At 42.4% G+C, this 115,343-nt stretch carries 107 protein-coding genes, 1 tRNA gene, 3 rRNA genes, 1 other RNA gene and 2 riboswitches (1 of these 114 only partly in view); of the genes, 13 read left to right on the forward strand and 99 right to left on the reverse strand.

Translation table 11 applies throughout. The annotated features are described in order from the left end of the window. The 11 genes from ACWPWY_RS18485 to rpoE all read right to left on the reverse strand — a co-directional run. Positions 1 to 116, reverse strand: partial view of a YbaB/EbfC family nucleoid-associated protein gene (locus ACWPWY_RS18485; protein ID WP_160034347.1) — the start only. The gene continues 196 nt to the left of window position 1, outside the view; 116 of the gene's 312 nt are visible here — the first part of the coding sequence; it begins with the start codon at positions 114 to 116; the stop codon falls past the left edge of the window. A 41-nt stretch (positions 117 to 157) separates the two neighbouring features. Next, the gene (dnaX, locus tag ACWPWY_RS18490) at positions 158 to 1,891 is read right to left on the reverse strand and encodes a DNA polymerase III subunit gamma/tau (protein WP_454193127.1); all 1,734 of its coding nucleotides are present in this window, start codon (positions 1,889 to 1,891) and stop codon (positions 158 to 160) included. Positions 1,892 to 2,102: 211 nt separating this feature from the next. After that, positions 2,103 to 2,370: signal recognition particle sRNA large type (gene ffs, locus ACWPWY_RS18495), an RNA gene on the reverse strand. Between the two features lie 121 nt (positions 2,371 to 2,491). Further along, the gene (rpmE, locus tag ACWPWY_RS18500; RefSeq protein WP_191804905.1) at positions 2,492 to 2,689 is read right to left on the reverse strand and encodes a 50S ribosomal protein L31; all 198 of its coding nucleotides are present in this window, start codon (positions 2,687 to 2,689) and stop codon (positions 2,492 to 2,494) included. A gap of 107 nt (positions 2,690 to 2,796) precedes the next feature. Further along, positions 2,797 to 4,113, reverse strand: a complete 1,317-nt coding sequence (gene rho, locus ACWPWY_RS18505) for a transcription termination factor Rho (protein WP_454193128.1) — start codon at positions 4,111 to 4,113, stop codon at positions 2,797 to 2,799. A gap of 274 nt (positions 4,114 to 4,387) precedes the next feature. Then, on the reverse strand, positions 4,388 to 5,641 hold the full coding sequence (locus ACWPWY_RS18510; RefSeq protein ID WP_454193129.1) for a UDP-N-acetylglucosamine 1-carboxyvinyltransferase: 1,254 nt from the start codon (positions 5,639 to 5,641) through the stop codon (positions 4,388 to 4,390). Between the two features lie 170 nt (positions 5,642 to 5,811). Continuing rightward, positions 5,812 to 6,666 carry a class II fructose-1,6-bisphosphate aldolase gene (gene fba, locus ACWPWY_RS18515; protein WP_191804898.1) on the reverse strand — a complete coding sequence of 285 codons (855 nt, stop codon included), beginning with the start codon at positions 6,664 to 6,666 and terminating at the stop codon, positions 5,812 to 5,814. Between the two features lie 190 nt (positions 6,667 to 6,856). After that, a complete protein-coding gene (locus tag ACWPWY_RS18520; protein WP_160034335.1) occupies positions 6,857 to 7,231 on the reverse strand; it encodes a response regulator in 375 nt (124 codons plus the stop codon). Beyond that, a complete protein-coding gene (locus tag ACWPWY_RS18525; RefSeq protein WP_454193130.1) occupies positions 7,224 to 7,352 on the reverse strand; it encodes a hypothetical protein in 129 nt (42 codons plus the stop codon). The genes ACWPWY_RS18520 and ACWPWY_RS18525 overlap by 8 nt, the downstream gene beginning before the upstream one ends. Before the next feature lie 74 nt (positions 7,353 to 7,426). After that, positions 7,427 to 9,037: a CTP synthase gene (locus ACWPWY_RS18530; RefSeq protein WP_454193131.1), complete on the reverse strand. Its 1,611-nt coding sequence runs from the start codon at positions 9,035 to 9,037 to the stop codon at positions 7,427 to 7,429. Between the two features lie 330 nt (positions 9,038 to 9,367). Beyond that, positions 9,368 to 9,913, reverse strand: coding sequence for a DNA-directed RNA polymerase subunit delta (gene rpoE / locus ACWPWY_RS18535; RefSeq protein ID WP_454193132.1), 546 nt, complete (start codon positions 9,911 to 9,913; stop codon positions 9,368 to 9,370). A 414-nt stretch (positions 9,914 to 10,327) separates the two neighbouring features. On the opposite strand from rpoE, the gene ACWPWY_RS18540 reads away from it, so the two are divergent. Further along, a complete protein-coding gene (locus ACWPWY_RS18540) occupies positions 10,328 to 11,482 on the forward strand; it encodes a S8 family peptidase (protein WP_454193133.1) in 1,155 nt (384 codons plus the stop codon). A 118-nt stretch (positions 11,483 to 11,600) separates the two neighbouring features. Here the strand turns inward: ACWPWY_RS18540 and argS are convergent, their stop codons facing one another. The 10 genes from argS to ACWPWY_RS18590 form a co-directional block, all read right to left on the reverse strand. Further along, positions 11,601 to 13,280, reverse strand: a complete 1,680-nt coding sequence (gene argS / locus ACWPWY_RS18545) for an arginine--tRNA ligase (protein ID WP_454193134.1) — start codon at positions 13,278 to 13,280, stop codon at positions 11,601 to 11,603. Positions 13,281 to 13,284: 4 nt separating this feature from the next. Continuing rightward, a complete protein-coding gene (locus tag ACWPWY_RS18550; RefSeq protein WP_454193135.1) occupies positions 13,285 to 13,704 on the reverse strand; it encodes a DUF1934 domain-containing protein in 420 nt (139 codons plus the stop codon). Between the two features lie 266 nt (positions 13,705 to 13,970). Then, positions 13,971 to 14,840 carry an agmatinase gene (speB, locus tag ACWPWY_RS18555; RefSeq protein ID WP_454193136.1) on the reverse strand — a complete coding sequence of 290 codons (870 nt, stop codon included), beginning with the start codon at positions 14,838 to 14,840 and terminating at the stop codon, positions 13,971 to 13,973. A 16-nt stretch (positions 14,841 to 14,856) separates the two neighbouring features. Continuing rightward, entirely contained in the window at positions 14,857 to 15,684 is an 828-nt protein-coding gene (speE, locus tag ACWPWY_RS18560; RefSeq protein ID WP_454193137.1) for a polyamine aminopropyltransferase, read from the reverse strand. A 279-nt stretch (positions 15,685 to 15,963) separates the two neighbouring features. After that, the gene (mnhG, locus tag ACWPWY_RS18565) at positions 15,964 to 16,377 is read right to left on the reverse strand and encodes a monovalent cation/H(+) antiporter subunit G (protein WP_454193138.1); all 414 of its coding nucleotides are present in this window, start codon (positions 16,375 to 16,377) and stop codon (positions 15,964 to 15,966) included. Continuing rightward, positions 16,361 to 16,645: a Na(+)/H(+) antiporter subunit F1 gene (locus ACWPWY_RS18570; protein WP_454193139.1), complete on the reverse strand. Its 285-nt coding sequence runs from the start codon at positions 16,643 to 16,645 to the stop codon at positions 16,361 to 16,363. Before ACWPWY_RS18570 ends, mnhG begins: the two co-directional genes overlap by 17 nt. Further along, positions 16,645 to 17,121, reverse strand: a complete 477-nt coding sequence (locus tag ACWPWY_RS18575; RefSeq protein ID WP_454193140.1) for a Na+/H+ antiporter subunit E — start codon at positions 17,119 to 17,121, stop codon at positions 16,645 to 16,647. The genes ACWPWY_RS18570 and ACWPWY_RS18575 overlap by 1 nt, the downstream gene beginning before the upstream one ends. A gap of 3 nt (positions 17,122 to 17,124) precedes the next feature. After that, positions 17,125 to 18,609, reverse strand: a complete 1,485-nt coding sequence (locus ACWPWY_RS18580; RefSeq protein ID WP_454193141.1) for a Na+/H+ antiporter subunit D — start codon at positions 18,607 to 18,609, stop codon at positions 17,125 to 17,127. Beyond that, entirely contained in the window at positions 18,602 to 18,940 is a 339-nt protein-coding gene (locus ACWPWY_RS18585; RefSeq protein WP_160034311.1) for a Na(+)/H(+) antiporter subunit C, read from the reverse strand. Before ACWPWY_RS18585 ends, ACWPWY_RS18580 begins: the two co-directional genes overlap by 8 nt. Before the next feature lie 2 nt (positions 18,941 to 18,942). After that, the gene (locus tag ACWPWY_RS18590) at positions 18,943 to 21,855 is read right to left on the reverse strand and encodes a Na+/H+ antiporter subunit A (RefSeq protein WP_454193142.1); all 2,913 of its coding nucleotides are present in this window, start codon (positions 21,853 to 21,855) and stop codon (positions 18,943 to 18,945) included. A gap of 184 nt (positions 21,856 to 22,039) precedes the next feature. On the opposite strand from ACWPWY_RS18590, the gene ACWPWY_RS18595 reads away from it, so the two are divergent. Next, positions 22,040 to 24,094 carry a transglycosylase domain-containing protein gene (locus ACWPWY_RS18595; protein ID WP_454193143.1) on the forward strand — a complete coding sequence of 685 codons (2,055 nt, stop codon included), beginning with the start codon at positions 22,040 to 22,042 and terminating at the stop codon, positions 24,092 to 24,094. Between the two features lie 76 nt (positions 24,095 to 24,170). Here the strand turns inward: ACWPWY_RS18595 and ACWPWY_RS18600 are convergent, their stop codons facing one another. After that, positions 24,171 to 24,680 (reverse strand): YwhD family protein, encoded by a 510-nt coding sequence (locus ACWPWY_RS18600; RefSeq protein WP_454193144.1) that lies wholly within the window; start codon positions 24,678 to 24,680, stop codon positions 24,171 to 24,173. Between the two features lie 103 nt (positions 24,681 to 24,783). Here ACWPWY_RS18600 and ACWPWY_RS18605 point away from each other — a divergent pair, with 103 nt between their 5' ends. The 5 genes from ACWPWY_RS18605 to ACWPWY_RS18625 all read left to right on the forward strand — a co-directional run bounded on the left by ACWPWY_RS18605 (position 24,784) and on the right by ACWPWY_RS18625 (position 29,605). Then, positions 24,784 to 26,763, forward strand: coding sequence for a M1 family metallopeptidase (locus tag ACWPWY_RS18605; RefSeq protein ID WP_454193145.1), 1,980 nt, complete (start codon positions 24,784 to 24,786; stop codon positions 26,761 to 26,763). A gap of 10 nt (positions 26,764 to 26,773) precedes the next feature. Next, positions 26,774 to 27,604 (forward strand): hypothetical protein, encoded by an 831-nt coding sequence (locus ACWPWY_RS18610; protein WP_454193146.1) that lies wholly within the window; start codon positions 26,774 to 26,776, stop codon positions 27,602 to 27,604. Positions 27,605 to 27,844: 240 nt separating this feature from the next. After that, positions 27,845 to 27,984, forward strand: a riboswitch (cyclic di-AMP (ydaO/yuaA leader). A 4-nt stretch (positions 27,985 to 27,988) separates the two neighbouring features. Next, positions 27,989 to 28,456 carry a C40 family peptidase gene (locus ACWPWY_RS18615; RefSeq protein ID WP_454193147.1) on the forward strand — a complete coding sequence of 156 codons (468 nt, stop codon included), beginning with the start codon at positions 27,989 to 27,991 and terminating at the stop codon, positions 28,454 to 28,456. 166 nt (positions 28,457 to 28,622) lie between these two features. Continuing rightward, complete coding sequence (locus tag ACWPWY_RS18620; RefSeq protein ID WP_454193148.1) at positions 28,623 to 29,126, forward strand: GNAT family N-acetyltransferase; 504 nt, start codon at positions 28,623 to 28,625, stop codon at positions 29,124 to 29,126. A gap of 113 nt (positions 29,127 to 29,239) precedes the next feature. Beyond that, positions 29,240 to 29,605: a c-type cytochrome gene (locus ACWPWY_RS18625; protein ID WP_454193149.1), complete on the forward strand. Its 366-nt coding sequence runs from the start codon at positions 29,240 to 29,242 to the stop codon at positions 29,603 to 29,605. Positions 29,606 to 29,662: 57 nt separating this feature from the next. Here ACWPWY_RS18625 and ACWPWY_RS18630 read toward each other — a convergent pair whose 3' ends face one another. Next, complete coding sequence (locus ACWPWY_RS18630) at positions 29,663 to 29,959, reverse strand: 4a-hydroxytetrahydrobiopterin dehydratase (protein ID WP_454193150.1); 297 nt, start codon at positions 29,957 to 29,959, stop codon at positions 29,663 to 29,665. A gap of 209 nt (positions 29,960 to 30,168) precedes the next feature. Next, positions 30,169 to 30,462, reverse strand: coding sequence for a hypothetical protein (locus ACWPWY_RS18635; RefSeq protein WP_454193151.1), 294 nt, complete (start codon positions 30,460 to 30,462; stop codon positions 30,169 to 30,171). A gap of 147 nt (positions 30,463 to 30,609) precedes the next feature. Between ACWPWY_RS18635 and motA the strand changes: the two genes are divergently transcribed. Together motA and ACWPWY_RS18645 are read left to right on the forward strand one after the other, a co-directional pair. Then, the gene (gene motA, locus ACWPWY_RS18640) at positions 30,610 to 31,410 is read left to right on the forward strand and encodes a flagellar motor stator protein MotA (protein ID WP_454193152.1); all 801 of its coding nucleotides are present in this window, start codon (positions 30,610 to 30,612) and stop codon (positions 31,408 to 31,410) included. After that, on the forward strand, positions 31,397 to 32,191 hold the full coding sequence (locus ACWPWY_RS18645; protein WP_454193153.1) for a flagellar motor protein MotB: 795 nt from the start codon (positions 31,397 to 31,399) through the stop codon (positions 32,189 to 32,191). Before motA ends, ACWPWY_RS18645 begins: the two co-directional genes overlap by 14 nt. 59 nt (positions 32,192 to 32,250) lie before the next feature. On the opposite strand, the gene ACWPWY_RS18650 is transcribed toward ACWPWY_RS18645, so the two are convergent. Then, a complete protein-coding gene (locus ACWPWY_RS18650) occupies positions 32,251 to 32,952 on the reverse strand; it encodes a pseudouridine synthase (RefSeq protein WP_454193154.1) in 702 nt (233 codons plus the stop codon). Positions 32,953 to 33,003: 51 nt separating this feature from the next. Then, the gene (locus tag ACWPWY_RS18655; RefSeq protein WP_454193155.1) at positions 33,004 to 35,289 is read right to left on the reverse strand and encodes an ATP-binding protein; all 2,286 of its coding nucleotides are present in this window, start codon (positions 35,287 to 35,289) and stop codon (positions 33,004 to 33,006) included. 354 nt (positions 35,290 to 35,643) lie between these two features. On the opposite strand from ACWPWY_RS18655, the gene tadA reads away from it, so the two are divergent. Next, positions 35,644 to 36,162 (forward strand): tRNA adenosine(34) deaminase TadA, encoded by a 519-nt coding sequence (tadA, locus tag ACWPWY_RS18660; RefSeq protein WP_454193156.1) that lies wholly within the window; start codon positions 35,644 to 35,646, stop codon positions 36,160 to 36,162. Between the two features lie 186 nt (positions 36,163 to 36,348). Here the strand turns inward: tadA and ACWPWY_RS18665 are convergent, their stop codons facing one another. The 9 genes from ACWPWY_RS18665 to guaB form a co-directional block, all read right to left on the reverse strand. Then, positions 36,349 to 37,428 carry a hypothetical protein gene (locus ACWPWY_RS18665; protein WP_454193157.1) on the reverse strand — a complete coding sequence of 360 codons (1,080 nt, stop codon included), beginning with the start codon at positions 37,426 to 37,428 and terminating at the stop codon, positions 36,349 to 36,351. 183 nt (positions 37,429 to 37,611) lie between these two features. Then, positions 37,612 to 37,761: a small acid-soluble spore protein P gene (locus ACWPWY_RS18670; RefSeq protein ID WP_454193158.1), complete on the reverse strand. Its 150-nt coding sequence runs from the start codon at positions 37,759 to 37,761 to the stop codon at positions 37,612 to 37,614. A 12-nt stretch (positions 37,762 to 37,773) separates the two neighbouring features. Next, positions 37,774 to 38,115, reverse strand: a complete 342-nt coding sequence (locus tag ACWPWY_RS18675; RefSeq protein ID WP_454193159.1) for a hypothetical protein — start codon at positions 38,113 to 38,115, stop codon at positions 37,774 to 37,776. A 158-nt stretch (positions 38,116 to 38,273) separates the two neighbouring features. Then, a tRNA-Ser gene (locus ACWPWY_RS18680) sits at positions 38,274 to 38,362 on the reverse strand. A gap of 97 nt (positions 38,363 to 38,459) precedes the next feature. After that, a complete protein-coding gene (serS, locus tag ACWPWY_RS18685) occupies positions 38,460 to 39,740 on the reverse strand; it encodes a serine--tRNA ligase (RefSeq protein ID WP_454193160.1) in 1,281 nt (426 codons plus the stop codon). 133 nt (positions 39,741 to 39,873) lie between these two features. Next, complete coding sequence (gene pdxT / locus ACWPWY_RS18690) at positions 39,874 to 40,458, reverse strand: pyridoxal 5'-phosphate synthase glutaminase subunit PdxT (protein ID WP_454193161.1); 585 nt, start codon at positions 40,456 to 40,458, stop codon at positions 39,874 to 39,876. An 18-nt stretch (positions 40,459 to 40,476) separates the two neighbouring features. Continuing rightward, positions 40,477 to 41,358: a pyridoxal 5'-phosphate synthase lyase subunit PdxS gene (gene pdxS, locus ACWPWY_RS18695; RefSeq protein ID WP_454193162.1), complete on the reverse strand. Its 882-nt coding sequence runs from the start codon at positions 41,356 to 41,358 to the stop codon at positions 40,477 to 40,479. Between the two features lie 213 nt (positions 41,359 to 41,571). Next, a complete protein-coding gene (locus ACWPWY_RS18700; RefSeq protein ID WP_454193894.1) occupies positions 41,572 to 42,891 on the reverse strand; it encodes a D-alanyl-D-alanine carboxypeptidase family protein in 1,320 nt (439 codons plus the stop codon). A gap of 403 nt (positions 42,892 to 43,294) precedes the next feature. Beyond that, positions 43,295 to 44,752, reverse strand: a complete 1,458-nt coding sequence (gene guaB, locus ACWPWY_RS18705) for an IMP dehydrogenase (RefSeq protein ID WP_454193163.1) — start codon at positions 44,750 to 44,752, stop codon at positions 43,295 to 43,297. Positions 44,753 to 45,195: 443 nt separating this feature from the next. Between guaB and ACWPWY_RS18710 the strand changes: the two genes are divergently transcribed. After that, entirely contained in the window at positions 45,196 to 45,999 is an 804-nt protein-coding gene (locus ACWPWY_RS18710; RefSeq protein ID WP_454193164.1) for a MurR/RpiR family transcriptional regulator, read from the forward strand. Between the two features lie 51 nt (positions 46,000 to 46,050). Here ACWPWY_RS18710 and ACWPWY_RS18715 read toward each other — a convergent pair whose 3' ends face one another. The 42 genes from ACWPWY_RS18715 to pth all read right to left on the reverse strand — a co-directional run bounded on the left by ACWPWY_RS18715 (position 46,051) and on the right by pth (position 93,758). Further along, positions 46,051 to 46,767, reverse strand: coding sequence for an N-acetylmannosamine-6-phosphate 2-epimerase (locus tag ACWPWY_RS18715; protein WP_454193165.1), 717 nt, complete (start codon positions 46,765 to 46,767; stop codon positions 46,051 to 46,053). A 7-nt stretch (positions 46,768 to 46,774) separates the two neighbouring features. Continuing rightward, positions 46,775 to 48,349 (reverse strand): glucose-specific PTS transporter subunit IIBC, encoded by a 1,575-nt coding sequence (ptsG, locus tag ACWPWY_RS18720; RefSeq protein WP_454193166.1) that lies wholly within the window; start codon positions 48,347 to 48,349, stop codon positions 46,775 to 46,777. Positions 48,350 to 48,546: 197 nt separating this feature from the next. Continuing rightward, a 5S ribosomal RNA gene (gene rrf / locus ACWPWY_RS18725) occupies positions 48,547 to 48,660 on the reverse strand. Positions 48,661 to 48,794: 134 nt separating this feature from the next. Next, positions 48,795 to 51,719, reverse strand: a 23S ribosomal RNA gene (locus ACWPWY_RS18730). 383 nt (positions 51,720 to 52,102) lie between these two features. Continuing rightward, positions 52,103 to 53,650: ribosomal RNA gene (locus ACWPWY_RS18735) — 16S ribosomal RNA — on the reverse strand. The 16S, 23S and 5S rRNA genes sit together here, the layout of an rRNA operon. A gap of 439 nt (positions 53,651 to 54,089) precedes the next feature. Next, positions 54,090 to 55,430: a TrkH family potassium uptake protein gene (locus ACWPWY_RS18740; RefSeq protein WP_454193167.1), complete on the reverse strand. Its 1,341-nt coding sequence runs from the start codon at positions 55,428 to 55,430 to the stop codon at positions 54,090 to 54,092. Positions 55,431 to 55,568: 138 nt separating this feature from the next. Next, positions 55,569 to 57,080 carry a lysine--tRNA ligase gene (gene lysS, locus ACWPWY_RS18745; RefSeq protein WP_454193168.1) on the reverse strand — a complete coding sequence of 504 codons (1,512 nt, stop codon included), beginning with the start codon at positions 57,078 to 57,080 and terminating at the stop codon, positions 55,569 to 55,571. A gap of 202 nt (positions 57,081 to 57,282) precedes the next feature. Continuing rightward, positions 57,283 to 57,759, reverse strand: a complete 477-nt coding sequence (gene greA / locus ACWPWY_RS18750; protein ID WP_191804446.1) for a transcription elongation factor GreA — start codon at positions 57,757 to 57,759, stop codon at positions 57,283 to 57,285. Between the two features lie 195 nt (positions 57,760 to 57,954). Beyond that, a complete protein-coding gene (dusB, locus tag ACWPWY_RS18755; protein WP_454193169.1) occupies positions 57,955 to 58,998 on the reverse strand; it encodes a tRNA dihydrouridine synthase DusB in 1,044 nt (347 codons plus the stop codon). Between the two features lie 96 nt (positions 58,999 to 59,094). Further along, positions 59,095 to 59,292, reverse strand: a complete 198-nt coding sequence (locus ACWPWY_RS18760; RefSeq protein WP_454193170.1) for a helix-turn-helix domain-containing protein — start codon at positions 59,290 to 59,292, stop codon at positions 59,095 to 59,097. Beyond that, entirely contained in the window at positions 59,244 to 59,789 is a 546-nt protein-coding gene (gene folK, locus ACWPWY_RS18765; RefSeq protein WP_454193171.1) for a 2-amino-4-hydroxy-6-hydroxymethyldihydropteridine diphosphokinase, read from the reverse strand. The genes ACWPWY_RS18760 and folK overlap by 49 nt, the downstream gene beginning before the upstream one ends. 6 nt (positions 59,790 to 59,795) lie before the next feature. Next, entirely contained in the window at positions 59,796 to 60,164 is a 369-nt protein-coding gene (gene folB / locus ACWPWY_RS18770; RefSeq protein WP_454193172.1) for a dihydroneopterin aldolase, read from the reverse strand. Between the two features lie 2 nt (positions 60,165 to 60,166). Then, on the reverse strand, positions 60,167 to 61,021 hold the full coding sequence (folP, locus tag ACWPWY_RS18775; RefSeq protein WP_454193173.1) for a dihydropteroate synthase: 855 nt from the start codon (positions 61,019 to 61,021) through the stop codon (positions 60,167 to 60,169). After that, a complete protein-coding gene (locus ACWPWY_RS18780; protein ID WP_454193174.1) occupies positions 61,008 to 61,907 on the reverse strand; it encodes an aminotransferase class IV in 900 nt (299 codons plus the stop codon). The genes folP and ACWPWY_RS18780 overlap by 14 nt, the downstream gene beginning before the upstream one ends. A 1-nt stretch (position 61,908) precedes the next feature. Next, entirely contained in the window at positions 61,909 to 62,484 is a 576-nt protein-coding gene (gene pabA, locus ACWPWY_RS18785; RefSeq protein WP_454193175.1) for an aminodeoxychorismate/anthranilate synthase component II, read from the reverse strand. A 14-nt stretch (positions 62,485 to 62,498) separates the two neighbouring features. Next, positions 62,499 to 64,097, reverse strand: coding sequence for an anthranilate synthase component I family protein (locus ACWPWY_RS18790; RefSeq protein ID WP_454193176.1), 1,599 nt, complete (start codon positions 64,095 to 64,097; stop codon positions 62,499 to 62,501). Positions 64,098 to 64,276: 179 nt separating this feature from the next. After that, positions 64,277 to 65,215 (reverse strand): cysteine synthase A, encoded by a 939-nt coding sequence (gene cysK / locus ACWPWY_RS18795; RefSeq protein WP_454193177.1) that lies wholly within the window; start codon positions 65,213 to 65,215, stop codon positions 64,277 to 64,279. 193 nt (positions 65,216 to 65,408) lie between these two features. Then, positions 65,409 to 66,353, reverse strand: coding sequence for a peptidyl-prolyl cis-trans isomerase (locus tag ACWPWY_RS18800; protein ID WP_454193178.1), 945 nt, complete (start codon positions 66,351 to 66,353; stop codon positions 65,409 to 65,411). Between the two features lie 26 nt (positions 66,354 to 66,379). Continuing rightward, positions 66,380 to 67,264, reverse strand: a complete 885-nt coding sequence (gene hslO / locus ACWPWY_RS18805) for an Hsp33 family molecular chaperone HslO (protein ID WP_454193179.1) — start codon at positions 67,262 to 67,264, stop codon at positions 66,380 to 66,382. 183 nt (positions 67,265 to 67,447) lie between these two features. Further along, entirely contained in the window at positions 67,448 to 68,215 is a 768-nt protein-coding gene (locus ACWPWY_RS18810) for a type III pantothenate kinase (RefSeq protein WP_454193180.1), read from the reverse strand. A 6-nt stretch (positions 68,216 to 68,221) separates the two neighbouring features. Continuing rightward, a complete protein-coding gene (gene nadC / locus ACWPWY_RS18815; RefSeq protein ID WP_454193181.1) occupies positions 68,222 to 69,088 on the reverse strand; it encodes a carboxylating nicotinate-nucleotide diphosphorylase in 867 nt (288 codons plus the stop codon). Further along, the gene (gene nadB / locus ACWPWY_RS18820) at positions 69,078 to 70,697 is read right to left on the reverse strand and encodes an L-aspartate oxidase (RefSeq protein ID WP_454193182.1); all 1,620 of its coding nucleotides are present in this window, start codon (positions 70,695 to 70,697) and stop codon (positions 69,078 to 69,080) included. Before nadB ends, nadC begins: the two co-directional genes overlap by 11 nt. Positions 70,698 to 70,791: 94 nt before the next feature. Continuing rightward, the gene (nadA, locus tag ACWPWY_RS18825) at positions 70,792 to 71,730 is read right to left on the reverse strand and encodes a quinolinate synthase NadA (RefSeq protein ID WP_213535559.1); all 939 of its coding nucleotides are present in this window, start codon (positions 71,728 to 71,730) and stop codon (positions 70,792 to 70,794) included. A 237-nt stretch (positions 71,731 to 71,967) separates the two neighbouring features. Further along, a complete protein-coding gene (gene ftsH / locus ACWPWY_RS18830; RefSeq protein ID WP_454193183.1) occupies positions 71,968 to 74,004 on the reverse strand; it encodes an ATP-dependent zinc metalloprotease FtsH in 2,037 nt (678 codons plus the stop codon). Between the two features lie 100 nt (positions 74,005 to 74,104). Then, entirely contained in the window at positions 74,105 to 74,644 is a 540-nt protein-coding gene (gene hpt, locus ACWPWY_RS18835; protein ID WP_191804417.1) for a hypoxanthine phosphoribosyltransferase, read from the reverse strand. Between the two features lie 75 nt (positions 74,645 to 74,719). Beyond that, a complete protein-coding gene (gene tilS / locus ACWPWY_RS18840) occupies positions 74,720 to 76,132 on the reverse strand; it encodes a tRNA lysidine(34) synthetase TilS (RefSeq protein ID WP_454193184.1) in 1,413 nt (470 codons plus the stop codon). Positions 76,133 to 76,181: 49 nt separating this feature from the next. Further along, positions 76,182 to 77,123, reverse strand: coding sequence for a serine/threonine protein kinase (locus ACWPWY_RS18845; protein WP_454193895.1), 942 nt, complete (start codon positions 77,121 to 77,123; stop codon positions 76,182 to 76,184). Continuing rightward, positions 77,101 to 77,853 (reverse strand): hypothetical protein, encoded by a 753-nt coding sequence (locus tag ACWPWY_RS18850; protein ID WP_454193185.1) that lies wholly within the window; start codon positions 77,851 to 77,853, stop codon positions 77,101 to 77,103. Before ACWPWY_RS18850 ends, ACWPWY_RS18845 begins: the two co-directional genes overlap by 23 nt. 95 nt (positions 77,854 to 77,948) lie before the next feature. Then, positions 77,949 to 80,375 (reverse strand): stage II sporulation protein E, encoded by a 2,427-nt coding sequence (gene spoIIE, locus ACWPWY_RS18855; protein ID WP_454193896.1) that lies wholly within the window; start codon positions 80,373 to 80,375, stop codon positions 77,949 to 77,951. A 443-nt stretch (positions 80,376 to 80,818) separates the two neighbouring features. Then, positions 80,819 to 81,352 (reverse strand): S1 domain-containing RNA-binding protein, encoded by a 534-nt coding sequence (locus tag ACWPWY_RS18860; RefSeq protein ID WP_454193186.1) that lies wholly within the window; start codon positions 81,350 to 81,352, stop codon positions 80,819 to 80,821. Between the two features lie 181 nt (positions 81,353 to 81,533). After that, a complete protein-coding gene (locus tag ACWPWY_RS18865; RefSeq protein ID WP_454193187.1) occupies positions 81,534 to 81,878 on the reverse strand; it encodes an FtsB family cell division protein in 345 nt (114 codons plus the stop codon). Between the two features lie 61 nt (positions 81,879 to 81,939). Then, a complete protein-coding gene (yabQ, locus tag ACWPWY_RS18870; protein WP_454193188.1) occupies positions 81,940 to 82,509 on the reverse strand; it encodes a spore cortex biosynthesis protein YabQ in 570 nt (189 codons plus the stop codon). Beyond that, the gene (gene yabP, locus ACWPWY_RS18875) at positions 82,506 to 82,790 is read right to left on the reverse strand and encodes a sporulation protein YabP (protein WP_454193189.1); all 285 of its coding nucleotides are present in this window, start codon (positions 82,788 to 82,790) and stop codon (positions 82,506 to 82,508) included. The genes yabQ and yabP overlap by 4 nt, the downstream gene beginning before the upstream one ends. Before the next feature lie 134 nt (positions 82,791 to 82,924). Continuing rightward, positions 82,925 to 83,209: an RNA-binding S4 domain-containing protein gene (locus ACWPWY_RS18880; RefSeq protein WP_454193190.1), complete on the reverse strand. Its 285-nt coding sequence runs from the start codon at positions 83,207 to 83,209 to the stop codon at positions 82,925 to 82,927. Then, a complete protein-coding gene (locus ACWPWY_RS18885) occupies positions 83,209 to 83,481 on the reverse strand; it encodes an HU family DNA-binding protein (protein ID WP_160036669.1) in 273 nt (90 codons plus the stop codon). Before ACWPWY_RS18885 ends, ACWPWY_RS18880 begins: the two co-directional genes overlap by 1 nt. A gap of 279 nt (positions 83,482 to 83,760) precedes the next feature. Continuing rightward, on the reverse strand, positions 83,761 to 85,260 hold the full coding sequence (yabN, locus tag ACWPWY_RS18890) for a bifunctional methyltransferase/pyrophosphohydrolase YabN (RefSeq protein WP_454193191.1): 1,500 nt from the start codon (positions 85,258 to 85,260) through the stop codon (positions 83,761 to 83,763). Between the two features lie 102 nt (positions 85,261 to 85,362). Further along, positions 85,363 to 87,027, reverse strand: a complete 1,665-nt coding sequence (locus tag ACWPWY_RS18895; protein ID WP_454193192.1) for a putative polysaccharide biosynthesis protein — start codon at positions 87,025 to 87,027, stop codon at positions 85,363 to 85,365. Between the two features lie 123 nt (positions 87,028 to 87,150). Beyond that, positions 87,151 to 87,693 (reverse strand): stage V sporulation protein T, encoded by a 543-nt coding sequence (gene spoVT, locus ACWPWY_RS18900; RefSeq protein WP_454193193.1) that lies wholly within the window; start codon positions 87,691 to 87,693, stop codon positions 87,151 to 87,153. A 278-nt stretch (positions 87,694 to 87,971) separates the two neighbouring features. Further along, positions 87,972 to 89,111, reverse strand: coding sequence for a foldase protein PrsA (locus ACWPWY_RS18905; RefSeq protein WP_454193194.1), 1,140 nt, complete (start codon positions 89,109 to 89,111; stop codon positions 87,972 to 87,974). After that, a complete protein-coding gene (mfd, locus tag ACWPWY_RS18910; RefSeq protein ID WP_454193195.1) occupies positions 89,098 to 92,622 on the reverse strand; it encodes a transcription-repair coupling factor in 3,525 nt (1,174 codons plus the stop codon). The genes ACWPWY_RS18905 and mfd overlap by 14 nt, the downstream gene beginning before the upstream one ends. Before the next feature lie 259 nt (positions 92,623 to 92,881). After that, entirely contained in the window at positions 92,882 to 93,112 is a 231-nt protein-coding gene (locus ACWPWY_RS18915) for an anti-sigma-F factor Fin (RefSeq protein ID WP_454193196.1), read from the reverse strand. A gap of 85 nt (positions 93,113 to 93,197) precedes the next feature. Further along, complete coding sequence (gene pth, locus ACWPWY_RS18920; protein WP_454193197.1) at positions 93,198 to 93,758, reverse strand: aminoacyl-tRNA hydrolase; 561 nt, start codon at positions 93,756 to 93,758, stop codon at positions 93,198 to 93,200. A 162-nt stretch (positions 93,759 to 93,920) separates the two neighbouring features. On the opposite strand from pth, the gene ACWPWY_RS18925 reads away from it, so the two are divergent. Further along, positions 93,921 to 94,121, forward strand: coding sequence for a hypothetical protein (locus tag ACWPWY_RS18925; RefSeq protein WP_454193198.1), 201 nt, complete (start codon positions 93,921 to 93,923; stop codon positions 94,119 to 94,121). Positions 94,122 to 94,200: 79 nt separating this feature from the next. On the opposite strand, the gene ACWPWY_RS18930 is transcribed toward ACWPWY_RS18925, so the two are convergent. The 13 genes from ACWPWY_RS18930 to ACWPWY_RS18990 all read right to left on the reverse strand — a co-directional run bounded on the left by ACWPWY_RS18930 (position 94,201) and on the right by ACWPWY_RS18990 (position 106,881). Next, positions 94,201 to 95,154 (reverse strand): ribose-phosphate diphosphokinase, encoded by a 954-nt coding sequence (locus ACWPWY_RS18930; RefSeq protein WP_160036678.1) that lies wholly within the window; start codon positions 95,152 to 95,154, stop codon positions 94,201 to 94,203. Between the two features lie 88 nt (positions 95,155 to 95,242). Continuing rightward, positions 95,243 to 96,640: a bifunctional UDP-N-acetylglucosamine diphosphorylase/glucosamine-1-phosphate N-acetyltransferase GlmU gene (gene glmU, locus ACWPWY_RS18935; protein ID WP_454193199.1), complete on the reverse strand. Its 1,398-nt coding sequence runs from the start codon at positions 96,638 to 96,640 to the stop codon at positions 95,243 to 95,245. A 232-nt stretch (positions 96,641 to 96,872) separates the two neighbouring features. Continuing rightward, complete coding sequence (gene spoVG, locus ACWPWY_RS18940; RefSeq protein ID WP_047914164.1) at positions 96,873 to 97,157, reverse strand: septation regulator SpoVG; 285 nt, start codon at positions 97,155 to 97,157, stop codon at positions 96,873 to 96,875. Between the two features lie 171 nt (positions 97,158 to 97,328). Beyond that, the gene (purR, locus tag ACWPWY_RS18945; RefSeq protein WP_454193200.1) at positions 97,329 to 98,162 is read right to left on the reverse strand and encodes a pur operon repressor; all 834 of its coding nucleotides are present in this window, start codon (positions 98,160 to 98,162) and stop codon (positions 97,329 to 97,331) included. A gap of 115 nt (positions 98,163 to 98,277) precedes the next feature. Continuing rightward, positions 98,278 to 99,132 (reverse strand): 4-(cytidine 5'-diphospho)-2-C-methyl-D-erythritol kinase, encoded by an 855-nt coding sequence (ispE, locus tag ACWPWY_RS18950; protein WP_454193201.1) that lies wholly within the window; start codon positions 99,130 to 99,132, stop codon positions 98,278 to 98,280. Between the two features lie 175 nt (positions 99,133 to 99,307). Beyond that, a complete protein-coding gene (locus ACWPWY_RS18955; protein ID WP_105406382.1) occupies positions 99,308 to 99,484 on the reverse strand; it encodes a small, acid-soluble spore protein, alpha/beta type in 177 nt (58 codons plus the stop codon). Between the two features lie 257 nt (positions 99,485 to 99,741). Further along, positions 99,742 to 100,020, reverse strand: a complete 279-nt coding sequence (gene veg, locus ACWPWY_RS18960; RefSeq protein ID WP_160036682.1) for a biofilm formation stimulator Veg — start codon at positions 100,018 to 100,020, stop codon at positions 99,742 to 99,744. A 252-nt stretch (positions 100,021 to 100,272) separates the two neighbouring features. Further along, positions 100,273 to 101,181, reverse strand: a complete 909-nt coding sequence (gene yabG, locus ACWPWY_RS18965; RefSeq protein ID WP_454193202.1) for a sporulation peptidase YabG — start codon at positions 101,179 to 101,181, stop codon at positions 100,273 to 100,275. 101 nt (positions 101,182 to 101,282) lie between these two features. Then, complete coding sequence (rsmA, locus tag ACWPWY_RS18970) at positions 101,283 to 102,164, reverse strand: 16S rRNA (adenine(1518)-N(6)/adenine(1519)-N(6))-dimethyltransferase RsmA (protein ID WP_454193897.1); 882 nt, start codon at positions 102,162 to 102,164, stop codon at positions 101,283 to 101,285. Between the two features lie 13 nt (positions 102,165 to 102,177). After that, positions 102,178 to 102,723, reverse strand: a complete 546-nt coding sequence (rnmV, locus tag ACWPWY_RS18975; protein WP_454193203.1) for a ribonuclease M5 — start codon at positions 102,721 to 102,723, stop codon at positions 102,178 to 102,180. Positions 102,724 to 102,889: 166 nt separating this feature from the next. After that, positions 102,890 to 104,098 carry a ubiquitin-like domain-containing protein gene (locus ACWPWY_RS18980; protein WP_454193204.1) on the reverse strand — a complete coding sequence of 403 codons (1,209 nt, stop codon included), beginning with the start codon at positions 104,096 to 104,098 and terminating at the stop codon, positions 102,890 to 102,892. A 271-nt stretch (positions 104,099 to 104,369) separates the two neighbouring features. Then, a riboswitch (cyclic di-AMP (ydaO/yuaA leader) is annotated at positions 104,370 to 104,585 on the reverse strand. A 189-nt stretch (positions 104,586 to 104,774) separates the two neighbouring features. After that, the gene (locus ACWPWY_RS18985) at positions 104,775 to 105,539 is read right to left on the reverse strand and encodes a TatD family hydrolase (RefSeq protein ID WP_454193205.1); all 765 of its coding nucleotides are present in this window, start codon (positions 105,537 to 105,539) and stop codon (positions 104,775 to 104,777) included. 61 nt (positions 105,540 to 105,600) lie between these two features. Beyond that, entirely contained in the window at positions 105,601 to 106,881 is a 1,281-nt protein-coding gene (locus tag ACWPWY_RS18990; RefSeq protein WP_454193206.1) for an HD domain-containing protein, read from the reverse strand. A 349-nt stretch (positions 106,882 to 107,230) separates the two neighbouring features. Here ACWPWY_RS18990 and ACWPWY_RS18995 point away from each other — a divergent pair, with 349 nt between their 5' ends. Continuing rightward, a complete protein-coding gene (locus ACWPWY_RS18995) occupies positions 107,231 to 107,485 on the forward strand; it encodes an AbrB/MazE/SpoVT family DNA-binding domain-containing protein (protein ID WP_047914173.1) in 255 nt (84 codons plus the stop codon). 195 nt (positions 107,486 to 107,680) lie between these two features. Here ACWPWY_RS18995 and rsmI read toward each other — a convergent pair whose 3' ends face one another. The 9 genes from rsmI to ACWPWY_RS19040 all read right to left on the reverse strand — a co-directional run bounded on the left by rsmI (position 107,681) and on the right by ACWPWY_RS19040 (position 115,235). Then, on the reverse strand, positions 107,681 to 108,568 hold the full coding sequence (rsmI, locus tag ACWPWY_RS19000; RefSeq protein WP_454193207.1) for a 16S rRNA (cytidine(1402)-2'-O)-methyltransferase: 888 nt from the start codon (positions 108,566 to 108,568) through the stop codon (positions 107,681 to 107,683). Continuing rightward, a complete protein-coding gene (locus ACWPWY_RS19005) occupies positions 108,565 to 109,335 on the reverse strand; it encodes a tRNA1(Val) (adenine(37)-N6)-methyltransferase (RefSeq protein ID WP_454193208.1) in 771 nt (256 codons plus the stop codon). The genes rsmI and ACWPWY_RS19005 overlap by 4 nt, the downstream gene beginning before the upstream one ends. 77 nt (positions 109,336 to 109,412) lie before the next feature. Beyond that, positions 109,413 to 109,781 carry a DNA replication initiation control protein YabA gene (gene yabA, locus ACWPWY_RS19010; protein ID WP_454193209.1) on the reverse strand — a complete coding sequence of 123 codons (369 nt, stop codon included), beginning with the start codon at positions 109,779 to 109,781 and terminating at the stop codon, positions 109,413 to 109,415. Between the two features lie 29 nt (positions 109,782 to 109,810). Further along, on the reverse strand, positions 109,811 to 110,611 hold the full coding sequence (locus ACWPWY_RS19015; protein WP_160036692.1) for a PSP1 domain-containing protein: 801 nt from the start codon (positions 110,609 to 110,611) through the stop codon (positions 109,811 to 109,813). A 146-nt stretch (positions 110,612 to 110,757) separates the two neighbouring features. Then, entirely contained in the window at positions 110,758 to 111,732 is a 975-nt protein-coding gene (holB, locus tag ACWPWY_RS19020) for a DNA polymerase III subunit delta' (RefSeq protein WP_454193210.1), read from the reverse strand. A gap of 228 nt (positions 111,733 to 111,960) precedes the next feature. Then, positions 111,961 to 112,404, reverse strand: coding sequence for a YaaR family protein (locus ACWPWY_RS19025; protein ID WP_454193211.1), 444 nt, complete (start codon positions 112,402 to 112,404; stop codon positions 111,961 to 111,963). A gap of 51 nt (positions 112,405 to 112,455) precedes the next feature. After that, the gene (locus ACWPWY_RS19030; RefSeq protein WP_160036695.1) at positions 112,456 to 112,785 is read right to left on the reverse strand and encodes a cyclic-di-AMP receptor; all 330 of its coding nucleotides are present in this window, start codon (positions 112,783 to 112,785) and stop codon (positions 112,456 to 112,458) included. A 148-nt stretch (positions 112,786 to 112,933) separates the two neighbouring features. Further along, positions 112,934 to 113,569: a dTMP kinase gene (gene tmk, locus ACWPWY_RS19035; protein ID WP_454193212.1), complete on the reverse strand. Its 636-nt coding sequence runs from the start codon at positions 113,567 to 113,569 to the stop codon at positions 112,934 to 112,936. 151 nt (positions 113,570 to 113,720) lie between these two features. After that, the gene (locus ACWPWY_RS19040; RefSeq protein WP_454193213.1) at positions 113,721 to 115,235 is read right to left on the reverse strand and encodes an aminotransferase class I/II-fold pyridoxal phosphate-dependent enzyme; all 1,515 of its coding nucleotides are present in this window, start codon (positions 115,233 to 115,235) and stop codon (positions 113,721 to 113,723) included. Between the last annotated feature and the right edge of the window lie 108 nt (positions 115,236 to 115,343).

Consider the following 115,343-nt stretch of genomic DNA (forward strand, 5'->3'; position numbering starts at 1 on the left):
ACTACACCGCCGCCAGAAGTACCTACTACTGTTTTTGTTCCAAGTTCTTCTTGAGCTTTCAGCATTTGTTCCTGCATCTTCTTCACTTGCTTCATCATCTGGTTCATGTTATTCATCGTTCATCATCTCCTAATTGAATTATATTTGATTTAGAGTTTCATTCTTTAATGATAACCAATTTCTCACCAAAAAGCTCAAGTGCCTCGTCAATCCAAGGCTCCTTTTTTCCGTCCATCTGTTCCATTTCGAGTGTGAACTCTTCTTCTTTTTTCTGATCAGAGGAACCTTCAATCGCAGCGAGCCAGTCTTTTTGCAGCATCGTAACAAGACGAAGTGGTCTTCCAACCATCTGCTCAAAAACATTCTCAATCACTTGTTTGTTCGCTGGTTTCTCTGTCGTTTCACGGTGAATGTTGTTCTTGAAAGCAACAAGAATTGCATCATTTAGAACAGATACAGGCTCTCCATCTACAAACCAGGCGTGAACCGTCACTTTTTCTTCTTTCACGCGCTGGAGGATTTGACTCCATTTTTTGCTGATTTCAGTGAATTCTGCACTGTCCTTCTCAGCAATATATTGATCCATATGAGGCGGTATTTTGGCTACCCCTGAGGATCTAGGAGCTGAAGGACGATTCGATCGCGCCGGAGCTGCTGAATTTTGGTTCGCAGCTGCTACACCGCCATTCTTCAGTGCTTTCTCCAGCTTCTGCTCAAGTTCTGCAATTTGTCGTTTCATAGCAGTTAACTCGGAAGAACTAACCGCAGTGCCCCCTCCTGCCTCAGTAGCAGACTCACCTGCACCCTTAGGAAGACTACACAATTTTAGAAGTGCTACTTCAAACAATGTCTGCGGCTGTGCAGCATATTTCATCTCACTTTGATAACGATTCAGTGTATCAATAATATAAAAGAGTTGTTCCCTCGAAAATGCCTCGGCCATTCCTTTGAAAGATGATGGGTCAAGTACACGATCCGTCATATGCTCCGCATTAGGAACCATTTTGATCAGGAGAAGATCCCGGAAATAATAAAGAAGGTTCTCCATACTCTTATCTGCACTTTTTCCTTCTTGCATGAATTGCTCTACCGTCTGTAGTACCTCGCCCACTTCTCCCTGTAGAAGAAACTGAGCAAGTTTACCAAACTGCTCTGCTGGCAAGCCGCCGGTCATATCCAGCGTCTGACTGTATGTCACTTGTCCTCCTGTAAAGGAAGAAACCTGATCAAGAATACTCAGCGCATCGCGCATACCACCGTCCGAAAGACGGGCAATATACTGAAGTGCCTCTTCCTCGGCAGTAATCCCCTCTTCTTTACAGATCATAGCAAGACGCTCTGTCTGTTCCTCCAGCGAAACTCGGCGAAAATCAAACCGCTGACAGCGAGAGATAATCGTTGCCGGAAGTCTGTGAGGCTCCGTTGTTGCTAAAATAAACATCACGTGCGGCGGCGGTTCTTCAAGCGTTTTAAGAAGTGCATTAAATGCCTCTGTCGTCAGCATGTGTACCTCATCAATGATGTACACTTTATGACGAACCTCCGTTGGAGCATACTTTACTTTTTCGCGAAGATCACGAATTTCCTCAACCCCTCGGTTAGAGGCCGCATCAATCTCTTGAACATCCATTACTGCTCCAGATGTAATTCGAAGGCATGCTTCACATTCATTGCACGGCTCAGTGCTTGGGCCACGTTCACAGTTAACAGCTTTGGCCAAAATTTTGGCCGCACTTGTCTTCCCTGTTCCTCGTGGACCACTGAATAAATACGCATGCGAAATCCGCTGTTCACGAATGGCATTCTGTAAGGTCTGAATAATATGCTGTTGTCCAACCATGTCTTGAAACGACTGAGGCCGCCAAGCACGGTACAACGCAATATGTTCCACTGTGCTTTACCCTCTTTCCACATGTCTCGTGACCTTTTGTCGTGGCTTCATTATACTATATTCCCTGCTCAATCAAAACTTTAAAAGCAGCTACGTATAAATTAGCCTTTCATTTTGTCCCATAAAAACAAAAAAATCCTTGCAAATATATGCAAAGATGTCCGTTTCTCCCTATATAACATGTTACTTATTGATTTTTAAAAAAATAGAACCGTGCACCTGTTATCGATAATTGCGATCCAAGCGGCACCCCTGCATAACAACTCGGGTTAGGCACCCCTCCGGCACAAGAGTGGTCTTGCTTATGGCTGCTTCCTTCCGGACCTGACCAAGTTCACAAGTACTCATTGCGGAGGACCCAGCCGTCAACATTGCATGCAGAGACCAAACCTCACATCGACAAAACCTCTAACAGGAATTCAACCTCGCTACAGCGGATTGCGAGTTACAGGGCACCGCTACCTCCCCATCTAGCACGGTGAAAACAATTATATCGCAAGACAAGCAAAATTGCAACCGATTATGACCCATCCATTATTTACTTATCTCCAAAGAAAACAAAAATGAGGCGAGCGTAGAAACGCAAGCCTCATATCAAAATTAGATACCGTATTTTTTCTTAAATCTATCAACACGACCACCAGCATCCAGGAATTTCTGTTTACCAGTGAAGAACGGGTGACATGCGGAGCAAACCTCTACACGTAGTGCTTCTTTAACAGAGCCCGTTTCAAATGTGTTACCACAAGCGCAAGTAGCTGTAGTTATGTGATATTTTGGTTGAATCGCTTCATTCATGACTTTCACCTCTTCTTGCCCTGAACCTCATGCGGATCCAGAGTTATTAAGAACACAGCATTAATTATAGCATGTACATTTTGCAAATGCAATCCTTCAGCCCAGATTTACGTTGTTGCTGAAGCTGTTGTTGTGCGGTTTGATCGGCGTGGTGCACCGTTTCCTGCATTGCTCGTTTGACTCGCTGTATCAAGCGAAGCCAAAAATTCTGTATTCGTCTTGGTATTACGCAGTTTTTTAAGGAAGCCTTCTACAAAATCATGGCTGTCATTCATGTTTTTGCGCACAGCCCAAATCGCATCGAGTTCTTCTTTGCTAAGGAGAACTTCTTCACGGCGTGTACCAGAACGACGAATGTCGATGGCTGGGAAAATACGACGTTCCGCAAGTTTGCGGTCCAAGTGAAGCTCCATATTGCCGGTACCTTTAAACTCTTCATAAATGATATCATCCATCCGGGATCCTGTATCAATCAGAGCTGTCGCTAAAATAGTTAAGCTTCCACCCTCTTCTACATTACGGGCCGAACCGAAGAACCGTTTAGGACGATGGAATGCCGCTGGGTCAATACCACCACTGAGTGTTCGTCCAGAAGGAGGAATCACCAGGTTGTATGCACGCGCAAGACGGGTGATGCTATCTAAAAGAATTACGACATCCTTTTTAGCTTCTACTAAACGTAAAGCACGTTCGAGTACAAGTTCAGCTACTTTAATATGATTTTCCGGAAGTTCATCAAAAGTGGATGCTACCACTTCCCCTTTTACAGAACGCTGCATATCCGTTACTTCTTCAGGACGTTCATCAATCAGTAATACAAATAATTCAATTTCTGGATTGTTAGTTGAAATACTGTTTGCAATCTCTTTCAGAAGAAGCGTTTTTCCCGCTTTGGGTGGAGCAACGATAAGACCGCGCTGTCCCAAACCTACGGGAGCAAGCACATCCATAATTCGGGTAGATAAATTCGTTGGGGATGTTTCAAGCGTTAGCTTTTTCTGTGGATATAGAGGAGTTAAGGCTGGAAAATGGAGTCTTTCTGCGGCAAGGTCAGGACTTTGACCATTAACAGCATTGACTTGCAATAGCCCAAAATATCGCTCATTCTCTTTAGGAGTCCGACATTTACCTGATACAAGATCTCCTGTCCTTAAATCAAATTTACGAATTTGTGAAGCAGAAATGTATATATCCTCTTTACTTGGCAAATAGTTTATCGGGCGAAGAAAACCATAACCTTCAGGCAGAATTTCTAGAACACCTTCCATAAACATAAGCCCGCTTTGTTCTGCTTGTGCACGAAGAATAGCGAAAACGAGTTCCTTCTTCTTCAGCTGCCCATAATAAGGGATCTGGTATTTTTTTGCTAACTTGTACAAATCGGTTAGCTTCATTACCTCCAGATCAGAGATTTGTAGATCCATAAAATAACCACCTATTCAATTATTAAGTCCGTTGTAAGGAGAACAGCTGACGGTGCAGCCTTGTATAATAAGCTCATGAATTACATTCAGACGCTCTTACTCTCCATTGTACGGAAAATACCCTGTATATTGCAAATGATATGTTCCGCGCTTTCATACATTGTAATAAACAAATCTATTAAAATAGGTTTACCCATTTTCACAAGGGATATTCAACCAAAGATATACTTCTTTACTTAAGTTTTATACCCCTTATGAAAATAAGGATCATTCCTTAGTCATTCTGTCGCCAAACGTCAGCACCAAGCTCTCTCAGGTTGGTAACTAGATGATCATAACCTCGATCGATAAACTCTACTCCGGTAACTTCTGTTACTCCTTCACTTACAGTCAGTCCAGCAATAACTAATGCAGCACCGGCACGTAAATCTGTTGCTTTTACTTTCGCTGCATTCAGCGGATGCCCTTCTATAATTGCCGAGCGTCCCTCGACTCGTATCTTTGCACCCATTCGAGCTAATTCAGGAACATGCTTGAAACGGTTACTATAAACAAAGTCGCTCAGTACACTGACCCCATCTGCCTGCGTCAGCAAACTGGTCATTGGTGATTGCAAGTCAGTTGCGAAGCCTGGATAAACAAGCGCCTTAACGTCAATGCTCTCATACTTCTCTTTTCCAATAACACGAATGCTCTCGTCAAGTTCTTCAATCCCAACACCCATCTCAATCAGCTTCGCTGTTAATGCTTCCAGATGTTTAGGGATGACATTGTCAATAAGAACGTTTCCACGCGTTGCTGCTGCAGCAATCATATAGGTCCCTGCCTGTATACGGTCAGGGATGATAGAATGACGGCAACCTCGAAGTTCCGATTTTCCCTCAATACGAATTGTCTCTGTACCTGCTCCCTTAATCGAAGCACCCATAGAATTTAAAAGTGTTGCTACATCTATAATCTCAGGCTCTTTAGCCGCATTTTCGATAATTGTAGAGCCTTTGGCACGAGTGGCCGCAAGCATAATATTAATAGTTGCTCCTACACTAACAACATCCAAATAGATCTTAGCGCCTTTTAATTCCTTGGCATGAAGATGAATAGCTCCATGTTCATTAGTGACCGTAGCACCCAGAGCTTCAAATCCTTTGATATGTTGGTCAATTGGTCGAGGCTCAAAGTTACATCCTCCAGGAAGTCCAATAACCGCTTCCTTAAAACGACCAAGCATTGCTCCCATCATATAGTAGGAAGCGCGAAGTTTCTTAACGGGACCATTAGGCATCGGCAGCGAGATAATATTTGTCGGATCAATTCTCATCTGGTTGCCTTCCCACGAAACGTTTGCACCAAGTTCTTCAAGAATTTCGGAATAAACGGCAACATCACTGAGTAAAGGTAAATTATCAAGTATAACTTCTGATTCGGCTAAGATCGCTGCCGGAATCAGTGCAATCGCACTGTTTTTAGCACCGCTGATCGTAACGGTACCTTGTAGTGGACGTCCACCACTAATCATTAATTTTTCCATAAGGTAAAGGGTCCCCCTAGAAATCACTTCTAGCCGAAAAAAAAGTTCTAATTGGCAAAGTTAGTATAACATATCCTCATCATGAAACAAAAATTGTATTAAAAATGGAAACACACCGACTAAGCGGTGTGTTTCCATTAGTAGCTATATTATTAATTTAAAGAGCAATCTTACGCTTTGTTGCTGGATCCAAACTCACGCATTTTTCCAATAACTGTTTCTTTGATTGCTTCACGTCCTGGTTGAATGAACGTACGAGGATCGTAAGCATCTGGTTTAGCAGCAAGAACTTCGCGAACAACTTTAGCGAATGCGATTTGGTTCTCCGTGTTTACATTAATTTTGGATGTTCCCAAAGAGATCGCTTTTTTGATGTCATGCTCAGGAATACCTGTACCACCATGAAGAACTAGTGGAGTATGAACTGCATTGCGGATTTCTTCCATTTCTTTAAATCCAAGGTTTGGTTCGCCTTTGTAAGGACCGTGTACAGAACCAAGAGCTGGAGCGAGTGTATCGATACCTGTTTCGTTAACGATGCGAACGCAATCGTCAAGTTTCGCGTACATTACTTCACCAACAACATCATCCTCTTGTCCACCAACGATACCAACTTCTGCTTCAACAGAAACACCTTTGGAATGAGCATATTCAACTACTTGTTTAGTGATTTGAACGTTCTCGTCGATTGGATGATGAGATCCGTCAATCATAACAGAAGTGAAACCTGCATCAATTGCTTCTTTACATTTATCGAAGCTGGAACCATGGTCTAGGTGAATCGCTACAGGCACGGAAATTTTCATGTCGTGAATAAGACCTTCCACCATTTTTACAACGGTGTAGAATCCGCCCATGTGACGAGCTGCACCTTCAGAAACACCAAGGATTACTGGAGATTTTTCTTGTTCAGCAGCACCCAAAATAGCTTGAGTCCACTCAAGGTTATTGATGTTAAATTGTCCAACTGCATATTTACCTTCGAGAGCTTTGTTCAACATGTCTGTCATAGATACTAATGGCATGGTTTAAATCCTCCTAGAATGATTGTTTGTCTATGGTTTAAAGCCGACTTCACATACGGGACTTATTATACCACATCCCATGTCAAATACTAAACATAGGTAATAAAAATAGCTGTGCTCTTTTCCACACGGGAAAAACCCACTACAAAAAATCCTGCCCAGGAAGACAGGACTTCATACACCTTCCTTGCTATGTGTTTACCCCGCTGAGCTGCATATTAACCGCAACACGCATCTCATCAATATCAAAAGGTTTCGTAAAATGCATAAGAGCACCTAGTTCTGTAGCTTCTTTAATCATATCTAGTTCTCCATATGCCGTCATCATAATCACTTTAATGGAAGGGTTCATTTCTTTGATATGTTTAAGAATCTCCAAACCATCCATTCCAGGGATTTTCATATCTAACAGGACGAGATCAGGCGTATGCTTCTCAACGATCTCAAGAGCAACCTTACCGTTAGCTGCCTGATAAGTTGTATACCCTTCACTGTTAAATACCTCCATGAGCAAAATTCGAATTCCATTTTGATCATCGACAATGAGCACCTTTTTATTATTCATCTAAACCTCCTGCAATCTTATCTATCGATTCTACCCGCTCATCATTCTTACCTAAATGACCATTAGGTTGTTTATTTAAAGATTCTACCTTTCTCTGATAAATCCTGCTTCTCTTGCTCAAACAAAAAAGACCCCTGACAGGGGTCTTTTATATCTATATAAATCAAAGCCCGATCTGGGACTTTGTTCCGATCTCTACAAGTTCTCTGAATGAGCAAGAGATGCTTTCACAAATTCACGGAAAAGAGGTTGCGGACGGTTTGGACGTGAAATGAATTCCGGATGGAATTGAACAGACAAGAACCAAGGATGGTCTGGCAGTTCCACAATTTCGACGAGACGGCCATCTGGTGAAGTACCAGAAATAACAAGTCCTGCATTTTCAATCATTTCACGATATTGATTGTTAAACTCGTACCGGTGACGATGTCTTTCGTATACCAGTTCATCTTGGTAGCATGCTGCTGCAAGAGAACCTTCTTGCAACTTACAAGGATATAGTCCCAGTCGCATCGTACCACCCAAATCTTCAATATCCTTTTGTTCAGGAAGAAGATCGATTACAGGGAACTCGGTAGAAGGATTAATTTCAGAGCTGTTTGCATCTGTGAGTCCTACAACAGAACGTGCATATTCAATTACAGATACTTGCATTCCAAGGCAAATGCCGAAGAACGGAATTTTATTCTCACGAGCATAACGGATAGCCGATACTTTACCTTCGATACCGCGATCACCAAAGCCGCCTGGCACCAAAATACCGCCGATTCCGTGTAGAAGCTCATCCACGTTCTCATCTGTAATTTCTTCTGCATTAACCCAACGAAGTTTAACATCTGCATTCGCAGCAAATCCCGCGTGGGAAAGAGATTCAACAACACTAAGATAAGCATCATGAAGGGCAACATATTTACCAACAATAGCAATCTCCACTGTTCTTTCTAACTTCTTGATTTGGCTAACGAGTTTCTCCCACTCGCTCATATCCGGCAAAGGAGTCGTCAGCTTCAAATGATTTACTACGATCTCATCAAGACCCTCATCACGTAAAATCAAAGGAACATCATAAAGAGTACTTGCATCGCGGCATTCCACCACAGCATGAGGATCAATATCACAGAAAAGAGCTAGTTTAGCCTTAACATCTGCAGAAAGCTCTCGCTCCGTACGGCAGACGATAACATTTGGTTGTATACCGATGCTACGCAGTTCTTTTACACTGTGTTGTGTCGGTTTTGTTTTGATTTCGCCAGCAGCTTTAATATAAGGAATCAAAGTAACGTGAATATACATTACATTGTCACGGCCTACATCACCTTTGAGTTGACGGATGGCTTCAAGATACGGCAGACTCTCGATATCGCCTACAGTTCCGCCAATTTCAGTAATAACAACGTCCGACCCTGCTTCACGACCTGCACGTAAAACACGTTCTTTAATTTCGTTCGTAATATGAGGAATAACTTGAACCGTACCACCCAGATATTCTCCGCGGCGTTCTTTACTAATAACAGATGAATAAACCTTACCTGTCGTCACATTGCTGTTCTTGGATAAATTAATATCAATAAAACGCTCATAGTGTCCAAGGTCAAGGTCTGTCTCCGCACCATCGTCTGTAACAAACACTTCACCATGCTGATAAGGACTCATTGTTCCTGGGTCAACGTTGATGTATGGATCAAATTTTTGAATAGTTACTTTAAGTCCTCTGTTCTTGAGCAATCTCCCAAGAGATGCAGCCGTAATCCCTTTACCCAGGGAAGAAACAACCCCGCCCGTCACGAAAATATACTTTGTTGTCACTACTAATACCCTCCTATAAAAGTCCGTTAAAATCAGGCGACATTATGATGTTATCCTAACCCATTTTTCAGGTTATCATCGTAAAAAAAGGGAAAATGCAAAAATTGCTTGCAAAAAAACATCCCGCCTCCACGATCGAGGCGGTCCATTTTTTTACCTATCAACTTCCCCTATAAAAAACAAAAAAGCACACCCGAAAAAACGGGGCACTTTTTTATATAAAAACAAGTGTAATTATTGTCGTTCAATCATAAGCCCATGCAATAGTTTACTCGTTTGCATGATCTTTTGTCAAGGATGTTCACAGACTTTATAAGACCAGATTATGGACTATTTTAACTCTTCTTCATCTTCTGAAGAATCATCGTCGTCTTCTTCCAGATCTTCTTCTTCATCAAGCTCTTCATCACCGATAATTTCTTCTTCCTCATCAGAGTCGTCATCAAAGAGATCTTCATCTTCGTCTTCATCTTCATCTGGGCTGTCGAAATCTTCTTTTTCACTTGTAAATGTGTCTAGTGTATCTTCTTCCTCAACATATTCCTCATCATCATCATCGTCGTCATTGATAATTCTTGGACGTTTCGTACCTGTTACGCCGTCCTCAGACTTATCTATTGGGTACCAACGCTTCAGACCCCAAAGATTGGTTCCTACATAGGCAAAACGACCATCAATATTGATTTCGGTATATAGCTGAGCGATGACATCATTTGCTTCTGTAGCATTCAAACCACGCTGTTTAGCTACCTCTTGCATAAGATCACGGTAGTACATAGGTGTATTGACTGCTTTCAGTACCATAAATGCCAAGTCAACTAACGGCATCTCACGAATTTGCTCTGGATCTAATTTTAATTTGAGTGAGGTACTCACTTGCGGACACTTCCTCTCACACATAATTCACTGACTTTTTTCGTTTCAATAACTTGGATCTATATCTAACATATCCATTAACAAACATAAGTAAAACCTATTTAGCACTAAAATGCAAGTTTTATGTAAGGAGATTATCTTCAAAAATATTTCCGCTTCTCTCAAAGCGAATCCTAAGATAAAAAAGACGGAGGTCCCTCCCCCGCCTTCTGACTGTATCCGCCCTGAAGAAATCCTCTTCTACGGGTCCCCGCAAGAGCTATGAAGCTCTCCATGTATAGTATGAGTATATTTCCATTTTGACACGAACCAAAGGGCCTATTTATCAGAAAAAACAGGCAAGTTTCCCATGCGGCTTGGATGTGTCCCTCATAGTATACCTCAAGCATGGCATCCAGAGGGGGACTTCCCAAAATGGACTATTCCACATTTTTGAAAATGATCCATAATGAAATTGAACACACCTCCCGCCCAGCCGGAAGACATCAAATTATTCGTTTTATGAAACCACACCAATACTGGGATTGCCTAGATCAGTTGCGTAAAATGAAACCTTCCCTCAGCAAGCTCCAGTATATCCGTGCCTCGCACTTAATAAGAGCGCTCATTGTCCCTCTCCCCTCCTCCGCAAGGCTAATTCACTCTCACAGCGAAGTTACTATTGAACAGGACACCCAAATCAAGGTTCACTCCGCATCCGCTCGAATCCCAAAACCAGAAAACAGTCTGGGCGTTCCTTGGGGAGTAAAACAAATCCGAGCTCCTAAAGCATGGTCTACTTCAACGGGACATAAAATTAAAATTGCCGTTATTGATACTGGAGCTGATTATCAGCATCCTGATCTTAGACATTCATTAGCCAGAGGAATCAATTTGCTGAATAGGAACATGCTCCCGCTTGATGATAACGGACATGGGACTCATATTGCAGGAACGATCGCAGCAGCCAACAGTGTGGAAGGAATTATAGGTGTGGCACCAAGATCCGTTATTTATCCGGTTAAGGCTTTTGACAATCAAGGCTCTGCCTATGTATCGGATATCATTCTAGGGATTGACTGGTGCGTCCGTAATCGAGTAGATATCATTAACATGAGCTTTGGTATGAGAACCAAGAGCAAGGCACTCCTGGATGTCGTTAACAGAGCCACCAAACAAGGTATTGTTATCGTCGCTTCTTCAGGAAATGACGGCAAACGAAGAAGCATAGATTATCCAGCAAGATACACTCAAACGATTTCGGTTGGAGCATCAGATGAGAATCGGCATATAGCCGATTTCAGCAATCGAGGTCCACATGTTGATATTTATGCACCTGGGAAAAATATAAATTCCTGCTGGGTACAGGGAAAATATCATGAAATGAGCGGAACATCGATGGCAACTTCACATGTAAGCGGAGCGATCGCGTTACTTATGGCGGAAAGACCCGGCTTAACTCCTGATGAGATCAAGAATCTAATTAGGAAAACAGCAACCCCTTTGCGTTCCCGTAAGGCCACAAGAGGGGCCGATCAAGGAGGAGAACTGCATGCACTGCGCCTTCTTCGGGAAGGGATGAAACTATGAATTTTATAAACGGCTTAATCGTACCTAACTATGATAGTTTCATAGGAACTTAAAACCACAAAAAACCCTCCCGTTCAAGGGAGGGTTTTACATATTTCCATAGAGTACTTAAACCTGCTTACATTTTCTCCGGAGCACTTACGCCGACAAGTTTCAGAGCATTCTTAATTACGATTCGCACTGCACCGAGCAGAGCGAGACGAGCTTGTGTTTGTTCTGCATCATCCGTAATCACTCGTTCAGCTTTATAATAACTGTGGAACATAGAAGCCAGTTCATATACATAACGTACGATACGGTGTGGTGCATGTCCTTTTGCTGCGGTTGCAATTTCTTCAGGAAACTCGCCAAGCTTGCGAAGCAAGTTGTATTCATGTTCTGAAGTCAGTTTGGACATATCAACATCACGCACTGGATAAATCGTTATTCCTTGCTCTTCAGCCTGACGATACACGCTGCATACACGAGCATGCGCATACTGAACATAGAATACGGGATTCTCATTCGACGTAGAAATCGCCAGATCCATGTCAAAATCAAGATGAGAATCCATACTGCGCATTGTAAAGAAGTAGCGAATTGCGTCTACTCCCACTTCTTCCATTAAATCTTCCATTGTTACAGCTTTACCTGTACGCTTGGACATCTTCACTTTCTCACCGTCTTGGAACAGGCTGACCATTTGAGCAATCAAAACAATCAATTTATCTGGATCATTACCGAGTGCTTCCATTGCTGCTTTCATTCTTGGAATATATCCATGGTGATCGGCGCCCCAAATATTAATCATGGTGTCATATCCGCGAGCATATTTATCCCGGTGATAAGCAATGTCTGGAGTCAGATAAGTATAGGTACCATCATTCTTAATGAGTACCCGGTTCTTGTCATCGCCATACTTCGTAGTTTCGAGCCAAGTTGCTCCTTCTTCTTCGAAAATCTCATTCCGTTCTCGGAGTTCATCCAGTGCGTTAAGTACTGCACCGTTATCATAAAGTGAAGTCTCACTAAACCAATTGTCGAAGGATACACGGAATCGTCCTAGATCACGTTTGATTTTATCTAGCTCTTTCTCCAAACCATAATCTCTAAAAAATGCGGATCGGTCGCTTGGGCTCATTTCAAGGAGAGCGGGACCTTTCTCCGCAATTAATTCCTTAGCAAAACCACGGATATCGGCACCGTGGTATCCGTCTTCCGGCATCTCAACTTCTTGACCCAGCTCTTGAAGATAGCGAGCTTCGATAGACTTACTAAGGTTGAACACTTGGTTACCAGCGTCATTAATATAGTACTCACGAGTGACTTCATAACCTGCAAAGTCAAGCACATTACAAAGAGCATCGCCTACAGCTGCACCGCGGGCATGACCTAGATGAAGGCTTCCTGTTGGGTTCGCACTAACAAACTCAACTTGAACTTTACGTCCTTCTCCCAGATTAACGCGGCCATAATCATCCCCTTGTTCTTGAACAAGTTCAACGATAGGATACAAGAAACTTTTCGTTAAACGAAAATTAATGAATCCTGGTCCCGCGATTTCTGCTGATTCAATCCCTGCTTCTGAAAGATTCAGATGTTCAATGATTTGTTCAGCGATCATGCGAGGGTTTTTCTTAGCTATACGAGTAAGCTGCATCGCCGCATTTGTTGCAAGGTCTCCATGATTCTTATCTTTTGGTACTTCGAGTACAATGTTCGGCATTTCTTCCGATGTAACCAGCCCTGCAGAAAGTATGGCTTCTTGAATTCCTTTAGTTACCTGCTCGTTAATTAGATCGAGTGGATTGCGTGTCATGATTTTATTGATCCTCCTGAATTTCTATACTAATAGACAATTGTCCTGATTGTTCCTCAAATACATATAAATCATAGCTGAACGAAATCTTCCCCGATAAATTCGACAAGGATAGAGACAGCTCTTTCGTATCGGTAGATAAAGCAAAGGAACTAAAAGGTGAACGATAAAAACCTGGCAGCCTTTTTCCCAGTTCAAATGTTTGCTCTGATTCTACACCACCGTGCCGAATCAACTTTACACTGTTGTCTGTTATCTTCACCGTATTACGAATAGGTTCACTTCCAGGCAGCTGTTCTTCTTCCACATATCGTACATATAAGGCATTGCCTTTCCGTAAAGCTTCACCCACAACCTGCTGATTTACTTTCTCACCATCAGCGACACTGTGAATTTGGAGTTTGACAGGACTCCATACTGACATTATTTTCTTCTCCCATCTATTCATAGGCGTACTTTCTTCATTCATCTCTTATATATTCTATATAGTTTACCGATATTGTTCAAATTTAAATCCTGCCTATAGCTACAAAAAGAACCTGTTTTTTAGTGGAAACAAGGAATTTATGCCCGGCACACATAAAAACACCCCTTAAATCCCTGACTATTAAAAAATCAGGAGGTTTAAAGGGTGTAGTCTTTACGAAGATTTCTTATCTGCGTAATAAATAAAATGTGAAAGTAAGAAGTTTACTTCACAAATCCAAGCAACATTTCACGAAGGAGCTTCGCTGCCACAATCGGAGTCTGCTGTGTAGGATCATAGATTGGAGCCACTTCTACCACGTCGAAACCTACCACATTCACATCGGATCCAGCAATCGCATGGATTGCTTCCAGAAGCTCTTTAGAGGTAATTCCGCCTGCCTCCGCTGTACCCGTTCCCGGTGCTGCAGAAGGATCAAGCACATCAATATCAATGGTAACGTAGACAGGTCGATTGCCCATAGAAGGAAGTTCTTTTTTCAAAGGCTCGGCCACATCGAACGGATGGAAGTTAATATGCTCGCGCGCATACTGGAACTCTTCTCTTGAACCAGAACGGATACCAAATTGATAGACATTCTTTCCACCCATAAGCTCAGCAGCTTTACGAATTGGAGTAGAGTGAGAGAGCGGTTCTCCTTCATACTGATCACGAAGATCAGCATGAGCATCAATATGAATGATCGCAAGATCAGGATATTTTTTATAGGTTGCTTCAATTACCGGCCAAGTCACGAGATGCTCTCCGCCGAGACCCACTGGAATTTTATTATCCGCAAGCAGACCTTCTACATATTCACGAATGACATCAAGACTGCGGCTTGCATTCCCGAAAGGAAGCAGCAAATCTCCCGCATCATAATAATTCAGATCTACAATACTTTTATCGAGGTAAGGGCTATACTCCTCAAGTCCAACCGAAGCCTGACGAATATGTGCCGGGCCAAAACGGGAACCTGGGCGGAAGCTAACGGTGTAATCCATAGGCATGCCATAAATAACAGCTTTGGCACCCGCATAATCTTCAGAACTGCAGATAAACACGTTGCCTGAATAGGCTTGATCAAGCTTCATTCGTAAAAGACCTCCTCTATTTAATCAAATCTTCTACAAATTTAGGCAGTACGAATGCTGCTTTGTGAAGACGCGGTGTATAGTATTTTGTATCAATTTCAGGAATTGAACTCTCATCCACTTCAAGCGGATCATATTTCTTGCTTCCCAAGGTAAATGTCCACAATCCGCTTGGATAGGTTGGAATATTCGCAGCGTACACACGAACAATCGGGAAAACTTCCTTCACGTCTTTGTTCACACTTTGAATTAGATCTGCCTTAAACCAAGGATTGTCTGTTTGAGCAACAAAAATACCATCCTCTTTCAGCGCTTCATAAATCCCTTGATAGAAACCGCGTGTAAAGAGATTCGCTGCAGGACCTACTGGTTCCGTGGAATCTACCATAATAACATCATAAGTATTCTTATGATCATGAATGTGCATAAAACCATCGTTTACAAGCACTTCAACACGAGGGTTTTCTAGCCCACCCGCAATGCTTGGCAAATATTTTTTGGAATATTCAATAACTTTTCCATCGATATCAACCAGAACTGCCTTTTTCACCTGAGGGTGTTTCAGCACTTCACGAATAACTCCACCGTCTCCGCCGCCAACAACAAGAACTTGTTCTGGGTTTGGATGTGTATATAGAACCGGATGCGCAACCATTTCATGATATACGAATTCGTCTTTTTCTGTTGTCATTACCATACCATCAAGTAAGAGCATGTTGCCGAACTCTTCGGTTTTTACCATAGCCAAATCCTGAAAATCTGTTTTCTCACTTACATAAGTCTCTTTAATCTTCATTGTAATACCAAAATTTTCAGTTTGTTTCTCCGTAAACCACAATTCCATCGTTAACTACCTTCTCTCGAATAGAATAAGTGTTCAGCCGTCATATGATCGCCGTAAAATGGCCCTATATAGCAAGGGTTTCCTATGATTTAGGCCAGCTCAGCTGGAGTTCTCCATCGTAAACAGCGTTTACGAAGCGATATGGAAAAGACGTTCCTGGCTCGCACCAGTATGAATTCCGTTTCACTTCTAAATATTGTACTAAACGTTTGTGCCTTTAAACGCACTTTTGCATTATACGTTAAATCCGAAATAACTGTAAAGATATTGTGAAGAATATCACTCCGTAACTTTTGACTCGTCTTTTTCATCCACTGATACTTCTTCTTCCTCTGTTAAAATACGCTTCTTCCCTCGAAGGACAGGGGCTAGTGCATCGTGAACTGTTCCTTTCCAGAGCGGGACATCTGTACGATAGGCCGCCCGAGCATTAAGATGACCAGCAACAGGCGCTGTCATAAACACAAACAGAATACCTAATAGAAGCCTTGCACTTATATACCCGTCAAATACAATGAAAAACAAGAAACTACCAAAAAGGATACATAGAATCCCAAGTGTTGTACTCTTTGTCGCTGCATGAGCACGGAGATAAACATCAGGAAGTCGAATAAGTCCAAAGGCGCTCAGTACACTGATGATAGAACCAAACAGAACTAAGAGCCCGATGAGTATACTAAAGATCGTCATCATTTTCGAGTACGACCCCCCTTTCGATAAATCTTGCAAAGGCAACGGTACTAATAAAAGCCAAGATGCCAATAAGCAAAATAATATCTACATAAGCCTGTGTATGAAGCAGCATGGAGAGAACTGCCACACTTCCTATGAGCTGAATCCCTATGGTGTCGAGTGCAGTAATTCGATCTGCCATAGAAGGACCTTTTAGTATCCGATAGAGACAGCCTAGTATTGAGATACCTAATAGAAGCAAAGAAATGTTTAGAATCATCTGTAGCATTATCTCGTCACCTCCATTATGGCTTTTTCAAAGGAATTCCGAATGCTTGAAACCATTTCCTCTTCTTCAGACATATTAAAGGCATGGATATATAACGTACGTTTATTTTTTGAAATTTCCAGCGCAAGCGTTCCCGGAGTTAAGGAGATGAATAGAAACAAAAGCATAATTTCAAAATCCGAAGTCAGCTCCGTCCGATACTTAAAAGTACCCGGGGTAATATCGAGCTTTGGTTTAAGTATTGCGCCAATCACCTGAAATGACGAACGGAATAGTTCGACCAGAAGCAGTTTCAGCAGCTTAATGACAGCCCAGATCCGAACAATATAGAACGGAGTAGGGAAAAAGCGCCGGAAGATTCCAATGATCAAAAGACCTAGAACATATCCCGTTACGAAACCGGCTCCCGTCCAGGATTGATTCAGAAGCATCCATAAGAAGGCGATGATCAAATTAAGTATGATTTGTCGTGCCATCAATCACCACTCCTTCAAAACGTTATCGATATAAAGATTAGGATCTATCAGTACGTGTGCTGCTGTAGAGAGCGCAGGATAGAGAACTTCAGCAAATACCCCTATACCAATGATCAGTATAAACAGGAACCCGGACGGAACAAGCAGTCGATTCACGGAAATCTGTGTGGTCCCTCCGTGGATCGTCTTATCACTGCCCCAGAATGCATAGATGAACACCCGCAGCACAGAGTACAGCATAATAAAACTTGCAATGACAGCAATGGCTGTAAGTCCATAGAGACCTGCATCAAGTCCGCCTTCAAATAACATCAGTTTACCTGGAAATCCACTCAGTGGCGGCACTCCGGCAAGAGCAAGCGCGGTAACAAAAAACATCCATCCGAGTACAGGATATTTCTTAATCATCCCGCCCATATTGTTCAAGTTAGATGTACCCGCAGCAGCAATGAGTGCTCCTCCAAGTAAAAAGAGCAGTGATTTAATAATCATGTCATGTACGAGATAAAACATCAGACCTTCAAGTGCCAGCTTATTACCTGCAGCCATACCAAAAGCAACAAATCCAACACCAGCTACGACATTGTACACAAGTATTTTGTTAACGTCTTTATAAGCAATTGCTCCAATAACCCCAAGCAACATCGTCGCTCCTGCCATCCAGCCTATAATGACGTTTGTAAATTCCGGATCATGATAGAAGATTAACGTAAATACTCTTACGATGGCATAAAGGCCTACTTTGGTCAGCAAACCAGCGAATAAGGCAGTAACAAGAGCCGGCGGCGCTGCGTACGATCCAGACAGCCAGAAAAAGAGAAACAGCCCCGCTTTAATGCTGAAAATTAGCAAGAACAATAAAGCAATGACACCTAAAATCCCATCTTGACCTACTTCAGCTACCCGTACAGACAGATGCGCCATGTTAATGGTTCCTGTTACAGAGTACAAATATCCAATAGCTACGACGAGTAAAGATGACGAAACCATATTAATAAGCACATATTTCAATGACTCTCTAAGCTGACGTTCCGTATTCCCCAGAACCAAAAGCGCATAGGAGGAAATCAGCATCAGCTCGAAGCAAACAAACAAATTAAATAGATCACCTGTTAGAAAAGATCCATTTACACCTGCCATTAAAAATTGAAAAAACACATAAAAGTGATGTTTCTCGCGCTCTTCTGTAATGCTGTGAAACGCATAAAAAGTACAAGCTACAGAAATAACGGAAGACACCAACACTAATAAGGAAGCAAGTGTATCTGCAACAAATACGATGCCGTATGGAGCTGCCCATCCCCCCATATTAAGAACCTGGAGTCCTGATGTGGACACCGTATAGAATAAAAAGGCGGTAACCAAGAGCGTAATTATAGAACCAATTCCGCTGATCACGCGCTGCATCCGGACTGATTTCATAAAGAGAATGAGCAAAATTCCGGTTAGTACAGGCAAGAAGATCGGTAGAACAACCGCATTATTCATATTTCGGCCCCCTTACTTCTTCCATATCGTCTGTCTTTAACTTCAAATAGGATCGATACGCAAGGACGAAAAAGAATGCCAAAAGTCCAAAGTTAATAACAATGGATGTTAGAATTAATGCCTGTGGCAGCGGATCTACATAGTTCTCGGCCTTCTCCCCTAAAAGGGGAGGTGCGCCCGTCTTAAGACGGGCCATGGTCATCAGAAGTAAGTGTACGCCATGAGTTAACAAGGAAAGACCTAGTACAAGACGAAGTAAACTCCTTGAAAGAATTAAATACACCCCTATAGCAAACAGGATACCTACGGTAACACTCATAATAATTTCCATAACTAACGGTCCTCCCCGATCTGTAAGATGATCGTCATGGTGACACCCAAGACAGCCATAAACACCCCTGTCTCAAATATAGTAGCTGTCGTTAATTCCACTTCTCCTAGCAAAGGAATATCGAAGTATCCAAAAGCCTGACTCATAAACGGTAAGTCAAAGACAAAGGAACCAGCTGCTGTTGCCAAAGAGATCAAGAGTCCCCAGGCGATAACTGTACGATAATCTACGGGCAGAATCCGGCGAAGAGTATCTGAATTAAACGCAATGGCTAAAAGAACTAAAGCGGATGCGGTAACCAGTCCACTAATAAAGCCCCCGCCTGGTTGATGATGTCCTGCAAAGAACAGATAGAGTGCAAAGATAAGAATAATAAACACGATAATTTTGGTACTCATCTGTAGGAACACATCATTACTGCGAAGTGGAACACTGTTCCAACTCTCTGGATTTGAGTTGCTTCTCTCTTCTTCCGTTGAATCCTGCTTCTCCTTTGCGTGTGTATGATGAGAAGATCCTAAGTCTTTTCCATTCAAATTCAGATTAATCATGGAATAAATAGCAAGTGCTGCTACGCCTAAGACCATAATCTCAAGCAATGTATCGAAACCTCTAAAATCAACCAGCAGTACATTAACAATATTTTTTCCGCCTGCTAGGTTGTAACTTTCTGCGGTATAGAATTCAGATATGGTTTCGAGCTGTGTCGTCCCACTGGCAGCAAGAGCAATCAGCATGACAATAATACCTACTCCAATAGAAATGATCAGATTTACAGATTTATATTTCTTGCTCGATTTCGGCGTAAGTTCAGGAAGATGATAGAAGCACAATAGGAAAAGTGCTACGGATACGGTCTCCACAACCATCTGCGTCAAGGCGAGATCTGGGGCACGGAATAACACAAAGAACAAACTAACCAGATAACCAACTGCTCCTGTCAAAATAACAGCCGATAAGCGATGTTTAGCAAAAGGTATACAAATTGCGGTAACGACGAGACCGATAAGTAAAATCGTTTCGTACAACATAAAGGAATCATAACCACTGAAATTCCATTCAATATCCGTTGCATGGTAGAAACCGTAGCTGATCAACACGATCATAAATACAAAGATATAAATGAGATAGTTCCGAACTGAACCATTCATATAGGTTTGAGTCCAGCGTTTAGAAAATCGATGCAACGCTCGAAATATAGAATGATAACCCTTATTGATGGTATAAACAGGGATGTACTCTTCATACACCGTTTTCCAGCGGGGTAATAATTTATAAGAGATCACACCCAGTACAACGACTCCTACCGTCATCCATAATTCTGGAGTAAAACCATGCCAGAGATACAAATGAACGTCAAACCTTTCCCCTTCAGCGAGGAGTGGAGATAATACGGAAGCCATTGCCGGTTCAATAATTGACGAGGATAAGATGTCAGGATAAATACCGGTGATTACTACCATAGATATAAGAATAAGGGGAGGAACCAACATTCCAATTGGAGCTTCATGCAGCTTTTGGAGTGGAGTATCTGTTTTGTTCTTACCAAGGAAGGTACGAAACACAATAACGAGTGAATAAATAAACGTCATTACACTACCGATCCAGGCAAGTACAGGAAAAATGATCCCCCATGTGCCAAGGTTAAATATAGAAAAATCTGCTGCTTCAAGTGTCGCTTTGAAGAACATCTCCTTACTAACAAATCCATTAAATGGCGGCAGACCCGCCATAGAAAAGGTACCGATCAGTGCAACGGTAAATGTAAGCGGCATAATCGTAATTAACCCGCCCAGTTTCCGGATATCACGTGTACCCGTCTCATGATCCACAATCCCTGCCATCATAAATAGGGAGCCTTTAAACAGCGCATGATTGAACAAATGTAGTAATCCTGCCATTGTAGCTGTGGTATAAAGCAGAGACTCTGAGCCATAACCAAAGTAGAGTGCCGCTGAGCCTAGTCCAAACAAAGACATAATTAGCCCCAGCTGCGATACGGTGGAATACGCCAAGATTGCCTTTAAGTCTGTTTTCTTTATGGCAATCAGTGCACCATACACCATCGATATCGTCCCCACCGAAGAGATGATCCAAAACCAAGTTGCTTCTCCGCCAAAAACGGGTGTAAACCTGGCAACAATATAAATCCCTGCTTTGACCATGGTTGCCGAGTGTAAATAGGCACTAACGGGTGTTGGCGCCTCCATTGCATCAGGCAGCCAAACATGGAACGGAAACTGCGCTGATTTGGTAAAAGCTCCTAATAAAATTAAAATAAGAGCCGGAACAAATAAATGATGTTCCGCAATATTAGATACAGATGCGATCGTCTCCCGAATACTGTAGGATCCGCTGATCAAATATAGCAAGATAAATCCAGTTAACATGGCGAACCCGCCAAAAACAGTAATCAGGAATGATTTACTCGCGCCGCGGATCGACGCTTCTTTCTTGTGATGAAAAGCGATAAGTAAAAAAGAAGCGATACTTGTTAGTTCCCAGAATCCATACAAAACCATCATATTATCTGAAAGAACGACACCAAGCATGGCACCCATAAACAAGAGCAAATATAGATAGAAACGATGCAAAGCCTGATCCTGTTTCATATAATAGATAGAATACAGTACAACTAAAGAGCCAATCCCTGTAATAAGCAGCGTTAACATGAGGCTTAATCCATCCAGTATAATGGTGAAATTAATTCCAAGGGATGGCATCCAATCTATCGATTCATTAATCAAATTCCGGTTACTTATTTGTGGAATCAGGCTAAGAAAGTAGATAAATAAGACAAGCGGGATGGGTAGAACTGCCCAGCCCAAGTGAAAGCTACGAGACAAACGTTTCATAAAAGCTATCCCAACTCCAGCAAGAATGGGGAGCAGAATGGCCGCATGAATCAAGTACACAAATACACCCCCTATGTAAAGTAAAGAATCGAAAATCTTAGAGCCGAGTTAGCATGAACTAGACTTTATGTTAACCTTTACCCTAAATACCTATGCTGAGAATCTGTACAAATCGTGAATAATGGATGAATTGTATTCCCATAATGAAATATAAGGCTGTTTTTTTAGAAAGGAGACCTATGTGATGCCAGAATCTACAGATCAGTCAAAAACGCAATCCTCTCGCACCAAAAAGATTCTGAAGTGGTTAGCAGGAATAACCGTACTGGGTCTGATATTTGCTGTTGTACTTCTTGTCTATCTATATGCAACTAGTCTTCCTCTTGCAGATAATGACCATAACTCCAGGCTCTTTGATATAGATGGTGAAGTTATTGCCACGTTCTCTCCCGAAGGGAAAGATTCGATTCCGGTCAAGCTAGATCAAATCTCACCTGATCTTACCCAAGCCACCATTTCAGTAGAAGATCGAAAGTTCTATTCTCATTTTGGGTTCGATTTAAAAGGAGTGGCTCGTGCCATTTTTGTAAATATAAAAGAGATGAACATGTCCCAAGGGGCTAGTACGATCACACAGCAAATGGCAAGGAACTTGTATCTGTCTCATGAAAAAACATGGTCTCGAAAAATTAAAGAGGCTATATACACGGCACAACTTGAAATGAAGTACACCAAAGATGAAATTTTACAAATGTATCTTAATGAAATCTACTATGGCCATGGCGCCTATGGTATTGAATCTGCAGCACAAATGTATTTTGGCAAATCTGCAGCCGATTTAAATTTAGCGGAAAGTGCACTGCTTGCCGGTATCCCAAAAGGACCGACATATTACTCTCCCTACAACAATATGAAAAAGGCGAAAGATCGACAGAAAGTTGTGCTGACTTCAATGGTCACTACCGGATCCATCACGCAAGAGCAGGCTGATGAGGCTTATAATGAAATGCTTGATATCAAGCCAAAAAGTCAGCCAAAGACAAATGAAAAAGCATCCTATTTCCGCGACTATATTCGAAACGTAGTTGTTAATGATCTGGGAATAGATTCAGCGAAATTGGAACATGGCGGTCTTAACATTTACACCACTCTAGATATGCAGATGCAAGAAGCTGCTGAAGAAACAGTGGCTAGTGGAATGGATAAGGAAAGTGATCTTGATGTAGGTTTAGTATCCATTGATCCGAGAAATGGATATGTAAAGGCCATGGTCGGGGGAACAGACTACAACTCCAGTCAGTATAACCATGCCCTGGCGGATAATAGGCAGCCAGCGTCCTCTTTTAAACCGATTATGTACTTGGCTGCCATTTCCTCAAAACAGATGACAGCTATCTCACAAATCGATAGTAAACCGACGGTGTTCAAGTACGATAATGATCGTAAAACGTATGAGCCAAAAAACTTTGGCGATAAGTACCTTGGACCGATAGATATGAGAAAAGCGATTGCCGTCTCTGATAATATTTATGCGGTGAGTACTCTTATGCAAATCGGAACCGACCCTGTTATTGAAATGGCCAAGAAACTGGGGATTACGAGTTCACTTAATCCCGTTCCTTCGCTGGCGCTGGGTACATCGCCTGTCAGTCCTTTTGAGATGGCTGCAGCCTATTCAGTTCTCGCTAATGAGGGACTTCGGAATGCCCCTATCGCCGTGCTGAAGATTACGGACGCAGCAGACCGAATTGTGTACAAAGTGCCAGAACAAACACCCGAACAAGTGGTAGACTCTGCTTCTGCTTATGTAGTGACAAGCCTCCTTGAAAGCGTCTTTGATACAGGGGGAACCGCTCACCGCGTAGCAGATAAGATTAAGAGACCGGTTGCCGGAAAAACAGGTACCACAAGTTCAGATGCTTGGCTTGTAGGCTATACACCGGAATTATCAACAGCAGTATGGGTAGGATATGATAGTAATCAGGAGATTACTACAGCTGAAAGCCGAAGAGCCGCTCCTATTTTTGCAGAGTATATGGAAAAAGCGCTGAAAAACGTTCCACCGAAAATATTCCCGGTTCCTGAAGAAGTTGTTAGTGTCTATATTGACCCTTCTACCGGAAAACTTGCTGGAGAAAACTGTGAAAGTCGCAGACTTGAAGTTTTTGTTCGTGGCACAGAGCCTACGGAATACTGTGATGAACATGAAGCAGAACCGAGTTCAGACGGAGAAGAAGAAATTCAAAATGACCGAGATGACTCCTGGTGGAATCACTTCAAACGTTGGTGGACGAATTAAGGATCAAACCTTTTTTAGTTATTACAATATAAAGAGGGCTTCGGCTAGATGCCGAAACCCTCTTCTTTTTTACCATTTAGTTCGTCTCTAGTGCCTGTTTGAGCTCATCTGGAGCTGCATTCCACCAGTCTTCATTATGAGAAATAAGCAGATGCTTTAATGCTGCCTTATCTTCATTTCCCAGCTCATCTAACATGATACGACGCTTCATTGCATAATCCATCTTGTTTACATGATCAGCGAGAATCTTCCAACCGCGTTTAGCTTCCGTATCAATCAACATCTCACACGCCGTTGCTCCCGCATACAGCTGACCTTCCGCAGTGCGATCTACGGCTACCCACACTAACCATACTTGCCGCCCATTTGGTACATCTGCTTTTTCCGTAGAAAATTTAATTCCACGTTCCACCTTACTCTTTGCATGCATCGCACCAATATCAATGGTAGCAACGCCTCCATCAATGATAACAGGGGAGACATTGTTCAAATCAATCGAACCTGAACCGAAACCTTTATGCTTACTCTTGCTGTTTACAATATTTAAGGCAATTTGTTTCTTGCCAATTTGACCGTTTTGCTCCATTTTTATGGCCTCCAAAAGTTGATACCAATATTTTAACTAATAATTCTCCGCTTGCAAACATATACATGCCTTAGATGCTTGTCAAGTGGGAGGTATTTAACGTATGACCCCAGTTCGCGCGAAAATGGTTCTATCCTCTGTTCTTGCTATTTGTGTTCTCGGCGGCACACTGCTGCTCAGTTTAAGCCAAGCTCCATCTACGCAATCTGCTCTTACGCGGATACCGGGCAATATAAATGCCCCAGTACCTGCGCCCACAGGGGAAATTGTACAGACACCGTTTGCCGAGGTGCTTAGTGACCGAGTCGTTGAATATCACATTGATGTTCAACTAACAGAAGACCACGTCCTGAAAGGTACTTCTACCTTAACATGGACTCATCCGGGTAAAAAAACGGTGAGCGAGCTTTATTTTCATTTGTACCCCAATGCGTTTTCCTCAGATGAGACAACCTTTATGAAAGAATCAGGAGGCAAACTCAGAGGAGATGCGATGCCGAAAGATGGATATGGTTCTATGAATCTTACGGAAATTAAAACACCAGACGGTCTTTCTCTCCTCCATCGCATTCAATATGTGCAGCCGGATGACGGAAATATACACGATAAGAGTCTGGTCAAAGTCCGTTTGCCAAAGCCTGTAAAAGGAGGCGAATCCATTACCCTCCACATGTCTTTTGAAGTCGATATGCCCCAAATCTTTGCAAGGATGGGGACGGCAGATAACTTCGTTATGGCAGGACAGTGGTTTCCCAAACTAAGTGTTTATGAACCAGTCGGAACACGCAACCGTAAGACTGAAGGTTGGAATTTGCATCAATATCATGGTAATTCCGAATTTTACTCAGACTTTGGGATTTATAGTGTACGCATCGAGGTGCCTGCTAATTATACCGTAGCAGCAACCGGTTTCCCAACCAAACCTTATTATAAACAGAATGGTCAGCGTATTTATCAGTTCTATGCTGACGATGTTCATGACTTTGCTTGGGCCGCTTCCCCCGACTTTGTTGTGGTAGATGAACCGTTCTCTGCACCAAATGTGCCCGGAGTCCGAATCAAGCTTTTTCTAGACCCTGCACATGCTGATCTTAAAGACCGCTACTTGTATGCAGCCAAATCTGCACTTTCTAATTTTAGCAAATGGTACGGTAAGTACCCGTATTCCACATTATCCATCGTAGTACCTCCCAAAGCAGGGAATGGTGCCGGCGGAATGGAGTATCCTACCTTGATCACCGCCTTTGGCGCAGATGATACATCACCTGGTTATGAGCTGGAGCGAACGGTCATTCATGAGATTGGACATCAGTACTTCTATGGCATGATCGCAAGTAATGAGTTTGAAGAAGCATGGCTTGATGAGGCCTTTACCTCCTATGCTGAGGACCGCTTAATGGAACAAGAGTATGGTATTTCGTCCAACATTCCATTGCAGTCCGGTTATATTACCTCTCCTGCCTCCCTCACGCAGGAAGCATGGAAATATGATTCACAACAGCATTATGCAGAAAATGTGTATACCCGCGGAAAGCTCATCTTGCGTGCTATTGAACAGCAGATCGGCATCAAAAAAATGGACAAAGTAATGTCTACCTATGCCGCCAAGTATCGTTTTAAACATCCGACAACGAAAGATTTCCAGACCGTTGTAGAACAAGTTACCCGCAAGTCATGGGCTAATTTCTTTGATCAATATGTATACAGCAACATGATGGCTGACTTTGCCGTAGACTCGATTTCAGTTCAGGATCAGAGTACAGAAACGGAAACGAACTATATCTCAACCGTAAAATTGACGAAGAAAGCAGGAGACTACGCCAAAATCCCAGTGGTGTTTGCCTTTAAAGATGGTCATATGATTCGCAAAGAGTGGAACGGCAAAGATGCAAATATTATCTACAATCTTACGTATAAGGAACCTATAGAATGGGTCATGGTAGATCCTTCCTACTCAATCGCCATTGAGAATAAACATATAAATAACTATATGAGCGCTGAAGTAGAAGAAGAGATACAGACTCGGTTTAATATCAGTATTACGAAACTGATTGAGACCCTGCTTGGAAGTCTGTCATGGTGAGGTGTAGTCGATGAAAGTTTATATATCAGAAGGATTCAAGTCTATGAGAGAGCATTATTTTGTCGTATTGTTTCTTTTTATATACCAACTGGTCTGGGGAATGTTTCTTTATAAGATTGTTTCTTCTGCTGTGGTGCCTCTGTTGATGCGCTATCCGGATCCTCCGCCTCACGAGCTCAGTAAGGTGCTGTTTTGGATGGAAGGTCAGCTTAGTTTATCGGTAAGCCCGCTCGTTCATCAGTACGCCTGGCTGCTCGTCCTTATGTTCCTCATTCGAATGCTAATGACCCCGCTCATTCGGGCGGGATTACTTCACAGTCTGCATCAACAAGCGAATGCAGCAAAAGGTCTGGCTTTCTTTCAAGGCATTAAGCAACACTGGAAAAAAACATCTCTCCTCTATTTTATAGAGGTCATACTATTACTCATCCCTGCTTACTGGATTGTTCCTGTTATTCTTCCGAACCTTATTACAGCTATTTATAATTTGTCTGTTCTTACCAAAATCATTCCTTACCTTCTCTTATGGATGATCTACGGCTATGCAGTAAAGCAGCTGCTGCTTTACTGTCAGATTGGAGTTATTGGGAAACGCAGCGGATCGGTGTCTATATGGATCTGTATCCGGTATGCCGTTCCAGTAGCCTTGGTCTCCCTTTTGCTCGGTTTCATTACCCTTGCGATATTTGGTTCATTCACAGCCGTTTCATTCATTTGGACAGGACTTCTAGCTCTGGTTCTACAGCAATCCTATCATCTCATTCGATCCATTATGAATGTATGGAAAATCAGCTCTCACTTCAGTCTCTGGTATTCAAAAAGCAGCTCTGATAACTCTTAAAGTTAGCATTATATTGCTTCCTACAAAAAGATAAGCCTAGCTCATTATCGAATGAGTCAGGCTTTTTTGTGTTTTTCCCTGAAAACGATTGCCAAATTTACACATATTCTGTTACAATAAGCCCAGAACATGTTGTGACAACTTTGTAATCTATTGTAACTAAATTAGTCAAGCTTTTAACTTACATAGTCATTTGATTGTTTTATGAATTGGGAATACATACGTCTTCACAGGTACATATCATCAGATACGCCAAATTCCTGGTACCTGGGAAGCGGGGGAACCATATTACGGGTGAATTGATCTCGCAACAGAGTGGTCATAGGGGAACCTTCTACCGAATCCTTAAGCTAACCTCGCAGGCATTGGAAGGAGTTATTTTTTTTGAAAAAGACATTAACTGCTGCAGCGCTAAGCCTAGCGATCGCATTATCCATTGGAACAGGGAGTGCATTTGCTGATTCCAAGATGGACAAGGTAATTGAAAGCGTTCAGGGAACAGATTATAAATACGGTGGAACTACACTTAGTGGTTTTGATTGTTCTGGTTTCACGATGTATGTATTCGAGAAGCTTGGGATCGAATTGCCAAGACAATCCGGTTCACAATTCAACATGGGTAAAGAAGTCTCTCGTTCTGATATTAGAACTGGCGATCTTGTATTCTTTAATACCAGCGGTAAAGGGGTATCCCACGTAGGTATTTTTGTTGGAGATGGTAAGTTTGCACATGCTTCTTCTTCTAAAGGTGTGACCATCAGTAAACTTGACGAAAATTACTATGCAAAGCGTTATGTAGGCGCAAAACGAATTATGAGTACAGAACAGTTTGAAACAGCTACTATTGACTAATATTTCTATATTATTACCCTAAGAACTCGGCCTTGACTACTTTTTTCACAAAAAGTAATCAGGTTCGAGTTTTTTTATTTATCTCATACTCCAAAGTGCTTGCCTTGCCTCTCTCCTAGCCTGTAGAGTGTTAGGGAAGACAAATTCTAGGTGAAGGAGTGATCCTATGACACCGATAAACCCTATTTTCCGAGTCATGCCTATGACCGAAGAGCAAGCGGCGGAGATTAGTACCTGGCAGTACGAACCTCCTTATAATATATATGGCTGGCTGCCTTGGGATCAGATGAAAGCTTTAGAGATTGAGTTTGGAGACCCCGTGCTAAGAGCACAGCAATATTTATCTATAGTAAGGGATCAAGAGTTACCTGCACTATGTGGTTTTGCTCAACTTTTTCCTATGGAAGGAGTCACTCGGCTCGGTTTCGGTATGAGACCCTCTTTGTGTGGCAACGGATACGGTCCAGCCTTTGTATCTTCTGTTATACATGAGGCACAAAAAAGAAATCCACGTCATGTCATTGATTTGGAAGTGCTGACCTGGAATACACGGGCCATTCGAGCGTATGAAAAAGCCGGGTTCGTTATTGAGGACACATATGAGCGGCTGACTCCTGAAGGCTATCAATTATTCCATTGTATGGTTTATGAAAAGACAAGCCCTATTTAGGAGTGTTTGCATTTTCTCACTTTTGTTTAAATATTTACCATAAAATACTATGAACCTGAAGCCGGTTACATTATAATAAAATAAGGATTGTACATAGTAGGAGGACACTACAAATGAAGAAATGGATCATGAGCGGTTTGTTTTTCTTCGCTTGCGCTTTTGCCCTCGTGTTAATGTTTACGGTGCCAGGAAGAGAACAAGAGATGGCAGAAGAAGCCGGACCCGTTATGCCCCAGGTAACTCTGGACGCAGCAAGTGCTGAAGAAAAAGCAAAAGGAAGCTGTATCTCTTGTCATGGAAACCAGCTTGAAGGAGGCGTAGGTCCTTCCTTGCAAAAAGTTGGTGCTGAATCCAATGCCGAGCAGCTTTATAAAACGATTAGTAAGGGTAAAGGCGGAGGAAAAATGCCTGCTTTTGAAGGGCAACTTTCTGATGAGGAAATTGCGAACCTTGCTCTTTGGTTGTCCGAGAAAAAGTGAATGAACAAAAACACGCCTTAACTTCTCCCTTCAGAGAGAAATTAAGGCGTGTTTTCATTACACTTGCATCATTCTATTGTATGCTTCGTTATATTGCTGAGCCTCTTTAATATCAATAGCAGTGATGCCCCCGTCGTCCCAGGAAGTAAGTCGTAAGGTGACTACTTTATGGTCAATCGTAATGAAAGGGTGATGATTAAACGCTTCGGAGATCAAACCTACTTCATCCACAAAAGCTATGCCTTTCATAAAGTTGGTGAATGTAAATTTACGAACAATCCACCGACCTTCCTCGTACTGCCAACCTTCGAGTTTATCGAGATGAGCTTCTACTTCCTCTTGCGTAAAGACCATCGTTCAAACTAACCTCCCCTAATCAAAAACGTATCCATTATCAGCATGCCCGGTGCCTTTGTAGATACTCTAGCTTGTCGGCTTATATAGTATGCCCTATTGCACAAGCCTGTCACTGGAAAATAGGAAGCCGTTCGCTTCCCGAACGGCTTTATTCGTGTTCCATCTTATCACGGAAGGAATGTTAAATCCAGTTGTAAACCATTTCTCTAAATCAGAGATACAAAGTCCAGTTCATCATCCCCGATAAGAATATTCAGACGGTGGAGTTCCTGATCATGAATAACAACACCGCTGCCCACGCTAATCATTTTCTCAGATCCCAAAGCAAAAAACAGATCTTCCGCAAGTGCTTCATCAACTTCCAAACGATCTTTATCCCCTAGTCTCGCCCAGTCTTCTTCCTCCATCTCGAAAAAGATATACCGATCTGGTATTTTTCCAAGAGCTTGAATTAAATCTTGCAAGATCTCATTATACTCGCGTCCATGTTTTACGCCCATTTGAATGTTCACTCCATTTCCCTATCGTAGTTCTATTATACCGAAAATAAACCTTCATAAAAATGAATCACATGTCGATAAATAAAATAAATGAGCCGGATGTCTCAATGAAAGGATTCAGATTAAATCTCACGGACGAGGTGTATCATGGAAATTTCAACTCTTATCGGATTAATCTTGGGAATTGTTGCTCTTGTATTTGGTATGATCCTAAAGGGAGCACCAATAATCAACTTGGTAAATAATCCTGCGGCTTACCTTATTATTTTTGGCGGTACCATTGCCACGATATTCATGGCATTTCCCATGTCTGAAGTCAAAAAAATACCGAAGCTGTTCAAGATTGTCTTCACAAAACCTAAACTTATCGACAAAGTTACGCTCATTAGTATGTTTGTCGAGTGGGCTTCCATTACTAGACGCGAGGGTCTACTTGCTTTGGAATCAAAAGTAGAAGAAATCGATGATGATTTCCTTCGCGGCGGTATGCGAATGATTATTGACGGCAATGATCAAGAATTTGTACGCGACGTACTTATGGAAGATATTCATGCAACCGAAGATCGCCATAAAGTCGGTGCTCTTATTTTCTCACAAGCAGGCATGTATGCTCCAACTCTCGGTGTACTTGGAGCTGTAGTTGGTTTAATAGCAGCTCTAGCAGATCTTAGCGATATGGATAAATTGTCTCATGCTATCGCAGCTGCTTTTATCGCTACCTTGCTCGGCATTTTCTCAGGTTATGTGCTGTGGCACCCTATTGCTAACAAACTGAAGCGTATGTCTAAACTGGAATCAGAAATCAAACTGATGATGGTGGAAGGTCTCCTTTCCATTCAATCCGGTGTTTCTACTATTGCAATTAATCAGAAATTATCTGTATTCCTGACACCGCGCGAACGCGCTGAACTTGCTAACAAGGAGGGAGGAACAGGTGAAGAAGAGTAATAAACGCCATGAAGAACACGAAGAACATGCAGACGAAAGCTGGCTCTTGCCTTATTCAGATCTCATGACACTCCTATTGGCCTTATTCATCACCTTGTTCTCCATGAGTTCTGTAGATGCTAAGAAGTTCGAAGAGATGTCACAGGCACTTAGCAGTGCCCTTAACGGAGGTACAGGGGTTCTAGAACATTCCTCCTCTTACGATGCTGGTTCCGGTGCGGATCTCGGTAAAAATAAGAACCCTTCCAGCAATCCAAATACGGCGACAGATGCTGCACTCGCTAAAAAGGAACAAGAAGATCTAGAAAGATTAAAAAAGCAGCTCGATGATTATATTGGCAAAAACGGCCTTACTAATCAGCTTGATACGAAACTCAATCAATCCCAGCTTATGATTACCATCGCTGACAATGCCCTGTTTGCATCAGGAGCTGCGGATGTGAAACCAGAGGCAAAAGTGCTTGCCAAAAATATCTCCCGGATGCTTGAACAATTTCCCTCTTATGATGTCATTGTTACCGGCCATACAGATAATATGCCTATTAGCAATTATAAGTACACAGACAACTGGGATTTGAGCAGTGACCGTGCGCTGAACTTTTTGAAAATTGTACTTCAAAATTCTAAATTGGATCCTTCCAAATTTACCCCAAGTGGATATGGTGAATATCATCCAGTGGAGTCAAACGCCACGGTAGAAGGTCGCGCAAAAAACAGAAGAGTTGAAATCTCCATCATTCGTAAATACAACGGTGAAACAAAAACAACGAATGTACAATAAATATAAGACTTGAAACAAAAAAGAAGCAGTGCCATTGGCACTGCTTCTTTTTCATATTTTTAAAGCAGTCGATAGTTGAGAAGACGTCCAAGTTCTGTCTTCTCTTCGGGCGTTAAATCCCGCCAAGAGCCTTTTTTCATTGAACCCAGCTGAATATTCATGATTCGAATTCTTTGCAGGTGCTGCACTTCGTATCCAAAAGCACTACACATCCGCCGAATCTGACGATTCTTTCCTTCTGTCAGTATGATTCGGAAGGTACGCTCTGAGATACGTGTAACCGTACAGGGAAGAGTCTTCTCTCCGAGAATTTTAACACCCGTAGACATTCCTCTTAGGAACGATTCAGTTATTGGCCGATTTACGGTTACAATGTATTCTTTCTCATGTCTGCCTTCCGATCGTAATATCTTGTTTACAATATCTCCGTCATTCGTTAGCAGGATTAATCCTTCGGAGTCTTTATCTAATCTGCCAATCGGGAATATTCTTTCCTTATGACCTACAAAATCAACAATATTTCCTTCGATATGCTGCTCTGTAGTGCTTGTGATTCCAACCGGTTTGTTAAGGGCAATATAAACTGTATTTTTCTTTTCCTTCAAAGGCTTGCCGTCAACAAGTACCTCATCGCCCTCTTCCGCTTGGCTTCCTAAGACTGCAACTGTCCCATTAATCGTTACCCTTCCGCTGTCTACAAGCTTATCCGCTTCCCGGCGGGAACAATATCCCGTTTCACTTATAAATTTATTTATCCGCAATTGGACCACACACCTTACTTTCATATATTTTATTACTTATCTCTTTTTACATTACTTGAACTTTTTTTGATTCAAAGCCGGCATCAGAATGGTAACCTTGGTTCCTTGGCCTTGTATACTATCAATTTCCATTGTTCCTTTATGCGCTTGAATAATCCGCTGACTTACCATTAGACCAAGACCCGTACCCGACTCTTTACTTGTGAAGAAAGGTTCGCCCAGCTTAGGCAGTAGATCCTCAGGGACCCCTTCGCCTTCGTCTTGAATTACAATCTCAGCGTTCTGTCCTGCGGTTACGCTAATTCGGATCTCTATTTTTCCGCCAATCGGCATCGCTTCCATCGCATTTTTAAGGAGATTAATAAATACTTGTTTCAACTGATTCTCTCCGCAATGAACAATGGTGGGGACATCTGCATCCAGTAAGAATTCAATACCGAGCATATGTGCTTGGCTGTCTAGAAGAGAGATAACATCACCCATAATAAAACGAATATCCTTAGGGGTAAAATTAGTAGCCTGCGGCTTAGCTAAAATGAGAAACTCTCCTACAATTAAATTTATCCGATCCAGTTCAGATAACATCAAATCAATATGACGAGGATTCATTTTCTGGGTCTGCTGTTGAAGTTGTATAAAACCTCTCAACGTCGTAAGCGGATTTCTAATTTCATGAGCAACTCCGGCAGCAAGCTGTCCTACAGTTGTAAGCTTCTCAGAGCGACGCAGGAGCTCCTCCATTCGCTTACGGCCTGTTATATCCCTTGAAATACTAATATAACCTGTAATTTTCCCCTCATCATCTCTGATCGGCGCTGTACTGACACTAACTTCGATACGGCTGCCGTCTTTGGCATAACGATAAGATTCATTTGAAGGAATGGTTAACCCGCTATGCAGTTTCTTGCGTTGCTCCTTTTCTTCTTCCATTAATTCTTCAGGAATATTACTAAGAGGCTGTCCGATGATTTCTCTACCTAACCAGCCATACATTTGTTCAAAAGCACGATTGACCTGAATAATATTTCCTTTTTCATCCATAATATGAATTGCATCGGCTGTCTGATTGATGACAGACTCCAAATGTTCTTTTACCGCTCTGTTTTCTTCATACATTTGCTTCAGTCGGCTCGTATAGTGTCCGAGATTCCGAATCATTGCATTGATTCCATTAGATAATTGTCCAAGTTCATCGTTGCGCTTTAATTTCAGATCATAATTAAAATGACCGTCTCCAACTTCATTTACTTTAGATAGAATAGTCTGTATCGGCTTCGTATAAGCAGAAGCAAACAAATAACTCCCAAAAATGACGATTTCCATCAGTACAAGGGATACCGCAATATGACTCGTCAGCTGCTCTGACATTACACTTTCAATCTCATGATAATCAGTCACAATACTAATCACATATTTCTGTCCTACAGAGTTCGTAATGGGGATCATATTTTTCAATACTTTTTTTCCATCCACTACAGCGGTATATGACACATTATTTCCGGTTTCAATTGCTTTATTAATTGCTTTTTTATCTCTTTCCACTTCTCCATATCGATATTCTCCAAAGAAAATAGGTTTATTGATAAATTTAGGATAGATCTCATCTGTTCCATCCTCCGCCATAGTCGGTTGTCCGAACGTAGCAGGATTAATTCCAGCAATGGAAAGAATCGATGGACTCACATCTTGGAATTTTTTAATATTCCCTTCTGGGTTGAAAAAAAGAACATAATCCTCAATCTCATCTGAATTCATGAATGGATTGATCATATAGTTTCTTTCCCCATCATGATAATAACCCCATATGTTGATATTCCCGGGGTCTGATGTTGCATATTCAAATCCATTTGACCAATAATGATCATATTTTATCCCTTGGGGGATCGTCACTTGATTCTCTGCAAAAAGCTGTTTAAATGCTTTGTACCAAAATGTCATTTTCCTTGTAGATAACCCAAGTTCATTAGGATCTGAGGATTTTGTTACAATAATATCATCTTCCGTTTGAACCATTAGGGAAATAGCTGATACCCCTATCTCTTTACTTAGTTCTTCTAACTGCTCATTCGTTATCTTATCAATATCCGGGTCCAATCTTATAGCTGCATACTTCGCAGAGAGCCACAAATTTTTGGCTACCTGCTTCTTAACGACATCTGCATTGTCTTGATTCTGCTCCATGGCCAGTGCTATTTGTTTTGCTGCAGATACAATTCGCTTTTCGCTATCCTGCAGCAAATTTTCCTGGGTCGTGTAATAACTGAGCGCGATGTTAAGTCCAAGTAAAATTAATAACGAGAACGACATCACCAAAGACAATTTAATTTTAATGGACAATCTCCAGCTCACCTCTTGGCTCGTATCCTGGCGAAAAGTGACTATATGTACGACTTTCTAGGGATTTATGTATAAGAACATCATACCTTCTTACAAGTTATTTGAAAAGGAACGACTGCATACGTAGTTAGGCAACAGAGGAATAATTGTAGAACGAAATTGATATATCGACAAGTATTGAATAAAATAAAGAAGTCATACACAAAGTTGTTAACAAATCCACAAGCCTTTGGATAATATGTGTACAAGTCTGTGTAAAACTAGATAGTTATCCACAAACTTATGCACAACATGTTAACAACCCGAATATTTGTTCGTTGGATAAATGCTTGTTAGAAGGGATGTACTACGTTTATGGGACAGGACCAACCAAAAATTCATACTGAGGATGAATCCTTATATACAGATGAATATTGGATGAATGAGGCTATCAAAGAAGCACGGAAGGCCGAAGCGCTTGGAGAAGTGCCTATCGGTGCTATCATCGTCAAAGATAATCAAATTATTGGAAGAGGCCACAACCTTCGCGAAGTGAATTATGATGCAACTGCTCATGCTGAGATTTTAGCGATTAAAGAAGCAAGTGCTCATTTGCAAGCTTGGCGCCTACTTGACTGCAAATTATATGTTACACTCGAGCCTTGTCCAATGTGCGCAGGTGCTATAGTTCAATCTAGAGTCCCTCACGTCATATTTGGAACAACCGATCCGAAAGCAGGCTGCGCTGGAACGCTTATGAATTTGTTGCAAGAATCTAGATTTAATCATCAAACCGAAGTTACAAGCGGAGTACTGCAAGAAACCTGTGCTTCCTTACTTACTTCCTTCTTTAGACGTCTTAGGCATAAACATAGCTCTAAAGAAGGGTCTTAAAAATGACTGCCCTGATATTAGGACTTAACGAGTAGTTAAAGTTAAAGAGTAAAAAAATCGTAATATTGATCAACGGGGTATAACTCATCTGGAGCGGAACAACCGAGCTATCATTTTTCGCAAAAAAAGGTCAAAGGAGGGATCAGAATCCTTCGCTTGACCTTTCTTTTTCTTCTTTTTCTTTACTTAGTAGCTGTACGCTGCGCTTAATAATTCCTGGAATTGCTCCATCGTTACAACATCGTTCCCCGCAGGGATGCCAATTTGGAATTCTTGAGCTTTATTAATGTCTTTATAGTGTTGTGTGATGGTCATGGCTAAATTCACCGTCTCACTTGTGTCTGGATCATTAATGATAACATCAACATTTCCTTCTTGGTAAGCTGGAATTCCATCTTTATTGATGGCAGTATTCATAGTAAACGTATTAATCGTTAAGTGGTTTTTCAGCTCTTCAAGATCGGCAGCCATTTGGCTCTCATCCGTACTGTTTAGTTCTTCTTTCATTTCAGCTATTTGTTCGTCTGTAATTTGAAGCATTTCTTTATATTCCGCTTTACTCATAATCTCAATTACTTTAGGCATAACCTTGTTCAATAGAATGGTAACTGCTTCTTTGGCATTCTCATTTGTTACTTCGAACTGAACAAGCTGCTTAGCATCGACATCCTCAGGAACAGAGAACTCTTCTTTTTCAATACTCTTAAAATAGGTGTCCTGATCATATTCGGCAAATACCGCGTCTGTCACTTCATTGGAGAACTGCTGAGATTTCGTTAGATCCATGGTTGCTGGGCTCCATTTCACTCCCTCTTCTTCAGCCAGTTTCTTCATATCTATCTCAATGTATTTATTTACTAGTGTTTCTGGAATTGCAAGCATAGGGATATTCGGCACTTTAATGTACATCATATCTGTTGTCATAACTACAGGAATGTTGTATGCAACCTCCATATCCCCTTTTAGCTTAATACCAATAGTAAATTCGCTTTGCATCGGGTCATTCTGAAATACCCCGTCTACACTTAGCTCTGCATCTTTCAGCATTGCAAGAACCATTCCCATTTCCGGAAGTTCGTCAGACTGGCTCATGGATAAGTTATTAATCACTACTTTACTTGTAAGTGCAAACGAAGTCATCTCCGTTGCTTTGGCTGCAGCATCTCTCACTGCTTCCTTAGGTTCTTGCTTAGCTCCACAACCTGCTAGTACGACGATTGCCGCCAGCATTATTGTTAACAAGACTCTTGTGTAACTCTTGTTCATGATTGTTCCCCTCTCGTCATTCATCCTTTTCCTAAACCCCTTTAGAATGATATCTCATTTCTGTAATAAGATAAACACTTTTGGTGATATTTAGGGCATAAAAATTTATAAAATTAATATGTATGCAGAAAAAGGGTCTCCTTTTCTGAGGAGACCCTTCGTAATGATGGATATAAAAATACATTAACCTTCTGGATTATTATGATCTACGTGGTTACGATTCTTGACCTTCTTCGACCCGGAAAGAGGCGCTGGACCAGAGGAATGATCTTTTTTATGTCTTACACCAGCTGGCTGTGCTTCCGGTACAGGAATCGTTTTTGGCTTACTCATTAGATCCTCTCCTTAAGGGTTTGTTAAATGCTGTACTGCTTGTGCACACTCGTGGATATGACGCATATAATCATGCGTAAGCTGCTGAATGGTATCCGTACGTTCATCAACATGCCGCCCATCTTTTTCTACATCCACTAAATCGACTTTGACTTCGCGGTTATCTACATATGCGCATTTGAAATCAAAAGAGTACATCTGGTGACCTGCGGTATCGATATGAATGCGAATGGTGTGCTGATCTGCTTCATCAGGGTTTACTTGTGCTTGGTCACCTTTATTCAGCACATTCGGCAAACTCTCATTCCAAGCATGAACAAGCTGGGTTTGATCGATATTAAAAATTTCACTCATTAGTAACACCTCCACACCTTTTAACGTGTGATTTTCGCCGCTTTTTTATGCACTGTTCTGTACTGTTCATTCTTGTCTTCTCGCACTTATCTTTTCAGAAAATAATCAAAAAAGCCATTCTCCTTAAATAAGGAAAATGGCTTGTCATTTATGTGTTATGGCGGAGAGGGTGGGATTCGAACCCACGTGAGCTTGCACTCTAACGGTTTTCAAGACCGCCCCGTTATGACCGCTTCGGTACCTCTCCAGGATAAAATAATTTTATTAACGTTTTTGAACACTTAACGCTCAACAAAAATTATTTTATCATAGATTGTCCACATATGCAACTATTATTTAAAAAATTATTTTGGGGAAATAACTTCCACTCCGCCCATGTAAGGAACGAGCACTTTTGGAATCTTCACACTACCGTCTTCTTGTTGATAATTCTCAAGAATAGCAGCAAATGTTCTTCCTACAGCAAGTCCAGAACCATTCAATGTATGCAAATATTCAGGTTTGGCTTTCGCTTCACGACGGAAACGAATATTGGCACGTCTTGCTTGGAAATCTTCACAATTGGAGCATGAAGATATTTCACGGTACATCCCGCTCTCAGGCAGCCATACTTCGAGGTCATAGGTCTTCGCTGAAGTAAAGCCCATATCTGCAGTACAGAGTGCCATAACTCGATATGGAAGCTCTAGAAGCTCTAGAACGCGTTCTGCATTTTTAGTCATCAATTCAAGTTCGTCATAAGAATGTTCCGGCAACGCAAATTTCAGCATCTCCACTTTATTAAATTGATGCTGGCGAATCAGACCACGAGTATCACGACCTGCTGACCCTGCTTCAGAGCGGAAACATGAACTATACGCTACAAATTTCTGCGGTAACTGCTCGGCATCAATAATTTCTTCGCGGTGATAGTTCGTCACAGGAACCTCTGCTGTAGGAATCAAGTAGTACTCCGTGTCTTTGATTTTGAAGAGGTCTTCTTCAAATTTGGGAAGCTGTCCTGTTCCGTAGAGGCTGTCTTTGTTAACAATCATCGGAGGAAGAATCTCTTCATACCCGTGATGATCACTATGCAGATCCATCATAAAGCTGATTAACGCCCGCTCAAGACGTGCTCCAAGCCCTCTATAGAATGTAAATCTCGATCCTGTGACCTTAGCTGCTGCTTCAAAATCAAGAATACCGAGGTCTTGCGCTATATCCCAGTGTGCTTTCGGTGTAAAATTAAATTCACGTGGTTCAGCCCAGCGGCGGATCTCTACATTATCATCCTCAGAGGAACCTACAGGCACACTCTCATGAGGGATATTAGGAATAGCCATCGTTAGTTCATTGATTTGCGCTTCAAGCTCACGGATTTCTTCGTCCATTTGCTTGATACTATCTGATACTTGGCGCATTTCAGCGATTAACTCATCCGCATCTTCTTTATTTTTCTTGCGTTTAGCAACCTCACCAGACACCGTATTTCTCCGATTCTTCAGTGTTTCAACTTCTTGAAGAAGTTCACGGCGACGTACATCAAGCTTTGGAAAATCTGCAATTAAATCAACGGATTTACCGCGGCGCTTGAGTGCCTCCTCTACTCTGCCAAAATCATTACGCAATATTTTAATATCTAACACGTAAATTTCCCTCCTAAAAAAATAATCTTGACCTGCGACCAGAGAAAAGACTCCACCCTTATACGAGCTTTAGCGGCCTGCATAAGGGTAAGTCTTCAAATATCACGAGAGTCAAGATCGTTATATTGTTATCTTATCTCAAGGATTTCAAGCTGCTTTCCACCATATCTACGAAATATTGATGTAACCGGTAGTCATCAGTAAGCTCTGGATGAAAAGAAGAAACTAATAGATGACCTTCACGAGCGGTTACAATCTCATCATGATAGGTAGAAAGAACTTCGACACCCTCACCAACAGACTCGATAAGCGGAGCACGAATGAACACTGCACGTACAGGCTCATCAATGCCAACCACTTCTAAATCTGTTTCAAAGCTCTCACGCTGGCGTCCAAATGCGTTACGAGAAACCGTTATATTCATTAAGCTAAGATGAGCATCATCTTGCCCAGATATTTGCTTTGCCATTACGATAAGACCTGCACAAGTACCGAAGATAGGTTTTCCCTCTTCAGAGAACTCCCTAATTGCCTCGATAAAACCATACTTACGCATCAGCTTCCCAATCGTAGTGCTCTCCCCGCCTGGAATGATTAAACCATCCAGTTCGTTAAGTTGCTCTACTCTCTTCACTGCTATGCCTTCTGCTCCAGCTAGCTCCGTACTGCGAATATGTTCAGCAACAGCACCTTGCAGTGCTAATACCCCGATTTTCACTCTAGACAACCTTCTTTCTTACCAGCCACGATTCGACATACGTTCTGCAGGGGACAATGAAGAGATTTCAATCCCTTTCATCGGTGCACCCAGATTCTTAGAGACTTCCGCAATCAGCTTATAATCCGTGTAATGAGTCGTAGCTTCTACAATGGCACGAGCAAACTTCTCAGGACTATCCGATTTAAAAATACCAGAGCCTACAAATACACCGTCTGCACCAAGATGCATCATCAAAGCAGCATCAGCTGGAGTGGCAACACCACCTGCTGCAAAGTTAACAACAGGAAGTTTTCCGTTCTCATGTACATCAAGCAAAAGATCATAAGCTACGCCCAAATTTTTTGCTTCCGCATACAGCTCGTCCTTGGACAGATTCTGAACTTTACGGATTTGGCTGTTAATAAAACGCATGTGACGTACCGCTTCAACAATGTTACCTGTTCCTGGTTCACCTTTAGTACGAATCATCGATGCACCTTCACCAATCCGGCGAAGTGCTTCACCTAAATCTTTAGCTCCGCATACAAACGGTACCGTAAATTCATGTTTATCAATATGGAAAACTTCATCTGCTGGAGTTAATACTTCACTTTCATCAAGGTAGTCAACACCTAAGGATTCGAGCACTTTCGCTTCAACAAAATGACCGATACGAGCCTTTGCCATAACTGGGATTGATACGACTTTCATCACTTCTTCTACAATCGTTGGGTCAGCCATACGAGCTACGCCGCCAGCTGCACGAATATCAGATGGTACACGTTCAAGAGCCATAACTGCTGTGGCACCTGCTGCTTCCGCAATTTTAGCCTGTTCTGCATTCATAACGTCCATGATGACGCCGCCTTTTTGCATTTCTGCCATTCCTCTTTTAACCCGTGATGTGCCCGTTTCCATGTTTAAGCCCCCCGTATTATATCTGCAGTTTCTCCAATTCAACACCCTTTTAAAAGGTAATATCCTATAGAAAAAGACTTGTACCTATCAAAAGTTTCCAATTTGAATTCTAACTTGATATTTTACCGTATGAATCCTGATTATACAACTATTTTACTAAATACACGTTCTTAAAAAGAAGTCTCACAGAATAAAACAAATACCGGTTTTAATTTAGAATAGGTTTTTAATACTATCAAACATGTCACCAAAGAAATCTCCGATTCCTCGGAACATCAGACGGAACCATCCAGCCTTTTCAACTTTCTCGGAAGTAACAAGGTTCACTGTTTGTTCCTGCACTCCATCCATACCTTCTACCTGGTAGGTATATGTGATCGTGCCTGCTTTCGTACCTGCTTCTATTGGAGCCTCAAGCGCTTCACCTTCAAAGTTCGTTGTAAACTCAGGTTCAATTGCTCCTGTGCCTTTAGGTACAATAAAATTAACCGCTTCTTCGGTTACAACCGGAACTGTTGCTTCTTTACCTTTGGATACAGGAGCCGTTTCTGCACCGGTTACCGTTGTCTTACCTGCAACTACTTGCTTCACTTCAAAGTTATTGTACCCATAGTCGAGCACTTTTTTTGTTTCATTGAAACGGCCTGGCTCTGTTTTAGCACCCATTACCACACTGATTAGACGCATTCCGTCACGTTCTGCAGTCCCAGCAAAACAGTAACCTGCTGCTGTTGTATGCCCTGTCTTCATACCGTCAAGTCCTTCATATGCATACTGTCTGAAGTTGGTAATGTTTTTGTTCGCTTCAAGCATCCAGTTCCAGTTAATAATCTTATCTTTTCCACGGAAATCATAAGATTGAAGTGAAGTGAATTCAGAAAAGTCAGGATGATCCTGAACGATATATCTAGTCAAAATAGCAACATCTTTTGCCGTCATCACTGTCTCACGTTCATCTTCTGGCTGGAAACCTTCCGGCATATCTTCACGATTGAGACCCGTTGAGTTAATAAAGTGAGTATCGTTCATCCCCATACGTTTAGCTTCTGCATTCATGAGTTTTACAAACTCCTCTTCAGAACCTGCCACATGTTCTGCAAGAGCTACGGTAGCGTCATTCGCTGAGCCAATGGCCATAGCAATATACAGTTCCTTAACTGTATGTTGATCGCCTTCGGCAAGGAAAATGCGGGAACCTTCACTTAATGAAGCATTCTTCTGGACCGTTACGATATCATCCCATGATAGTTCACCTTGTTTTACTTTTTCAGAGACAATATACTCTGTCATCATCTTCGTCATACTAGCGGGAGCATAAGCTTGATCGGCATTAACTGACAAAAGAATTTGACCGGTTGATGCTTCCATCAGCACCGCTGACTTTACCCCCAGTCCTAATGAATCTGGCGAAGGTACTTTAGAAGCAGATGCTTTTGTCGTAGTACTTGTAGTGGCAGCCGTTGCTACCTGAGTCACTTGTTCAGCGGATACTGCGGCAGGAATCACCGACATGCATAACATATTCATAACCATTACTGTAGCAACGCGTTTCTTAAACTTTGATCTCTCGGTTTGTTCAGAGCGAATTAATGAATGACTGTACTTCTTTTTCAATGGAATAAATCCTCCTCTAATCTTTCATAATGCCTCTATAGGCAATAATGGCAATCTGTTACTTTGTAGATGTTGAACGTAGTCGAAATAGCTAAACAAGGACCGAAAGAAGAACCCATTGAATCAGAGAAAAACTGATTTATATGTAATGTCTCTACTACAACAGATAGAGATCATTTTGTTCATGTTTTCATAAGGTTCGTATGTTTGCTTGTATACTTATACAAGTCCTGTTTCATTTTAACACACGATATTCCGCAAAAAAAGACAGGCAAAGTGAATTTCACCTTGCCTGCCTGCTATATGATCAAAAATTATGGTCTTACAATGTATAGTTTGGCGCTTCTTTTGTAATTTGAACATCATGTGGGTGACTTTCGCGAAGCCCAGCACTCGTAATTCGAATAAACTGAGTGTCGTTACGAAGTTCATCGATCGTCGCTGTACCGCAATATCCCATACCAGAGCGAAGTCCGCCAATCAGCTGATGAATAGTCGCACTAAGTGGACCTTTATAAGCAACGCGTCCTTCAATACCTTCAGGAACAAGTTTCTTATCATCATCTTGGAAGTAACGATCTTTACTGCCCATTTTCATTGCACTGATGGATCCCATACCGCGATATCCTTTAAAGCGGCGACCTTGGTAAATTTCAAATTCGCCTGGGCTTTCCTCTGTACCAGCAAGCAGACTTCCCAGCATAACTGCATGAGCTCCTGCTGCGATTGCTTTTGTAATTTCACCGGAATACTTGATACCGCCATCAGCAATGACAGGAATATTGTATTCACGAGCTACATTTGCACAATCATAAACTGCAGTTACTTGAGGTACACCAATACCAGCAACAACACGAGTTGTACAAATCGATCCAGGACCAATACCTACTTTAATAACGGATGCTCCTGCTTCAATCAAGTCACGAGTTGCTTCACCCGTAGCTACGTTACCCGCAATGATCGTAAGATTTGGATATAGTTCGCGAAGTTTACGAACGGAGTCAAGAATGTTTTTACTGTGGCCGTGTGCGGAGTCGATCGAGATCAGATCCACACCTGCTTTTACCAAAGCTTCCGTACGCTCGTACAAGTCACTGGATACACCAACAGCCGCACCAACAATCAATCTTCCTTGACTGTCTTTTGCAGCATTCGGGAATTGGATTGCTTTTTCAATGTCTTTAATGGTGATAAGACCTTTTAAAGTGTTCGACTCATCAACAAGCGGAAGCTTCTCAATTTTATGTTTTTGCAAAATCTCTTGAGCTTGTACAAGCGTAGTACCTACAGGTGCTGTCACCAGATTCTCACTTGTCATCACTTCGGAGATTTTAATGTCGAAGTTTTTAATAAAACGTAAATCACGGTTGGTTAGAATTCCAACCAATTTCTGTGCTTCATCAACGATAGGCACACCGGAGATACGATATTTTGCCATTACATTTTCTGCATCAGATACTAGATGATCTTTAGTCAGTGAGAAAGGATTCGTTATTACGCCGCTCTCCGAACGTTTTACACGATCTACTTCTTCAGCTTGCTGTTCAACCGGCATATTTTTATGAATAATACCGATACCGCCTTCTCTTGCGATCGCAATCGCCAAAGGTGCTTCTGTAACAGTATCCATCGCAGCACTGATCAGTGGAATATTAAGCTTCACGTTATCACTTAAACGAACAGAAACATCAACTTCCTTGGGAAGTACCTCAGACTTACGGGGTACTAACAAAACATCATCAAATGTTAAACCTTCTTTACTAAACTTATCTCCCCACACTACGATGTTCCTCCTTTTATTATATATAGACTGAAGATCCCTAAATGAAAGCATTTATGGATCTAATGAACATTTTCTGAAAATATATTATTGCAATCTTAGCAAAGGCCCATTTGCACTGTCAAGGAAAAGTAACCTGCTGTGAAAGAGTGTATTGCTGCAGAAAAACAACTGTATGTCCCTGACGGACATTTCTGGCTAACTGCTTGCTTTCTTAGCTATAAAGTTCATGATATAAAGCCTATACTGGTACATATCATTTCTTCTATTTATTATTTTTGTTCTATTGTCCCCTCTTCTACCTTTTAAATGCTCATCTATGTGTCAATTTTCATAGGTAAAATGAGAAACATTCCTATTTGTACTTTTCATCATACGGCAGTAGACTACTATATAATAATCTTTTCCCTAGCTAAATTATGAACGGAATGAGGTCAAATACGATGTCGTCTAGTATGATCGATAAGCTGCAAATTGAATATCAACGTTTTTCAGCAAAAGAAAAAGAAATTGCCGATTATGTCATGCGTAATCAGGCATCCATTATGAATATAAATATTCGTGATTTGGCTGCAAATACGTACACCTCTACTTCAACCATCACCCGATTCTGCCGAAAAGTAGGTTGTGCAACTTTCGTTGATTTCAAAATTCTTCTCAATCGTGAAATTCAGCAGCCTCGTTCAGAAACTCGCTTTTTTCCTAAAACTCAGCAAACCTATAATGACATTATTAATGCTACCGCTGAAATGCTGGATCCGGAACAGATTGAACAAGTAGTGAAATTAATAAAGAAATCACGCCGAATCTATGTCTATGGTCTAGGAAGCTCTGGATTATCTGCTCTGGAGTTTAAATACCGTCTAACTCGGATGAATATTATCATTGATGCTGTAACTGATTCACATATGATGATTATGAGTGCTTCGCTATTAGGACAAGATGATCTAGTGATTGGGATTTCCAATTCTGGAAGAACGATTGAAGTCAGTGACGCACTGGATGCTGCTAAAAAACGCGGTGCCAAAGTAGTTGGCATTACTAATTTTGATCATACTCCTCTATCCGAGATATCCGATATATGCCTTTTCACCCCTGATATCGATCGTACAGGAGATGTCCACTTTATTAATAGTCAGCTTGCCATCATCTATATCCTAGATGTGATATCCCTGCTCTTACTTGAGGATGAATCTTTATTCAAAGCTCGCCAAAATACACTGAAGGCTTTATATCAAGGGGAATAAAAATCAGGCCAAAGCTGTTTAGCTTTGGCCTGATCACTATATTATCGTTCGTTATATCGTAGCAGTTGCTACTTTACTTACTTCAGAGATCGCAGCAGCGAATCGCTCAGTAATTTGCTGTGGTCGAGTAATCGCGCCTCCTACAACAACACAGTAGACACCTACTTCTAGACAACGAGCTGCCATCTCTGGTGTCATTACATTTCCTTCTGCAACAACCGGAGTATGAACGCTAGCGATAATTTCTTTTAGTACTGCAAAATCCTCATCATAAAGTTTCATGTGGGATGTTTCTTCTGTGTATCCTACTAGCGTAGTAGAGATAAGATCAAAGCCTAGCTTTTCAGCAATTATAGCTTCTTCTGTTGAAGAAATGTCCGCCATAAGTAAAACATCTGGATATTTACTACGGATTTCCTTTACAAATGCCTCTAATGTTTTTCCATCTGGACGGGCTCTTACTGTTGCATCAACCGCAATGATTTCAGCGCCTACAGCTGCAAGCTCATCCACTTCCTGAATCGTTGGTGTAATAAAAACTGGGTTGGTTCCATAATTTCTTTTTACAATTCCGATTACCGGCAGATCTACCTGCTGTTTAATCTCCTTGACGTCAGCAGCTGTATTCGCACGTATTCCAATTGCACCACCTTGTTTTGCCGCGATCGCCAATCTCCCCATGATAAAAGAGCTATGTAAAGGCTCATGCTCGAGTGCTTGGCATGATACAATAAGTCCACCTTGAATTCCTAACGTATTTAATTCCATTTTTTTATCACTCCGTTTCCATATATTCTTCAATTTCATTCTTAATAATCGTAACCTGAGGTCCATATATAACTTGAACACCATTTCCGACTTTAACTACCGCAGTAGCTCCCGTCTCTTTAAGCATTTTCTCATCTACTATATCCATATCCAGAACGGACACGCGAAGTCTTGTTGCACAGCAATCTACTTCTTTAATATTATCCTTACCGCCAAGTCCGTTAAGAATAGCGATCGAACGTTCATGTCCGGTTTTTGCGTTTGCCTTTTTCGGCTTAGAATCAGTAGAAGATTCCACTTGATCAGTGTCTGTCTCGTCTTCCCGGCCCATAGTCTTCAGTTTCAACTTAACAATTAAAACTCGGAACGTGAAGTAGTAAAGGAAGAACCAGACCACCCCGATGATCGGAACAAGTATCCAGTTTGTCTTGGCATTACCTTGCAGTACTCCGAAGAGAATGAAGTCAATTAAACCGCCAGAGAATGTTTGTCCGATTGTAATCTCAAAGATATGGGAAAGCATAAAAGCAAATCCATCAAATATAGCGTGAACGACATACAGTACTGGAGCTACAAAAAGGAACGAAAACTCTAAAGGTTCTGTAATTCCTGTGAGAAATGATGTCAAAGCAGCCGATAACATCAATCCGCCAACTACTTTTTTTCGTTCCGGGCGTGCCGTATGATAAATAGCTAAAGCAGCACCGAGTAATCCAAACATCATCGTAATAAAACGTCCGGACATAAATCTTGAGGTACCAGAGAAAAATTTCTCTGTTGCTGGGTCACCCAACTGAGCGAAGAATATATTTTGTGTTCCTTCATAGACTGTACCTGCAACGTCTACCGTACCGCCAAGTCCTGTCTGCCAGAAAGGAAGATAGAATATATGATGCAGACCCAGTGGTCCAAGCATTCTTAGCAAAAATCCGTAAAATAAGGTGCCGACATATCCTGTTTTATCTACCAGACTGCCAAGTTGAGAAATTCCCAGCTGAACAGTTGGCCATATCAGGAATAAAATAATACCGACGAAGATGGCCGCGAAAGAAGAAACAATAGGAATAAACCGAGAACCCCCAAAGAAACCAAGAAAAGCAGGAAGTTCAATCTTGTTGTATTTATTGTGCAGCATAGAAGTAACCAGTCCAACTATGATCCCTCCTAATACACCTGTCTGAAGCGTTTGTATCCCTAAGACCATTCCTTGCCCGACAGAAGCTAATTGATCTTCTGCTAACTGACCTGTATTAATCAGCATCGCATTGATCGAAGCATTCATTACCAAGTATGCCAGTCCTGCTGCAAGTCCGGCAGTTCCTTTGTCTGCACGAGCCAAGCCGACCGCTACCCCAATTGCAAATATAAGAGCGAGGTTATCGAATACAATGCTTCCTGCACTGCTCATAACGGTAAAAATCTGCTGAAGCCATTCCACTTGCAAGAATGGGTAAGTTTCTACTGTATTTGCATTAGATAAAGCACCGCCAATACCTAATAACAAACCAGCTGCAGGTAGAACTGCGATAGGGAGCATAAAAGACTTACCAAACTTTTGAGCTTTCTCGAAGTATTGTTTCACCTGGATGACCACTCCTCAATAATCGTTTTCATGTTCATCATAGTTATGAAAACAGTTTTCGTCAATGATTATTTTAATCGCTTTCATAAACCTAATCCTCTACATATTGGTTATTATAAAGTTTGTCATCATCTATCTCGCTCACTAAAACACAAAAAAACCGCTGCTGACATATTGTCAACAACGGTTTTCTATTTGCTTGGCGACGTCCTACTCTCCCAGGACCCTGCGGTCCAAGTACCATCGGCGCTGGAGGGCTTAACGGTGTTCGGGATGGGTACGTGTGGAACCCCTCCGCTATCGCCACCAAACGAGCATTTGTGTAACAAATGCGATCCGCGTTGGTTTTGGTACATCACTATAACGTGTGTATAAAACCAATAGCGTATTCAAGGTTTTGCTCCCTGAAAACTAGATACGAAACAATCTTTGCGATTTTTATTTTTAGGATAAGCCCTCGACCGATTAGTACTGGTCAGCTCCATGCATTGCCGCACTTCCACCCCCAGCCTATCTACCTCGTCGTCTTCAAGGGGTCTTACTAATTGGGAAATCTCATCTTGAGGTGGGCTTCGCGCTTAGATGCTTTCAGCGCTTATCCCTTCCATACATAGCTACCCAGCGATGCTCCTGGCGGAACAACTGGTACACCAGCGGTATGTCCATCCCGGTCCTCTCGTACTAAGGACAGCTCCTCTCAAATTTCCTACGCCCACGACAGATAGGGACCGAACTGTCTCACGACGTTCTGAACCCAGCTCGCGTACCGCTTTAATGGGCGAACAGCCCAACCCTTGGGACCTACTTCAGCCCCAGGATGCGATGAGCCGACATCGAGGTGCCAAACCTCCCCGTCGATGTGGACTCTTGGGGGAGATAAGCCTGTTATCCCCAGGGTAGCTTTTATCCGTTGAGCGATGGCCCTTCCATGCGGTACCACCGGATCACTAAGCCCGACTTTCGTCCCTGCTCGACTTGTAGGTCTCGCAGTCAAGCTCCCTTGTGCCTTTACACTCTGCGAATGATTTCCAACCATTCTGAGGGAACCTTTGGGCGCCTCCGTTACTCTTTAGGAGGCGACCGCCCCAGTCAAACTGCCCACCTGACACTGTCCTCGCACCGGATCACGGTACCAAGTTAGAACCTAGATACGATCAGGGTGGTATCCCAACGTTGCTCCACACAAGCTGGCGCTCATGCTTCTTAGGCTCCCACCTATCCTGTACAGATCGTACCCAAATCCAATATCAAGTCGCAGTAAAGCTCCATGGGGTCTTTCCGTCTTGTCGCGGGTAACCTGCATCTTCACAGGTATTAAAATTTCACCGGATCTCTCGTTGAGACAGCGCCCAAGTCGTTACGCCATTCGTGCGGGTCAGAATTTACCTGACAAGGAATTTCGCTACCTTAGGACCGTTATAGTTACGGCCGCCGTTTACTGGGGCTTCGGTTCATAGCTTCGGGACTAATCCCTAACCACTCCCCTTAACCTTCCAGCACCGGGCAGGCGTCAGCCCGTATACTTCGCCTTGCGGCTTCGCACAGACCTGTGTTTTTGCTAAACAGTCGCTTGGGCCTTTTCACTGCGACCCCCTCGTGCTATTCACACTACCGGGGTACCCCTTCTCCCGAAGTTACGGGGTCATTTTGCCGAGTTCCTTAACGAGAGTTCTTCCGCGCGCCTAATTCTCTTCTCACCTACCTGTGTCGGTTTACGGTACGGGCACCTTCATCTGGCTAGAGGCTTTTCTTGGCAGTCTGAGATCATGACCTTCGCTACTGTAATTTTCACTCCCCATCACAGCCCAGCCTTAATGATGTGCGGATTTGCCTACACATCAGCCTCACTGCTTGGACAGACATCCATCAGTCTGCGTCACTACCCTACTGCGTCCCCCCATCGCTCGTAACGATTTACGGTGGTACAGGAATTTCGACCTGTTGTCCTTCGACTACGCCTTTCGGCCTCGCCTTAGGTCCCGACTTACCTGAGCGGACGAGCCTTCCTCAGGAACCCTTAGGTTTTCGGCGGATCAGATTCTCACTGATCTTTTCGTTACTCATACCGGCATTCTCACTTGTATGCAGTCCAGCAGTCCTTCCGGTCTACCTTCAACCCGGCATACAACGCTCCCCTACCCCTGATACATAGTATCAAGCCATAGCTTCGGTGGTGTGTTTAGCCCCGTCATTTTCGGCGCAGAGTCACTCGACCAGTGAGCTATTACGCACTCTTTAAATGGTGGTCGCTTCTAAGCCAACATCCTGGTTGTCTGTGCAACTCCACATCCTTTCCCACTTAACACACACTTGGGGACCTTAGCTGATGGTCTGGGCTGTTTCCCTCTTGACAATGGATCTTAGCACTCACTGTCTGACTCCCGGAATACAAGTCTATGGCATTCGGAGTTTGACTGAGCTTGGTAACCCTTGCGGGCCCCGCACCCAATCAGTGCTCTACCTCCACGACTTACTTGTTCCGAGGCTAGCCCTAAAGCTATTTCGGGGAGAACCAGCTATCTCCGAGTTCGATTGGAATTTCTCCGCTACCCCCACCTCATCCCCGCACTTTTCAACGTGCGTGGGTTCGGGCCTCCAGTGCGTGTTACCGCACCTTCACCCTGGACAGGGGTAGATCACACGGTTTCGGGTCTACGTCCACGTACTATGTCGCCCTATTCAGACTCGCTTTCGGCCGCGGCTACGGCTTTTCACCTTAACCTTGCACGGGAACGTAACTCGCCGGTTCATTCTACAAAAGGCACGCCATCACCCATAAAACGGGCTCTGACTTTTTGTAAGCACACGGTTTCAGGTTCTATTTCACTCCCCTTCCGGGGTGCTTTTCACCTTTCCCTCACGGTACTGCTTCACTATCGGTCGCTAGGGAGTATTTAGCCTTGGCAGATGGTCCTGCCGGATTCATACGAGGTTTCACGTGCCTCGCACTACTCGGGATCCGTCTCGGAGGGAACAGACTTTTGACTACAGGGCTTTTACCTTCTCTGGCGGGCCTTTCCAGACCTCTTCAACTAATCGGTTCCTTTGTAACTCCATGTGAGACGTCCCACAACCCCAACCAGCAAGCTGATTGGTTTGGGCTAATCCGCGTTCGCTCGCCGCTACTGACGGAATCACTATTGTTTTCTCTTCCTCAGGGTACTTAGATGTTTCAGTTCCCCTCTGCCTTCAACTACCCTATGTATTCAGGTAGAGATAACTATCCATTACGATAGCTGGGTTTCCCCATTCGGACATCCCCGGATCAAAGCTTGCGTACAGCTCCCCGAGGCAGTATCGTTGTTCGCCACGTCCTTCATCGGCTCCTAGCGCCTAGGCATCCTCCGTGTGTGCTCTTAATAGCTTAACCATATTGTTCGGTGTTTTGCCTCCTTCGCTCCCCTTGTTTTGCTTGCGCAAAGCCAAAAGTCGCTCATGATCCAAAAACCTCACTCAGCAATCTATTAATCTTCACTTGTTTAACACAAGTTCAGCTTAAAGGATATTTCTAAAATCGCAAAATTGTTTCGTTATCTAGTTTTCAATGAGCAAAGCTGTTTCACTGAAACAGCGATCATGGAATCTTGGTCTAACACAAACTGTGTAGATAAAATTACATGACTTGATTTTGAGAGATTAAACTCTCAAAACTGAACAACGAGTGAGTGTTTACTTTGCTTTCGCAAAGTGGTCCGTCGACTTTCATCGTACGTATATTTGAATGTTTCCATCGCAGGAAACAATTCTCCATAGAAAGGAGGTGATCCAGCCGCACCTTCCGATACGGCTACCTTGTTACGACTTCACCCCAATCATCTACCCCACCTTCGACGGCTGGCTCCTTGCGGTTACCCCACCGGCTTCGGGTGTTGTAAACTCTCGTGGTGTGACGGGCGGTGTGTACAAGACCCGGGAACGTATTCACCGCGGCATGCTGATCCGCGATTACTAGCAATTCCGACTTCATGCAGGCGAGTTGCGGCCTGCAATCCGAACTGAGACCGGCTTTTAAGGATTTGCTCCACCTCGCGGCTTTGCGCCCGTTGTACCGGCCATTGTAGTACGTGTGTAGCCCAGGTCATAAGGGGCATGATGATTTGACGTCATCCCCACCTTCCTCCGGTTTGTCACCGGCAGTCACCTTAGAGTGCCCAGCTTTACCTGCTGGCAACTAAGATCAAGGGTTGCGTTGCGGGACTTAACCCAACATCTCACGACACGAGCTGACGACAACCATGCACCACCTGTCTCCTCTGTCCCGAAGGAAAGGTCTATCTCTAGACCGGTCAGAGGGATGTCAAGACCTGGTAAGGTTCTTCGCGTTGCTTCGAATTAAACCACATACTCCACTGCTTGTGCGGGTCCCCGTCAATTCCTTTGAGTTTCAGTCTTGCGACCGTACTCCCCAGGCGGAATGCTTAATGTGTTAACTTCGGCACCAAGGGTATCGAAACCCCTAACACCTAGCATTCATCGTTTACGGCGTGGACTACCAGGGTATCTAATCCTGTTTGCTCCCCACGCTTTCGCGCCTCAGCGTCAGTTACAGCCCAGAAAGTCGCCTTCGCCACTGGTGTTCCTCCACATCTCTACGCATTTCACCGCTACACGTGGAATTCCACTTTCCTCTTCTGTACTCAAGTTACCCAGTTTTGGGTGCGACCCGAGGTTGAGCCCCGGGATTAAACACCCAACTTAAATAACCGCCTGCGCGCGCTTTACGCCCAATAATTCCGGACAACGCTTGCCCCCTACGTATTACCGCGGTCGCTGGCACGTAGTTAGCCGGGGCTTTCTTCTCAGGTACCGTCACTCCTTGAGCAGTTACTCTCAAGGACGTTCTTCCCTGGCAACAGAGCTTTACGATCCGAAAACCTTCATCACTCACGCGGCGTTGCTCCGTCAGACTTTCGTCCATTGCGGAAGATTCCCTACTGTCGCCTCCCGTAGGAGTCTGGGCCGTGTCTCAGTCCCAGTGTGGCCGATCACCCTCTCAGGTCGGCTACGCATCGTCGCCTTGGTAGGCCTTTACCCCACCAACTAGCTAATGCGCCGCAGGCCCATCCACAAGCGACAGATTGCTCCGTCTTTCTTTCTTCTCTCATGCGAGAGAAGAACCTATCCGGTATTAGCTACCGTTTCCGGTAGTTATCCCAGTCTTATGGGCAGGTTGCCTACGTGTTACTCACCCGTCCGCCGCTAAGTTTCAGAGAAGCAAGCTTCTCATCGACTCCGCTCGACTTGCATGTATTAGGCACGCCGCCAGCGTTCGTCCTGAGCCAGGATCAAACTCTCCAATAAATTTATTGAAAAGAGCGATATGCTCATTTAGAAAATGCTGACGAGAACTTAAAAGTTCTCTATTCAATTTGTTATGACCAACAAATTGAATTTGTATTTCATTCACTCATGAGTTTCACTTTCGCAAAACTCCTCGTTGTTCAGTTTTCAAAGATCAATCTCGCTAACAATTTTCGTCATCAGCAACTCTTATATCATAACATGTCCGGTTCAGAATTGCAAGCTTTTTTTCGAAGTTTTTTTAACTTCGTTTTACGAAGCTTGTTATTCAGTGTGTTGCTTACTGGCTAACTTCTTGGCCGGAATTAGAATATACCATGCTGATAAAAATAATGCAAGTCTTTTTTGAAAAGAATTTAAGTCCTCAATTAATAATAAAAAAGAGGCCCTGCTAATTAAACCAGAGCCCCTCTTCTATATACTCTCTTTTACATACCCTTTATCCGATGATGATTCGTCCCTCTGGATGGCGATATAGATTCTTTGTTTGTTTTGGTCTGATCGCATAAGCAATGGTAAGCGGACCAATACGACCGATAAACATCGTAATTGTAATAATCAGTTTTCCCCACTCGGTAAGTTCCGGTGTTAGTCCCACCGAAAGCCCAACTGTTCCTACAGCTGATGCCGTCTCAAACATGATGGTTAGAAAAGGGGCATCCTCTGTCGTAAGTAGCAGCATATTAATAACCATGAATATGCCTAACGTAATAATGATAATAGTCATCGCCCGCATGAGCAGCCCTTGTGGTACACGGTGCCGAAAGAACACGATATCTTTCTGTCCTCTAATCATCGCAAACAAAGCTCCTATCATAATGAGAAAGGTTGTTGTTTTGATACCCCCGCCTGTTGAACCAGGAGAGGCTCCGATAAACATAAGCAAGATGAAAAAGAATTGTGTCGCAGAACGCAGTTCCGTTACATCAATTGTACTTGTCCCTGATGAACGGGTAGACACAGACTGGAAGAAGGACGCATAAAGCTTATGCGACAAATCAAGCGAGCCTAACGTTTTCGTGTTCGTAAATTCAAAAACGAACAGTACAATTGCACCTAAGGCGATTAATACGCCGGATACGGACAGCACCATTTTTGAATGAAGGGATAGTCTTCGCTTCTTAGGAAATTCGAATAAGTCATTGAGCACGACAAACCCTAACCCGCCCGATATAACCAGTATGCTCGAGATCGTATTGAACAACCAATCACCAGTATAATTCTGAAAGCTATTGCCGAACAGATCAAAGCCCCCATTGTTAAATAAAGACACAGAGTGAAAAATGCCATAGTACAGCGCCTTAAGGAAAGGCATATCCACTGACCATCTAGCTGTAAAGATAATGGCTGCGATTCCTTCAATGGTGAAAGAAAAGATAAGAACCTTTCGAATGATCCGAACGACTCCTTCCATAGTATCGGAATTAATCGCCTCTTTTAAGATAAGCCGGTCTTTCAGGGATAGTTTTCTCCCGAACAATAGCGCGATCAAGGTCGCAATCGTCATGAAACCAAGACCGCCTAGCTGCATGAGGATCATAATCACGATTTCACCAAAAAGGGTAAACGTAGTTTCTACATCCACCACGATTAGACCTGTAACACAAGCCGCGGAAGTTGCCGTAAATAATGCATCCATAAAACGAAGAGAGTGCCCGCTGTGGTTGGAGATAGGCAGCATTAACAACACTGTACCTATCGCGATGATCAGCAAAATACCTGCGACTAATATAAATGGCGGAGTGGCCAGCTTTTTGGTGAAACCTATACGTCTCTTCATTACATCTCGCCTTTCTTCGTACTCCTTACCAACCGGTACACTTTAAAAGAGGAACAACCTCAAGCATCATCTGCTCAGCTGTTCCTCTGTATGTCTAGATTCTATTTTAAACTTATTTATGCGAAGTGCTTGTCCTTCTTAGTCCAATGCACGGTGACGCATATGTGGGAAAAGAAGCACATCACGAATCGAAGGAGCATTGGTAAGCAGCATTACGAGACGGTCTATACCAATTCCAAGACCACCTGTAGGCGGCATACCATATTCAAGTGCACGAATGAAATCATCATCCATATCATGCGCTTCATCGTTACCATGTTCTTTTTCAAGTAACTGTGCTTCAAAACGCTGACGTTGATCGATTGGATCATTCAGCTCACTAAATGCATTGGCATGTTCGCGTCCTACGATGAAAAGTTCAAAACGATCCGTAAATCTTGGATCTTCTTCATTTTTCTTCGCAAGCGGAGAAATTTCCACAGGATGACCATATACGAAAGTAGGTTGAATTAGAGTTTCTTCAACAAACTCTTCGAAGAATGCATTAAGAATATGTCCAAATGTCATATGTTTTTCAACAGGTACATTATGTTCTTTAGCCAAACGGTGCGCTTCTTCATTTGTCATCTCTATGCCGAAATCTACACCTTTCACTTCTTTAACTGCATCCACCATGGATACACGGCGCCAAGAAGGAGTAAGGTCAACTTCATGTCCTTGATAATCAATCTTTGTTTTACCAAGAACTTCTTGCGCGATGTGAGCAACCATGTTCTCTGTGAGTTCCATGATATCTTTATAGTCTGCGTAAGCTTCATACAATTCAATCATAGTGAATTCAGGGTTATGACGAGTTGAGATTCCTTCATTCCGATATACACGGCCAATTTCATATACTTTCTCCAGGCCGCCTACAATCAGACGTTTCAAGTGCAATTCAATAGCGATACGCATATATAGTTCCATATCCAGCGCATTATGATGCGTAATAAATGGACGTGCTGCTGCACCGCCTGCAATGGAATGCAGTGTTGGTGTCTCTACTTCTAAGTAGCCTAAGTTATCGAGGTAACGACGCATGGATTGAATAATTTTAGAGCGAGAAATAAACGTTTGTTGTACTTCAGAACTCATAATCAGATCCACATACCGCTGACGGTAACGCAGTTCTACGTCTTTTAGACCTTGATATTTATCAGGCAATGGGTATAACGATTTTGAAAGCACTTCAAGCTCAGTGACTTTAATTGAAGTCTCTCCTGTTTTCGTTTTGAAGACCGTACCCTTCACACCGATGATATCTCCGAGATCAAGCAAGGTAAATGCATCGTACTGCGCTTCAGCAACTGTATCTTTACGAACATAAATTTGAATACGTCCGCTTAGATCCTGAATATGAGCAAAACTTGCTTTACCCATACCACGCTTAGCCATAATACGCCCAGCAATGCTTACTTCGATATTTTTTTCTTCAATCTCTTCTTTAGTCAGGTCATTATATTGTTTCAAAATATTACCGGCTTCATCCGTACGTTCGTACTTTTTACCGAAAGGATCAATACCAAGAGCTCGAAGCTCGTCTAATTTTGCCCGTCTGATCTGTAAAAGCTCACTAAGCTCCTGTTCTGTACCTACTACTTCATCCGTCATTTGCCTTCTTCAACTCCTTAATTATTATGTATCTTCAAATGCAGATATCCATACAATGCAGCATCTTAAAAGATACAAGACATGCCATACTGATATAAGACGCTCGTACAGGACTAAACTACGATGTCTTCAAGAAATAAGGATGATTGAAAAAAAGCTTCCCCTAGGGAAGCTCTCTTCATATCCCGATCCTTTTGTATGATTACTTCTTGATATCTACAATTTTGTACTGGATAACACCTGCAGGAACACTTACATCAACAACAGTTCCTTTGGCTTTGCCAATAATGGCTTTGCCCACAGGGCTTTCATTTGAAATTTTATTTTGAAGCGGATTAGATTCTGCAGATCCAACGATCGTGTATTCAACCACATCGCCGAACTCCATATCCTCAACTGTAACCGTTGCACCAATTCCTACGATGTCTGTGCCGACCTCGTCGCTGTTGATGATACGTGCGTTGCGAAGCATTTTCTCGAGAGTAAGTACACGCCCTTCAATAAAAGCTTGCTCATTCTTGGCATCTTCATACTCCGAGTTTTCACTAATATCACCATAACCAATGGCTACCTTAATCCGTTCTGCTACTTCACGGCGTTTTACAGACTTCAAGTTCTCGAGTTCGTCCTCAAGCTTCTTGAGCCCCTCTTGGGTAAGAATGACTTCTTTATCGCTCATGTTAACCGATTCTCCTGTCATGGGAATAATATGAAACTAATTCAAAAATTCATGTAAAAAACGATATGCTAATCTTAAAAAAACAGAACAATTCGTTCTCTTGGGTGTCTCTTGAACATAAAACCATCTTGCCGAATTTATACCAAAAAATTATAGGTTAACGATATTGAAAAGTCAATGTTCTCTCCTATAGCCTTAGCAAGCACAGTCGGTATTTATTGGCTCTTGATCGATTTCTTTACTGTCTGTTTCTGTATCCGACTCGTTTCGAGGCAAGTTTTCCATATAATTCGTCAGTATATCAACCATCTCGTCACGTTTGGTTCCTTCCATAATGGCATCTTTAATCCGTGCAGAACCTTTGAGTCCTTTCAGATACCAAGATAGATGTTTACGCATTTCACGTACTGCTACATCTTCACCTTTTAGGTCAATTAATCGATCCATGTGCAGTATGGCAATTCGCATTTTCTCTTCTGGCGTCGGGTCTGGCGGCAACACACCCTTCTCAAGGTACTCAATGGTTCTATATAGCATCCATGGATTACCAAGTGCAGCGCGGCCGATCATAACTCCGTCTACTCCGGATTCTTCGAGTCTGCGTTTTGCTTCTTCTGGTGAAGAAATATCGCCGTTCCCAATAATCGGGATGGAAACCGAATCCTTAACTTCCTTTATAATATCCCAGTCTGCACGCCCGGTATACAATTGCTCTCTTGTTCTACCGTGCAGAGCAATTGCTTTTCCTCCAGCACGTTCCACTGCGCGTGCGTTTTCGACAGCATAGATATGATCATGATCCCAGCCGATACGCATTTTTACAGTAACTGGTTTGGACACAGCATCTACTACAGCAGATACCATCTCATATATTTTGTTCGGATCTAAGAGCCAACGAGCTCCCGCATCACTCTTGTTGATTTTAGGGGCAGGACAGCCCATGTTAATATCAATAATATCTGCATTCGTTTCTTGGTCAACAACCTTCGCAGCACCAACCAAAGTTTCTCTGTTGCCACCAACAATTTGCAGACTAAGCGGCTTCTCACGTTCATCTACAAAGAGCATTTCTCGCGTACGTTTATTACCATTTAAAATTCCTTTATCGCTGACCATTTCAGCGCAGACTAACCCAGCGCCAAACTCTTTAGCAATGAGGCGAAAAGCCGGATTACTTACTCCTGCCATAGGAGCAACAACGACCTGATTCTTCATTTCAATATCAGCGATCTTAAGCATAGGATCTCGTATCACTCCTTTTAATTTTTAGATCATATATATTTATCGCATTTAAACGTCTAAGGTACTTTTCCAAAAAACAACCCACTGCGTCTCCTATTTAAACTCCGACAGAGAGATAGCAAGAACATCTGCGATTCTAACAAGCTGCTCCTCGGTTGGAACACGAGTTCCCCGTTCAATCATGCCGAGCATAGCAAGAGAAATGCCTGTTTGCTCTGCTAGAGACTGCTGAGTCAAACCTTTCAATTTCCGGAAAGCGCGGATTCGTCTGGCCAGTTGCATGTTTTCCACCGCCGTATTCCATCCCTTTCATCCAGGCTTTCTAAAGCTGTTTGTACAAAATAAGAAATGTTGTCTGTTTTCTCACGGACAACATCAGATAATGGAACTAACACGAACGCTCTCTCCTGCATTCTTGGATGCGGAAGAATGAGTGTTTCCGTATTCATCTCTACTCCTTCATACCATAACAAGTCGAGATCCACGGTTCTTGGACCCCATCTGATATGACGTACACGCCCTAGCTGGTTCTCGATCTCAAGCATACGACCCAGCAATTCCTGAGGGGATAGTGTTGTATTCACGGAAATCGCCATATTAATAAATGCAGGCTGATCAGTATACCCTACTGGATCAGTTTCGTATAAATCAGAACAAGCAGTAACCTTAATATCTTCTTGTTTGTCCAGCATCCCTATTGCAGACATAAGGGTCTGCTCCCGATCGCCTAAATTAGCCCCTAAAGCAATATAAGCCTCTGACGTATCAGAGGTTGACTGTGCATTCATGAGTCGTTATCCTACTTTCCTAGTACGATGAAGTTCTACTGTAACTCCTTGAAAATGAATATCGAAAGGAGGATGCGGTTTCGTTACCTTGACTACAAGCGCATCCACACTAGTATAAGTCTCAAGTAGGGAAGATGCAATATATTCACCTAAAGCTTCAATTAATTGGAACGACTTATTTTCAACGATATTTTTCACATGTTCGTGAATTTCTGCGTAATTTATCGTTTTGGTGAGATCATCATGAATTCCAGCTTCCTGTAAGTCCATATCAAGCTCTAGATCAATATAGAATCGCTGTCCAAGTTTACGTTCTTCCTCAAAAACCCCGTGATATCCAAAGTACTCCATACGGTGAAGTTTCATTTTATCCATTATTATAATTCCTCTCTTCCTTGGTACAGCATAGCGTCACACATGTCTACTGTACGCTTGATTTGAGCTACATCATGAACTCGTACAATTTGCGCTCCTTGAGCAATTCCAAAAGCCACAGTCGCTGCCGTTCCCTCGACTAAATCATTCACTGGTAATTGCAACGTATTCCGAATAAACCGCTTGCGAGAGGTAGCGAGCAGAACAGGGTAGCCAAGCTCGACTAGTGCACCTAATGATATCATCATTTGTAAGTTTTGCTCATAGCTTTTTGCAAATCCGATACCTGGGTCAAGAATAATATGATCTTGATGAATGTCAGCTTGCAAAGCAATCTCGATACTTTCTTTTAGATCAGCGACTGCGTCGGTAATAAAATTATCGTAATCGGTGTTCTCACGATTGTGCATCAGGATAACAGGACAGCTCTTCTCGTACACGAGTGATGCCATATTCTGATCTGCTTTGAGACCCCAAACATCGTTAATAATATGAGCTCCTGCATCTATAGCAGCCCTCGCTACATCTGCTTTATAAGTATCAATAGAGATTGGAATATGCGGTGCTACTTTATGTAGAGATTTAATCACAGGAACTACTCTTGCAATTTCTTCTTCACTCGAAATTACAGTATGTCCTGGGCGGGTAGATTCACCGCCAATATCAATGATATCTGCTCCTTGTTCGTAGAGTTCCATAGCATGAGTAACTGCACGATCTACCGAATTGTATTGTCCCCCATCGGAGAATGAATCCGGAGTTACATTAACAATCCCCATGATTAGTGTCCTGTCACCCAGCCTTAGCGTCATTTCGCCGCGCTGATATGTACGTTGATATAGTTTAGGTTTCAACATCTTCTCTACCTGCTTTCTTCCGGTATAAATCCAGCAGTCTGCGTGTGTTCGGTCCTATTTCTCCGTCCTGAACCTGAATCACTTCTCCTTCCGGAAAACCAAGCAGCGCTGTTATTGGGATCAGCTCTTGTATGGAACTGGTCATAAAAATCTCATCCGCCTGAGATAGGTGCTGAGTTGTAAATAATCCTTTTACTACAGGGATACCAAGGTCACCCGCAGCTTCAAGGACAACCCCTCTTGTAATGCCAGGTAAGATACCTGTACTCAAATCAGGGGTATAAAGGACACCTTTTGTTATAAAAAAAAGATTACTGACAATCCCTTCAGCAAGATACCCCTCTTGGGTCAACATTAAACCTTCCGCTTGAGACTGTACTGCCCGCTTATACTGCATAAGTTCTCTCTTCGCAAGAATGTTATTCATGTAGTGCAAAGATTTATATCGAAGTTCACCCTCAGGTGTATTCCTCATTGTCTTCAGTAGCTGGAGGGGTTTCCCTTTGATGTACCAAGCTTCATCTAGAACAGGCAGTTCTTTAGCAAAAATAAGATGATTAGGATCACGATAGTCAGCTGAAGGCAAACCTAGAATATCTACGCCTGCGGAAACCGTGTATCGAATATAGCCGTCACTAAGCCCGTTGGCTTTCAATAGCTCGCGGATAAGCATCTTTAGTTTAAGTTCTTCCGCAGGAAAGGGAATCCCTAATTCCGCACAGCCTTGAGAAAGCCTTTGAAGATGATGTGACAGCAGAGAAGGTTTACCCCCATAGGTTCGAAAAGTCTCAAATAAACCGATCCCGTACAAGAAGCCGTGATCCATCACAGGAATCGCGGCTTTCGTTGTCTCAGTCAATTGCCCATTCATCATGACGTACTTCATCTTATACATGTGCTTTCTGACGTAGAAAGTTGCGGAGCATATGATGACCGTAATCGGTAACTATAGATTCTGGATGAAATTGTACGCCTTCAATAGCATATTCTTTATGTCGGAGTCCCATAATCTCTCCTTCTTCCGTCTCTGCCGTAATCTCCAGGCAGTCAGGAAGACTCTCTCTCTCCACGAGTAAAGAATGATATCTCGTAGCTGTAAAGGGAGATGGAATGTCTTCAAATACAGATGCACCCCCATGATGAATAGGCGATGTTTTACCATGCATCAAACGTTCTGCCCTAATGACGTTTCCTCCAAAAGCCTGACCAATCGCTTGATGCCCAAGGCAGACCCCAAACATTGGAATTTTACCTTTGAAATGATGCAGTAACTCAAGACTGATCCCTGCTTCATTTGGTGTACATGGGCCTGGCGAAATCAAGATATGATCCGGGGCAAGTGCTTCAATCCCTGAAATATCGATTTCATCATTCCGGCGTACCTCTACTTCCTCACCTAGCTCACCTAGATACTGCACGAGGTTATACGTAAAAGAATCATAGTTATCAATAACCAAAATCATATAAAAAACCTCCTCTAGTTCTCATCTCTACTTTGCTGCCTAGCAGCTTCTTCACTATACTGTACAGCCTTCATAACTGCCCTTGCCTTGTTCTTTGACTCTCTATATTCCCGGTAAGGATCTGAATCAATTACAATTCCTGCTCCTGCCTGAATATAACCGATGTTATCTTTTACGGCGAGAGTACGAATAATAATATTCAATTCCATATCCCCTTGGTAGGAAATCCAGCCAATTGATCCTGTGTAGGGCCCCCGTCTCACTGGCTCCAGTTCCTCGATGATCTCCATCGTTCTTACCTTAGGAGCACCTGTAATGGTCCCGCCTGGAAATGCAGCAGCAATCACATCAAAGGCATTTTTACCTTCAGCTAAAATACCTTCTACTTGTGAAACTAGATGCATTACATGCGAATAGTATTCGATGGTCATAAGCTCGGGTACACGCACTGACCCGTATCTGGCTACTCTACCAATATCATTGCGCTCCAGATCGACGAGCATAATATGCTCAGCCCGCTCTTTTTCCGTGTGGAGCAGCTCTTCCGCCATGCGCTTGTCCTCTTCTGGAGTGGCTCCCCTGCGTCTTGTTCCAGCAATGGGTCTTGCGATGACTTTGCCTTGCGTGAGTTTAATTAGCAGCTCTGGAGAGCCGCTTACCAGTTGAAATTCCGGTGTCTGTACGTATCCCATATAAGGGGAAGGGTTAATTACACGAAGCCACTCATACACATCATCAGGAGAAGTATGAAGCTCCTTATCTTGTCTTAATGAAAGATTAACCTGAAAGACATCGCCCTGCCCGATATAATTCTGTACCTTCTGCACGGCTAGTTCAAAGGCCTCCTTATCAAAAGGAGATTCCCAGCCCTGAGCCACATCCATATGTGCATCGCCCTCAATACTAGCCTGCTCCAGCCGCTGAATCCGCTGTGCTTGCTCGCGAATATAATAAGGCGTTTCTGCAATCTCCATCATATGCTCCCAGCTGCGAAGCATAACCTCCGCCCTAAAAGCGGCTTGCTTGAACTGCTTCTCTAGTGACTCCTCTTTGTTTAAGACCGTAGAAACCGAACAATAGACCTCATTCTCTTCATGATCTATTGTCCACACTTCCTCAAACCGCATCCACATGTAATCAGGGAGACTCGGGTCGTCTTTAGCGAGTTCAGGCAGATTCTCGAGGGAACGGGCCACATCATAACTTAAGTAACCTACAACTCCACCGGAAAAAGGCGGCATTCCTTGAATTCGAGGAGCACAGTAGGGTTGGGTCCACTCTTCAATTATTTGCAGAGGGGCTCCTGTCATCGTCCCTTGTGAATGGAAACTATGCTTTTGGGTGGCTCCTTCAGCATCATCGAGAATTTTCACCTCTGCCTGTTTACCCTTCCCTGTAATGATGGCGACCGGGCATAGGCCAAGATAGGTATATTTCCCGTCCTTTCCGCTTTCCAGTACAAAAGCATAGGGAGAAGCCTGTTCCCATGCAGGTTTCCAGGAACGGAGAGCCGGTGACTTCTTGATTTTCATTTTTGTTACATAGGGAAGCACCGTCCAATCCTCTTTGCTCCATGCTTTCCAATCATCATAGGTTGTAGTTACCTTATTCATGTATGCTTCTTTCCTCCAGGCTGACCTTGTCTATTGTCTGTTAGTATACTAAAGCATTCTTCATTTTAAAAGCACATGATAAAAAACCCCGTGCCTACAAATGAGTTGCGGCACAGGGTTATATAATTTGTTATTAATGTAGAAGTAACGATTGAATTCGAGTGTTTTACTCGCCTGTCTTAACCTTCAAAATTATAAAGAGGTGTGCTAAGGTAACGTTCCCCATTACTTGGCACGATCGCAACGACACGTTTACCTTCACCCAGCTCTTTTGCCACTTTCAGCGCAGCACGAATGGCTGCTCCAGAAGAGATACCAGCAAGGATTCCCTCTTCTTTGGCCACTTGGCGAGCTGTTTCAAATGCATCCTCATTCTCAATATGAATGATTTCATCATAAACGTCCTGATTTAAAATCTCAGGAACAAAGTTTGCACCAATTCCTTGAATTTTATGAGGTCCTGGAGCCCCGCCTGCTAAAATTGGTGAAGCTGCCGGTTCCACAGCATAAATTTTAATGTCTGGGAAAGATTCTTTAAGTACTTCACCAGCACCTGTAATCGTACCACCTGTACCAATTCCAGCTACAAATGCATCTAAAGAACCGCCCACGGACTGAATTGCTTCTACAATCTCAGGACCCGTAGTTTCACGGTGGATTTTAACATTAGATTGGTTCTTAAATTGTTCTGCCATGAAGTAACCTGAATTTTCTTCTACGATCGCTTCTGCTTTCTTTACCGCACCATTCATTCCCTCTGATCCAGGAGTAAGTACAAGCTCTGCACCATATGCACGAAGCAAATTACGGCGCTCTAAGCTCATCGTCTCAGGCATAACAATAATCGAACGATATCCTTTAGCTGCTGCTACCATAGCTAGCCCAATCCCTGTATTACCACTGGTTGCTTCTACAATTGTGTCACCTGGTTTAATACGCCCAGACTGTTCTGCATCCTCTATGATACTGATCGCGATCCGATCTTTCACACTAGATCCAGGGTTTTGGTATTCAAGTTTCACATATACTTCCGCACTACCTTTAGGTACAACACGATTCAAGCGAACAAGCGGCGTTCCACCGATAAGTTCTGTAACATTATTGACAACCTTAGCCATGATAATTGCCCTCCTTGGATTGAATGAAGTTGAATGAATGATTGCTTTTTCTATTTCATATGACATTGTGTATTCTAGTTGTATTGTATTTCCGACTAAATCAGTGGGTATTTATAACTTTAATATTATCAACCTTGTTCCATATTGTCAATATTGTTAGAAAAAAATAGAATAGAAAAAGAGACCTGTTCCCTTAGGAAGCAGGTCTCTCCATTTCTACTCTTATATCAGCTCCATACTTACTGCGAAGCTGCTTTTCTAATTCTGACAATGGAATGGAATCATTCAAAGCAAGCATCATTCGAATATCTTCCATTGCCTCTTCATATGTCATCCCTTGTTTTTCTTCGATATCATTTAACCGAACAATAATATAGTGTTCATCCACTTGAACAGGACCAGCAACATCGCCGATTTGGATTTCTTCCGCGAGCGTCATCATTTCCTCAGGCTGAAAAGGATCATTCTCTTCAATAAGCCCAAGTCTCCCTTTGGATTCACGGCTGTATTCATCCGTTGATTCGCTCTCTGCAACTTCTCCAAATGATTCACCCGCTTCAATCCGTTCAAGGACGTGATGTGCTGAATCAAGATCATCCACTTGGATCATAGAAATATCAAACAGACGTATAGGTTTATAATCTGCTTCATGTTCCTCATAGTACTCTTGAACTGCTTCTTCACTGACTGTAATGTCTTTTGTTGCAATTTCTTCAAGCAAAACTTGATAGGTTGCCTCTGCTCTCAATTCTTCTAAGCTCATCCCAAACTGATTCCACATCTCATCATAAAAAGCTTGTTCTGAGGAATAGCCCTCCATTGAAGATTGCAGTTCTTTGTCAACTTGAGACTCGGTTACAGTCAGCCCTTGTAACTTAGCTTCAGCGAGAACAGCCTGACGATTAAGCATTTCCATTAAAACTTTGTTGCCATAACGTGTCTTAAGCGCATCTACCCATTGCTTCTCCGAAATCATCTGCCCTGCAATACTTGCCACCGGCTCTTTCAAATCTGAAGCACTTAGGTCTATATCTGTACTCGAATCGTTCATCCTGTTAAGAATAAACGCCCCCATAAAAATAACACCTACGCTCAGCACGACGACAGTCACCCAAAGTCCTTTTTCTTGTTTCGTCATCCCATCTCATCTACCCCATAACGGTTTTAGCTTCTCGCTTGCTCAAGAATGGTTTCCAGGTCACTTTTCGTAAATTCATATGCTTCATTACAGAACTGACACACGACTTCAGCTCGGCCTTCTTCTTCAATTAAATCAGTAAGCTCTGCTTCTCCAAGCGAGATCAGTGTTTGCTCTACACGTTTACGATTACACTGACACTGGAAGACGATATCCATGCTATCATGGATTACAACATCCGGTAAAATCTTGCGGAGCATCTCTTCCACATCAAGCCCCTGATCCAGTAGAGTCGTTACCGGCGGCATATTACTAATTGCATCCTCAATCGCCGAAATTTCCTTATCATTCAGTCCAGGCAAGAGCTGAATAATAAATCCTCCAGCTACAAGAACAGAATTATCTGTATCAACTAAGACACCAAGACCTACTGCAGAAGGTGTTTGTTCTGATTTAGCAAAATAATAGGTAAAGTCTTCGCCCAATTCACCTGAAATGATTGGAGTACTTCCACGGTACGGTTCTTTGAGGCCAAGATCCTTGGTTATATGAATAAACCCGGAGGTACCTACAGCTCCAGCTACATCAAGTTTGCCCTTGCTATTACTTGGTAAGTGGACATGCGGATTCTTAACGTATCCTCTCACTTCACCTTTCGCATTCGCATCGGCTACAATCTGACCAACAGGTCCATCCCCGTTTACTTGAATCGTCAGTTTTTCTTCCCCTTTTAACATCGCACCCATAATGGCAGTAGCCGTAACCGTCCGCCCCATTGCAGCTGTTGTCGTAGGAAATGTATCATGTCTTCTTCTCAATTCTTCTACCAAATTCGTTGTACGGATCGAAAATGCGCGAACACGTCCACCTAAAGCTGTACCACGAACCAATCTGTCTTTCATCTTTTCCATTCTGTTATGCTCCTTCTGTGTCGTCCTATTTGTAATTCATAAGGCAAGCTAGACTGCTTCCTTATGAAGATTGTGCAAATTCAAATTTCGTCTAAGTCGGCACTCTCTTTATTGTAATCGAAAAAGATAATGGAATAAAGGTGACTGCCTGTCCCTTTTTCCATTATCTTTTATTCAGTAAGGTTATCCCTTATTGCGTTCATATATAATCCGCAGACCCTCAAGGGTCAACATTGGACTTACCACTTCGATGGTTCTTGTCTCGCTTGCAATCAGTTCTGCCAGCCCGCCCGTAGCGATTACTTTTGGTGTAGCTTGCATTTCTTCCTTAATTCGCTCCACGATTCCATCAACCTGTCCTGCATAACCGAAAATAATACCTGCTTGCATGGCGTGTATGGTATTGCGCCCGATTACTTTCTTCGGTTTTTCGAGTTCAATACGCGGCAATTTGGAAGCTCGTTGATACAATGCTTCAGTAGAAATCCCAATGCCCGGTACAATGGCTCCGCCCAGGTAGTTACCCTCTCCATCTATACAATCAAAGGTCGTTGCGGTACCGAAATCAACCACTACTAGAGGGCAGTTAAACTGCTCAATTGCAGCTACTGCATTCACAATCCGGTCCGCACCTACCTCACGAGGATTCTCATAACGAAGATTCAACCCTGTTTTGATGCCAGGACCAACGATCAGCGGTTTCTTCCCAACATATTTAATACACATTTCCTCCAGCACATTCACCAGCGGCGGTACAACAGAAGAGATGATAATTCCTTCGATTTCTGAAGTTGATATACCAGACATCTGAAAAAAGCTATGAGTGAGAATACCGTACTCATCTACAGTTGACTGTCTGGAGGTGCTGATACGAAAATGATGAAGAAGCTCACGGTGCTTGTATATACCAAGCACAATATTACTATTACCTACATCTACTACAAGGATCAAAGAGGATTATCCTCCTTTCTTTTCGTTTAAATCAAGACTGATATCTAGGCTTTCAAAGGAGTAAGTGAGTCTTCCTACGGAGATAATATCCACTCCGGTCTCAGCTATACCACGGATTGTGGCAAGAGAAACATTACCCGAAGCTTCTATTTTAACACGAGGGGCTGCCTCACGGATATGCCTAACTGCCTCACGCATCATCTCTTCACTCATATTGTCGAGCATAATGATATCTGCTCCTGCCTCAATGGCCTCTTTTACTTGGAATAGGTTCTCTGTCTCCACTTCAATTGTCATGGTGTGCGGGATACCTGCTCTTGCTCGTTCAATAGCTTGTGTTATTCCTCCAGAACCCTTGATGTGATTATCTTTGATCATAACTGCATCATACAGTCCGAACCGATGATTATATCCTCCACCGACCCGTACTGCATATTTTTCAAGTTGGCGATGACCTGGTGTTGTCTTTCGTGTATCAACTAACCGCACCGGAAGATCGGCAATCACATCTACATAAGTACGAGTTCTGGATGCAATTCCTGAGAGCCGCTGCAATAAATTTAAGGCCAGCCTCTCGCCTGTCAGTATGCTATGTGTACTTCCCTCTACTACACAGAGTATTGTCCCCTTTACTGCCAGGTCTCCATCCTTTACTTCTGCACGAAATTCAAGCGAAGGATCAACGATATGAAAAACAAGTGCTGCAATAGAGATTCCAGCAATAATTCCGCCTTCTTTTGCATGAATTACAGCTTTGGACTGATGACCTTCGGGGATCGTAGCTAAGGTTGTAACATCTCCGGAACCAACATCTTCCCCAAGCCAACTTTTAATTGATTGGGTTAATACCTCATTATATACATTAAGTAGCATGGCTAACTTCCTCCGCAATTTTACGTTCACGCTGCTGTACCGTGTGTTTCCGCCACAAAAGATCGTTACAATCAGGATAATCCTCCCGATAATGAGCTCCTCGGCTCTCTTTGCGGTGAAGTGCTCCCTCGGTAACCAGTATGGCGCACGTAAGTAGATTGGCATACTCATATTCTTCTTGTGTAGTAAGGCTTGTATTAAATAGAACTAATTCCTTGTCGAGTACCGATCTTGCTTGTAATAAACCTTGTTCGGAGCGTCGAAGTCCTACTCCCCGTACCATTGCTTTCTGCAGGGCAAGTCTTCTAGCATGAATCGAACTGGCTGCTACGGAAGCTTCCTTTCTTGTAAGGGAAGGAACGAAAGGAACAAATTCCTCTAGAGGAGTGAGCTCGCGTATGCGATCTACAATTCTCTTTCCGAAAACAATAGCTTCCGATAAAGAATTGCTGGCCAGCCGATTTGCTCCATGGACACCGGTAGATGACACCTCTCCGCAGGCAAAAAGACGCTGAACACTGCTTTCTCCTTGTAGATCTGTCTTCACTCCGCCCATCATATAGTGAGCAGCAGGTGCTACAGGAATCCAATCCGAAGCCATATCCAGGCCGTAGTTCATACAGGTCTCATAAATTGTCGGAAAACGAAACTTGATCCGGTCAAGGGTCTCATGGGTGATATCTAGATATACCTGGGTTGCATTCGTAAGTTCCATCTCACTAACAATCGCTCTTGCTACAATGTCACGCGGAGCCAGCTCGAGCTGTGGATGGTATTTATGCATAAACCGTTCACCCCGGATATTACGAAGCACTGCTCCTTCTCCGCGTACGGCCTCAGATATTAGAAAACGAGGAGCTCCTGGATAACAAAGGGACGTTGGATGAAATTGAATGAATTCCATGTCACGTATTTCCGCCCCTGCCCGGTAAGCCATAGCTATACCGTCCGCAGTAGCCACTTCCGGGTTTGTGGTATATCGATATAGTTGGCCGGCTCCTCCAGAGCAGAGTACAACAGCATTTGCTTTTACATAGATTCGTCCTCCATCAGCATCCTGTACAATAGCACCCCTGCACTCACCGGACTGTGTTACAAGATCAATCACAAAATGCTTATCCCATACCTTAATAGATGTGTGAGAAGCAACGTGTTTCGCTAATGCTCTTACAATCTCGTACCCCGTTGCATCTCCATTTGCATGCAAAATCCGGCGATGACTGTGAGCCCCTTCCTGTGTTAATGCTAGTTCCCCATTCTCTATATCAAAAGCAGTTCCTAAACCAATTAATTCTTTGACTCTTTGAGGCCCCTCGCTAACAAGCACGTTCACAGCCTCTTCCCGGCACAGTCCTGCTCCTGCAGTGAGCGTATCCTGCATATGATAGGCAGGTGAATCATCCTCTGCGGTAACTGCTGCAATTCCACCCTGGGCATATCTCGTGTTGCTCTCTAGCAACGTTCTTTTCGTGATCAAAAGAATCTGCCGATCCTCACTTGCCTCGATTGCTGTAAACAATCCTGCTATACCTGTACCGATAACAAGCAGATCTGTCTCCATCTGAGGTAAAGCCGCTATATCCAAATCAATTAAGTAAGAAGGAATCATGGGGCATACTCACCTGTCTCATATAAAGTAGCTCACGTAATCATGCATATATAGAAAAGGGGGCCAACTTTCATCTGAAAGCCTCCCCTTGATCCTATTTTACTTGTAACATGCGCTCTAGGGATAAACGTGCACGATCGGCAACAGCAGGAGGTACATAAATTTCCGGCTTCATTGTCTCCAGCGCTTTTACTAGTTTCTTGAGGTTATTCACTTTCATATTTGGGCAAACAAGAAATTTGGTCGCAAAGTGAAAGGTTTTGTCGGGGCTGTCTACTCGCAGTTGATAACCTGTACCATCTTCTGTACCGACGATAAACTGTTTGCGGTCGGACTTTTTACAGTATTCGAGAATCGCTGTAGTACTGCCTACAAAATCGCCCATCTCAACCACTTCTGGGCGGCATTCCGGATGAACAACGAATTCTGCATCAGGATATTTAGCACGCATTTCCACCACATCTTTTATCGTTAGCATGTCATGTGTATTGCAGTACCCTTCCCATATGATCATTTTCTTATCGGTATGCTGCTGAACATAATGTCCAAGATTTTTATCAGGAACCCATATAATTTCTTCTGCATCAAGTGATTGAATCACTTTTACCGCGTTAGCAGAAGTACAGCATATATCTGTCTCGGCTTTAATCTCAGCAGAAGAGTTAATGTATGTAACGACCTTTGCATTCGGATGCTGCTCTTTTAACTTGCGAAGTCCTTCTACGTTGACCATATCCGCCATGGGACAGCCCGCACGTTCATCGGGAATGATTACTTTTTTGTTTGGAGCTAAAATTTTAGCACTTTCCCCCATAAAATGAACACCGCAAAAAACTATGACTTCGGCATCGGTTTCTGCTGCCTTCTGAGCTAAAAGAAAAGAGTCTCCACGAAAGTCTGCTACTTCCTGAATTTCATCTCGCTGATAATAATGAGCAAGTATAATCGCATTCCGTTCCTTCTTTAGTACCTTTAGTCGCTCTTTCAACTCACGATTCATCTCGGCCTTACGTTCTAGTGCCTGAACCTCCACTGTTGACCCTCTCCTTTTATGGAATAGCGAATCATACGTTCACTTTGCAGTGTATGATGGCGCTTGTTAATCGATTCACAAAGTCTAATACAGAACTTCCTTTTGTTTACAACTAATTTACACGGCGCATCGTGACCTGTCAATTCACAAAATAGACGCAATTTAAAGCTAAACATCGTAATACAACAAAAAAACCGGAGAACATAAGCTGTTCTCCGGTTTTTCGTTATAGCAACCTTATGAAGTTGGTTTATTCTTATCTGGATCAATTGGAGGGGTAGATTCCGAATCCGGCTGATTAGGAACATTGTTTGGAATTTCTTCTGCTGGTGTTCCGCCGTTGTTATCTTTTCCTTGAATGCGAACTCTAACATCACCGACATTGTCGATGATTGGCTCTCCGCTTTCAGAAGATTCTCCCGTAGTTCCTTCTTCTTTTTCGGTAATCACTCCGTTTTCGATCAACTGCTTGATATCTTCAAGATCAAGTGTCTCTCTTTCGAGTAGTGTTTCCGCAATAAGGTGAACTTCTTTAGAATACTTGGTCAGCAAATCTTTTGCTTTCTCGTAGCATTCTGTAACCATACGGTGCATTTCTTTATCAATCTCATATGCAATGGAATCACTGTAGTTCGGTTCATGTCCGAAGTCACGACCCAAGAAGACTTGCCCTTGAGCATTACCAAACTGCAATGGTCCGAGTTTTTCACTCATACCATATTCCATTACCATGCTTCGAACGATACTTGTTGCTTGTTGGAAGTCACTATAGGCACCTGTACCAATTTCACCGATAAACAGCTCCTCAGATACACGTCCACCTAATAATCCTGTTACTTTATCAAGCAATTCTTGCTTCGTAGCGAGCATACGATCTTCTTTTGGCATCATAATTACGTATCCGCCTGCACGACCACGAGGTACGATCGTAACTTTGTGAACCATATCAGCATGCTCCAAGAAGTAACCCACAATCGTGTGACCAGCTTCATGGAAAGCAACGATCCGTTTTTCACGGTCGCTAACTACGCGGCTTTTCTTCTCTGTACCAACAATTACACGGTCAATCGCTTCATCCATCTCACGCATCGAGATATCTTTACGATTACGTCTGGCAGCAAGAAGGGCTGCTTCATTGAGTAAGTTCTCAAGATCTGCACCAGTAAAGCCGGTTGTACGTTTCGCAATGACATCCATCTTCACATCTTTAGTAAGAGGTTTGTTACGAGCATGTACTTTAAGAACAGCTTCACGGCCTCTTACATCAGGACGGTCAACTGTAATTTGACGGTCAAAACGTCCTGGACGAAGAAGTGCAGGGTCAAGAATATCTTGACGGTTCGTTGCAGCAATGATAATAATACCTTCGTTTGCTCCGAATCCATCCATCTCTACGAGCAATTGGTTTAGTGTCTGCTCACGCTCGTCATGTCCACCGCCGAGTCCAGCACCACGCTGACGACCAACCGCATCAATCTCATCAATAAAGATGATACATGGAGCATTTTTCTTCGCATTTTCGAACAAGTCACGCACACGGGATGCACCGACACCGACAAACATTTCGACGAAGTCAGAACCCGAGATACTGAAGAATGGTACACCCGCTTCCCCAGCGACAGCTCGTGCAAGGAGTGTTTTACCTGTTCCCGGAGGACCATTCAGTAGAACCCCTTTTGGAATTCTAGCACCCACTGCAGCGAATTTACGAGGATCTTTTAGGAACTCAACCACTTCGATAAGCTCTTGCTTCTCTTCGTCTGCTCCTGCAACATCTTCGAAAGTAATCTTTTTCTTCTCTTCGTTATATAAACGTGCACGGCTCTTACCAAAGTTCATCACTTTGCCGCCGCCGCCTTGCGCCTGATTAAACAGGAAGAAGAAGAGGACAAACATCAAAATAAGAGGTATAAACGACGTTAGTAGTGTCAGCCAAATACTGTCACCCTTCATCGGTTTCGCTTCCATTGCTATTCCGTTCGCTTCACTTGCATCCGCAATTTCTTGGACTGCAGCATCAGTAGCAGGAATGTAGGTAATAAAGTTTTTGGCTTTTTCAGCAGGTGGGGTCACATACTCTCCCGTCACCTGGTAGGCATATCCATCAAACTGAATACTTAAATTCTCTACGTTATTTGCAGATAATTCCTGACGAAACTCGTTGTATTTAGGGGTATCAGCCGCTTCACTTCCACCATTAATAACCTGGTAGATGCCGACTACAACTAAAAATAAAATTAGATAAAAACCAGAATTCCGGATGAACCGATTCATCCCCTACCTCCTCTCGAGACACTTTAGTTATTTTACCATAGCCATTCTGCCCTTCTCAACAAATGGGCAAACGCGATTCTATCATTTTTCTGCCGGGATTTTAGCTAGTGTAAATCTCCGGTTTCAGAATTCCGATATAAGGCAGGTTCCGGTAATGTTCAGCATAATCCAAACCGTAGCCAACTACAAATGCATCCGGCAGAACAAATCCTGTGTAATCTGCTTCAAGATTAACAGAACGGCCAGATGGTTTGTCAAACAAGGTAACCACCGTTGTTGATTTAGCACCTCTATTTTGCAGAAGTTCAATCAAATGACTGAGCGTAAGCCCGCTATCGATGATATCTTCTACAATAAGAACATCGCGTCCCTCAACCGTTTGGTCTAAATCCTTGATGATCTTGACTACACCGGAAGACTTGGTAGAAGCACCATAACTTGATACAGCCATAAAGTCCATTTCAAGAGGCACTGTTATGTTTTTAACCAAATCAGCCATAAATATAAACGCACCTTTAAGTACACAAATGACTAAAGGGTTACGATCAGCGAATTCCTTGCTTAATACTTCGCCTAGTTCCTTGATTTTACCTTGAATTTCTTCTTCACTAATTAAAATTTCTTGAATATCGTTCTGCAACGTTAGTGAACCCCCTAAAGTTATACTATGAAAGTCTTATCTGCACCATTACTGTCAACCACCTGCGCGTTAAAGCTACTCGATCCACATTTGAATGACCTGTGCAGATTGATCGGTTACGGGAGCATGAATGGAGCGTCTTACGCCCGGAATCCAGATGATGTTTCCTTCAACATCACACACCAAGGGAATACGAGAACGCAGTGACGGCGGAATTTTGGCATCGATAAAAATATCTTTTACCTTTTTACTTCCGTTTAATCCCATCACTTTCATGGTATCTCCAGGTAATCGTGCTCTTACGGTAAGCGGCCAGTGAAGTTTGCTCAAATCAAACTGCGCTTCATTAGCAGTTATCGGCCTATGCATCCCCTTTAAATGAACCATATGGATGGTTCTTTCAATCTCCTTAAGGTAGAGAAACGTATCTCCCTCTGGAGAAGGCAACTGATAACTGTAATGTTCAGATTCAGACTTCCGGGCAGTAAAAATGATACTGTTATATTCCCGCATACAAACGATCCCTTGACCTATATCAAGAATCCATGTCGTTGGTTCGGTCTGAACCACTCCCTTACGTATGGATTCAATTCTTGAAAAAGTAGCAAAATCATCGTTTGAAGGCAGATAATTTAATATTAATTTAATGAGCCTTCGTTGTAAAGCGACATGTAGCCCCTTAAACGCAGGCACAGAAAAGGTTAGTCGATCACCTGACTTCAAAACTATATCGGCAAAGGTTTGCTCTGCTACAGCTTCCATATAGTCATCTTCTGTGCTTATAACTTCGGCCATCCGATATAGGGATTCCTTTAGCTGCCCATTATATTGCCCCAAAAAAGGAAGCACATCCAGTCGGATCGCATTTCTAAGATATTTACGATTCATATTACTACTATCAATAAGATAAGGAAGCCCCTCTTTTTCACAGAGCTTTTCCAAGTCCGTCTTGGTAATACGTAAACATGGCCTAATAAGTTCCACGTTTTTTTCAGTTCGCTTGATTTTCATACCCGAAAGTCCCGAAGCACCACTTCCGCGCAGCATATGTAACATAACCGTCTCAGCCTGATCGTCGGCATGATGTGCCAGAGCTATGCTATTTGCCTTGTACTTCACTGCAACTTCGTGAAGAAAAGCATACCTTCTTTCACGGGCAGCATCCTGTGAATTCCGCCCAGTCTCCTCTAAATACTTCGGCATATTTAGATGAACCATTTCAAAAGGAATGTGCAGCGATTCTGCGTATTTTTGTACCAGCTCAGCTTCAGCATCCGACTCTGCACGAAAGCCATGATGTACATGGGCACAGATCAGTGTGAGCGGTGTACGATAGAGAGATATTTGATGAAGAATATGTAAAAGAGCCACAGAATCCGCCCCACCGGATACTGCGACTACAATCCGGTGACCCGGTTTCCACAAATGATACTCCTCTGCTGTAGCAGCAATCTGCATTACCGTAGGTTCAAGTTTCGGTCCTTCCATGATGTTCCTCTTTTCTAACTCAGATATTCCAGGTATGTACCCTCTAATTTTAGCGAAGCATCAGCATCACTGCCCCAGCCATAATTAGAGCTGATAACGCAAAAGATGGAATTAACCATCCTGGGTTTGTTTCTGATGAAGCGTTCTTAGGTCCGCTCTTTACTCTGTAGACATGCTTTTTCCACGAAAAAAAAGCATCCTCTGCATCGTCATAATAACCCTGTATTGCCTTTAGAAGCCAACTTCTATATGGCGCTAGCCGTTCGCTCTTTTGAATGATAGTTAAAAGTGAGGGTATTCCCCTTAGTTGAGGAAGACTGTCCCCTGTGATTCTTCTCAGTTCTTCTCCCTCCAGAAGATGAATTAGAAGAAGAGCAAAGGAAAACACATCATATTTCTGATCTGCGACACGGCTGCCTGCATTCCAGTACCCTCTATCATACCATTCTGTGAACTGCTTTACGCTGCGTCCTACAGGACTCGCTCCTCCATAATCAATGAGCTCCACCTCACCATATGAAGAAACAAGTACATTTTGTGGCTTCAAATCACAGAATATATATCCTAACCGGTGCAGCTCAGCGAGCTTTTTTAAAATCCTAAGCCCGACAAGCATCGTCCAGTCCGGTCCATTTTTACGGATAAATAAATGAAGCGGCTCACCTCTGACATAGGTCATGACATAAAAAGAAATCTCACTACCGCCAGCCTGGTAATTATCCACTTCTTTTAAGTAGGAAGAGAATCCATTTCCACCAGCAAGGTCATCCTTCTTCGCTAAGGAAGTAAGAACATTAATCTCCGACTGCAAATCAAGCGGATTAAAACCCATCTTGAGCGCATACCGGCCTCCACCCGGTTCACGCTGAACCAAATAAACGATCCCATTTGCTCCCTTACCCAGCACCCTCTGAATAATATATTTATTATTCTTCCATTTGCCGGTAACTACAGTTCCAGGAGTAAGATCAGGATCCAGCGGCATAGTCACCATGCATCCCTTCTTTTGCTCCGTAATCGCTATAATACAGGTCATTCTCGTTTAGTGTACCATAACGATAATAATCAATCACCTTTAATATTGCGGGTCCGGTAGGTGTTGCACCTCTCATATCCAGCTTAGTAAAAACCGATCGAAGTGCGTTTATGTCGCTTGTCCAGTTGATATCCAGTACTGCATTTTCACTACCTTGTCTCCCGGGAAAATGAAATACAGAAATCTGACTTCTACCTTCACGCGCTTGAAGGCTGAGCATCAAATCTCGAATTCCTTCTTCTACAGCAGCCAGTTTTGGCTTCATACTAGCACTTGCATCAATAAGTACAGCTACTTGAAGCGGTGTGGTTTCTGTCAAATGATCCAGTACTTGAACCACCTCTGCGCGCTGATGCAAAGGAAGTTCAGCTATACTGCCCGTACTTTTGCCCAGAATTTGTTTAAGCTCTTTATTAACCGCTAGTTCAATGGTCTGAACCACCGTTTTTCGCGTCATCATCTGCATGGTTTTGGCTAATACAGGTGTACCTACAATCCGGCTTATTCCACCTCCTGCTTTGGCAATTGCTTCAATCTCTTGTCCCCCAAGATCACCAATGGTTCCATAATCGACCACACCCACTACATTCACTGTAATGCCTTCCTCCAAGGCATTTGCAGCAGCAAGTACTGGATTTGAACCAACATTAGAGCATCCGTCTGTTATGAGTAAAATTTGTCTCATCTTTCTCATCCCCTTTGGCTTTGAACTTATTCCTATTATTTCCATAATAGATTGGGTTCAAACGAGGACTTTACTTCTATAATAAATATTCACCGTCAGCTGACTGTCCTAGGCCGCTCCATTCGATCAATTCCCGGGATACGCAGTGTCGCCCATTCAGGGCTAAAGTGATCCACTTTGCCAACGACAACCGTCATGTCATCATGAATCTTATTTTGCTGATAACGAATGACTCGCTCTAATAAGATATCGGCAATTTCTTGTGGATCTTCACTATCCATCTCCTGAATCATTCGTTTCATCCATATTTCTTTATTCACGGCGTACCCTGGTGCATCATATATACCGTCTGTCATCATAATGACGATATCACCTGGGAGCAGCTGCGTAGTGACGAGATCCACCTCAATATCTTTAATAATGCCAACGGGAAGATTGCTTGCTGATATCGGGATTACCTCTTCTCCTCTTTTAATAAAGCTGGGAGTAGATCCAATCTTCATAAATGTGGTCTGCGCTGAATACTGATCAATCAACGCCATATCCACGGTTGCAAAAAATTCTTCTGTAGATCGGAGCATCAGTATAGAATTGACTGATTTGATGGCAAGTTTTGCATCCATCCCTGATTGTAGCAGCTGTTCTAGGATACCTAAAGCGGTACTGCTCTCAAGCCTTGCTCGTTCTCCATTTCCCATCCCATCACTGAGTGCGACGACAAAGGTACCATTGCCAAGCTCAACTGTGCTGAAGCTATCGCCCGAAAGAAGGCCTCCACCCTTGGCTGCTCCAGCTACGCCTGTTGTGACTTCATATGTCTTGGCTGATCCGAAAGTTACAGTGGCAAGCCCCTGTTTTGGAAGAGTCATCGTTTCTTCAACAACCGCAATATGCTCACCGATAATATCAGATAAAAGCGGGGCAATAATTTTTCGGCATTCATCAAATCCTTTCGTATAGGCATGAACAATCTCAATCTCGACTTTACCTGCGTCCAGGTTAATAATGTCGATACTATGAATGGATAGACCAAGCTGCTCCAACGCTGATCTAATCTGTTCCTCTTGCTTGTGCATTACCTTTGTTTCCCGCTGTATTTCCCGTGCCAGGTCCTCCATTACCTGAGACACGCCGGATAATTGTTCTGCTACAAGCATTCTACTGTCGTATATTTGGCGTTTCCATTGCATATTATCTTGGTATAGCCCGTACTGACGCTTCATCACATCAAGTACAGCCCCCGTCTTCGCACAACTTTTTGTCCAGGATGCTGGAATGTCCTTTGCCTGAAAATCCGGATTTTCTTCAATCGCAGTCATCATTTTTGTCATATACTTATAGGTCTGATAGAACTTTCCGTCCCAACACTGCTCTTGTTTGAAACAAGATGTACAAGTTCCTTCCGCGACAGCATTCATGAAATGTTCCATATCTTGCTGTCCTTGTCCCATCTCATTAACACCGGACATCTGATCAAAACTCTTAGATAACTGCTTAAACACTTGTGAGAAACGGTTTACCCGCTCCGCAGTCAGGTCCCTGATTCGCTTAGCGTATTCATGCTGAGAATAGCTATGATCCTGTGTCCCAGGTACATATTTAGAAATAACTTGTAACATGCTTTTAGGTGTCAGCAAAAAGAGAAGAATCGCAGCACAGCTTTCATACGTCGATGTGATTACATCACCTGTTCCACCTAAATAGATGGCTAAGATGGATGACCCAAGCAGCATCCCCAGAGATACACCCAGCTTCTTTCCTTCCTTCATCATTCCGGCCAGCATCCCTGCAAAAGCAAGCAAGCTCATCTGGTAAATGGCTGACATATTCGCCAGACTTAAGATCAGACCCGTAATTACACCTACTGATGCACCCAGCGGTGCCCCGCCTACAATGGCGAAGAGAAGTAACAGATATCTCGATAGTACATTTTCAGCTGATAAATGATAGACCGTAAATCCAACGGCTCCTGTCATAACGGATGCGAGTAAAATAATAAGACACAGGATCTCCTCGCTGCGGAGGTTTACATTCTTTTTCCGGTAAGTAAAGATCGGTATCGCCTGTATGAACACCATGGTGAGTACGAAGCTTAACACCGCGTCGATTGTCATCATTAGGACCGCGTACCATGTGAATGAGGGTCCGATCAGGACGGTAAACAAATTCACCATAAAAGCCGAGGTAAAAACCATGACTGGTGCATAAGATAATTCGGTTTTTCCAAAAGAGGATAGTCCTTTGTACAGCAGATAGAAGATACCTAGTTCGGCAGCGATGATAAAGAATGTTGGATAAGGCGAGAAAAAACTGCCGGCCAGAATTGCGGCTCCCACGGGAATCAAGAAATCTCTTCTCAAGAATAAAATAACGGCGAAATAGGCTATGGCAAAAGGTGAGAGTTCGTCTAATATCATAGCCTTTCCTAGCAAAAAACCCATCACCGTCAGCAGTATCATCCATTTTTTCTCGGATATGACTTGTACGGCCCGTAAGGATCCTATCCACGTCTTCATTCTCATGCTTACATCGGCACGCAGCTCTTTTCCCCGTTTACCAGCCTTGATCCCTGGAAAAGGAATCACATTCCATTTGTCCATATTTCGCTTCGCTCCCCAACGTTTGATTTGATGTTTCCCATTATAGTCAGCTTGTTCTGTGAAAGTTTGTCAGAAACTAAGATGTCACAAAAAGAAATTTCCGACAAAAACAGGGGGTCTGCGAAAGAACAGAGTTATGAATAAAAAGGACAGCCTATATAGGCTCAAGGAGAGTTATGACAATTTCAGCACTTACCAAGGCATCCCTATCTTAACCACAAAAGTCTAGCGATATGGAATGAGAATACTGGAACTAGCTTGAAAGATGTCGGACGATTCTTGAGATGCGACAAAAAAACCGCAGACTCTAAAGTCTGCGGTTCTCTCTATTCACGTACTTATATATGCAAGATCAGGTTGGTGACTTACACGCGTTTTGCGCCGCGACCTCCGCGTTTACCTTCGGTGTTCTTCTTCAACGACGAAATCCGCTCTTCACTGTCTTTCAGAAAGCGTGACACTTTATCCTCAAATGAAGGCTTGCCAAACGAAGGCTTGCCGGCAGAAGGTTTGTAAGGACGCCCTCCCCGTTCACGATTGTTATAGCTACCGCCGCCACTGTTACCACCAGTGCCGCCGCTAAATCGTTCTCTATCTCCTCCGGTACGTTCCGGTCTTGGTGTTCTTGGTGGACGAGCCTGCTGTTGTACTTCACCTGCTGGACGGTCAACCGCCTGCTTGATTGAAAGTCCAATTTTTCCGTCCTTGTCAACATTGATAACCTTAACAGTTACCGTATCATTAACTTTCAAATGATCGTTGACGTCTTTGACATAATTGTCAGCGATTTCCGAGATGTGAACGAGACCCGTGACACCTCCAGACAGATCCACGAATGCTCCGAAATGCGTGATGCCTGTCACTTTGCCCTCTAATTTGGTGCCCACTTCAATTGCCATAGAATAAAATGATCCTCCCTTAAAAATATACAACCCGATTTTTAAATCTGTTGCGGTAAATTAATTATACCTTATGGATTAAACCAAGGTCAACTGAACGAACGCCTGTTAACGCGCCTAATTTCGGTTAAAGTTGAACATAATTCCAGATAAAAAACAGAATTCAAGTTCTGTTGCTATATTATTCATCAACTGGGTAGATTGGTGTCTCCCCAGGTAAATACATTCCATATTTTTTTCGTGCAATTTGCCCAATATATTCAGGATCTTGAAGTCGGCTTACTTCCAGCTTAAGCTCTTCAAGTGCTTGATCTGTTTCTGTCTGTGTCGCCTTTATCTCCTGCAGCTTGGCACTCTTGTCCGCCATTTGAGTAGACTGATTAAAGAATGTGTATCCTGCCCATCCTGTGAAACAGATCATAAAGGCAAGCCATAGCATGATTCGCCTCCGAGCTCCTGTTACTTTGGTTTTCTGAGGTCCAGCTTGTGTTGAATTTTGAACAATGCGCCCAGACGATGATTTCATACGCGTACCTCCTTCATGATAGGTAGGAATTTGACCTAACCAGCTCGTTTTGTGAATAAGATCAGAACCAGTAGTTCCACCATTCTTTAACCCGATTGAATATACGTGCCATCCAGCTTGGAGTCTGCCATTTACTGATCAAGGGTCTTATCGGCAAATAAAGAAGTTTAAGAAACGGTCTAATTATGTAATAAACCATTCTGATCAGAAAAAGGAGAAGCGCCATAACAAAACCAAACAAAATCCGTAATAGCCGAAGTATACCTTTTATAGGAATGACTAAGATGACGTAAAGCGCACGGTAAAGTATATAACAGAACTTCTTTATAATTCCAATTAACATTACCACAAATTTTTGAGTCAAAATACTTAAAACCAAAAAATAGACCCAAACCCCTAAAAAAAGCCCCAAAAAGACATAAAATCGTAACTCACCATGGTTACTGGCATACAGCATGTTAAATACAAACACGGCTGCTGCGATCCAATATACCAAGTCGATTGTATGAATACTCCATCTCGGAAAACGGAACGAGAGAGACAGCACCCGGTAACTGTCGTAGACTATTCCTAGTGCCGCTCCCGAGAAGAGCATCCATCCTAATGTGATCCACTGAATTTCCGGATTCATTTGAACAACTTGCCGAGGATTCCTTTTCCGGATTTGGAACCTGAACCGGGATCTAAATAGGCAAGGAAACTTACATGACCTTCAATCGATAAGAGTCCCTCTTCGAGACTGAGGTTTTTAATATGTAAATTCTGCCCTCTAATGGTTAGGTGACCGAGCTCTGTCTTGAGTAGAAATTCCTCGTTATCGAAGCTCTCCACATTCAAAACACCTGTAATATCAAGTTGTTTCCGGTTCTGCATGGTAAGACTGTGCTGTTTCGGTTTCACATGGTCGATCATGGCATGTACCCCTCCCTTCTTACACCTAGCTTATGGGAGGTTAAGAAGGATTAGAACAGCAGCAGAAGGAAATAAAAAAGCGTGCTTCTCCCTCGTAATCAGGATTAGCACGCTTGTTACTGTAAAAACAAAGGTTAACTTAAAAAGTCCAACCCGTTATCTCTGGCAATAGGCTCTTCTTTCACCACGGTGAACAGACTCGAAGCCTCTTCTTTACGCGTGCTTTCTGCCAAACGTTCCACTCGAACGGTTACAAGTTTCTGACCGAACTGTACGGTAATTTCATCACCGACTTTGACAGTACTACTTGGCTTTGCCTCTCGTCCATTGATTAGGACTCTCCCCTGTTCGGAGACATCCTTAGCCACCGTACGGCGTTTAATCAGTCTCGAAACTTTAAGGAATTTATCTACTCTCATTATTTTACAGCTTCTTTAAGTTTATTTCCTGCCTTAAATGCAGGAACATTAGATTCTGGAATTTCAATTGTGTTTCCTGTTTGCGGGTTACGTCCTGTACGTCCAGAACGTCTGCGAGTTTCGAAAGTACCGAAGCCAATGAGTTGTACTTTGTCGCCATTTGCAAGGGCATCTGTAATTTCACCTAGGAAACCGTTAAGAACCGCTTCTACATCTTTTTTTGTAAGTCCACTTTTTTCTGAGATATTGTTTACCAAGTCTGTTTTATTCATTGTTAAAGGCCTCCCAAATTAAAGAAAATACGACGTGACTCCCTGCGTAAAAACGCTTCTTATTATCACGTGCCGTTACTACACTTCTATTCTTGCTCAGTCCTTGAAAATCCTGCCGCAATGCCTCTTTTTTTAATGTGGGACACGCAGTGGTTTCAAGTTTGGTAAAGAATACGACATTTTAGGTGTCGTTGTCAAACCAAGTCTAACTAATCGCGGCTATAGTGCTCCTACTACTCAAATACCCGCTATTTATGACTTTCAATCCGAATTCTAATGTTAGTAATCTTTCAGTTCCTGCTTCGCTTCCTGCCAGCAAGCTTCCATCTCTTCAAGTGTGCTGTCTTCGACCGTTTTCCCTTGCTCCGCAAGACGAGCTTCGATGTACTTGAATCTACGAGTGAATTTACGGTTTGTAGCAGCAAGTGCTTCCTCTGGATCGACCCCAATAAATCTAGAAATGTTAGCAGTAGCGAATAATACATCACCAAGCTCCAGCATCTGTTCTTCTGCGGCATAATTCAATTTAATTGCCTCTTTTAGCTCACCGAGTTCTTCCTCTACCTTAACAAACACATCTTCTACTTGATCCCAGTCAAAACCGACCTTTGATGCTTTCTTTTGAAGTTTGTAAGCTTTCATTAAGGCTGGAAGATCTCTAGGAATACCATCAAGTATAGAAGTTGCCTCGCTCACTTGTCCTTTGAGTTTCTTCTCTTCTGCTTTCATCGCTTCCCAGTTGGCTAGCGCTTCTCCAGCATCTTCTGCTTTATTGTCTCCGAAAACATGCGGGTGTCTGAAAATGAGCTTGTCATTCAGACCTTGAATGACGTCATAGACGTCAAATGTACCCAGCTCTTCTTCCATCTGAGCGTGTAGCATGATTTGAAGCAGCAAGTCGCCGAGTTCTTCTTTCATATGATCTGGGTCATCATCATCGATCGTCTCCAGGACTTCATAAGTTTCCTCAATCAGATTCTTGCGGATGGAAGCATGAGTCTGCTCGCGATCCCAAGGGCATCCTTCTGGGCTTCGCAAAATTTCTACAATTTCATGAAGACGACCAAAGGTGCGTCTCGTGAGCTGCTCATTGTCACTCTTTGGTACATAGATAAGTGATAAATTTCCGTATCCTTCTACACGATCCAGTTCATATAGCTCGACTTCCTGAATAACTTCCTGTCCTTCAATACCGAGCGCGTGTCCAACAATAACCTTAGTATCATCTGGATACACCTCCATCAGACTAAGCTTAACATCAGATGCAGTGAACACATCATACACTTGTCCAATTAATGTATGTAGTTTAGGTTGAAGCATCGAACCATCAATAATACCCGCATCAAGCAATTGGAATCCTTCGATCGGATCAAATCCAAGTCTTATAAATGCCTCATCCAGGAAGCTTTCTCCTCCAAGTATAGAGAGATCGATCCCCTGTTCTGAGCAGCGCTCTTTTAACAGCCCTACCGTTGCTTCTGCTACCATAGGATGTCCGGGTACAGCATACACGATTTCTTCTCCTACAGCCCCTTGCTTAGCAAGTTGAATGAGCTCGTTTGCAATACTATCATATACTTCTGGGAAAGAACTTTTTGCTTCATATATACGATCGAACGAAGTCAAAGATAAATGAAGATTTTCTAAATCTTTGCATACCGGATGATCAAGCGTTCGAACATAGATCGTACTTGCTTTTTGTAACCTTTTTAAAATGCCTAAAGTCAGTTGATCTTCCCCGCCTGAACCTAGACCAACAACTGTGATTGCTGCGCTCATGTTAACCCTCCAAATAAAATGGCTTTTAAATAAACCTTGTTAACTGTAACTATATCATGCTTTTATCTTATGCCAAAAAAACAGAGTACTCATTGCTCAAGCTTATAGTAATCTTAGTTTGCGCAGCAGCTTCAATAGCTTCTCTCCCTTGGGAAGCATAGCGATTTCTTCTGCTGTTATCCACTTCGTGCGGATTGCACCAATCATAAATATGATGACGCCCGCAGTAATGCCGAGCAGACTTTGTACAAGCGCAGTAATTCGGTTGCCTAAGCCAATTTCTAAAGCCCCAATTATAACCTCGATACTCCATGCCATCCCGGCTGCCGTCAGCGACATAGCAGCGATAATAAAGAATGGTTTTAGTAAAACAGCAGCTAAGGATACGCGTAGCCTCAGCATCCGAGCGAGCAACAATACGTTCAACAAAGCAGCCAGTGCATAAGCTGCTGCCGAGGACCATGCTGCTCCGCTAATACCGAAATACGGCACTAGTAACTCATTTAACAGTGTTTTGACAACCGCAGCAGTCAGCATGATAAGGGCCGGTGCTTTAACTGCACCATATCCTTGAAGTAAGGCTGCAGCAATTACGCTGACTGCGCTCCCGGCAGCAGTAAGTGCCAATATACGCATCGTATTTGTCCCTTCGGTCGTGATATAAAGCATCTGGTTGATGGGTCCAGCCAGCACCGCCATGCCAGCAGCAGCAGCGAGACCAATGAGCCAGAACCACTTAAGGGCAAGGCTACTTTGCCTATGAATTGTCTTTTGATCACTTCGCACCTTCGCCTCAGCAATAGCAGGGATGAATAACACGGACAAAGTCGTTGCTAGCATGGTCACTAGCTGTACAAGCGGAATCCCCCGATTATAGACGCCGAAAAGTCTCATCGTTTCTATATCAGCCATCCCTTCCTGCTTTAGCAGACGCGGAACAGTGAAAGTATCAACCATATTCATCAATGGGACGACAACCGAACCCAGCGCAACAGGAATAGCATAACGAAGCACACTAATCAGAAGAGTAGATGTAGACTTTCGTTCTGACTTCAGACCCTTCTCACTAATAAGCATATTTTCTTTAGGAAGCAGCTGTTCAGCATGGACAGTTCTCCTCTTTCCCCTTCTTAACCAGAAAAACCACATGCAGAGCAGTGCAGCGGCTCCACCCATGGCAGACCCTAACATCGCTCCTGCTGCAATCGTTTCTGCTGCTGCACCACGCTCAATCAGTATAAATAACAATATAAGCATGACGGTTACACGGACCGTCTGCTCTGTAATTTGAGAAACAGCCGTAGGCAACATATCCTGCAGACCCTGAAAATATCCCCTAAGACCTGTCATGACGGGCACAAATAAAAATGCCAAAGAAGCAGTACGAATGGAGAGAATCACCTCTTTATTATCAATGAAACGGCTAATCTGAGGGGCAAATTGATACATAAGCAGGCTAAGCAGTCCTCCAAGTAGAGCTAAGAGCAGAGAAGTAACTTTAAGAACCCGCTCTCCTTCAGTTTGGTCTCCCCTAGCGTTTGCTTCAGCAACCAGCTTAGATACGGCTATAGGGAAGCCAGCTGTTGCGAGTGTAATGAACATCATATAAAAAGGATAAACCGTATTATAAATACCAAATACACTGTCACCCGCTATATTTTGTAGCGGAATCTTCTGCAGTGTTCCAATCAATTTTGATAATAGTGCAGCTACGCTGAGTATAAATGCTCCCTGAAGCATCTTTGTACTGGTTTCCATTGATTTCATTTAGACTTACCTACTTCTTCTTTAGGGTAGGACGCTATGTTCCTTTGCAATACGAACCCTATTATACCTCTTTATGTAAAAGCAAAAAACTCCTGCCCTCTTACAGGCGGGAGTTTTTGTTCTTTACTGCTCCATTTGCTTGCCAAGGAACGCAGCTGCGGTTTCAGACATTTTCACTTCAAGTTGAGACATTTTTGTAGATTCATCCTTGCTGTACAATATCACGGAACCGATAGGATCTCCTCCAGATATAATCGGTGCTACAACAAAGGATGATAAAGTTTCTATATGATCTTTAGCTATTTCATAAGATCCACTGCTGTTTTCAAGCAAAGTTTTGCGGTTATCCATGGAGTTCTCAACCAAATTTCCGATTTGTTTCTCCAGGTATTCCTTTTTAGATCCGCCAGCTACCGTAATAATCGTATCACGGTCAGTGATGAGCGTTACATGTCCTGTACCTTCAAACAAAGATTCCGCATATTCCTTTGCAAAATCACCCAATTCACCGATAGGTGAATACTTTTTCAGAATAACCTCGCCATCTCGATCCACAAAAATTTCAAGTGGATCACCTTCACGGATTCGTAATGTACGACGAATTTCTTTAGGAATTACGACACGACCGAGGTCATCAATACGGCGGACGATACCAGTAGCTTTCATTTACATGTTGCCCCACTTTCTCGAGAAGATTTTTCAACTACTGTCCTTTTTATAACGGAGGGATTAAGGTAGTTAGTTTAGTGTGATATCTAGACCATAGTATTCATCTGTTCCCATTTCCTTATACATGGACCTTTTAATATCGTTCAATAAACTTACTTAAAAATTTGCCTGTATAAAAAGAAATAACCTTCTCAGAAGGTTTTGTTATAACAAAAAGACGCGGTTACCCGCGTCTAATGGATTAGACTCTATGCTATCCTGCTTGTCTGATCTTATTATTTACTATCCGTTGTTTTATCTGTACTTTCAGTACCTGCATCGGTTCCTTCCGTATCTGTTGTTCCTTTGTCCGTACCTTCAGTTCCTTCTGTAGGTGCCGTCTCTGTACCTTCGGTACCCGTTCCCTCGGTATCCGTTCCTTCTGTTTCAGCTGCAGGATTTGCAGGAAGTTTTATTTCACCTTCCATAATTCCATCAAGCTCTTTTTCCATGAAGGTTTGTATTTGTGTGTTTACAATGGTATTGGCAAGCGTATCTTTTTGTTCTTGTGTTAATTCTTCAAAGGTTGGTTCTGTACGTTTCTCTACTTTGATAATGTGATATCCATAATCTGTTTCAACAGGATCACTGATCTTGTTGATTTCTAAAGTTTTAGCTGCTTCTTTGAAAGCTTCAACCCAAGATACTATAGGAGTATCTTCATACAAACCGCCATTTTCAACAGAACCTGGATCCTCGGAGTATTCTTTCACTACAGCAGCAAAGTCTTCCCCTTTATCCAATTTTGCTTTTGCTTCTTTTGCAATTTTTAGTGCTTCACCTTCAGGACGATCCTCTTGTGTCTCAGGATCTTGGAAGCTGATCAGAACGTGACGAACAGTAGCTGTAATAAACTGTTCCGGGCTAGCATCATATTGTGCTTTCAATTCTTCTTCCGTTACTTTTGGTGATTTATCCTTAACAATGGTCAAAACACGTGCCATATAGTTTTTGATATCCGCTTCTGTGAGATCATATTCTTCGAGCATTACTTTCCACTGCTCATCTCCAACTTGTGTCTTCATCTGAGTAAGCTGATTACCGGCTTCTTCTTCTCCTTGTTTCTTGGATTCGTCAGAAGCTTGATTACTCAAATACTCATAAGTCACTTGTTGCTCTACTAGGTATTCACGGAACTCATCCATTTCCATGAGCTGTGCATACTGAGGACTCATGAACTTCATAATTTTCATCTCGGTGTTAAATTCATTTTCTGTAATTTCACCACCATCATATTTAACGATAATCGCGCTTTTATCATCGCTTGCCGCATTTTGATCATCGCCATTTCCACAAGCAGCCAGAAGAGATATCGATAATACGCCGACCATTGTCACCGCAATCGTCTTCCAGGATTTTTTATTACTTCGCAACATCTTGAAGTTCCCCCTTTGATTTAAAAGCATCCTTCATGGCTGCAAGGAATTTCTCTAGCAATTGAAGTAGCTCCAAATCGCTGAGTCCTTTACCTTTTACATGAATAGACATACTTTGTCCTTGTTCAAATTGTACACGTCTTTCAAACTGATTTCCAATCTGGACAAGTTTCGCTCCATTTACAGCTTTTTCTTGACCCTCATAGAACTTCAGGGTTATGTCATCGCCACGCTGTACGATCGACTCAATACCGTAGGTTTTACCATAAATTTTAAGTCTTGCTACAGTGAGCAAGTTCGTAACTGCCTCAGGTAAATCGCCAAAACGATCCACCAATTCATCTTCCAATTCCATCGTATCATCAAAGGAAGCAAGAACAGCGACTTTTTTATAAATCTCAATTTTTTGAATGCTATCATAGATATAATCTGACGGCAAGTAAGCATCGATCCCTAGATCAATCGCGGTTGTCCAGCCTGGCTCTTGTGGTGCTTCCTCACCAAGCATCGTTACTTTACGTTTATTAATTTCTTCTGCAAGCATCTGTGAGTAGAGATCAAAACCGACAGAGGCGATAAACCCGTGCTGCTCTGCTCCAAGCAAGTTTCCAGCACCCCGGATCGTTAGATCTCTCATCGCAATTTTGAAACCGGAGCCAAGCTCTGTAAATTCCTTAATGGATTGAAGCCTTTTCTCTGCTACTTCTGTCAGCACTTTATCCCTTTGATACGTAAAATAGGCATACGCAATTCGGTTGGAACGTCCAACTCGTCCACGCAGCTGATACAGCTGGGAAAGCCCCATCTTATCTGCATCATGTACAATCAAAGTATTTACGTTCGGGATATCAACCCCAGTTTCTATAATACTGGTGCTGACAAGCACGTCAAACTCCCCATCCAGAAAATCAAGGATGGTCTTCTCAAGTTCAGACTCTGTCATTTGACCATGCCCAACACCAACTCTTGCCCCAGGAACAAGTTCAGAAATTTCTGCAGCCATCTCCTGAATTCCCTGAACACGGTTATACAGGTAGTACACTTGACCACCTCTCGCCAGTTCACGCTCTATTGCTTCCCGAACTAGCGTCTGACTGTGCTCCACCACGTAGGTCTGTACGGGGAACCGATTTTCCGGAGGTGTTTCAATAACCGACAAATCACGTACACCGAGCATAGACATATGAAGGGTCCGAGGAATTGGCGTTGCAGTCAGTGTTAACACGTCGACATTCGTCTTCAGCTTCTTCAGCTTTTCCTTATGGGTAACCCCAAAACGTTGTTCCTCATCGACAATCAGCAGTCCTAGATCTTTAAAGACAAGATCCTGAGATAATAAACGATGCGTACCAATTACAATATCAATCGTCCCTTGCTTGATTCCCTTCGTCGTTTCATTCTGCTCCTTGCGAGAACGGAAACGGCTCAGAACGCTCACGTTAAACGGATATCCAGAAAAACGCTCACGGAATGTTTCATAATGTTGCTGTGCTAGAATCGTTGTAGGAACAAGTACTGCGACTTGTTTCCCTTCGATTGCTGCTTTGAAAGCGGCTCGAATCGCTACCTCGGTTTTGCCGTATCCCACATCCCCGCAGAGTAACCGATCCATTGGGCGACTTTGTTCCATGTCTCTCTTAATTTCTTCAATTGCTCTTTCCTGATCCCGTGTCTCGTCATATGGAAATAAGTCTTCAAATTCCTGCTGTTCCGCCGTATCTTTCTCAAAAGCATAGCCAGGCGAAGATTGACGAGCTGCATACAGTTTAATTAAATCATCTGCTATATCCTGAACGGAACTTCGAACCTTATTCTTAACCCGTGTCCAGTCATTTCCGCCGAGTTTATAAATCTTCGGCTCTTTCTCTTCTGATCCAACATACTTCTGAATGAGGTCAATCTGTTCAATAGGAACAGACAGCTTATCACCGCCAGCATATAGGATATGCATGTAATCCTTATGGATCCCAGCTACCTCTAATGTGCCGATTCCCATATATTTACCGATACCGTGGTTCTGATGGACAACATAATCCCCAACTTTAAGTTCGCTATAACTCTTAATTCGTTCTGCATTATCTACATTGCGAATAGGTTTACGTACTTTACGTTGTTTCTGGGAGAACATCTCACCTTCGGTAATCACTGCTAAATTAATAGAAGGCATCTCAAAACCACTCTGTAAATTACCAATCATCATGGTCGGTTCATGTATATCATAATCCTGTAATACGCGGCGCATTCGATCCAGTCGCTCTTCGCTGCTTGCCAGCATAAGAACCTGTACACCTGCTTTTTGCCAGCGTTCCATTTCCGCCTTAAGCACATTCATCTGACCATGGAAGTCCTGCATACTGCGGCTGACCATGTTCAGAATGTTCTGTGGTAATGTATGTGGAACCTGTCTTAGGAAAACAGAAATAAATAACGTCTGGAATGGACGTTGATATAAAACTTCTTCATGATCAAGGGAAAGAGTAAGCTGTGGCAACGTTTTCCCATTTTGAAGCAAATGCATGCTCCACTCAGACTCATCCCGCTCAAGTTGTTTTCCCGTCTCTAGAAGCCTTGCCGGCTCATCAAAAATCAGGACCGTATCCTGCGGCATATATTCATAAATGGTTTGTTTCTCAGGGTATAACTCGGTTACATATTTATATATTTCCGGGAAATACATATGCTCGCGCAGCAGTTCAATTTCACGATGTATCTCATCGCGCAGTCGAAGTTTTGCTTGCCGGTCTGTTGTCTTCTCTATTTGTTCCTCAAGCAAAATGGCCGCTCGATCTGCGGCTTGTTTCATTTTAGCTTCATTTGCAATTAATTCCTTGCAGGGAGTAATGACAACCTGATCGGTCTTATCTATAGAACGTTGATCTATCGGATCAAAGGTACGAATCGAATCAATCTCATCGTCGAATAATTCCACACGATAAGCAAGCCCAGAAGTCACAGGGAAGAAGTCGATGATACCTCCACGGACACTCATCTCTCCTTGTGTTTCTACGCGCTCTACACGTTCATATCCTAGCTCTACCATACCTCGAAGGAAGGATTCTAGCTCAAGCGTCCCTCCCTGCTGTAATGTAATTTCCGTATTTGCCATAATCTCAGGAGAAGGTAAATAGCGCCGAGCACCTGATAAAGGAATAACGACAATACCACGAAATCCTTTTGCACACTTAAGCAGTACATCTATACGCTGTGCGAGGGTTTCTGGACTAGATATAGCTGCCTCAGCAGCAATTAATTCGTTTGCAGGGTATAAAAGGACTTGATCAGCAGAAAGCGCTTCCTGCAAATCATCCGCCACTTTTTGGGCCGCAAACATATTATGTGTCACGACGAGCATTGGTCGATCTAGTTGCTTGTGTAGGGCAGCTATCATTATTTGACGAGCCGACCCCGTCAAACCGGAGATCAACTGCTCCTTCATTCCCGACTTAACGCCGGAAGCAATTGATTCAAAATCAGAATCTTTGGAATAGGCATCAATAAGTGCTTGTAGCAAAAGGGGCACCTCTCTTATCACTTTCTAATCTATCTGCTATTTATAAACGATAGTCAGTATTTTTAAATGTAAACATTTGGATACTGGTTATCTCATCATAATCCTTTTTAACTGCCCTTACCATAGGTAAAGTCAGAACATGCGGCTTATCTACTGCTCTGTAACTGAAAAAAAAGCCTCAGCACTTACAGCCAAGGCTAGAGGGTATGAAGCCAATCATCCCATAAAGCTCAATGAATCTTATGTTAGATAACGAAGCTTACTGCAAGGGACTTGCAATCAAGCTAAGCTCTGGATGGTCCATAATTGCTTCCGTACAATAGCTGCAGGTGATACTGACAATCATCTCACCTTTTGAATTATAGGCTATTATATCTTGCCGCTCTGAGGGGGTCAAGAAATGTAGGCCTAACCGAACCTCTGTCGCATGATCGGCTTCAATACTTCCTATAGTCGAACGGCAGTGACGACAAACATAATGGATTTGCATAGATATGCCTCCTGAAGAAGATTAATATCTTTAGTCTTCCCAGGAGACTGCCAGTTTAGCCCATCAGCCGGAGTGAATTTGAAAATTAGCCATTAAATTTAGCCATCGTTCTCTCAAACGTATCCTTCATTGCATATTCTAGCGCATCGCAAGTAGATTCAATCATTGAAGAAAGCGCCTCTTTTTCCTTCTTCGGAAAGTTGGAAAGGACATAATCAACAATTGCATGCCCCGGCTCAGGTCTTGAGACACCCATGCGAATTCGATTGAACTGCTGCGTCCCTGTATGCTGGATGATGGATTTAATACCATTATGTCCGCCTGCGCTTCCTTGATATCGAAGTCTTATTTTCCCAACCTCTGTATCCATGTCATCGTAGACCACGATTAAATCATCCAGCGCAACTTTATAATAATCCATATAAGCTCGGACCGTTTCTCCAGATAGATTCATAAAGGTCATGGGTTTGATCAGGACAGCTTTTTCTCCCTGAATCATTCCTTCTCCAATAAGCGCTTTACACTTGCTCTGATTAATAGATATTTGATGACGGTCTGCTAAGGCATCGAGCGCCATAAACCCAACATTATGTCTTGTCTTAGCATATTCAGAACCTGGATTCCCAAGTCCTACAATCCATTTCATGATATGCTCCTCCTTTCTTTTCAGATGAGTAACAAACAAAATACTAAAAAAGACATCGCTCAGTTCGCTGATATGGACTTACGTTCTTTTTCACTTTACAATAAAAACAATTGTATACAGCGGGAAGCAAGTAATAGCAACCGATGAAAGGGTGACCCGGTTATGCGCCACGATATAGAACGTTTAACGCAGCTGTCCCAGTTTCAGCACCATATGGAACAGGCCATACCGGTACAAGTGTATGACCGAGACAGACACATTGATATTGGTTACATCACTCATTACGATGAACATTTTGTAGAAGTTGGTGGTGCTTTATTTAACCGTACTTGCCACCATTTTATTTCAAGGCCAGGGTACTAAAATCAGTTCATACGCCGACAGGGGTTACATTGTCTTATCCAAGACAGTGTAACCCCTTTTTCATGTTAACTATGCAGAACTATTCAATTTCAAACAATTTACTAATCGACAATTCCTCATGAACCCGAATAATAGCTTCGCCCAGTAGCGGTGCTACAGAAAGCACATTCAGCTTATTTGTTGGATTTGGATGAGTAATCGGAATGGTATCCGTCACTACTACTTCCTTAAGCGGTGAGTTCTCCAACCGTTCCATTGCAGGTCCAGAAAGAACTGGATGGGTACAGCAAGCGTATACTTCCTTAGCTCCGCCTTCCATCAATGCATTCGCACCAAGAACGATCGTACCTGCCGTATCGATAATATCATCGATCAGAATTGCTGTTTTACCTTCAATGTTACCGATGATATTCATTACTTCACTTACATTTGGTTCAGGTCTGCGTTTGTCAATAATAGCAAGTGGCGCATTCAGGAAGTCAGCCAATTTCCTTGCACGTACAACGCCGCCATGGTCCGGAGATACAACCACCGGGTTCTCAATCTGCTTCGAGCGGAAGTACTGTGCAATAATCGGAACTGCAAGCATATGATCTACAGGGATATCAAAAAATCCTTGAATCTGCATTGCATGCAAGTCCATAGCTATAACACGTGTTGCTCCTGCTTTTTCAATCAAGTTTGCTACGAGTTTAGCCGTAATTGGATCTCTCGAACGTGCTTTACGGTCTTGTCTTGCATATCCATAATACGGGATAACTACGTTAATTGTTTTAGCAGAAGCGCGCTTCAGTGCATCAATCATAACAAGCATTTCCATCAAGTTGTCGTTAACCGGCAAGCAAGTGGATTGTACGATATACACATGGCTGCCACGTACACTCTCTGACAGTTTTACTTGAATCTCACCATCGCTAAAACTTGTTGTATGAGACTCACCCATTGGAATACCGATGTAGTCGGCAATCTGATGTGCAAGTTTCGGGTTTGAGTTACAAGTAAATATTTTTAGTTTGGAATCAAAATAAGTCATAAAATAAAAAACCTCCGTGCTGGTTCATTGGAATCGATTTTAGTTCTGCTCATAAAAGTCGGCGCTATTCGTATAGAACAGCATTTCATTATGAATTTTTGTTATTTTTCTTAGCTTTGGCACGGGCACGAATTTTATCAGCGTATCCCGGCTTGTTTTCTTGACGAACTCTCGCAATAGCAAGATCATTATCTGATACAGAGTGCGTAATCGTTGACCCTGCAACGACATAAGCGCCTTTGCCTACTTTAACAGGTGCAATTAAATTCACATTACTTCCTACAAAAGCATCGTCTTCAATTTCTGTAACAGACTTATTATAACCATCGTAGTTCACAGTTATTGCTCCGCAGCCGATATTTACATTTTTGCCGACGGCAGCATCTCCAATGTAACTCAAATGTGATACTTTTGAGCCATTATCAATAGTAGCATTTTTGATCTCTACAAAGTCACCAATCTTAACATCTTCACCAAGTTTAGATCCTGGGCGTAAATAAGCGAATGGACCCACGGAAGAACCGTTCCCCACTTCTGCTTTACTAAGTACAGAATGTTTAACGGTGACGTTATCGCCGATTGTACTGTCTTCAATATCGGTATTTGGCCCAATTACGGAACTCTCACCAATTATCGTATTGCCTTTAAGCATGGTACCTGGATAAAGCACAGTATCAGAACCAATCGTAACATCAGCGCCAATATACGTAGATGAAGGATCGATAATGGTTACTCCGTTCAGCATATGCTTACGCACGAGACGCTGTCTCATAAAGCCTTCTGCCTCAGATAGAGCTACACGATCATTTACACCAATGGATTCTGCAGCATCATATGTCATGTATGCTTCAATGGTTTCTCCTGCTTCACGGAAAATACCAATAACATCAGTAAGGTAATATTCTTGTTGTGCATTTTTATTTGTTACTTTATCCAAAGCTGCAAACAGCTTAGCATTATCGAAACAATACGTGCCTGTATTAATTTCTTGTACAGCATCTTCTTCTGGATTGCAATCTTTTTGTTCTACAATTTTAGTTACAGATCCTTCGCTGCTGCGAATCACACGACCATATCCAGCTGGATTGTCCATATGTGCTGTTAACACCGTTGCCGCAGCCCCACGGGACTCATGAAGCTCCATCAAGCCTTCAAGTGTTTCTTTTGTTACCAAAGGAGTATCTCCACAGATTACAATTGTGGTTCCCTCTTCTTTGCCAAGCATATCCTTAGCCATCTTAACCGCATGCCCTGTACCGAGCTGTTGTTCCTGCAGTACATAATCAGCTGCTGAACCAAGATATGATTTTACAGCTTCAGCACCATGACCTACAACAACAATGTTACGTGTTACTCCTGCTTGTCCTACTGTATCCAAAACATGACCAACCATTGGTTTTCCACATACTGGATGGAGTACTTTATATAACTTCGACTTCATACGTTTTCCTTGCCCTGCGGCAAGAATAATAGCCATTCTTTTCAACAATCCCGACCTCCTACGCTGTAATTGTAATGTTATCCACTCTAATTCCAAAAAAGGATCTCAGGACTATTCAACAGTGAATTGGGCGCAAACAATTATACCCTAATCCTTAACTTCAGGAAGGGATGTAACTACGCTCAATCTTACTCATTAAAGAATATACTTCATTATTGAAAAAAAGAAAAGAGAGCCATAGAATGACTCTCTTTTCTTTCGAACCCCAATAATGTTATTATGCGCCTTCTTCAATAACCTCTTCTTCAGTTGCAGCGCGTTCGTATTCGGCCAATACAGCAGCCTGAATCTTCTCACGAGTCCCTGAAGAAATCGGATGGGCGATGTCACGGAATTCTCCATCTGGAGTCCGCTTACTTGGCATAGCAACGAACATTCCATTGTTGCCGTCAATAACTCGAATGTCATGAACGACAAATTCATTATCAATAGTAATGGAAGCTATTGCCTTCATTCTCCCCTCAGAATTAACGCGGCGGAGTCTGACATCTGTGATCTGCATGTGTGTTCACCACCTTTTTCCATCGGAACTTGGTGTATAATTCCACACAACATGCAAGATTTCCTTCTTTTTACTGCTACAAAATGTCCTAATTTTAGGAATTTTTTTGTTATTGACCCGATTTAGTACATTTTCGACAAAAATAGTGTAAACTCACCAAAAATCAGCACACTATAAAAGAGAATCAAAATAATTTCCAGGCTTCACTGTGATCTGCTTCGTTTTCGCATCAACAGCAGTTAATGTCGCTAAGGAAATATAGTCATGGAGCAGACGCTCCTCCGAATCCACTGTTCCCGATTCAACCAATACACCTACACCTGCGACTTCCGCATTAAACTCCCCTAGGAGATCAATCATCCCCTGGACAGTTCCCCCTGCTTTCATAAAGTCATCTACAATAAGCACACGAGATTTTTCAGGCAGTGCTCTTCTTGAGAGTGACATCGTATGAAGGCTTTTATGAGAACCGGATACATAGTTAATGCTTACAGCTGAGCCCTCAGTCACCTGATGATCTCGTCTAACAAGAACAACTGGAAGATTCAACTGGGAGCCTACCGCATAAGCCAAAGGAATTCCCTTTGTTTCTACTGTCATGACTGCATCGATTTCGCGTCCCGAGAAAGCAGTAGCTAAAATCTTCCCAATCTCGTTAACAATAGAGGGTTGTCCCAGCAAATCAGACATATATAAATATCCGCCCGGTAAAATCCGATCAGGCTGTTCTAACTTTCCGCACAATTGCTTAATAAAAGTGAAAGCCCGTTCTTGAGACATTTTCGGCATAAATTTCACACCGCCGGCAGCACCTGCAAGAGTCTGCAAATCCCCCATGCCTTCTTCTTCAAATACTTCCTTAATAATAGCTAAATCTTCGCTTATGGATGACTTCGCAGCTCCATATCGTTCTGCAAAAGTAGTAAGCGGGATTAAGGTATGTGGTCTAGAGAGCAAGTATTGTGTCATTTCAACCAAACGTGCACTACGTTTTAATTTCTTCACAGACGATTCCTCACGATCTACTTCCAAATCCGAATATTTGCTAATAAATATATCATTTTGTACGTATATGTACAATGCGACAAATCAAAATAGCACTATATTTGGAAAAATTATTCTAAGTTAGTAATCTCACCGCATAAACTTCTTTGCAGAAACCACGCAGTCCATTGTAAATTCTTGGTACTTTTGATTCTTTGGAGACCAGTCCAAATACAGTAGGTCCGCTCCCTGACATCAATACACCATCGGCGCCAAGACGCAGCATGGCCTCCTTCAATTGACCTACTTCAGGATGAAGTTTTAGGGTAACATCTTCTAAAACATTACCAAGTTCCTGGCAAACCCCTGCAAAGGACTGATTGCGAATTGCCTCTTCCATTCTTTTGGCCGAAGGATGATGTGTAATACGATCACTTCGTACACGACCATAGACCTCAGCCGTTGATACATTGATGGGCGGTTTCGCAAGGATTACCCAGCATTGAGGAGGATTTGGCATCATCGAGAGCTTCTCTCCTCTTCCTGTTGCAAGGGCCGTACCTCCTGTTATACAGAAAGGGACATCAGACCCAAGCTCTGCACCTAGAAGTCTAAGTTCTTCATTAGAAATACCGAGACCCCAAAGTTTATTTAGTCCTCGCAGGGTTGCAGCAGCATCACTGCTTCCCCCTGCTAGTCCTGCAGCGACCGGGATTTTTTTATCTAAATGAATATAGACGCCTTTCTTGACGTTATATCGCTCTTTTACTAGCCTGGCAGCCTGAAAGGCTAAATTCTTCTCATCAAGGGGAATATATCCCGCCTGGCTGGAAATCATGATGGTGTCGCGAGGCATTTCTGCCATCTCGATTCGGTCAGCAAGATCGACCATTGTCATGATCATCTCAACTTCATGATACCCATCGTTTCTTTTATGTAATACATCCAGCATCAAATTAATTTTTGCAGGAGCTTTTTCGTAAATTTTCAAGGCGTTCACCCACCCTTAGCTTTTCCCTCAAGACAACTTAACATATTATATCAAAATGACGCTGTCAAGTCATTCTGCCGATCATAGACCAACTTATACCTGCTTAGTAAACAATAGGGTTAAAAATAGAGAGAAAAGACCCCCTACATTCAGGGAGTCTAATGCTATGTTCCTTCTAGGACTTTCTCGCAGCCTGTTCAGCGAGCTGAATTGCCCGCTTTACCATATTGCCTGCATCCTTAGCCTTGATGCCTCCCCAGCCTTCCTGCTGAACGGTATCATAAAAGCCTAAGTCTTTTGCAAGCTCATTCTTAAGTTCCTCTGACATTACACTGCGTCTTCTGCGACTCATGGTGGTTCCTCCTTATAAGGGGACTGATAATTTCCTGCACCATTAGTATCTCTTTAGAAAAGAAACAATATGCATCAAGACTTATCGCTATGTTTTGGTATTGGATAAGGTTTAAACGAAGAGTCAGGGTATGTATACCGCCAAACAAATTAAACGATTTAGCTATAAAAAATGAGACAAACTCCTAAAAGCAACCCATATACAAAAAAATGGCCTCACCCTGCAACCAGGATAAGACCACCTTACAAAAATCATGCTTACACTTCGGTATACGATATTTCACTTGCAACCTGCTCAGGATCAAAAATTGAAACTTGTACAGATTCAGTTAATATATCGGCGTAACTGTAAGACACTCGTTTAAACGTTTGTTGTTCTTGATCTAGCTTGACAATAAAAACAGAAGGGTACGTTTCTTCGAGTACACCGGTCCGCTCAATTGTCTTACGGCGTCCGCCGTTCGCACGAAGCAAGATCTTCTGACCAACGTGAGCGTCGAGACTTCGTTTAATATCCAATAGCGTATTTTTAGCCATCGTGTAACGACCACCTCTTTCCTCTTGTCCATTATACAACGTTTCTTATTTATTGTCAAATCAAATAAATCATTATATCAGTATCAAAAATAAGTTGTCAACGAATTTTTTGGCGGATTCTATATTTTTTTAAATCATTTTTATGAAGTATCCAAACCTAGTTCATTAGTATGTTGTTATGTGAAATAAAAAAACAGAATCCATTAAAGGAATCTGTTCTCAAGAAAGTTTTAAAAATATATTCGCCGATTTTTAGATTGCAGCCGGCGTAACCTTTAAAGTCGTTAAATCTTGTAATGGAGGCAGGCCGATTCGGTAACTCCCTTTGGATTCAAGCCCGCCTATTCCTTCACTACCCGTAATTGTATGATGGACGATGTCATTCATATTCATTGTATCTTTGACAGAAGTAAAAGCAGCTTTAGCCGCCACGTATACCGGATCAAGTGCATGAATAAGTACCCGGCTAGGTGAACTCGCAAAATTAGCACCCGCACGGATCAGCGCCTCAAAATGAGACTGACATGCCCCCGCCACAATAGTGAGTGCATCAAGATGCCACTCATATTGTCTTGCAACTTGTATGGCAGCAATGAAATTAGCTGAGTTTTTATAATGATTGATGTTGTAAAGATCATACGGCTGTCTACTCTTCAAAACTCCATCATGCCCTGTAATAACAACAATGTCTGGACGGGAACGCGGCAGTAATCGGTAAAGGGTATCTGCCATAGACCCTTCATGCACGAAGTGACCTTCAGCAGGTACACGTAACCTTTCGTATAACGCCATGCTTTTCTTTAAGTAATTAGGATCCCCATCCAAATGCAACACCTTACCAGGCATTTCAAAATAAGAAGGGGTTTCTGTCTTTGCTGCTGTATGGTTCCAATCATCAATAAGTCCTGCCTGATTTCGTTGTGCCTGTTCTTTGCGATGCTGCTGAAGCAGCGAATACGACTCATTGGCTTTAATATGAGCCAATCTTGTTTTTTTTGTTTCTGGTTCGTATGGCACTTTCACCAAATCATCCAGGGGGGAATCGGCAAGAAGCCTGAATTCGGTTCCTTTAATCACCGCTTTATCCTCCTGGAGAGCCTCTACTCGGAAAGTAACGTCACCACCGTACGACTTCCGAATGACCAAGTCTCCTAAATTCATCAACATTATCACCTCTAACCCTATGGTATGGGCGTCCCCCTGCTTTGGTTCGTAGGTGATAAAAAATATGAATTCTTAGATCCTTGGACTGTAATATTAGTTTACTCCGTACCTATGCCTGCTTCCAGTAAAACAGCACTCAAACGAGCGTACTCCTCGATACTGAGTGTTTCCCCGCGTCTAGTCGGTTCAATACCTGCCTTAAGCAGAAGCGGTTCTAATTCATCTTTGTTTTCTTTGGTAAAGAAACGGCTTTTTAAGTTGTTTGCTATCGTCTTCCGTCGTTGAGCAAAAGAAGCATGGACCACTTCGAAGAAGTGTTTTTCGCTTACCACCTCAACAGGCGGCTTTTCCCTTACCTTCAATCGAATAACGGCAGACTCTACATTAGGCTGAGGTATAAAGACCGTATGCGGTACGATGCATACTAGCTTTGGATCACTGTAATATTGCACAGCAATACTAAGGGTGCCGTACTCTTTTGTGCCTGGAGATGCAGCCATTCTCTCTGCTACCTCTTTCTGAATCATGACCACAATGTTGTCGATCGGCAGCTTCTCTTCGAGCAGCTTCATCAGAATAGGAGTTGTCACATAATAAGGAAGGTTAGCCACGACGCTGACTTTATCGACATCACTAAAATTTTCTTTAAATAATGCAGGTAAATCTGTTTTAAGAACATCGCCATGATGTAAATATATATTAGGATAAGGTTCAAGTACTTCTCGCAAAATCGGGATCAGGCGTTGGTCAATCTCTACTGCAGTTACCTTCTTAGCTGCCTGAGCCAGTTTTTCAGTCAGTGCCCCAATACCTGGTCCAATCTCCAACGCACCTTTGTTTTCATCCAGATTTGCAGCATCTACAATTTTGTGGAGGATGTTCTGATCAATAAGAAAGTTTTGTCCCAAGCTTTTCTTGAAAGAAAATCCGTGTCTTGCAATAATCTCTTTTGTCCGCCTTGGTGTTGCAATTTCATCCATACCCTTCACGTTCTCACAATCCTTTTTGTTCAATTTGCTCAAGTGCATTTACAAACTCTTCACGACTAATCTGAAACATTGTCAATCTTTTATATAGCTGTTTTCCATTACAATAACCAATTCCTAAGATATTACCAAGCTCCATACGCCGAGAAGCGGCATTTGGGTGCACAATAAGTCCTGCTTCGATCAAGTCCTGCCAGTCAATAAGCGGCTTAGCTGTCTCATACGCCGTATGAGCTCGTGATAATGCCTCACGAATCGCTTCCGGTGAAGCATTCTCAACACCAATATCACCTTTACGAGTCGCATCTTTTTCTTTTATAAAAGCATGACTTACCCCGGGAACTTTATTCGCTATTATTTTACGAATACGTTCTCCTGCATGATCAGGATCTGTAAATACAATTACGCCCCTTCTCTGCTGGGCAAGTTCGATTTTTCTCAAAATTTGAGCATTAATAGCAGAGCCCCCAGTTTCAATGGTATCCGCATCTACAGCACGTTTAATGGCAACTGTATCATCTCTGCCTTCAACAACAATAATTTCTTTAATCATGACCGCTTGACTTCCTTTCTAAACAAAAAGAGAAGAGGAAAATTTCCTCTTCTGCATGTAAGAGGCAAACGATAGACCTGTGGTCTAAACTTTCGTTTACCTTATATAGCATCACCGAATCATGTTGTTAATACTATAGCATTAGCGATGCATTGTAAATTATATTTTAGTTCAGTTCCGGCTTCACAGGACCGATAACATACACGGTTTTTCCCTTTTTACGGCCAAAAGTCAAGGCTTGATCCAGACTGTCATAATACACGTCTATTTTATTTCCTTTAATAGCTCCGCCCGTATCTTCAGCACGGCGGAAGCCGACGCCTTCAATGTATACCCACCATCCAAGTGGAATCACATTTGGATCTACAGCAATTGTACGTCCTTCCTGTACACGAGTACCGGACGCTGTTTTCGTTCCTATACCTTCTTCTTCCGAAGAATAGGCTGTCATAGACACATTATTAAGTACTTTTTTTGCTTTGAAAGACACACCGTCTTTCGTTATTGTATCACTGGTTGAAGAAGAGGAAGATACCTTCTTCACTTTATCCGATAAAGATTTGTTACTTGTATTAGGTGTACTTGCTGCCGCCACAAGTGTCTCGGGTTCAGGTTCAGGTTCAGGTTTAGGCTCTGGCTTTTTCTTGGATCCGACAGCAATGACTTTATCGACTCGGTTCTTCGCAACTGTCTTATCCGTCATTTTCTTGGATACCAACTCGCCGTCCTGGAACACTTTCTCGATGGTTTGAACCATCACACCTTCTTGCCCATTTTGTATTACGCGGTTATCCCCTTTGTACAAGCTAGGGTCAGCAGTTTTGATTACTTTATAAGGAATCGCAACTTCTTGTTTTGCCGTTTGTTTTGCTACCCGGACAATTTTAATATTAAGATCTGCTTTCACCGCGGTGTCCACAGAAGGATATACTTTATCATCTTCTGATACCTTCACGCCCTCATTTGCAAGCGCTTCTTGGACTGTATCCTTTGTCGTATAAATTTGTTCCGTTTTTCCATCCGCTGTTACGTTCACTGCAACAGCTCGTTTAATGGTAACTTGATCTCCATCTTTGATTGCTCCATTCAGCGGCATCGAAATCTCATCATGGGGGCTTACTGTGATTGCATGCTCATCCAGCATTTCATTAAGCATACCCTCACGAGTTTCCAGCGTTTGGACCTTGCCATCCACGACTAGTGAAATTTCTTTACCTCCCTGACTGTAAACAATAAGAGAGACCATAACTAACAGTGCGATTGAGAAGATTGCGACTAGTATCATTTGACGCAGATTCTCATGCTTCCATCGCAACGCGTAAGACTTGCTGGATGATGGTGACTCATGGGTCTCCTCTGGTTGGAAATTTCCCACTTACTCCGTCCTCCTTCGTAGCCCCGCCGTCAAGAGTAATGCATGATAGTATTTTGACGCGACTATTACATTTGTATACAGAATCAGATCACTCTGTTTCTGCACCATGTGCCACTCTTCGCGGCATGATGTTTCCTCCTGTTAACCAACAGTATGACGAGGTTGTAACTTTTATTCTTCTAAAACAAAAAAGCCAGTAGAGAGTTTTTGAGGAGCTCTCTCATGGCTTCCGGGTAAGTTCACAAGAATAACCGGAAACATCATACGCGAGTTTACCTCTTTATACGCTTACGGAGTTAGCTGTCGGATTGGGACGCAAGAGTCGCCCTGGATCAGGTCATTAGCTCATGGCTAGTGCCTTTTCCTTCACCCCAAGACTCAAAATGAATCAAATATGATGGTCTAAAGTGTATAGCGATATGCTTGTAAGACCACCTTATTGGTTCCCCCGTTCTTCGGTTTTCGAAGAATTCAGCGAGAATAACACACGAAGTGAATTTTTCAACATTTCACTGAAACGATGATATCCTGTTTATATGCATGTTGTAAAGCCGTATTCAACTACGTTTTTCTAAATAAATGGTTAAAAGTTTGTAATAAACACGTGAAAAACCTTCCAAAAAGGTGAATCGCTCTTGTTTACTCACTATTTCATCTATTTTGCTCCATATATGAACTATATTCCAAATAGTTCCAGTGCATTTCGGGTCGTAATCTGCCCGATTTCCTCTACAGATACCCCCTTTAATGCTGCTGCAGCTTCTGCCACGAGCGCTACATGTGCCGTTTCATTTCGCTTTCCGCGATACGGATGTGGTGTAAGGTATGGAGAGTCCGTCTCAATCAATAATCGATCCATAGGTACCTTGGCAAGTACCTCTTTCGGCTGTTTCGCATTCTTAAAAGTAATAGGGCCTCCGAACGAAAGATGGAATCCCATATCAAGACACATTTGTGCCGTTTCCCAGCTTCCTGAAAAAGAGTGCATGATTCCGCCGACTTCATGTGCTTTTTCTTCACGCAGGATTTTAACTATATCCTCATGAGCGTCTCGGTTATGAATAACAATCGGCATGCCGATTTCTCTAGCAAGTCCAATCTGACGCCGTAAAACCGTATGCTGAATTTCTTTCGGAGAAGTATCCCAGTGGTAGTCTAGCCCAATCTCCCCGATCGCTACCACTTTCTCATGCTCACACAAAGAAGCAATCCATTCCAGGTCTCCATCTTTCATCGTAATGGCATCAACCGGATGCCAGCCAACAGCTCCGTAGATGAAATCGTACTTTTCGACAAGTTCCATGGTCGTCGGTATCGTTTCGCGATTAAAACCGATATTTACCATCCGAGTTACTCCCGCATCGAGAGCACGCTGGATCACTTCTTCTCGATCGTTGTCAAATTCTGCTGCATCTAAATGGGTATGTGTGTCAAATAACATCGTTTTGTGCCCCTCTCTTGCTATGAATGAAAAGTATCTATTCTAAAAAAAGATTACATGCTTATGAAAATATTTTTGCAATTTGAGGTGGAAGTTGTTCTAGAACGGCTCTCACTTTTTCTTGTGGAAAATATAAATGATAATTGCCTCGCTGAATTCCACTAATGGACCGAACGATTTCAGATACTTCTGAGATATCGCGCAGTCGTTCCTGTTTATCGATGATAATGATTTGCTTTTGGCTATCCTCATCATCCGGACGAAACACATCATACGGCAGATCTGATGGAAAATCAATTTCCAGGTCATACTCTGGATTAAGTCCCGCTTCTTGAAAAGCATTTGTCATTTCTGTGATTTCATCAGCTGACTTAAGATCTACTTCTACATATTTATACAGTTTTCGATCCAAGAATCGCGTACATAATTCCCGCAGCAATTCATCCTTTTCTTCCGTCCACTGGTTAAATGCAGTTTGTATAATGGACTCATCAATACGAAGATATTCTTGTACCGTAATATTCCCTTTAATGAGGGAAAGGAGTGAGGGTAACATAAATCCGAATGAATATTCGCTTTGAACAAGCTCTTTTGCTCTTCTAAAGATTTGACGAAGAATAATTTCTGAACTGCGGGTTACAGGGTGGAAATATACTTGCCAATACATTTGATAACGAGCCATAAGATAATCTTCTACAGCATGCATTCCTGAATCCTTTACGACAACCCTGCCATGATACGGACGCAGCATTCGTAGAATTCGATCGAGATCAATCGTGCCATAGTTTACCCCAGTATAATAAGCATCTCGTAATAAATAATCCATACGATCCGCATCCAGTGGACTCGACACAAGGTTTACTACAATTGGTTTATCGTAGGTCTTTTCAATGACAGAAGCGATCTTCTCGGGAAAATCAGGCGAAACCGTTCTTAGAATTGCCCCGATCTCCGTATCTCCCATAATAATTTTACATGTCCACTCTTCATGATTCATATCAAATGCTTCTTCTATAGAATGTGAAAAAGGTCCATGGCCCACATCATGCAACAGAGCCGCACAAAGTGCGACAAGTTTCTCTTCTGTCGGCCAGTCAGTATAACCACTTCGCTCAAATTGCGAAATAATTTTTCTTGTGATTTCATAAACACCGAGCGAATGAGAGAAACGACTATGTTCAGCTCCATGAAAAGTTAGATAGGAAGTTCCCAGCTGTCTAATTCGACGAAGACGTTGAAATTCAGGGGTATTGATCAGCTGCCAGATAATTGGATCTTTAACATGCACATAATTATGAACTGGATCTTTAAAAACCTTTTCTTCAGTTAGTTTTAGTTGCATATGTCTCAATCCTCCTCAAGATAATGAATTAAAATTCAATTGCGCGCAATCCTTACATCAATTTCGACTTTTAGTCAACTATTTATTATTTTTTTCGACATTTTACGACATTTTGTGTCGAATTAGGCTATAGTTTTGATTTCCAAATCGACAAGCGTTATAATAATAAAAGCGACAGTGAAAATCATAGATAAACCAGTCCTTTTAATAGATGCTCATTAAATATTAATCTAATAAGTCATTTTTAATGTTGACTGATTTGGGAATGGTTGGTATGATGATTAGCATAAAAGATAAAATAATGTCGAATAATGCAATTATAAGTGATGGCGAGAGGAGCAACAAATTTATGATGAAATCTACAGGTATTGTAAGAAAAGTTGATGAACTAGGACGGGTGGTTATCCCGATCGAACTACGTCGTACATTGGGCATCGGAGAAAAAGATGCTCTGGAAATTTATGTTGACGGAGAGCGCATCATGCTCAAAAAATACGAGCCAGCTTGTATCTTCTGCGGTAATGCAGAGAACGTAACATACTTCAAAGGAAAAATTGTTTGTCACGAATGTATTTCTGAAATCCCTGCACCTGTGACTAACTAAGGAATATAGGTTATAAAAGATACTATAGAAAAGCTATCATTTTAAATTAATTATAGATTTCTTCACCATTTTATATATAGCTTTCTTTTTTGATTTTAGTCTTAACTACGGTTATCTCTAGCCTTTTTATACTCCTTAATGCCTTCGCCCGTTACTTGGTAACTGGCGAAGGCATTTTTTGATTTTCGGCATTATTTACTCTTCTTTTAATAAGGCATTGTAGATATCTCTTTTCGATAATCCGCGATCAGACGCTGTTTTTTTCATTGCATCCTTTCGGGATAATCCTTCATTTTCATAATGCTCTACATGCTGACCTAACTCTAAGTTTTGCCACCATTCATTCTGCAGCGTATGTTCTTCCTCGGCGCTCATTCCCTCCACAATGACACAGTACTCTCCAATCGGTGGATTCTCCTCAAGCCAATCGATACAATCCTGTACGCTCCCTCTTACATATTCTTCATGTCTTTTTGTCAACTCTCTAGCGAGAACCACATTTCGATTGCCATAACTCTCAAGTATGATTGTTAATGTTTTCAGTACGCGATGTGGTGATTCATAGAAGATTAATGTCCCTTGGGAGTAACCTACTGCTTCTAAAACCTTTTGCATATCCTTTTTATCTCGCGGTAAGAAGCCAATGAACGTAAATCTTTCTGTAGGTAAACCTGACGCAATGAGAGCAGATAAAGCGGCATTAGCACCGGGTACAGTAACCACGGGAATACCTGCTTCAATGGCCAGCGTAACTAGGTCAGAACCAGGGTCTGAAATAGCCGGCATTCCTGCATCACTAACGAGGGCCAAATTTTTTCCTTCTATTATATAACGTATTAACTCAGGTCCACTTGCAGCTTTATTATGTTCATGATAGCTAAATAAAAGCTCAGGACTTATCTCAAAATGACTAAGTAATTTTCTTGTCATCCTTGTATCCTCAGCAGCAATAATGTCGCAGTCTTTCAGCGTCTGTACTGCACGATAAGTCATATCATTTAAATTACCTATGGGTGTAGCAACTAAATAGAGTGTTCCTGTCTGTATCTCACTATCAAAACTTTTCTGTATCTGGAATTTCATTTATTCTCCCCCTCTAGATTGTGCTCACCATAATAGATGTTCATAATCTCCTCACAGTATTGTCCCTCTTCGTTATAGACAATCAGAGGCGGGAGCATTCTTACATCCGGTTTTCCATCACGTAAAGCTTCAATTAGCACCATGTTTGCCTCTTTATCAATCCGAGGGTGAACCATACGAATACGTTTAGGCTCCAATCGGTATTTACGCATCAGCGTAATGATTTCTCCGATACGCTGTGGTTTATGAACCATAGAGACTTTTCCTCCTGTACGCACAAGGTGCATACAAGCTTTTATAATGTCTTCCAGCGTTCCGTTCAGTTCATGCCTCGCTGTAGCTTGATGTATACTCAGTTTAATGTCACTTCCATTCAGAGGCATATAAGGTGGATTCACTGTGATTGCATCATACTTTCCATACCCAATCTGTTCAGCAAAATTCCGCACATCCCCCTCGTAAATTTTGATCTGCTGATCCAGCTGATTTAATTGCACACTTCGTCTTGCCATTTCTGCTAATCTGGGTTGAATCTCAACTGCATCAATAGAAGCTTTTGTCCGAGTGGTTAACAGAATAGGAATGACTCCGTTACCCGTGCATATATCTAGAATTTTCCCTCTTTTCGGAATCCCTGCAAACCTTGCTAAGAGGACTGCATCCATGGAAAAACTAAAAACTTCATCGCTCTGAATGATCTGTAGATCATGCGTAAGAAGATCATCTAATCGTTCAGAAGGGTGTAAAAAGACTTCGTTACTTTTCATTTTTATCTCTTCCCTGCCTTACCCTTAATATCGTTCCTAATCCCTAAAAAAAAACCGTAGGGAACCCCTACGGCTCATTACTTATTCAAAAATGACAGACAGAACAGACAATCGCCTTCCGTTCGTAAATGACCATAATAGACATTACAAATATGAAAACCTTCATAATACAATCGAGCCAAGTTGTCATGACCTTCACCAACAACATCTTCTTCTGGCTCAAGGACATGAGTCTGAGGTACAGGAGTCTTGGGTGTAGGAGTAGCCTTCTCGGCAGAAGCTCCACGCTTTAACACCTTACGAAGTTGCTCGTTCTCTAGTGTGATACGCTGGTTCTCTTCGAGCAATTCCTTTACGATCATTTTCAGCTCTCCCAGATCACTGCTCATTTGTCCCATTTGTGTTTCCATTTCAAGAATGTGTGCAAAAACTGTTTTCTTCTCCAAAATCCCACCCCGAAAGCAAACATAATGGTTTACTTGATGACAACGTCATCCATTGAAAGTTCTTTCACTTTATTTATCTCAAACAACTGAACATGAATGGTTCGATTACCTGCATGTATTCCAACGACCTTACCTTCACCAAGTGAGGTAACCACAAGTTTTCCTACTGCTGGCATCTCTTCTTTAACACTCTCATAGTTATCATGCTCAAATTTCAAGCAACACATAAGTCTTCCGCAAAGTCCTGATATTTTGGTTGGATTGAGCGAGAGGCTCTGATCCTTCGCCATTTTGATGGATACGGGTTCAAAATCCCCAAGCCATGAGGAACAGCATAGTACTCGTCCACATGGACCTATTCCTCCAAGCATTTTCGCCTCATCACGCACACCAATCTGGCGTAATTCAATACGAGTACGGAAAATACTTGCCAAATCTTTCACCAGTTCTCTAAAATCTACACGGCCTTCTGCCGTAAAGTAAAATATGATCTTATTACGATCGAAAGTAAATTCTACATCAACCAGCTTCATTTTGAGGCCATGGTCTCTGATTTTATTTAAACAGGTTCCAAATGCGTCCTTTGCTGCGAGCTTATTCTCTTCCACCACTTTGGCATCCGCTTCTCCTGCAATACGAATGACCTTTTTGAGAGGCAATACGACGTCAGATTCCCCGACTTCCTTCTTACCTATAACTACTTTGCCGTACTCAATCCCGCGAGCGGTCTCTACAATAACGCTAGAATCCTTTTCAATAGGAAGATCGAGGGGATCAAAGTAATAAATTTTGCCCGCTTTTTTGAAACGGACACCGACTACACTATACAAAAAATTAACCCCCTTGTATACCAATAAAACCTCTATTGAAGTCTTTAAATAAAAGACCGCAATCAAAGCGTAATATGTTAAGACATTGCTAGGGTAAAGAATAAAAAAACAATATATTTATTGCTGACTAGACCCTTTTAAAAAAGTTACGATGCAAGTCCAATCAAAAATTGCTCCACACATAGTTGTCCATTCATATTCGAACGCAATTTTTTTCTGCATTCTGCAGCTAAATCCATATAAGATACCCACTGCTCTGTCGAACGACTTCTTGCTATCGTAGAAATGGCGCTAAGTTGATCTATAAAAATAACGTTCTCTTGCTTGCCGTAAGTTACATAAAGCATGTCCTTGAACCACAAATGGAACATATCAAACATCAGTTCAAGATGTTCAGAAAGTCCTGTCTTGAAAAGTTTCTGTTGTGCAGAAACCAGCGACATACTGCCTCTCGTCAGTGACTCTCCTCCTAATTGTAACATTACATTTCTAATTTCTGCAAACCAATTCTGGTCAAGCAGACTCTTACATGACTCTAACCCTGAGGTTAAAAAAGCGGCCGTTCTCACAAGTGCAGGTGAATATCCTTCTTTCACAAACACCTCTTCGATTCGCTCTGGACTAAGTGCCTTAAAGGGAACCTCTTGTGTCCTGGATAGAATAGTGGGAATCATAGCGCCTTTGTTACTTGTTATTAAGATCCCTACAGCGGGTACCTGAGGTTCTTCAAGAAACTTTAACAAGCTGTTTGCAGCCTGTGTCGTCATCTTATCTGCCTGATCTATAATGTAAATTTTACGATTGTTGTTCTCGGACCGGTAATTAAAAATTTTCTGCAGCTCACGAATCTGATCAATCTTAAGGCTGGCCCCTTCAGGCTCTATATAATGTAGATCCGGATGGTTCCCGTGTTCCACCTTACGACATTCCAGACATTCTCCACACGCATCATCCTGCTGACGAGTACAATAGATCGCTTGGGCTAATGCAGTAGCCATTTGTCGCTGCCCGCTGCCCGCAGGACCACTGAATAAGTAGGCATGACTGGTTGATTGTTGCCGAAGTCCGCTTTGCAGCATTTGTTTTGCTGTTTCCTGGCCCATAATATCACGAAAAGACATGAGATGATCCTCCCCATGCTATATTGCCGCATGAATTATGTTTGTATGACAATTCTATATATTCAATTCTTCATCAAAAAGAATTACAAATCATCATCTTTATCTATTATATCATGTTAACTGGTAATATAAATTTTAGGATGATAATAAAATTAATTACCAGTTAAAAAGGAGCTATATATATAAAAAAAGACAAGTTAGAGTGCACTTGTCTTTCGCTAAGTTTATCTAAAAGCTGAGATTAATAAGCATTCCGCGAATCTCGCCAATTTTTTGAAGGAGTTCCATCTTCCCTTGCTCTGTTTGAAGCATCTCTTCAGCCATTTTGAGCAAAACCTCATCTACCTCATCTAGAAGTAGATAACGCTTCCCGCGTCCTCTACGATCCCAACCTCTAGATTCTTTCATGCTTACGCCTTGCCTTACCGTATCCTCTAGAAATCGTTTAACGAGTTGCTTATACGCTTTTAACTCACGAATCGTCATGGAACGTGCAAGCCGGTCCCCCTGAAGTTGAATTTCGTTCAACCGGCGAGTTAGCTCCTCATTCGATGCTCTCTCTCCCTGTTGCTGCATCATGCCGGTAAATTCCTTATTCTGTACAGGTTTCGCACCTGATTCAGATGAGCTTATTCCATTCTGCAGCGGCCGAAATCCTGGGTTGATTTTCACACGTATCCCTGCTTTCATCTTAAAACAAACTTAGGGTATTTATTTCTCTTATTAGAAATGTTCAAAACGATCAACTGGTAACACAAATACGGTAGCTCCGCCCACTTGCACTTCCACAGGAAGAGGTAAGTATGAATCCGTTGTTCCACTCATAGGGGTCACAGGAGTCACGAGTTGTTCTCTTACTTTACAGCTGCTGCGAATTACATTCATCACGGCTTCCACCTGACCATCGTCTACCCCGATCATAAATGTTGTATTTCCCGCTTTTAGAAACCCACCTGTACTGGCAAGTTTCGTTGCGCGAAAGTTAGCTTTTACTAGACCACTGGAAAGACGGTTACTATCTTTATCTTGAATAATGGCTACGATAAGTTTCATCGGAAACGCCTCCTAAGTAGAAATAAATAATACCTAAAATGTAATTTGTTATTTCATAACTAACCTATTACTCCACTAGCTTGAACAGCTTTCCTTACCGCCAGAGACCAAACTTACTCTGTTTAAAGTCTTTATTAGACATATACCCCTAAATATCCTTTAATACGCAATCAAGGTTTGCAATTAAACTACAAAATACTTCATCAGGTGACAACGAAGCATCGATCATTTTTATTCGCTCCGGCTCATTCTCTACTAATTTCAGATAACCTGCTCTCACCTTATCGTGAAATAAACGGTTTTCCAAATCCAAACGATTAACTTCTCTTTCTTGGTTAGCTGCTATGCGTGCAAATCCAATCTCTGGATCAACATCAAAGTAAATTGTAACATTCGGAGTAATCTCTTCCGTCGCAAAAAGATTAATGGAACGGATCTCCTCTACCCCAATTCCTCTTGCGTATCCCTGGTATGCCAGACTACTATCGACAAACCGATCACATAATACAATAAGCCCTTCTTCAAGTGCTGGAATTACTTTTTCGACAAGATGTTGTCTGCGTGCTGCTGCATATAGAAGAGCTTCTGTTCTCGCATCCATAGCCGTATGTTCAGGATCTAAAATAATAGACCTGATTTTTTCGGCTATTTCAATACCTCCTGGCTCCCGAGTTACTAGATATGGGATGTTTCTTTCTTCTAAATAATTAGATAGACGTACAATCATTGTAGTTTTACCTGATCCTTCGCCACCCTCAAGCGTTATAAATATTCCTTTAGACAATGTTTCTCTCCCCTAGGCTTTATTTTTTATCAAAAAATACGTGATTTTTAGTTCATAGATGGTTGAGAACCATTCATAATAACAATACGAATAGGTTATGTCCATACGATCATTTACAAATGGCGATTTGGACTAGTATACCGTTAGAAAATTAATCTTCCACCATAACCGTGATGGTTTCTAAGCTTGGATCTGCAGTGCCCTGAATTTTTGCTCCCGAATCCCTCAGTTGTATCAGATGATTTTTCATATTCTCACTAATTTCTTCTCCAGGATACAATATAGGAATACCGGGAGGATAGGGAATAACCATCTCGGCACTAATTCGGTTAGATGCCTTTGTAATACTAATTTTTTCTTTCCGTTCTTTCTTTATTTTACCTAAATGAAAAGGAACAGGACAAGAATATACAGAAGAATGCAAAATGTTCCACGTGGAAACATGATGTGGAGCTGTATTTTCTAGTTTATGATGTCGTTTTATTTGGTTAGGGCCCTCTTCTAATGATATATGCACTAAGGCCTTCAAAAGGTGCCTTGCATCCTCCTCCGAGGAACCTAGACTAAAGAGAAGTACAACGTAAGTATCGTCACTCATTTCAGGCACACAGCCCTGTTCTTCCAACTTATCCTGCAAATCATATCCTTTTAACAGCTTCTCTTTATCATATATGACGAGTTTAAAAGGATCTTGAACCGTATATGCTTCGCTATCTCCTAAAGGATCCAATAAGCTAAAACGCGGTATGTCTTCAATTCCTCTTCTCACCATGCTTACAGCTGCTAGACCAGTAGAGAAGGCTTTCGCACCATGCTGGTGCAGATGTAAACGCGCAAGATCAAGAGAGGCCATAATGGGATACGATGGACTCGAACTCTGAATCATAGATAAACGCTGCTTCAACAGCTCACGATCCAGCAGGTTTCCCTGTACATGAAGCATAGCACCCATTGTCATGGCTGACAGCATCTTATGAGTGGATTGCACCACTCCATCGGCTCCTGCGGTTAAGGCAGTCCCAGGCAGCACAGGATGTTGTCCATAATGTGCACCATGTGCTTCGTCCACGAGAAGCGGTATACCGGACTTATGGCAAGTTGCTGCAATATTAGATAGATCAAACCCCATCCCATAATAATTAGGCATGGTAATAAATACGCCTTTTGCATTCGGATAAGCCTGCAATGCTTCCTCTATCGTTGATTGTACTGGAGCCGTAGCAAGTCCACTTAATGGATCTACTTCAGGAGCTAGAAACACAGCGTGTGCACCAGCGAGCATGAGACCATGAATTACGGACTTATGAACATTACGCTGCACAAGTATAAGATCTCCTGGTTCAGTGCATACCGTAAGAAGTAGAGCTATATTACCTGAAGTGCTTCCTCCTACAAGAAAGAAGCTTTCCTCTGCGCCAAAACAATCCGCTGCTAACTGTTGTGCTTCCTCAATAACAGATTCCGGATGATGCAGATCATCTAGACCTGTAATCTCCGTAGCATCTATTTTCATTACTTCTTGGAGCAATATGTCCTGTGCAAGATTTGAATAAACCTGCCCATTTTTATGACCAGGTACATGGTATGTATGTTTTTTTGAATTTTTATATTGAATCAAAGCCTCATATAAGGGTGCTTTATCTTTATTTAATTGATGATTGTCCATTTCATTAATCCTTCCGATCTTTTTATAGATACAACTATATTGTATTGTATTCAAATTAAAATAGCATCGGTCTCAGATGAAAAAGTTAATAAGTGAAATATGAAATAG

Source organism: Paenibacillus sp. Marseille-Q7038, from assembly GCF_965111595.1.

What these genes read in the sequence shown, in the direction of transcription:
- rpmE (WP_191804905.1), bottom strand. Translation starts at nt 2,689, where the DNA reads ATGAATGAAGCGATTCAACCAAAATATCACATAACTACAGCTACTTGC.
- rho (WP_454193128.1), bottom strand. Translation starts at nt 4,113, where the DNA reads ATGGATCTACAAATCTCTGATCTGGAGGTAATGAAGCTAACCGATTTG.
- ACWPWY_RS18510 (WP_454193129.1), bottom strand. Translation starts at nt 5,641, where the DNA reads ATGGAAAAATTAATGATTAGTGGTGGACGTCCACTACAAGGTACCGTT.
- fba (WP_191804898.1), bottom strand. Translation starts at nt 6,666, where the DNA reads ATGCCATTAGTATCTATGACAGACATGTTGAACAAAGCTCTCGAAGGT.
- ACWPWY_RS18520 (WP_160034335.1), bottom strand. Translation starts at nt 7,231, where the DNA reads ATGAATAATAAAAAGGTGCTCATTGTCGATGATCAAAATGGAATTCGA.
- ACWPWY_RS18540 (WP_454193133.1), top strand. Translation starts at nt 10,328, where the DNA reads ATGGACTATTCCACATTTTTGAAAATGATCCATAATGAAATTGAACAC.
- argS (WP_454193134.1), bottom strand. Translation starts at nt 13,280, where the DNA reads ATGACACGCAATCCACTCGATCTAATTAACGAGCAGGTAACTAAAGGA.
- ACWPWY_RS18550 (WP_454193135.1), bottom strand. Translation starts at nt 13,704, where the DNA reads ATGTCAGTATGGAGTCCTGTCAAACTCCAAATTCACAGTGTCGCTGAT.
- speB (WP_454193136.1), bottom strand. Translation starts at nt 14,840, where the DNA reads ATGAAGCTTGATCAAGCCTATTCAGGCAACGTGTTTATCTGCAGTTCT.
- speE (WP_454193137.1), bottom strand. Translation starts at nt 15,684, where the DNA reads ATGGAATTGTGGTTTACGGAGAAACAAACTGAAAATTTTGGTATTACA.
- mnhG (WP_454193138.1), bottom strand. Translation starts at nt 16,377, where the DNA reads ATGATGACGATCTTTAGTATACTCATCGGGCTCTTAGTTCTGTTTGGT.
- ACWPWY_RS18570 (WP_454193139.1), bottom strand. Translation starts at nt 16,645, where the DNA reads ATGCTACAGATGATTCTAAACATTTCTTTGCTTCTATTAGGTATCTCA.
- ACWPWY_RS18575 (WP_454193140.1), bottom strand. Translation starts at nt 17,121, where the DNA reads ATGGCACGACAAATCATACTTAATTTGATCATCGCCTTCTTATGGATG.
- ACWPWY_RS18580 (WP_454193141.1), bottom strand. Translation starts at nt 18,609, where the DNA reads ATGAATAATGCGGTTGTTCTACCGATCTTCTTGCCTGTACTAACCGGA.
- ACWPWY_RS18585 (WP_160034311.1), bottom strand. Translation starts at nt 18,940, where the DNA reads ATGGAAATTATTATGAGTGTTACCGTAGGTATCCTGTTTGCTATAGGG.
- ACWPWY_RS18595 (WP_454193143.1), top strand. Translation starts at nt 22,040, where the DNA reads ATGCCAGAATCTACAGATCAGTCAAAAACGCAATCCTCTCGCACCAAA.
- ACWPWY_RS18600 (WP_454193144.1), bottom strand. Translation starts at nt 24,680, where the DNA reads ATGGAGCAAAACGGTCAAATTGGCAAGAAACAAATTGCCTTAAATATT.
- ACWPWY_RS18605 (WP_454193145.1), top strand. Translation starts at nt 24,784, where the DNA reads ATGACCCCAGTTCGCGCGAAAATGGTTCTATCCTCTGTTCTTGCTATT.
- ACWPWY_RS18610 (WP_454193146.1), top strand. Translation starts at nt 26,774, where the DNA reads ATGAAAGTTTATATATCAGAAGGATTCAAGTCTATGAGAGAGCATTAT.
- ACWPWY_RS18620 (WP_454193148.1), top strand. Translation starts at nt 28,623, where the DNA reads ATGACACCGATAAACCCTATTTTCCGAGTCATGCCTATGACCGAAGAG.
- ACWPWY_RS18625 (WP_454193149.1), top strand. Translation starts at nt 29,240, where the DNA reads ATGAAGAAATGGATCATGAGCGGTTTGTTTTTCTTCGCTTGCGCTTTT.
- ACWPWY_RS18630 (WP_454193150.1), bottom strand. Translation starts at nt 29,959, where the DNA reads ATGGTCTTTACGCAAGAGGAAGTAGAAGCTCATCTCGATAAACTCGAA.
- ACWPWY_RS18635 (WP_454193151.1), bottom strand. Translation starts at nt 30,462, where the DNA reads ATGGGCGTAAAACATGGACGCGAGTATAATGAGATCTTGCAAGATTTA.
- motA (WP_454193152.1), top strand. Translation starts at nt 30,610, where the DNA reads ATGGAAATTTCAACTCTTATCGGATTAATCTTGGGAATTGTTGCTCTT.
- tadA (WP_454193156.1), top strand. Translation starts at nt 35,644, where the DNA reads ATGGGACAGGACCAACCAAAAATTCATACTGAGGATGAATCCTTATAT.
- ACWPWY_RS18665 (WP_454193157.1), bottom strand. Translation starts at nt 37,428, where the DNA reads ATGAACAAGAGTTACACAAGAGTCTTGTTAACAATAATGCTGGCGGCA.
- ACWPWY_RS18670 (WP_454193158.1), bottom strand. Translation starts at nt 37,761, where the DNA reads ATGAGTAAGCCAAAAACGATTCCTGTACCGGAAGCACAGCCAGCTGGT.
- ACWPWY_RS18675 (WP_454193159.1), bottom strand. Translation starts at nt 38,115, where the DNA reads ATGAGTGAAATTTTTAATATCGATCAAACCCAGCTTGTTCATGCTTGG.
- pdxS (WP_454193162.1), bottom strand. Translation starts at nt 41,358, where the DNA reads ATGGAAACGGGCACATCACGGGTTAAAAGAGGAATGGCAGAAATGCAA.
- ACWPWY_RS18700 (WP_454193894.1), bottom strand. Translation starts at nt 42,891, where the DNA reads ATGGTTATGAATATGTTATGCATGTCGGTGATTCCTGCCGCAGTATCC.
- ACWPWY_RS18710 (WP_454193164.1), top strand. Translation starts at nt 45,196, where the DNA reads ATGTCGTCTAGTATGATCGATAAGCTGCAAATTGAATATCAACGTTTT.
- ACWPWY_RS18715 (WP_454193165.1), bottom strand. Translation starts at nt 46,767, where the DNA reads ATGGAATTAAATACGTTAGGAATTCAAGGTGGACTTATTGTATCATGC.
- ACWPWY_RS18740 (WP_454193167.1), bottom strand. Translation starts at nt 55,430, where the DNA reads ATGAAGAGACGTATAGGTTTCACCAAAAAGCTGGCCACTCCGCCATTT.
- lysS (WP_454193168.1), bottom strand. Translation starts at nt 57,080, where the DNA reads ATGACGGATGAAGTAGTAGGTACAGAACAGGAGCTTAGTGAGCTTTTA.
- greA (WP_191804446.1), bottom strand. Translation starts at nt 57,759, where the DNA reads ATGAGCGATAAAGAAGTCATTCTTACCCAAGAGGGGCTCAAGAAGCTT.
- dusB (WP_454193169.1), bottom strand. Translation starts at nt 58,998, where the DNA reads ATGCTTAAGATCGCTGATATTGAAATGAAGAATCAGGTCGTTGTTGCT.
- folK (WP_454193171.1), bottom strand. Translation starts at nt 59,789, where the DNA reads ATGAATGCACAGTCAACCTCTGATACGTCAGAGGCTTATATTGCTTTA.
- folB (WP_454193172.1), bottom strand. Translation starts at nt 60,164, where the DNA reads ATGGATAAAATGAAACTTCACCGTATGGAGTACTTTGGATATCACGGG.
- folP (WP_454193173.1), bottom strand. Translation starts at nt 61,021, where the DNA reads ATGTTGAAACCTAAACTATATCAACGTACATATCAGCGCGGCGAAATG.
- ACWPWY_RS18780 (WP_454193174.1), bottom strand. Translation starts at nt 61,907, where the DNA reads ATGAAGTACGTCATGATGAATGGGCAATTGACTGAGACAACGAAAGCC.
- pabA (WP_454193175.1), bottom strand. Translation starts at nt 62,484, where the DNA reads ATGATTTTGGTTATTGATAACTATGATTCTTTTACGTATAACCTCGTG.
- ACWPWY_RS18790 (WP_454193176.1), bottom strand. Translation starts at nt 64,097, where the DNA reads ATGAATAAGGTAACTACAACCTATGATGATTGGAAAGCATGGAGCAAA.
- cysK (WP_454193177.1), bottom strand. Translation starts at nt 65,215, where the DNA reads ATGGCTAAGGTTGTCAATAATGTTACAGAACTTATCGGTGGAACGCCG.
- ACWPWY_RS18800 (WP_454193178.1), bottom strand. Translation starts at nt 66,353, where the DNA reads ATGACGAAACAAGAAAAAGGACTTTGGGTGACTGTCGTCGTGCTGAGC.
- hslO (WP_454193179.1), bottom strand. Translation starts at nt 67,264, where the DNA reads ATGGAAAAGATGAAAGACAGATTGGTTCGTGGTACAGCTTTAGGTGGA.
- nadC (WP_454193181.1), bottom strand. Translation starts at nt 69,088, where the DNA reads ATGCTACTTAATGTATATAATGAGGTATTAACCCAATCAATTAAAAGT.
- nadB (WP_454193182.1), bottom strand. Translation starts at nt 70,697, where the DNA reads ATGATTCCTTCTTACTTAATTGATTTGGATATAGCGGCTTTACCTCAG.
- ftsH (WP_454193183.1), bottom strand. Translation starts at nt 74,004, where the DNA reads ATGAATCGGTTCATCCGGAATTCTGGTTTTTATCTAATTTTATTTTTA.
- tilS (WP_454193184.1), bottom strand. Translation starts at nt 76,132, where the DNA reads ATGGAAGGACCGAAACTTGAACCTACGGTAATGCAGATTGCTGCTACA.
- ACWPWY_RS18850 (WP_454193185.1), bottom strand. Translation starts at nt 77,853, where the DNA reads ATGAGACAAATTTTACTCATAACAGACGGATGCTCTAATGTTGGTTCA.
- spoIIE (WP_454193896.1), bottom strand. Translation starts at nt 80,375, where the DNA reads ATGAGAATGAAGACGTGGATAGGATCCTTACGGGCCGTACAAGTCATA.
- ACWPWY_RS18860 (WP_454193186.1), bottom strand. Translation starts at nt 81,352, where the DNA reads ATGGCAATTGAAGTGGGCACCAAATTAGAGGGCAAAGTGACAGGCATC.
- ACWPWY_RS18865 (WP_454193187.1), bottom strand. Translation starts at nt 81,878, where the DNA reads ATGAAATCATCGTCTGGGCGCATTGTTCAAAATTCAACACAAGCTGGA.
- yabQ (WP_454193188.1), bottom strand. Translation starts at nt 82,509, where the DNA reads ATGAATCCGGAAATTCAGTGGATCACATTAGGATGGATGCTCTTCTCG.
- yabP (WP_454193189.1), bottom strand. Translation starts at nt 82,790, where the DNA reads ATGATCGACCATGTGAAACCGAAACAGCACAGTCTTACCATGCAGAAC.
- ACWPWY_RS18880 (WP_454193190.1), bottom strand. Translation starts at nt 83,209, where the DNA reads ATGAGAGTAGATAAATTCCTTAAAGTTTCGAGACTGATTAAACGCCGT.
- ACWPWY_RS18885 (WP_160036669.1), bottom strand. Translation starts at nt 83,481, where the DNA reads ATGAATAAAACAGACTTGGTAAACAATATCTCAGAAAAAAGTGGACTT.
- yabN (WP_454193191.1), bottom strand. Translation starts at nt 85,260, where the DNA reads ATGAGCGCAGCAATCACAGTTGTTGGTCTAGGTTCAGGCGGGGAAGAT.
- ACWPWY_RS18895 (WP_454193192.1), bottom strand. Translation starts at nt 87,027, where the DNA reads ATGAAATCAATGGAAACCAGTACAAAGATGCTTCAGGGAGCATTTATA.
- spoVT (WP_454193193.1), bottom strand. Translation starts at nt 87,693, where the DNA reads ATGAAAGCTACTGGTATCGTCCGCCGTATTGATGACCTCGGTCGTGTC.
- ACWPWY_RS18905 (WP_454193194.1), bottom strand. Translation starts at nt 89,111, where the DNA reads ATGTTGCGAAGTAATAAAAAATCCTGGAAGACGATTGCGGTGACAATG.
- ACWPWY_RS18915 (WP_454193196.1), bottom strand. Translation starts at nt 93,112, where the DNA reads ATGCAAATCCATTATGTTTGTCGTCACTGCCGTTCGACTATAGGAAGT.
- pth (WP_454193197.1), bottom strand. Translation starts at nt 93,758, where the DNA reads ATGAAATGGATTGTAGGACTTGGGAATCCAGGTTCTGAATATGCTAAG.
- ACWPWY_RS18925 (WP_454193198.1), top strand. Translation starts at nt 93,921, where the DNA reads ATGCGCCACGATATAGAACGTTTAACGCAGCTGTCCCAGTTTCAGCAC.
- ACWPWY_RS18930 (WP_160036678.1), bottom strand. Translation starts at nt 95,154, where the DNA reads ATGACTTATTTTGATTCCAAACTAAAAATATTTACTTGTAACTCAAAC.
- spoVG (WP_047914164.1), bottom strand. Translation starts at nt 97,157, where the DNA reads ATGCAGATCACAGATGTCAGACTCCGCCGCGTTAATTCTGAGGGGAGA.
- ACWPWY_RS18955 (WP_105406382.1), bottom strand. Translation starts at nt 99,484, where the DNA reads ATGAGTCGCAGAAGACGCAGTGTAATGTCAGAGGAACTTAAGAATGAG.
- veg (WP_160036682.1), bottom strand. Translation starts at nt 100,020, where the DNA reads ATGGCTAAAAATACGCTATTGGATATTAAACGAAGTCTCGACGCTCAC.
- yabG (WP_454193202.1), bottom strand. Translation starts at nt 101,181, where the DNA reads ATGAATTTAGGAGACTTGGTCATTCGGAAGTCGTACGGTGGTGACGTT.
- rsmA (WP_454193897.1), bottom strand. Translation starts at nt 102,164, where the DNA reads ATGGATGAAATTGCAACACCAAGGCGGACAAAAGAGATTATTGCAAGA.
- rnmV (WP_454193203.1), bottom strand. Translation starts at nt 102,723, where the DNA reads ATGATTAAAGAAATTATTGTTGTTGAAGGCAGAGATGATACAGTTGCC.
- ACWPWY_RS18985 (WP_454193205.1), bottom strand. Translation starts at nt 105,539, where the DNA reads ATGTTATTTGACACACATACCCATTTAGATGCAGCAGAATTTGACAAC.
- ACWPWY_RS18990 (WP_454193206.1), bottom strand. Translation starts at nt 106,881, where the DNA reads ATGCAACTAAAACTAACTGAAGAAAAGGTTTTTAAAGATCCAGTTCAT.
- ACWPWY_RS18995 (WP_047914173.1), top strand. Translation starts at nt 107,231, where the DNA reads ATGATGAAATCTACAGGTATTGTAAGAAAAGTTGATGAACTAGGACGG.
- rsmI (WP_454193207.1), bottom strand. Translation starts at nt 108,568, where the DNA reads ATGAAATTCCAGATACAGAAAAGTTTTGATAGTGAGATACAGACAGGA.
- ACWPWY_RS19005 (WP_454193208.1), bottom strand. Translation starts at nt 109,335, where the DNA reads ATGAAAAGTAACGAAGTCTTTTTACACCCTTCTGAACGATTAGATGAT.
- holB (WP_454193210.1), bottom strand. Translation starts at nt 111,732, where the DNA reads ATGTCTTTTCGTGATATTATGGGCCAGGAAACAGCAAAACAAATGCTG.
- ACWPWY_RS19030 (WP_160036695.1), bottom strand. Translation starts at nt 112,785, where the DNA reads ATGAAACTTATCGTAGCCATTATTCAAGATAAAGATAGTAACCGTCTT.
- ACWPWY_RS19040 (WP_454193213.1), bottom strand. Translation starts at nt 115,235, where the DNA reads ATGGACAATCATCAATTAAATAAAGATAAAGCACCCTTATATGAGGCT.